Below are 113513 nucleotides of genomic sequence, written 5' to 3'. Positions count from 1 at the left end.
TCGGGGTGTGGATGCTGCTCTTCGCCGCTCTCGGATTTGCCCTCGTGCGTACTGACGCCATCCCGGCGAACGCCCGTATAGAGCGGCTGTGACCGGGCCGATGTCCGGGCCGGCTGATGGTCGTCCACGCTCCGGACTCGTACTGATCGCCGCGGGCACGATCTGCGGCATCGCCTGGGCGGCCGGCTTCCGCTCCTATATGTCCGAGCTCGCCGGCACTGACTCCCAGATCGACTGGGCCGGCACGTTCGCGGCCATCCTCCTTCCTGGCGCCGTCACGGGCGGGCTGCTCGGCTGGGCCGAACACCTGCGGCGAACCGGCGGCCGGCCCCGGTGGAGGTGGCTCGCCCTCGCCCCGCTCGCCTTCGCCGTCGCGCCGATGCTCATGCCGGGCGCCCTGGTCCAGTTCCTCACCCAGGGCCTGGGTGGCGGGGCGGTCGCCGTGGCCGCCATCGCGCTCGGCTGCGGGTACTCGGTATCCGGTCGCGGACCACGCTGGGCCCGGCTCGTCACCGGCGTCGCCGGCGTCGCCCTCCTCGCGGCCCTGACACTGGCCACACCCGCGATCGGCGGTGCGCGGCTCGCACTCAGCGAGCCCCGCGGCGCCTGGGTCGCGGTGCTCGTGGCCTCGTTCGTCGTCGTGCTGGCGCTCGCCAGCGCGATTCCACACCTTCCGGTGGTCAGGCGGTCCATCGAGCCGGGCTGAGGGTGGTTTTCCGGTCAGTCGCGAGCGGGGCCCTCATGAGTGGTGGACAACCGTTCCGCCAGGATCCGCGCGCGGGCGAGCTGCACCTTGCGCGCCTGGCCGGCGGCGAACCCGACCAGGAACCACGGGGCCGTCAGGTCGAGCCGGTCGCTCACCCGCGTGCCGGTGCCGTCCGGCTCCAGGTCGAACCGGTAGGCCATGCGAATGCGTCCCGGGCTCCGCACCTCGCCGTGGACGGACAGGCCGTCAGTGTGAAGGGCCACTGTGATCGGGTTGTCGTGCGTGAAGATCCAGAGGAAGCGGAAGCGCTCGACGGCCGTGTACCGGATCACGCCGGGCTCCGAGCGGTCCACATCGCTGACGGCGACCACGAGGGGGGACAGGCCGATGTAGCTCTCCGGAGTCGTGAGGTGCTCGAACACCTTCTCCGGGGCGACGTCCATGTGGAATTCGTGGGTCAGCACGCTGTTCGACACCCGGCCTCCCGTACCTGCGTGTTCTGTCGCGGAATTGTCGCAAGATTCCTTGTCGCCGGGAAGCGCAGCATGATCACGAACGAGGGGGTCGGCTCCGGTATCGCCAGGCTTGGTTGAGGCTGGGTCTCGTCAGCTGAAATGATCAGTTCGGTCCCTGTCACCCCTCTGCATCGCCAGGAGCACTCTTGTTCAAGCGCCGTGGTTTGACCTTGTCCGCAGCCCTCGCCGCGCTGTTGGTGTGCGTCGCCGTTCCCGGCGCGGCGGCGGGCGAGGAGGTGGATGACCCGACCTCTCCTGGGCCGGTCTACAAGACGGTTACCGACAGAAGCGGGCTCCTGTCATTGCAGACCAACGGGCGTCCTGACGGGCGGGACATGGTCTTCCGGATCTCGGGATCCGTTTACGCCAACATCGAGGGCAACGCTTACGACCCGCAGCTGCGCCACGGCCAGAAACTGTTCAACCTCGAGGGGTACAACATCCGGCGGCTGTACCGGGTACCCGGCACCACGCAGCTCTACCAGCTCTCCCGCGAGATCGTCTTCTACACCGACCCCGCCGACCCCACGAAGATCCTGCGGGAATGGAAGAACCCGATCGACCTCAAGACCTACCCCGTCGTCCCCATCAACAACGACGCGGTGAACTTCGGCCCGTTCAACGTCACCCCCTCCTACGTCGGCCCGCCCATGCGGCAGATGCACGACGAGACCGTGTGGACCAGCGACATCCCGGTCCGCACGGACTTCAAGACCACGTTGGGCGAGCAGTTCGGGCTGGTGAACGGCGTCTACGCGGCCCAGGAGATGTTCGACTTCTACGTCGACGCCCGCGAGGTCTCGGCCCGCACGATCGCGGGCACCGTACCCAAGGGTGCGATGAAGACCAAGATCAGCTGGGCCAGGACGAGCCCGTGGGCGCCCTCCATGTGCCTGCCGGAGACCGACGTCCGCGGGCAGCTCACCTACCACGCCCGCAGCTGGTCGCTGCCGTCCTACCTTGACATCGAGCCGTGGCTGCGTGCGGAGGTCGACGCTTCCTACCCGCTCTTCAAGGCCGCTCCCACCGCGCCAGGTCCGAGCGAGAACTCCTGGACCTCGTTCTACAACAAGCAGCTGGGCAAGGGTGCCACCACATGGGCCGGCTGGTGCGCCGCCAATGGAAAGGCGTGATGACCGTACTGCGAGCTCATGCTGGAGGGCTTGAGTGACGACCACGCCTGCCGGATCGTCCGGATTTACCCGCGCAGCCGAGCAGGCTTTCACGTCTGCGCGGTGAGCAGGGCGTCGGCGAGCTCGGTGCGGGCGTAGAGCACCGAGCGGCCCGCTCGGTGGGTGCTGGTCAGGCCGGCGGCCCTCAGCGCGGTGAGGTGCTGGGACACGCCCGCCGCCGAAAGGCCGGACCGGTGGGCGAGTTCGGTGGTCGAGGCGGGTGAGTCCAGTTCGGCGAGGATCAGCGCCCGGGATCGGCCGATCACGGCGGCGAGGGCGTCCATGTGCGCATGTGTCCGGCGCTCCCACAACGTGCCGATCCCGCGCGCCGGGTAGGCCAGCTGAGGTGGTTCCGACCCCACGGTCCGGGTCAGCACCCGCGGCCAGGCGAAGACCGACGGCACCAGGAGCAGCCCGGCTCCGGTCTCGATCCTGGTGATGGCGCAGTGCCGCTGTACCAGGTGGAGGCTGCCGTCGGCCCAGCGCACCGTGTGGTGCAACTCGTCGAGCGCCTGGGCCGTACTGTGCTCGGCCACCTGGCGGCCCCGGTAGAAGATGTCAGCCTCCAGCACCGAGCGGATCCTGGCCCAGTAAGGCGCTATCGCGAGCCGCCAGTAGACATCGATCTCCGCGACGATCCGAGGCAGGTAGGTCCCAGGGGTCCGGTGAAGGCTCCGCAGCCGGGGGGACAACCGGCCTTCGCGCTCGGCGGCCAGCAGGTCGAGGTCCCGCCGTACCTGCTCGGGGTCGGTGGCCTCGATGGCGGCCAACTCGCCGGAAAGGCCGGGGGACGCGGACGTCGGTGCCGGGTTGAGAAAGTCGGGGAGGTGGCCGGCGGGCGGAATCATGTCGGCGAGCCAACCGCGGTCGAGCCCCGCTGCCGCGAGCCGAGGGCGTACCTGGCCGGCCCAGCCGAGGTGCAGGTCCGGCACCGCAGCGGCGGCCAGCGCCCTGAAGCTGGTGACGACCTCCCACATGGGCGAGACGGCGAACCGGGTCTCGGCCAGGTCGTTCACCGAAAAGCCCAGCCGCGCCTTCATGCCGCCTCCACTGCTTCCACCATTCGGTCCGAGCTTAATCAGTGGACGCTCGCTCCCCGGCCCAGCAGCATCCCGGGAGCAGGCGCCCGCGATGTGGGGTGCCGAGAAGCAGAACAACGCGAAGGCGGTCATGCACATGTCTGTTGACAGCTCCCCCTCCACTGATGCCGCGACCGAGAGGAAGGCCCGGCTGTTTCGCACGCTGAGCGCCGAATCCGTGCTGGTGCTGCCCAACGCATGGGACGCCGCCAGCGCCGCTGTGATCGCCGCGGCCGGTGCCACGGCGATCGCCACGACCAGCGGTGGCGTGTCGTGGTCACTGGGCCGCGGCGACGGGCAACGGCTCAGCCGGGGCGAGATGGTGGAGGCCGCGCGGCGCATCGTCAACGCCGTCGACCTGCCGGTGACGGTCGACGTGGAGGGAGGGTACGGACCGGCCCCGGCGGATGTCGCCGCGACCGTGCGGGCGGTGATCGAGGCCGGTGCGGTGGGCGTCAACCTGGAGGACTCCACGGCCGTCGGCGGCCCTCTGTACGGCATCACCGAACAGAGCGCCAGGCTGCGCGCCGCCAGGGACGCCGCTGCCGCGGCCGGCCTGCAGGAACTGTTCGTCAACGCGCGCACCGACGTCTTCCTGTTCGGGATCGGTGCATCCGATGGCCGACTGGGCGAGGTGCTGGCGCGCACGGCGGCATACGCCGAGGCGGGAGCCGACGGCATCTTCGTTCCCGGCCTTCTCGATCTGGACGTGCTGCGCACTCTCTGCGCCGAGTCGCCGCTGCCGGTCAACGCGATGGCCGTCGGCGGTGGACCGAGTGTCACCGAGCTCGCGCAGGCCGGGGTGCGCAGGATCAGCCTGGGCACCGGGCTGGCCCAGGCCGCCTACACCGCGGCCAGGACAGCCGCCGCGGAACTGCTCGGCACGGGTGGACTCACGGCGCTGGACGGCTCACTGGACTTCGGGGAAATCGACGTCCTGTTCCGCCATTGATCGAGGCCGGGAGGGCGACTCGCGGCGGCCAGGCCCTCTCGATCCACGTGGCAAGAAGATGACAGCGGGATCAGCAAGCTGCAACTCTCGCGCCCTGGTCATTTGAAGGGGATGTTGAGCCAGGGGCTGTTCGGGTCGGTCGTCAGGATTCTGTGCGCGTTGAGCATCTCCCCGTACCAGTCGCCGAACTCCTCCTCGTCGAAGTGGAGGCAGCGTCCCAGGATGTAGGCGGCCGAGAACTCTTCCCAGGAACGGTAGTTGATCCGGCTGACCCGTCCGGCGCGGAGGACCGCCTGTTCGGCCTCCGCCAGGTCGCAGTAGCGGGCACCGAGTCCCCATCGGGCCATCTTCGAAGCGCGCCCGTAGTCCCACGCCTCCACCGTGTGGACGAACCTGTTCTCGGCGAGCAGCCCGTCCGCACGGAATCGCGCCTCGTACCGGGTGATTCGTCCGATGAGGCGTTGCGCTCCGGCGACCAGGGACTCCGTCTCGGAGTCGCCGTGGGGGGCCGTCGTGGTGACCCCCTCGGGATCGGCGGCGCGCTGCCGTATGACCCGGGAGGTCACGTGCCGCCAGTGGTCCATCTCGACCGCGCCGCCGAAGTCGCGGGCGAGGGTGCTGCGTATGCCCAGGACGAATCCCCAGACCGGGCTGCTCATCCGGCCGCTGAGAAGCCCCTCCTCGGCACGCAGCCACTCCTCTCGGCTGGTGATCTCCCACCACTCCGCCAGGCGTCTCCTCTCGCGAACGTAGCCGGTGCCGTGCCAGCCCATCGCGTTCCAGAGTGAGGCGTTCTTCACGCAGAGAAGCGCCCCGCAGGCGAGACCGTGAGCGACGGGGCCGTGCAGCGGGCCCCCGGCCCACAGTGTGCGCAGTTGATGTCGGCGAGGGTGGGGCATCCGGTCGGCGTGCCAGCGCCACGCCTGCCGATGGGCGGCCGTCGCGGGGAAGAACGCCTCGCAGGGGGTGCCGGGGTTGATGGCCAGCCACTCGTCGTCCTGTGGCCAATCCTCGGCAAGCTGAGCCAGGTCGACCTGGAAGAAGACCGGGTCGGGCGCGGGCGCAGGAAGCATCCCGTCGGTGAAGAACGCAAGACACTTGGGGCCAGGCTGAGGGCTCCAGTATGTGACGTTGTAGCGAAGCCAGCCGGGCTTGGCGTCGGCCTGGGCGCGTGACATCGCGTGATAAAGGTCCGCGGTGGCGAGGATGTCGAAGTAGGCGGCCCAGTCGCCGCGCATCTTGGCCTCGTACAGGCCGTGTTCGGTGTCGGTGGGTGCCTGCCAGAAAGGGACGGGTGGTGCCGCCGCTTCCGCCTCGTTGGGCGCGCCCTGATTCGCCATGAGATCAGGGTTCATCCCATTCCACGTCACCATGCACCAATACATTACAACCGCCCCATGGGCCTGCCCCGGAGTGACGAGCGCGCGAGGTCGAGGGCTCGGGTGAGGTCCGGATCAGGCCGACGGAGCGGTTCGGCTCCGCCGTGCACCGGTGGATGGCATTGTTGACCAATGGCTAGGATCTTGTCCGGGGCGCCGTTGTCGGATTACCCGTGGGCCTGGGGCTGGGGTACCCGGTGTCGCGCCTGTTCGACGAGGAGCTCGATGGCTACGTGGCCCTGCCCGGCGTGGCCCTGGTTATGGTGCTGATCTCTTCCGAAGATGAAGCTGCTGTTCGTCCTCGTCTCCATTCCCCTGTTGTTCGTCCTGGTGGTCATGCGGTGATTCTGCTCCTTGTCCGGTACGGCCTGGCCGTCATGCTCGCTCTTGCCGTACTCGGCAAGGCACGGCACTTCACCGCGTTCCGCCTCAGTCTGGCGCTGCCGTGGGCGGGTGCCTTCGCGATCATCGTCGTGGAGGCGCTCGCCGTCGCTCTTGCGCTCTCGCCCGCACCTCACCTGATGGTAGGCATCGCGGCGACCGTCCTGGGCACTGCCTTCACCGCCGTGCAGACCTACCAGCTGACCACCGGCGGCCAAGCGGTCTGCCTGTGCTTCGGCGCCGCCGAGCGGGTCTCATGGCGAAGCTGGTCCAGAGCCGCCGTCGTGCTGCTCGCCGGATTGATTTTGCTGATGACTCAACCCTGAGCCGGCCCCGATGAGTTCTAACTAGCGTGAGAGGCTTTCAGGAGTTCGTGGCCGCCCGCGGCCATGCCTTGTCGCGGACCGCTTTCCTGCTCACCGGCGACCATCACGCCGCGGCCGACCTCCTCCAGGAGACCCTGGTGAAGGCGGCAGGCCGTTGGCGCAAGATCGCCGCGAGCGGAAACCCCGAGGCCTACATCCGCACGATCATGCTCAACCAGCTCAGAAGCTGGCGGCGACCGCGCAAGCTGGCGTTCTTCTCCACCTCCGAGGTGCCGGAGACCGCCGAACCCGACCCGTCGGGCACAGCCGACAGCCGGGTCATGCTGGCGCGGGCGCTGGCCCGGCTTGGAGCCAAGCAGCGTGCGGTGCTCTACCTGCGCTTCTACGAGGACCTGTCGGAGGCGGAGATCGCCAGGCAGCTCGGATGCTCCGTGGGGACGGTCAAGCGCCACACCCACGATGCGCTCAAGCGGCTGCGGCAACTCGCGCCCGAACTGCTGGAGGCCGGACATGGGAGATGAGGCACTGCGGGCCGCGTACCGCGCGCTGGAGGAGGAGGCGGGAGACTACGCCGACCCAGGGAAGGCCGTCGCCATCGTGAGACGGCGGCGGCTGGCCGTCGTCGGCGCGACGGTGGCCGTACTCGCCATCGCGAGCGGCCTGTGGTTCGCGCGGGCGGCGCCGACACAGGAGATCTCGGTGGCCACGCCCCCGTCGAGTGCGGGGCAGAGCATCCACACGGCCTGCATGCACGGCTGCCCCACCTACCTGACGCTCACCGACGGGCGGCAGGTCCTGCTGGGCGAGAGGACCGCGCCGCCGCCGGGCAACCTCACCCTTTCCCCGGACGGGCGCTGGCTGGGCACGCCCACCGCGACCGCTTTCCAGCTGAAGGACCTGACAGGAACCACTGTCTACGAGAGCCCTCCAGCCGGACCCGGGGAGGTCATCGGCCCGTGGGCCTGGTCGGCCGACTCCCGCACTCTCCTGCTGGCCAGCCACGCCAGCGGCGACGTCAGCGCCTACTACCTGCTCGACCTGACCACCGGGCAAGCCACCAAGGCCGAGGTGCCCAAGGGCTTCGAGCCGGTCGGGCTCGCGCAGGGCGAGCTGGTGCTCTTCGACGAGAGCCAGTACGGCAAGCGCGCCACGAAAGTGGAGCTGACGGTAGGAGGCCGCCCGATCACGTTCGACGCCGGAGACGCGGAACTGATCACCGCGGACGGCGGACCCTCGCTCGTGGTGCGCGAGGACCGGGTCTACGCCCTCGCGCCCGCGACCAACACGATGATCGAGTTCGGGCTGGACGGCAAGGAGCTGACGCGGTACCAGCTGGGCGGCCAGCCGCTCGCGCCGAGCAAGGCCGGATACGTCGTGTCGGACGCGGGCAAGGTGTCGGCGAGCGGACAGCAGCTCTTCGCACTGCCGCCGGATTCGCAGATCGTGGTGCCTGGCATGGCCAGACACTGACTGGTGCCGCCGTCAATAGAGGATGCTGGGCAGGTACGCCCCAGCGGGATCGTTGTAGAGCCCGATGGTCATCAAGGTCGCGAGCTGGGTGACCTTGAGGCCATGGCGCAGGCACCAACGGAGCAGGGCGGTGTCGCCGGCCGGTACGAGGATGCCGGGCCCGCCGAAAGCGGTGGCCGAGGCGATGAGCGCCTTGAGGTCTTCGGTGGTCTCGCCTACGGCATGGGCGAAGTAGGCCAGATCCGTGGCGTAACCGGTCACTCGGCCATCGTGCTCGACGACACGCGCCGTGCCCTGCTTGAGCGCGTCGGTGACCTCGCCGCCGCGGTCGGCGCCGTGGACCCGCCGGCACAGCTCGTTGCAGGAGGCCAGATCCGCGTCCGTCGCCGGCCGTACCGTGTGGCCGGGGACGGTGCGCCCGATCGGTGGGCCCTGCAGGCAGGCCAGGGTCTCGCGGAACTCGAAGCCCAGGCTCGCGTACAGGGCGAACGACCTGCAATGGTAGGCCGCCTGCAGCAACCGGATGCCCGGTGCCTGCCGCTCTTCGGCCCGGCGCATGACATCCTCCATGAGCCGACGGCCGACGCCGGCGTTCTGGCAGTCAGGATCGACGGTGACCGGGCCGACGCCGACGACTCTCGAGCGTTCGTCGAGGAAGTTGCTGCCGACTATCCGTCCGTCCAGCTCCGCGGTCACACTGTAGAAGCCCGGGTGGCTCAGGAGCATGTCCATCAGCCCTGTCGCGGTCTCCACGTCGGGAAGGTCGCCGGTGAAGCCGTGCTCGCGGGCTATCCGGTCGAACGCTTCGAAGCAGATCCTCCCGCAGTCAGCCGCATCGGAGCGCGTCCCGGGACGCAGGAGAAGATCCATGGCGCGACCTCCGTCTCCGCTGGTTGTCCGCCCTGGCGTTCGGAAACGCCTTTCCTTCCATGAAAGCACCATGTCGCCGTACGGCGGAGCGGGGCAGGGTCGCGGCGTTCGTGCTGGTCGGGTGGCATGTCGTGGCCATGCCGAGTTTTATAGGGACGATGGCCTGAACCGGCTCCAGAAATCCCGCAAGATCCAGTCTTGTCGGCGGTTGTCGGACTCGGGAAGGATGCGTAATGCCGGACGGTGATCTCGTCCGGCAGCAGGCTTCAGGCTCGGACAAAGGACGCCGGATGACCCATGCCAGTCGGCCGACGGACCACCAGCGGATGGTGGCGGAGCTCGTCGAACGGCGGCTCGGCCGCCCCCTCGACCCCGACCTGAACTTCTTCGAGGCGGGGCTGGACTCCCTGGCCCTGGTCGAGCTGCACGACGAGATCATCGCCACCCTCGGCGTCGATCTGCCGGCGACCGCGCTGTTCACCCATCCCAACCTGGCCGCGCTCGGCCGCCTGCTCGCGCAGGGCGGCGCACCGGCACGAGCCGACGGCGGCAGGCGGCGGCCGGTGGCAGGCAGCCGCCGTGACATCCGCGCCCGCCTCCGGGAGGACGGCCGGTGACCACCCCCGAGCCCTTACCCAAGGCGGCGGCCACGCATCGGTCCACAAACGAGGCCGCCCTCACGCACACCTCCTCCACCCACACCAGCCTCGACCCCACCCCCGAGACCGGGTCCGAGACCGGGTTCGAGGGGGCGCTTGAGCCTGAGAGGCCGGTCGCGGTCATCGCGCAGGGCCGGTTCGCGGACCAGTGGGACGCGGTCGAGGAGGCGGGGCATGATCCGGCGGCGCAGGCTGTCGGGGTGTTCGACGGGGTGCGCAAGGCGTGTGCCGCGCTGCTGGCGGGGGAGTGCGAGCTGGCCGTCACCGACAGCGCCGAGGTCGAAGGGCTCACCGGCACGCTGGTGCTGCGCCTGCTCGACCGGGCGCTGCTCGACGGCGACACTGTCCACCGCGTCATCTGGCCGGACGACCTGGCGGTCGAGGACGGCTACCCGCCCGTGCACGTTCCCGCCGACGAGAGGCCGCGCGTGGTGGTGTGGTCGGGCCGCACCCCGCAGGAGGCGGACGCGGTACGGCGCACCCTGGCGGGCTTCTTCGCCGGCCTGCGCGAGAACCTTTTCGCCGACGCCGTCGGGACGCTGCAACGTGGCAGGGCGGTGCACCCGGTACGTGGAGCGGTGGTTTGCGAGAGCGCTGCCGAGGCTGCCGCCGCCCTGACGGCCGAGGTCTCCTACGGCCCCGCCACCTCCGCCCCGGTCGGTTCGGGCTCCGTTGGTTCCCCATCGCCAGGCTCCGGCCCGGCTTACTCCGGCGCTGTCATTCCGGGTGCGGTGTCAGCCGAGCTGGCGGCGGCGCTGTACGGCGTGGAGCGGGTCTTCACCGAGACCGTGGACGTCTGCGCGGAGGCCTTCGAAAAGCATGGCCACGAACTGTCCGCGGACTGGACCGGCGACGCGGCGGCCTTCACGTCCGCCTACGCCCTGACCGCCACCCTCGCCGGCTGGGGCGTCACACCGATGGTCACGCGCTCGCTCGATGAGCTGGTCGCCGACGTGGTGCGGGGAGCCGAGACCGGCTGGGACGATCGGCAAGAGCCGACCGGGGCAGGGGTCGAGGGGCCGGGGCCGACCGCGGCAGGGGGCGAGGGGGCCGGTGGCGGTGGGTTCGTGTGGGGGCGGGATCGGCGGGAGTTCATGGCGGCCGTCGCCCGGCTCTGGGTGGACGGGGCGCCGATGGACTGGGCGGCCATCGAGCCTGACCACCCGTTGCAGCGTCTCCCGATCCCAAGACCGGGTGACGAGCTGCCGCCGTCGATGGAGCCCACGCGTCCGCTCACAGCCGTGCCGTACTCCTTCTGGGTTCTGGAGCAGCTCGCCCCGGCCAGCGGTGTCTCCAACCTGGCCGTCGCGTTCAGGACGCGTCAGCCGCTCCGCCGCCTGCCGCTGCAAATCGCGGTGAACCGCCTGGCCAAGCGGCATCCCGCGCTCCGGCTCAGGTTCCCCGTCGTGGGTGGCGCACCGGTCAGGCATCTCACGGCGCCGCAGGACGCGCAGCTCAAGCTCGTGACCAGGCCCACGACCGAGGAGACGCTGGTCGCCGACCTGCAGGACTTCCTGGACGAGCCGTTCGACCTCGGCCGCGACCTGCTGGTCAGGGCAGGCCACTTCACCCTGCCCGATGGAGAGGGGAGCGTCGTCTGCCTGGTCGGCCACCACATCGTCATCGACGCGCACTCCATGCAGCTGCTGGTGGAGGAGCTGGGCCGCTTCTACGACAGTCAGACGGGTCACGATCCGCTGCCCGCCGAGCTGACCGGCACCGCCCCGATGCTGGAGCCCGGCACCCCGTCGCAGGAGTCGCTGGACTACTGGCTGGAGCGGCTCGACGGCGCGGACCCTGCCGCCATGGTGCTGCCCGGCAGCAGGCACTCCCCGTCCAGCCCGACGTTCGCAGGACACACCTGCTCGTGGCAGGTCGACGAGGAGACCGTGAGGGCCCTCGACGAGCTCCGGACGCGGCTGCGGACGACCGGCAACATCGTGCTGGCCACCGCGTTCCTGCTGACGTTGCGCGGCCACGGGGCCGGGCCCGACCTGGTGGTGGGCATGCCGGTCAGCACCAGGACCGCGGCGCAGCGCGGGCACGTCGGCTACGGCGTCAGCACGCTGCCGCTGCGGGTGCGCGCCGAGCTGGACGAGGACTTCGGGCAGGTCGCCCGACGCGTCGAGGAGGCCTGGGCGGAAGGTGTCGAGCACGCCGACGCGTCGGTGGAGGCGGTGCTGACCCGCCGCGGGCACGGCACCGACGACTGGCGGGTGCCGCTGTTCCGGCACATGTTCAACTACCGGCCGTGGAGCGACGAGCAGGTGCGCGTCCGGGGCGAGGTGCCGGGCTACATCGAGGACCTGTTCGACCGCAGCCGTCTCGACCTGCAGGTCATCGCCGTGCAGGAGCCGGACAGGCTGACGATCAGGGCATGGCACAGCACCGAGGTGCACGACGAGGCGGAGATCGAGGCGTTCGCGGCCCGGATGGCGTCGGTGCTGCGGCGGGCAGCGGCGGGAGCGGTGGCCGACGTGCTGTCCCCGGCGGACCGGGCGCTGCTCGACCAGGTCAACGACACCGCGCACGCGTGGCCCGACACGCTGCTCTCACGGATCGGCCGAGGCACGTCGCTCGCCGTCCCGGAGGGGGCGCGCGAGGTCGTCTACGGCGAGCTGCCAGGCCAGGCGGTCGCCGTCCGGGAGGGGGCGCGCGAGGTCTCCTACGGAGAGCTGCTCGGGCGCGCCGCGGCCGTTCGCGAGCTCCTCCACGAGCGAGGGGTACGGCGGGGCGACCTGGTGGCGCTGGGCCTGGACCGCTCGGCCGACCTGGTGGCCGCCGTGCTCGGGACCTGGCAGGCGGGGGCGGCGTTCCTGCCGCTGGACGTCCACCAGCCGGAGATGCGCCTGTCGTACCAGGTGTCGGACTCCAGGGCCCGGCTGGTGATCACCGGTGTGGACAAGCCGGAGTGGGCGGGCGACACGCCCGTGGTGGCCATGCCGGAGTCGGCGGCCGTCCCCCGGGAGCCCGAGCACGGAGAGATCGCGTACGTGATCTACACCTCAGGCTCCACCGGCAGGCCCAAGGGCGTCCAGGTCACCCACGCCAACCTGACGAATCTCGTGCTCGACTTCGCCCGCCGGCTGGGCGAGCCCCGCTCGGCGCTCTGGTCCACCACCCCCTCCTTCGACATCTCGTGGCTGGAGCTGTTGCTGCCGCTGGCCGGCGGCGGCACGGTCGTGGTGGCCTCGGACGAGGACCAGCTGCAGCCCCGCAGGTTCCTGGAGCTGGCGGGGACGGTCGAGGTCGTGCAGGCCACGCCGACCGCCTGGCGGCTCATCGCGCCCGAGGCCGGAGGGGAGCTCGCAGGGCGCACCGTCCTGTGCGGTGGCGAGCCGATGCCGGCCGCGCTGGCCAGGGATCTGCTCGCGCTCGGCTGCCGGGTCTTCAACGTGTACGGACCCACGGAGACCACCATCTGGTCCACCGCCGCCGAGCTGCTGGAGCCGGTGGGCGACCCGGTGCCCGCGGGCGCGCCGCTGGCCAACACCACGATCTTCATCCTCGACGGTGACGGCCGCGAGACGCCGCCCGGCGTCCCCGGAGAGCTGTGCGTCGCGGGCGACGGGGTGAGCGCCGGCTATCTCAACCGGCCAGAGCTCACCGCGGAACGTTTCGGGCGGCACGAGCGCCACGGCCGCTTCTACCGCACGGGCGACCGGGCCAGGATCCGCCACGACGGCGTCCTCGAGCTGCTGGGCCGCGACGACCGGCAGGTCAAGCTCCGCGGCCACCGCATCGAGCTGGGCGAGGTCGAGGCGATCCTGCACGAGCACGAGGCGGTCCGGGTGGCCGCCGTCGTCCTCGACGGCGACCCGCAGACCGACGGACGGCTGGTGGCCTTCGTCGAAGCCAACCGGCAGGACCTGCGCGAGGAGCTCTGGCGTTTCGCCAGGACCCGGCTGCCGGACTACGCGGTGCCCACCGGGTACGTCTTCGCCGACCGCCTCCCCACCACCGCCAATGGCAAGATCGCCTACCTGGAGCTGGCGGTGCCGAGGGAGGAGCGGAGCACCCCGTCGGAGTCGGGCGAGGGGCTCGTGCGGCAGGTCGTGGCGCTCTGGCGGGACGCGCTGGACCGCCCGGGCCTCGGCCCGCACGACAACTTCTTCCTCAACGGCGGCCACTCCGTGCTCGCCGTCCGCCTGATCGCCCCGCTCGAGGAGCTGGCCGGCCGTTCCCTGTCGGTCAGGGCGGTCTTCGACCACCCGACCGCCGCCGAGCTGGCCGCCCACCTGGGAGGCACCCGATGACGCCATGGTTCGTCCAGGTCAAGGAGGGCGAGCGGGCGCTGGTCACCTTCCCGCACGCCGGTGGGGGACCTTCCTCGCTCAACGAGCTGGCCGCGCACTTCCCGCCCGAGGTCGGCCTGTGGGCGGTGAACCTTCCGGGCCGCCAGGCGAGGCTCGCCGAAGCGCCGCGCACCGATCTCGGCGGGCTGGTCGACGACCTGGCCCGCGATCTGGCGGGGTGGCGCGAGCCGTACACGCTGTTCGGGTACTGCAGCGGCGCGCTGCTGGCCTACCTCGTCTGCCGCCGGGTGGTGGAGCTGGGCGGCGCGCCCGAGCGGCTGGTCGTGGCCTCGTTCGCGGCACCGGACGTCGCGCCGCTGCTGCGCCGGCTGCCCTCGCTGCCGTCGTGGCTGTTCTGGGAGCAGCTGATCGAGCTCGGCGGTGTGCCGCCCGAGCTGGCCGAGCGCGAGGCGCTCTGGCCCGTGCTCGAGCCCGCGCTGCGCGCCGACTTCGGGCTGCTCGCCGGCTACCGGCACCGCGTCGCGCCGCCGCTGCCCATCCCCGTCACGGTCTTGTACGGCACCCGCGACGGCTCGCTGAGCAGGGGCGGCCTGCTGGGCTGGCGCAGGCACAGCGCGCGCAGGCCGGTGCTGCGCGCGCTCGACACCACCCACTGGCTGGCCGAGGAGGCCCCTGGCCCGCTGGCGGCCGTGATCGTTGAGGAGATGGGATGCGCCTCGGTTACAGCATGAGCTATTGGGGCGGCGCGGGCCTCGGCCCCGCCGACCACCTCGCGCTGGTTCGCGAGGCGGAGGCGCTCGGCTACGAATCGGTGTGGGCCGCCGAGACGTACGGCACCGACCCGGCCAGCCTGATGGCCTGGATCGCCGGACAGACCGAGCGGATCGCGCTGGGCACCGGCGTCCTGCAGATGTCAGGGCGCAAGCCGGTGGTCGCGGCGATGACGGCGGCCACCATCGACCAGGTCTCGGGCGGTCGGGCCAGGCTCGGCGTCGGCGTGTCGGGGCCGCAGGTGGTGGAGGGCTGGCACGGCGAGCGCTTCGACCGGCCGCTGGCCCGCGCCCGCGACTACCTGGAGGTCGTACGGCTGGCGCTCGCAGGCGCCCCCGTGAGCTACAGGGGCGAGACGCTCACGCTGCCGCTGGCCGAGAGCGAGGGCAAGGAGCTGTCGCTGGCCGTCTCGCCGGTGCAGGAGCGGCTGCCGGTGTACCTGGCGGCGATGGGTCCCAGGACGATCGCGCTGGCGGGCGAGCTGGCCGACGGCTGGCTGGCCATCCATTTCCCGCCCGAGCACCTGGCCGCGATGCGGGCGCAGCACCTCAAGGGGCGGGACATCGACGTCGCGCCGATGCTGCTCACGCTGGTCGAGGAGGACCAGGAGCTGGCCTACGACATGATGCGGCCGATGCTGTCCCTCTACCTCGGCGGCATGGGCTCGCGGCGCACCAACTTCTACAACCGGCTGGCCGCCTCGCTCGGCTTCGAGAAGGAGGCGGCCCAGCTGCAGGAGGCGTTCCTGGACGGACGGCAGGGCGAGGCCATGGCCATGCTGCCTGACGCGCTCATCGACGCCATGACCCTGTGCGGCCCGGCGGGCAAGCTGCGCGAGCGGGTCGCCGCCTACCGCGAGGCGGGCGCGACCACCCTGATCGTCGGGCTGGTCACGCCCACCCGCCGGCTGCGCAGCAGGCAGCTGAGGCTCATTGCCCAGCTGGTTCGGGCATCTGCTTGAGCTTGGCCAGCGGCGACCACGCCATCGCGGCGATCGGCACCAGCGCGCCGATCGTGATGATCACCCACAGTGCCGGCCTGATCCCCACCGCCCCGGCCAGCAGGCCGGCGCCCAGCGCGCCCAGCGGCGCGGGGATCAGGCCGAGCGAGTAGATGGAGGCCACCACGCGGCCCTGCAACTGCGGCGGCGTGATCGTCTGCACGAGCGTGGTGTTGGTGACGAAGAAGACCTGCGCGGTGACGCCGCTGACGACCTGTGCGGCCACCAGCATGCCGACCTTCAGCCAGATCTCCCCTGTGGCCAGCGGAATGAGGAAGAGCGCCACGTTCCCGTACACCATCGACCAGACGAGGACCCCGCCGACGGAGTAGCGCTTCATCACGCGTACGGCCAGCAGCGCGCCGAGGATGGCGCCGACGCCGCCACCGGCCAGAATGCCGCCGAACCAGGCCGCGGGCACGCCCAGCTCGCGGATCACGTACAGCGCGTAGATGGAGTTCATCGCGCCCAGGATGAACAGCGAGAACACCGCCGAGGAGATCGCCAGCGGGCGGATCAGCGGATGCTTCATCACCCACAGGACGCCTTCCCAGATGGCCTTGTGGATCTGCCGTGCCGTGGTGTCGTCGGCCTCGGGCCGCGACTCGGGCCGCTTGATCAGCGCGACCGCGATGGCCGAGGCCAGGTAGGACACCGCGTCGACGACCAGCAGCACGGGTGCGGCGATCACCTTCAGCAGCGCCGCGGCCACACCGGGGCCGAGGGTGTTGGCCAGCGACTCGGTCAGCTGCAGCTTGGAGTTGCCCTCGAGGAAGTTCTCCGGCGGCACCAGGAACGGGAAGTAGCTGCGGTAGGCGACCTGGAACATGGTCCCGAGCAGCCCGATCAGGAAGATCACGACGTACAGCCAGACGAGCGTGAGCATGTCGGCGAACCAGGCGATCGGGATCAGCATGAGCAGCACGAAGCGCGCCACGTCGGTCCAGATCAGGATGGGCCGCTTGCGCACCCGGTCGGCGAGCACCCCGAACAGCAGGAACAGCACCATCGGCGCCCGCAGCAGGAAGCCGACCACCCCCATCTCCTCCTCGGAGGCGTTCAGCACGGTGACCGCGATGACGGGGATCGCGAAGTAGGTGACGTACGACCCGAGCTGCGACAGGCTCTGCCCGGCCCATAACCGGAGGAAGTCGGCGTTGCGCCACAGGGTGGACTGCTCACTGGTGGGGGATGCCATGGTCCATCCACTTTCTGATATTCGCGGCCGCACCGGCGACCAGGGGTTCGTACAGGATCGGGACGCGCTCCTCGGGGATGGGCGCGTGCGCGAGCCGGCCCTTGACGACCGAGGGCCACTCGCCGTCCTCCGGCCGGGGCGCGAAGAGCGCGACGTCGCCGTCGTAGGGCTCGTGACGGAAGCCGCCGACGGCGTGCGCGTTGGCCCTGAAGACCGCGAGGTAGCGGCGGGCCTGCTCGACGTCGGCGGTGTCGGGGGCCAGCCGGTTCGCCGCGGACGCCGCGCCCATGACGGCCAGCAGCCGCTCCTCGGGAGGCAGCTCGGCCAGCTGGTCCGGGTCGAGCCCCAGGGTCTCCTCGGGGCCGCCCGCGAGCGCGTGGAAGAGCAGGACGGTGTCGTCCTCCAGCGAGGCGGGGGCCACCGGCTCCTCGGCGTTGGCGTACATCAGCACGACCAGCGGCACCTCCTCGCTGCGCTCGCGCAGCCGACGGGCGACCTCGAGGGCGATGTTGCCGCCGATGCAGAAGCCGCCCAGCACGTACGGTCCCCGCGGGCGGATCTCGAGCAGGTCGTCCACGTAGGCGTCGGCCATGTCGGCCAGCGAGGTGTGCGGCTCCTCGCCGGGCGCGAGGCCGCGGGCGGCGATCGCGTACACCGGCTGGTCGGGGCCGAGCCGCCGGGCCAGGGGGTGGTAGCGGAACACCTGGCCGCCCAGCGCGTGGATGAGGAAGATGGGCGTCCTGTCGCCCTTCGCGTTGAGCGGCACGACCCGGCTCGCGGGGGCCAGGTCCTCCGGCTGCCTGAGCACGTCGGCCAGCTCGTGGATGGTCGGCGCGGACAGCACGGCCGCCACCGGCAGGTTCCTGCCGAGCTCGTGCCTGATGCGGGCGGCCAGCCTCAGCGCGCTGAGCGAGTGGCCGCCGAGCTCGAAGAAGTCGTCGAGGGCGCCCACCGCGGTCACGTCCAGGACCTCTTCGAACAGCACGGCCAGGCGGGCCTCGATCTCGTCGCGCGGCGGGACGTACGGCCGGCCGCTCGCGGGCTCGGGCGCGGGAAGCGCGGCCCTGTCCAGCTTGCCGCTGGTGGTGAGGGGGAGGGCGTCGAGCGTCACCCAGACGCGCGGGATCAGATGGTCGGGCAGGCGGGAGCGCAGCCGCTCGCGCAGCTCCTGATCGGGCTCGCCGACCACGTAGGCGACCAGGTACTGGTCGTGCGCGGTCACCACGGCGTCCAGGATCGACGGTTCGGACCGCAGGACGGCCTCGACCTCGCCCGGCTCGACCCGCATGCCGCGGATCTTGACTTGGAAGTCGGTGCGGCCGAGGTATTCGAGTTCGCCGGTGGGGAGCCAGCGGGCGAGGTCGCCGGTGGCGTAGAGCCTGGTTCCCGTGCCGTAGGGGTCGGGGACGAAGCGTTCGGCGGTGAGCGCGGGTCTGTTGAGGTAGCCGCGGGCCACCTGGACGCCGCCGATGTACAACTGCCCCGGGCTGCCGACCGGGACCGGCCGCATGGAGTCGTCCAGGACGTGCAGCCGCGTGTTGTCCACGGGGCGTCCGATCGGGACGACGCTCTCGCCCTGGACGTACGGGTGCCAGGAGACGTCGACCGCGGCCTCGGTCGGGCCGTACAGGTTGAAGACCTCGGCGTCGGGCACGCGGGCTGCCACGTCGGCCGGCAGGGCCTCGCCGGAGCAGATGACTCTTTTCGGCGGTCGGATGTCTTCTTCGAGGAGGAAGGCTTCGAGCATGGAGGGGACGAAGTGGGTGGTGGTGATGCCTTCGGTGGTGATCAGGTCGCGGAGGTAGGCGGTGTCGCGGTGGCCGCCGGGTTTGGCGATGATCATGGTGGCGCCGGTGATGAGGGGCCAGAACAGTTCCCATACCGAGACGTCGAAGGTGGTGGGGGTTTTGTGCAGGACGCGGTCGTGGGGGGTGAGGTGGAAGGTGGTTTGCATCCAGTGGAGCCGGTTGACGATGGCGCGGTGGGAGACGCCGACGCCTTTGGGTCTGCCGGTGGAGCCTGAGGTGAAGATGACGTAGGCGAGCTGGTCCTCGTGCACCTCCGGCAGGGCGGTGTCGTCGGATCCCTCGAAGCCGGTCAGGACGATGCGGGCGCCGGCGTCGGCGAGCATGCCTTGGCGGCGTTCCTCAGGGTCGGCCGGGTCGAGGGGCAGGTAGGCGCAGCCCGCGGCGAGCACGCCGAGCAGCACCACCGGCAGATTGAGCTCGCGTTCCATGCGGACGCCGACGGGCTGGTCGGGGCGGGCTCCCGCCTTCCGCAGGTGTGCCGCCACCGCCCGTGCCCGCTCGGCCAGCTCGCGGTAGGTGAGCCGGTCGCCCTCGTACACCAGCGCCGTCGCGTCGGGAGTGCGTTCGGCCTGCTCGAAGACCAGTCCGTGCAGTGTCCCGCCGGGATGCTCCCGCCCTGTGGCGTTCCACTCCGCGATCGCCGCGGTGTCCTCAGGGGAAGGGCCCGCCTGACCGGACAGCGCCCGCACGTACAGGTCGCGGTAGCGCTCGACCTGCTCAGCGGGGAACTGGGTGGTGTCGTAGGAGATGGTCAGCGACAGGCCATGGCCGGGGGTCCTGATGAAGGCCGCGCTGAACGCCAGGTCGGTCTGCTCGAAGAAGTCCTGGTCCTCGATGGTCAGGTCGGCGCCGCCGTACACGTGGAAGTCGCGGAAGTCGACGTGCGCGTCTAGCAGCGGCGAGCGCCCGGCCGCGCGCTGGATCTCGAACAGCGGGTACTGGCGGAACGGCAGCAGCGCCACCTCCGCCTCGAACACCCTGCGCACCAGCCCCGGCGAGTCCGCGCGCAGCCGCAGCGGGACCGTGTTGAGGAACAGGCCGAGCACCTCGTCGCCCGCGTCGCTCTCCGGCCGGCCGTGCGTGAGGACGCCGGTCAGCACGTCGGGGTCGCCGGTGACCAGGTGCAGCACCCGCAGATGCGCCGCGATCAGCACCGACCGCAGCGGCACCCGTTCCCTCGCCGCCTGCTCGTCCAGGTCGGCGACCAGGCCGGGGTCGAGCGGCGTGGCCAGCACCCCGACCGCGCGCGGCCCACCCCTCGGGTAGCCGGGCATCCTGGGCAGGCGGCCGTCCGGCGCGTCCGCGACGACGTCCTGCCAGAAGCCCGCGGCCTCCGGCGAGGCCACGAGCTCCTTCTCCACCGCCACCAGGTCGCGGAAGCGGGCGCCGGGTGGCTCCACCGGCAGCCCCGGCGTGCGGTAGCGCGCCAGCAGCTCGTTGACCAGCGCGGCGACGCTCCAGCCGTCGAGGATCGCGTGGTGGAAGTAGACGGTCAACGCGAACCGGTCGGCCTCAGGGCGCACGTGCACCTTCAGCAACGGCGGCGCCGACCAGTCGAACGGCCCGTAGCCGGGCGCGGTCGCGGCCACGGTCAGCGGGATCTCCGCGTGGTCGTGCACGAGCTGGACCGGCTCGCTGAAGGTCGTCAGGTCGAACGAGGTCCGCAGCGCCTCGTGCCGCGCCGTCACCTCGCCCAGCGCCCTGACCAGCGCCGCCTCGTCGAAACGGCCGCGCAGCGTGAGCGTGGTGTGGTCGTGGAAGGTCACGCCGTCCAGCTCGCTGTGATACAGCATCCCGGCCTGCAGCGCGGTCAACGGGTAGGCATCGACGATCATCCGATCAGCCTTTCTCGGTCCGCGGGGCTGAGCAGGGCGAACGCTCCCGTTTCAGGTTTCCGTACGGCTTCGCGCGGGCGCAGCACGGCGGCCAGCTCCGCCACAGACTGGTGCGTGAACAGCTGCTGCAGCTTCACGTCGTAACCCGCCGCGCGCAGCCTCGCCACCACCTTGAGACTGCGGATGGAGTCGCCGCCGACCGCGAAGAAGGAGTCGTGCCTGCCGGCCCGTTCCAGCCCGAGCACCTCCTGCCAGACGCGTGCCACGGTTCGCTCGGCGTCGGTGTCGGGCGGTTCCCACGGCAGGTCGGCGCGCTGCTCGGGAGCGGGGAGCGCGGCCCGGTCGAGCTTGCCGTTCGGGGTGAGCGGCAGCGTCTCCAGGCGCACCCACGAGGTGGGGATCATGAACTCGGGAAGCACTGCGCGCAGATCAGGAACGTCGTCATCTCCGACCAGGTACCCGACGAGGCGGCCGTCGACCAGCCTGGCGGCGGCCTGCTTGACGCCTGGCTGTTCGCGCAGCACCGCCTCGACCTCGCCGAGCTCCACCCGCATGCCGCGGATCTTGACTTGGAAGTCGGTGCGGCCGAGGTATTCGAGTTCGCCGGTGGGGAGCCAGCGGGCGAGGTCGCCGGTGGCGTAGAGCCTGGTTCCCGTGCCGTAGGGGTCGGGGACGAAGCGTTCGGCGGTGAGCGCGGGTCTGTTGAGGTAGCCGCGGGCCACCTGGACGCCGCCGATGTACAGCTCGCCCGGCGCTCCGATCGGCACCGGCTGGAGCGACTCGTCGAGCACGTACAGCCGCGTGTTGTCCACCGGACGGCCGATCGGCACGACCGTCTCGCCCGGCAGGCAGTGATGCCACGAGACGTCCACGGCCGCTTCCGTCGGGCCGTACAGGTTGTGCAGCTCGGTGCCCGCCGGCCACTCCAGCCCTGCGGGCAGGGCCTCGCCGGAGCAGATGACTCTTTTCGGCGGTCGGATGTCTTCTTCGAGGAGGAAGGCTTCGAGCATGGAGGGGACGAAGTGGGTGGTGGTGATGCCTTCGGTGGTGATCAGGTCGCGGAGGTAGGCGGTGTCGCGGTGGCCGCCGGGTTTGGCGATGATCATGGTGGCGCCGGTGATGAGGGGCCAGAACAGTTCCCATACCGAGACGTCGAAGGTGGTGGGGGTTTTGTGCAGGACGCGGTCATGGGGGGTGAGGTGGAAGGTGGTTTGCATCCAGTGGAGCCGGTTGACGATGGCGCGGTGGGAGACGCCGACGCCTTTGGGTCTGCCGGTGGAGCCTGAGGTGAAGATGACGTAGGCGAGCTGGTCCTGGTGGACGTCGGGCAGTGTCGTGTCGCGGTGGTCTGTTGGGAGGCCGGTCAGGACGATGGTGGCGCCGGCGTCGGTGAGCATGCCTTGGCGGCGTTCTTCGGGGTCTGCCGGGTCGAGGGGCAGGTAGGCGCAGCCGGCCGCCAGTACGCCGAGCAGGACGACGGGTAGGTGGAGTCGGCGTTCCATGCACACGCCGACGGGCTGGTCGGGGCGTGCTCCTGCGTCTCGTAGGTGGGTTGCCACGGAGAGGGCTTGGTCGGCCAGTTCGCGGTAGGTGAGCCGGTCGCCCTCGAACACGAGGGCTGTGGCGTGGGGGGTGCGTGCGGCCTGCTCGAAGACCAGTCCGTGCAGTGTCCCGCCGGGATGCTCCCGCCCTGTGGCGTTCCAGCGGGACACCACCAGCTCCCGCTCCTCCCGCGGCAGGAACTCCAGCTCGCCCACCGGCACCTCGGGCCCGGCCACGACCGCCCGCAGCAGCGCCTCGAACCGCCGCGCCAGCCGCTCCACCGTCTCCGGCAGGAACAGCTCGCTGTTGTAGACGAACCGTCCCGTCAGCCCTTCGCCGGCCTCGGTGACGTACAGCTCCAGGTCGAATCGGGTGGTCGTGGTGTCCAGCGCGAACCCCTCGCCGCCATCCCGGTAGTTCTGCAGCGCGAGCAGCACCTGCAGCTGCGGCCTGCTCACGTCGCGCACCGGATCCAGCTCCGCCACCAGCTTCTCGAACGGCAGCTCCTGATGCCCGTAGACCTCCAGGGCCACATCCCTGGTACGGCGGAGCAGCTCGGCGAACCCCGGATTCCCTCCCAGCCTCGCCCGCATCGGCAGCAGGTTGACGAACAACCCGACCACGGCCTCGAACTCCGGCCTGCTCCGCCCGGCCACCGGCGAGCCCACCACGAAGTCGGCCGCCCCCGACCACCGCCCGAGCAGCACCTGGAAGGCGGCGAGCAGCGCCATGTACAGCGTCGCCCCCTCCTGCTGGGCCAGCTCGCGCAGCCGTGCCGTCACCCGGGCGTCCACGGCGAGATCGCACCAGCCGCCCTTCAGCCCCTGCACGGGCGGACGCGGCAGGTCCAGCGGCAGGTCCAGCGGCGCGACCCCGGCCAGCTCCTCGCGCCAGAACGCCAGATCGCGCTCGAGCACGTCGCCGGTCAGCCGCTCCCGCTGCCACAGCGCGTAGTCGCCGAAGCCGATCTCGGGAGGCGGCCCAGGATCGTCGAGCAGCTCGCGCAGGATCAGGTCGGCGGACCAGCCGTCGGTCACGATGTGGTGGGCGGCGACCAGGAGCGCGTGGTCGTCGGGGGCGAGCCGTACCAGGACGGCGCGCAGCAGCGGGCCGGTGGTCAGGTCGAACGGGAGCGCGAGCTCGGCGCTGAGGAGTTTCCTCGCCTCCTGCTCCGAGGCCGCGTCCACGACCCGCAGCGGCACCCGCGACGACGCGGCGACGCGCACCTCGGGCCGACCGTCGGGCCCTGCGGGGAAGGTCATCCGCAGGCTCTCGTGCCGCGCCACCGCGGCGTCGAGGCGCTCCCGCAGCAGCGCCACGTCGACGGGTTCGCGCAGGCGGGCGGCGGCGGGCAGCACGTAGGCGCCGGTTCCGGGGGCGAACTGCTCCATGAACCAGAGCCGCTCCTGCGCGAACGACAGCGGCGGCGCCACCCCCGCAGGCCGGCGCGCGATCGGCTGCTCGGTGTTCAGCCCGGACACGGCCTTGCGGAAGCGCGCCTCGAGCCTGGCTCGCCGCTCATCCACGCCCGCTCGCCTCCTCGTACTCGGCCTCGGCCAGCCGTTCCAGTGCGGCGGCCAGGCCGCGAGGGGTGGGGTGGGTGAAGGCGAGCTTCAGCGGCACGTCGAGGTCCGCGGCGGCCGCGATCCTGGCCGTGGTCCTGGTGGCCAGCAGCGAGTGGCCACCGAGCTGGAAGAAGTCGTCCAGCACGCCCACCCGCTCCAGCCCGAGCACCTCGGCCCAGACCGCGCACACCAGCTCCTCCGCGGCCGTCGCGGGCGGCTCGTAGCCGGTGGCGGCGTGCCGCTCGGGCGCCGGCAGCGCGTCCTGGTCGACCTTGCCGCCGGGCGTCAGCGGGATCCGGTGCACCAGCACGATCGCTCCCGGCACCATGTGCGGCGGCAGCTCCGCGCCCAGGTGCTCGCGCAGGGCGGCCTCCAGGTCAGGACCCCCGGCCGCGCCTGGCACGGCGTAGGCGATCAGAGCGCCGTCGCGGACCACCACGGTCGCCTGGGCCACCGCCGGATGCGACAGCAGGCAGGACTCGACCTCACCTGGCTCCACCCGGTAGCCGCGCACCTTCGCCTGCCGGTCGAGCCGGCCCAGGATCTCCAGGCGGCCGTCCAGCCGGAAGCGGGCGCGGTCGCCCGTCCGGTAGCGGCGCGTGCCGTTCGGTCCTGGCAGGAAGCGCTCGGCGGTCAGGGCGGGGGCGCCGCGATAGCCGCGGGCCACGCCCACGCCGCCGATGTACAGCTCGCCCGCGACACCCGGAGGGACGGGGCCGCCGTCGGGGGCGAGCACCTCCAGCGTCGTGCCCGACAGCGGGTGGCCCACGGTAGGCCGCCGCACGGACTCCGCCGGGTCCAGCTCGGCGGCGGTCGCGATGATCGTCGTCTCGGTGGGGCCGTAGCTGTTGACCAGGCGGGCGTCCGGCGGTCCTGACGCGTACCAGTCGGCCAGGGCGGGGCCGGGCAGCGGGTCGGCGCCGAGGATGAGCAGCCGGAGCCCCCGCGGCCAGGCGGCGCCGGAGGCGAGCAACTCCTGCCAGTAGGAGGTGGGCAGGTCGATGACGGTCAGCGCGGCCCCCGCCGGGGTCTTCAGGAAGTCCGGCAGCGGCTCGTCCGGGCACAGGACCAGCTCGGCCCCCGCCGCCAGCGCCGGGTAGATCTCCTCGGCGTGCGTGTCGAAGCTCGCCGACGCGAACTGCAGGACGCGGTCGCCGGGGCCGACGCCGTACTCGGCCCGCATCCAGTCCACCCGCGCGGCCAGCGCCTCGCGCGGCACCTCCACACCCTTGGGACGTCCGGTGGAGCCCGAGGTGTAGATCACGTACGCCGGTGTCCTGGGATCCGCGGCGTGTCCCGCGACGTCCTCGCCAGGCTCGCCGAGCGAGAGCGTCGGCAGGTCGCACTCCAGCAGGCCGTCCTCCGACAGCAGCGCCTCGGCCCCGGAGTCCCGCAGCATCCACCGCAGCCGTTCGGCCGGGTAGGCGGGATCCAGCGGCAGGTAGGCGCCGCCCGCCTTGCCGACGGCCAGCATCCCGGCGATCAGCTCCACCGACCGGCGGGCGCACAGGCCCACCACCGTCTCCGGTCCCACGCCTGCCGCCACCAGCCGTCCCGCCAGCCGGGAGGCGAGCGAGGACAGCTCGGCGTACGTCACGGCCCGCGAGCCCTGGGTGATCGCGATCGCGGACGGCGTCAGCCGTACCCGTTCCTCGAACAGCGCGACCACGTCACGCGCCGCCTCGACGGCGGGCCCGCCCTCCGGCAGCCGGTCCTCGGGCAACGGCATCGCGGTTCGCAGCGCCGACAGCGGCGCCGTGGCGGAGTCGGCCACGGTCTCCAGCACCCGCTCCCACCTGCGGAGCAGCCGCACCGCCGTCTCCTCGTCGAACAGGTCGGCGGCGTAGGACAGCATCGCGTACAGGGTGCCGTCGCGCTGGGTGACGTCCAGCATCAGGTCGAACTTGGCCTGCGACGCCCCAGGGTCGAACACCTCCACCTCGATGCCCGGCAGAGGCAGCGCGGAGGCGTCCTTGTCCTGGATCACGAACATGGCCTGGAACAGCGGCGTCGTGCTCAGGTCACGCCGCACACCCAGGTCGTTGAGGAGGCGCTCGAAGGGGATGTCCTGGTGGGCGAAGGCGTCCAGGACCGTCGCCTTGGTCCGGGCGAGCAGGTCGCGGAAGCTCGGATCGCCCGACAGGTCACCGCGCAGCACCAGCGTCTCGGGGAAGAAGCCGACGACGTCCTGCAACTCGGGCCGGTCGCGCCCGGCGATCACCGAGCCGACCGCGACGTCGTCCTGCCCTGAGTGCGCCCACAGCAGCGTCTGGTAGGTGGCCAGCAGCACCATGAACAGCGTGCAGCGCTCGTCGCGGGCCAGCCGTTCCAGCCGCGCGGTCAGCTCGGCGCCGATCCTGCGCACCTTGTAGTCGCCGCTGGGCGTCCGCAAGGCCGGCCGCGGCCGGTCCACGGGCAGTTCGAGCGGCTCCAGTCCGGCCAGTTGCGTGCGCCAGTAGTCGAGGTCGCGCTGCGAAGGCTCGCGGGAGCGCTGCCAGGCGGCGAAGTCGCGGTAGTCGAGCGACGGCTCGGGCAGGTCCGCCCGGCCGCCGCGCAGGGTCGCCGCGTAGCAGCCGACCAGCTCGCCGAGCAACAGCTTCAGCGACCAGCCGTCGGCCACGATGTGGTGCAGCACGAGGCAGAGCACGTGGTCGGTCGCCGACAGCGCCAGCAGGTGCAACCGCACCAGCGGCCCCGCCGCCAGGTCGAACGGCGTGTTCGTGAGCTCGGCGACCAGCGCCGTGGCCCGCGCCTCCCGCTCGGCCGCGGGGACGTCGCCCAGGTCCACGACCACCGGTTCGAGCTTCATCGACGGCTCGACCAGCTGCACCGGCCTACCCTCGTCGGCGGGGAAGCGGGCCCGGAGCGTCGGATGCCGCGCCACCAGCGTGTCCAGGGCGTCCCCGAGCGCCTCGATCGAGAGCCGGCCCCGCAGCCGCTGCACCATGAACATGTTGTAGGAGGCGTCGGACGGATCCAGCCGCTGCAGGAACCACAGCCGCTCCTGCCCGTAGGACAGCGGCGCGGGGCCGTCCGGGTCCGGGCGCGGCGGGATGCCCGCCGCGCGCACGGGCGCCTGGCGCCGGAGCTTGCGCTCCAGCGCCGCGCGCTGCTCCGGGCTCAGCCGCGCCAGCCGTCCCCGCATGTCGCTCATGCGTCCGCATCCTCCACAGGGTCCTCCGCCAGCAGCGCGTCCAGTTCGGCGTCGCCGAGCTGCAGTTCCAGTACGGCCAGCGCCTGCTCGGCCACCGTGGTGAGCTCGAAGCAGACCCGCAGGTCCATCTCGATCCCGTAGACCTCCCGGTACCGGGTGACCAGCAGCACCGCCAGCAGCGAGTGCCCGCCCAGCTCGAAGAAGTCGTCGTCCACGCCCACCCGGTCGCGGCCCAGCAGCTCGCCCCAGAGCGCGCACAGCTCGGCCTCGAGCGGCGTGCCAGGCTCGGTGTAGGCGGTCCCGAGGTCGGTACGGCCAGGCCCGGTGGGCGCGGGCAGCGCGCTCCGGTCGAGCTTGCCGCTCGGCCCCAGCGGGAACTCCTTCACCTGCACGAACGCCTGCGGCAGCAGCGGCGGCGGCAGCTTGCGGGCCAGCGTGGTGCGCATGACGTGGGCCAGCTCGTGCGGCTCGCCCGTCCAGTCCACGTACGCCACCAGCCCCCGCCCGCCGGGCGCGTCGTCGCGCAGCGCCACCACGGCCCGCCGCACGCGCGGGTCCTCGGTCAGCACCGCCTCCACCTCGCCGGGCTCGACCCGCCAGCCGTGCACCTTCACCTGGTCGTCGATCCGGCCGAGGAACTCCAGCTCGCCGTCCGGCCGTAGCCTGGCCAGGTCGCCGGTGGCGTACAACCGGGAGCCCGGCGGGCCGTACGGGTCGGGCACGAAGCGCTCGGCCGTCAGCTCCGGGCGGCCCGCGTAGCCGCGGGCGACCTGGACGCCGCCGATGTGCAGGTGGCCCGGCACGCCGACGGGCATCGGCTCCAGCCGCGCGTCGAGCACGTGCAGGCGGCAGCCGGGCATCGGGCGGCCGATCGGCAGCGTGCCGCGTCCTTCGACGTCCTCGCACTTCCAGGCGGTGACGTCGACGGCCGCCTCGGTCGGGCCGTACAGGTTGTGCAGCTCGACGCCGGGCAGCCGCTCGAAGAAGCGGGCCGCCATCCGCGGTGTCAGCTCCTCGCCGCTGCAGACCACGCGCTTCAGCGACGTGCACGACTCGATGCCGGCCTCCTCAAGGAACAGCGCCAGCATCGAGGGCACGAAGTGCATCGTGGTGACCGCGTGCCGTTTGATCAGGTCGCGCTGGTGGTTGGGGTCGCGGTGACCGCCTGGCCGTACGGGGACCAGGCTCGCGCCCTGGACCAGCGGCCAGAAGAACTCCCAGACCGACACGTCGAAGCTGGTCGGCGTCTTCTGCATGACCACGTCGGACGGCGTGAGCCCGAACCTGTCCTGCATCCACGCGAGCCGGTTGACGATGCCGCGGTGGGAGTTGACCACGGCCTTCGGCCTGCCGGTCGAGCCGGAGGTGTAGATCAGGTAGGCGGCGTCGTCGGGCCCGGTGACCGGGTCCAGGTCGTCGGACGGCTCGTCGAAGTCGTCCTCCAGGAGCACCGGCTTGACCGAGCCGCCCGGCAGCGCCTCCCGCAGGTGCCGCTGGGTCAGCAGCACCCTGGCGCCGCTGTCGGCCAGCATGAACGCCAGCCGGTGCCGCGGGTACTCGGGGTCGAGCGGCACGTACGCGCCGCCCGCCTTGAGCACCGCGAGCAGCGCCACGACCAGCTCGGGCGAGCGCTCGGCGCAGACCGCGACCGGGTGGCCACGCTCGACCCTGATCTTCCGCAGCCAGCGGGCCAGCCGGTTGGCGCGGGCGTTCAGCTCGGCGTAGGTCAGCGTGGTGTCGCCGAAGACGACGGCCGGCGCGTCGGGCGTGGCCGCCGCCTGCGCCTCGACCAGCGCGGACAGCGTGCTCTCCGGCCGCTCCAGCTCGCCGCCCTCGCCGAGCGCGAGCACCCGCTCCCGCTCCTCCGAAGTGAGCAGCGGCAGTGCCTTCACCGCCTGGTCGGGGTCGGCGACCGCGGCCTCGACCAGCGTGCGCAGCTGGTCGTCGAACCGCTCGATCGTCTCGGGGTCGAACAGGTCCTTCGCGTACTCCAGCCGGGTGTGCAGCCGGCCGTCCCGCATGTTCAGGTCGAGCTGGATGTCGACCTTGGCGGTGCCGTTGGCGATCTGCCCCTCGTTCGTGCCGATCGCCAGGTTGAACATCACCTGGTAGATCGGCGGCACGCTCAGGTCCCTGGTCGGCTGCAGGTCCTCCACCAGCCGCTCGAACGGCAGCTCCTGGTGATCCAGCGCCTCCGCCACGGTGGCGCGCACCCGGGTGGCCGCCTCGCGGAAGCTCGGCGAGCCCGACAGGTCCACGCGCAGCGGCACCGCGTTGACGAACATCCCGATGACCGGCTCGGTCTCCGGCAGCAGCCGCCCGGCGATCGGCGTGCCCACCACGATGTCGTCCACGCCCGACCAGCGCGACAGCACGGCCGCGTAGGCGGTGAGCATCACCGTGAACAACGTCGTGTTGAGGTCCTTGGCCAGGCGCTCCAGCCGGGAGCTCAGCTCGGGGGAGTAGACCCCGAGCCGCATCTCTCCCCGATAGGTACGGCGGGCCGGACGCGGCCGGTCACCCGGCAGCCCCAGGTCGGCGGGGATCCCGGCGAGCCTTTCCCGCCAGTGCGCCAGCTCGGTCTCGAGGAACTCGCCGGTCAGGCGGCCTCGCTGCCACACCGCGAAGTCGGCGAACTGGATCTGCAGCTCCGCCAGCTTGGGCGCCCTGCCCTCGCCGATCGCGTCGTAGCACTCCTCCAGCTCGTCGACGAAGATCATGCTGGAGACGCCGTCGAACACCGTGTGGTCGAAGACGATGACCAGCCGCAGGTCGTCGTCGGCCAGCCGGACCTGCCTGGCCCGCCACAGCGGCGCCTGCTCCAGCACGAACGGCGCCGCCGCGTCGGCCCTGGCCAGCCGCTTCAGCTCCGGCTCCCGCTCGGCCTCCGGCAGGTGGGTCAGGTCGGTCTCGGTCACCCTGGCCGGTGGCGCCGAGCCGGTGACGATCTGCGTGACCTGTCCGTCCCTGAACTCGAACGTGGTCCGCAGCGCCTCGTGCCGCCGCACCACCAGGTCAATGGCCTGCTCCAGGCGGCGCGGATCCACCGGCTGCCTGGCGGTCATCGGCATCAGCATGCCGATGTTGTAGACGGCCAGATCCGGTTCGAAGCGGGCCAGGAACCACATGCGCTCCTGGCCGGAGGATGCGGGGAAGGCGTCGCTCACAGAACGCCCCCTCCGTCCATGGCCTCACGCAGGCTCTTCGGCCGCATGTCGGTCCAGACCTGCTCGATGTGGGCCAGGCACTCGTCCTTGGTGCCGGAGAACCCCGCGTCCCGCCAGCCGGAGGGATTCTCCCTGCCCGCCGGCCAGATCGAGTACTGCTCCTCGTCGTTGAGCACGACCTTGACGTCGCTCACTGCTCGCTCCTTCGCGGAAGCCGTGGGATGGTCTGACCGGCCGGTTCGGCGGCGGGGGCGCGCCTGGCCTCGTCGATGAGCGCCGCGACCCCCGCCACCGTCGGCTCCTCGAACAGGCTGCGCATGGGCAGCCGCACGCCCAGCTCCTTGCGGATGAGGGCGATGAGCTGGACCGCGATGAGCGAGTTGCCGCCCAGCTCGAAGAAGTCGTCGTCAATGCCGATGTGCTCGCCGCCCAGCACCTCGCCCCAGAGCCTGGCGATCGTGGTCTCCACCTCGCCGCGCGGCGCGACGTACCCTTCGCCTGGAGACCTGGCCTGCCGGTCGGCGACGGCCGCGGGGTCGAGCTCGGACTCGACCGTCTCCTGCGTCAGTGATCCGACCCCGGCGATCAGCTCGGCGACCGGCGTGGCCGCCACCACGACCTGCGGGCCGAGCGGCGCGGCCAGCAGCCTGCGCAGCGCCTGCGCACCTTCGGCCGGCCTGATGCCGACGGCGTCCTCGGGGGTGGCCACCGTGGTCCCGGCGCGCTGCGAGTCGGCGTTGGCCACGACACCCGCGACCACGGCGTCGGTGTCGATGCGGCGCAGCACGTAGTCGAAGATCTGCACCAGCACGGTGCCGTCGGGCGCGATGAGCGTCACGTCCACGGCCAGCACCTCGTCGGTGTCGCTGCCGGTGATGCGCAGGTGGCTCCAGAACGCCTCGGGCAGGCTGCCCCGTACGGTGATGCGGCCGTAGCCGAGCGGCAGGTAGTGCCCCTCGACCTCCACCCAGCTGAAGGAGGTGGCGCTGTCCAGCAAGGCCGGATGGAGCACCCACCTGTCCAGGTCCTCCAGCACCACGTCGTCGGCCTCGAACAGGCCGAGCGCCTCGTGCTGCCCGATGTGCGCGCTGCTCAGGTTCCTGCCCCAGTGTGGGCCGAGAGTCAGCAGCCCCGACAGCGGCACCCCGCCCTGGCCCTCGGGCGACGCCACGCAGCGGTCCATGATCGTCCGTAGGTCCACGCGGTCGACGGCGCCCGGGTTCACCTTGGTGGCCACGCCACGGGCGTGGGTGCGGTGGGAGTCGCCGACGATGCTCTGCACCTGGAACTCGGCGCCGTCGGACTCGGGCGTGAACATCACCCGCACCTCGGCGGTCGCACCGTCGGCCACCGACATCGGCTCGACGAAGACGACGTCCCGCAGCTCCATCAGCCCGTCGCCGGGGAGCACCGCCTCGGCGGCGGCCCTGGCCAGCTCGACGTGACCGGTGCCGGGCAGCACCGGTACGTCGGAGATGCGGTGCTCGTCCAGCACCCAGTGGGACTGCGGGGTCAGGGTGCCGCTGCACCAGTCGAGGCCCTCGCCCTCGTGCCTGGCGGTGATCACGGGATGGTCGACGGCCTTGATCCGGTCGCCGCGCTGCAGCGCGACGAACCCGGCCGGCGCCGCCGTCTCCGCGGCCATGCCGACTTCCAGCCACTTGCCCCAGTTCACGCTGACGAGCTGGGCGGCGTTCCAGCCTTGGCCCGCGCGGGCGTGCGCGTCGAGGAAGTTGTTGGCCGCGCAGTAGTCGATCTGCCCGAACCCGCCGGCCACCGCGGTGATCGACGAGCAGAGCACCACCGCTTCGAGCTCCAGCTCGCCGAAGGCGGCCTGCAGCGCGAGCGTGCCGAGCACCTTGGGCCGCAGCACCGCCTCGGCCGCCTGGCGCTCCTTGACCTCGGCCATGCCGCCGCCCGGCAGGCCCGCCGCGTGCACGAGCACGTCCACCCGGCCGAACGCGGCCAGCGTCTCGTCCCTGACCCGCCGCATGTCGGCGGCGTCGGTGACGTCGGCGGCGAAGCACAGCACCTGCGCGCCCGCCTCCTCCATCCGGCGGATCGCCGCTGCCGCCCTGGCCTCGCGCGCCGAGCGCGGCGGTCCTTCCGGCAAGCCGCTGCGGGACAGCAGCACCAGCCGCACCCGTGCCCGTGCGGCCAGGTCCTCGGCCAGCGAGATGCCGATGCCGCCCAGGCCGCCGGTGATCACGTACACCTGGCCGTCGCGCGGCTCGCCCGGCTCCTCGGCCACCTCCAGTTGCTCGTAGCCGAGCAGCCAGCGCCGGCCGCCGCGCAGCCCGACCGGAGCCAGCAGCCCCGCCTCGCCAGGCTCGGCCTCCCTGCCCAGCTCGGCCGCCGCGACCCTGACCCAGCCGGTCCCCGCGACGTCGATCTGCCGGACGCGCAACCACGGCGTCTCCAGCGGCACCACCCGCGCGAACGCCGCGAGCGTCGCGTGCTCAGGCCGCGTCAGGTCCTCGCCGACGACGTCCATCGTCCCCGAGGTGATCAGGTCGAGCTGGACACCGGCCGCGGGCTGCGCCGCGGACAGCGCCTGCACCAGGGAGAGGACGCCGAAGAACCCGCGCTCCTGCGCCTCCCACGTGTCCTGCGCGCCTGCCACGGCCCACGCGTGGACGACCCGCTCGGGCACCTCGCCGACGGCCTCCAACAGCGCGTCGTAGTCCTCCCGTACGGCCGGCCGTACCGTGAACCGGTCGCCGTCGGCGGTGAAGCCCGTGCCCTGCCGTACCTCCAGCACCTCGGCCCCCGACGCGCGCAGCGCGGCGGCCAGCGCGGCCGAGTCGTCGTCCACGAACGCCAGGCACCGCGTCACCGGAGCGGGACGGGACGGCCCTGGCGGCGCCTGCCGCCAGACCGGCACCCCGTACCACTGCTCGGGCGGCAGGTTGCCGCGCACGTGCTGCGGCCTGGCGACGCCACCGACCCACGCGCCTTGCGGGTCGGGGTCGATCCAGGCGCGCTGCCGCTCCCACGCGTAGCCGGGCAGCGAGACCCGATAGCCCGGAGCACCGAAGTCGCCCAGCTCGACGCCGTTCACCCACAGCGCGCCCACGGCCTGCGAGAACACCTGAACGTCCCCGGCCTTGTCACGCGGCCCCGGCAGCGACGGCAGCGGGCCCACCGCACCGGCCGGCAGCTGCGCCTTGGCCAGCCCGGACAGCTGCCGCCCAGGCCCGCACTCGATCATGATCCACTCGCCGTCGGCGATCAGGTTCGCGACGCAGTCGCCGAAGCGCACAGGCTCGCGCACGTGCCTGGCCCAGTACGACGGGTCGGTGGCCTCTGCCGCGGTGATCCACGTGCCGCTCACGTTCGACAGGAACGGCAGGCTCGGCGCGCTCAGCTCGGTCGCCGCGACCAGCGCGCGGAACTCGCCGAGCATCGGCTCCATCATCGCCGAGTGGAAGGCGTGCGAGGTGCGCAGCGCGGTGCAGCCGACGCCCTCCTCCTCCAGCATCTCGGCCAGCTCGCGCACTGACGCCGAAGGCCCGGCCACCACGCACGTGCCAGGACCGTTGACCGTCGCCACCGACACGTCGTCGGGCAGCAGCGGCGCGATCTCGTCCGGCATGAGCTGCACGGCCAGCATCGACCCGGTCGGCATGCCCTGGATGAGCCGCCCGCGCGCCTCGACCAGCCGCAGCGCGTCCTGCGGCGTGAACACCCCCGCGACGGTCGCGGCCACGTACTCGCCGATGCTGTGGCCGATCATCGCCGCGGGCTCGACGCCGAGCGAGAGCCAGAGCCTGGCGAGCGCGTACTCGACGGTGAACAGCGCCGGCTGGGTGAGCGAGGTCTGCCGCAGCCGCTCGTCGGCCTCCTCGCCGGTGGCGAAGATCTGCTCCCTGACGTCGAGGATCGCCGAACACTCGTCGACGGCCTCGCGGAAGACCGGCTCGTTCTCGTACAGCTCGGCCGCCATGCCGCCGTACTGGGAGCCCTGGCCGGAGAACAGGAACGCCACCTGCGGCGCCCGCTTCGGCCTGGATCCTGAGACGATCCGCTTGGGGTCGGTCAGCGCGGCGATCGCGTCGGCGGGCGAGGTGGCCACCACCGCGGCCCTGCTCTTGAGCTCGCGCCGCCCCACCCGCAGCGTGAACGCCACGTCGGCCAGCTCGGCGTCCGGGTGCTCGGCCAGGTGCGCGGCCAGCCGCTCCCGTGCCGCGGCCAGCGCGGCGTCGGTCCTGGCCGACAGCTTCAGCAGGTGGGCGGGCCGCTCGCGCGGGAGCGCCGCGCGCGGCGGCGCCTCTTCGAGTACGGCATGCGCGTTCGTCCCGCCGATGCCGAAGGAGCTGACGCCCGCGCGGCGGGGGAAGCCGTTGCGCTCCCACTTGACCGGCGTGGAGACCACGTAGAACGGGCTCGCCGGGAAGTCGATCTTCGGGTTGGGGCTCTCGTAGTGCAGCGTCGGCGGGATCAGCCCCTTCTCCAGGGACAGCACCGCCTTGATCACGCTGGCCACGCCCGCCGACTGCCCGAGGTGGCCGATGTTGCTCTTGACCGAGCCGATGCCGCACCACTGGGTGTCGCCCGTGTCCCGCGCGAACACGTTGGACAGCGCCGCCACCTCGATCGGGTCGCCGAGCGCTGTGCCGGTGCCGTGCGCCTCGACGTAGGTGACCGTGCGCGGGTCGACCCCGCCCACGCCGAGCGCCTGCGCGATGACCGCGGCCTGGCCGTCCATGCTCGGCGCGGAGAAGCCCACCTTGCCGGCGCCGTCGTTGTTGATGGCGTTGCCGAGCACGACCGCGCGGATGTTGTCGCGGTCGGCGATCGCCTCCGACAGCCGCTTCAGCACGATCACGCCACCGCCGCTGCCCCAGATCGTGCCGCCGGCGTTGGCGTCGAAGGGGCGGCAGTGCCCGTCGGGGGAGACGATGCCGTCCTGGTCGTAGACGTAGCCCTGGCCCTGTGGCAGGTCGAGCATGGCGGCCCCGGCCAGCGCCATGTCGCATTCGCCGTTGCGCAGCGCCTCGCACGCGATGTGCAGCGCCACCAGCGCGGTCGAGCACGCGGTGTGCACGGTGTAGCTGGGGCCGCGCAGGTCGAGCTTGTAGGAGGCGAGCGTCGCGCAGTAGTCGACGTGGTTGCCCACCATGATGGCCAGCCACCCGGCGTTGGCGTGCGCCTGGGCGTTGCTGCGGATGTTGATCCACTGGTAGAAGTCCGAGCCCGACCCGGCGTAGACGCCGATCTCGCCCGGGTAGCGGAACGGGTCGTAGCCCGCGTCCTCCAGCGCGGTGTGCGACAGCTCCAGGAACAGCCGGTGCTGCGGGTCGCGCACCTCGGCCTCCCTGATCGACATGCCGAAGAACGCCGCGTCGAAGCCCTGATGATCGTCCATCACCATGGCCGCGGGCACGAAGGCGGGGTCGGCCAGCGTGCTCTCGGACACGCCCAGCTCCCGCTGTTCGTCCAAGGTGTACGTGGTCAGCGACTCCACGCCGTCGGCGAGGTTGCGCCAGAACTGCTGCGCGTCACCCGCTCCCGGGACCCGGCATGACAAGCCGATGATCGCGATCGGCTCGACCGTGGGCTCCTCGTTCATGCGACCACCTCCCTGTGGCTGTTGACGACCTCGGCAAGCTCGGTCATGGAGTCGTCCCCTTCTCGTTTCGGTTCCTCAGCCGGTCCCGCCTCACGGCGAGGCGGCGGGCCGCCCTGTCCAGGCCGGGGCTGCCGCCCCCGCCGTCGAGGTGGGCGGCGAGCGTGCTGATCGTGGGGTGGCGGAACAGCTCCACGATCGGGATGTCGCGGCCGGTCGCCGCCTTCAGCCGCGCCTGCACGGCGGCGATGGCGAGCGAGTGGCCGCCGATCTCGAAGAAGTTGTCGTCGGGCCCGAGCCGCGGCACCCCCAGGACGGCGTGCCACACCTGGGCGACCACCTTCTGGGTGGGCCCGTCCAGGTGGCCGTCGCCCTTGGCCGTCTCGGCGGCCCGTGCGGGCGGGCGGCGCAGCGCCGCCCTGTCGACCTTGCCGTTGGGCGTCAGCGGCAGCGCGGGCAGCAGCACCACCTCGCCTGGCACCGCGTGCTCGGGCAGGACGCGACGGAGCTGCTCCAGCACCCGGTGAGCGGCCAGTCCGGGCCGGGCGGGCACCACGTAGCCGGTCAGCGTCCCGCTCTCGGCCACGGCAGCGGCGGCCCGCACGTCCTGGCAGGCGGCAAGCGCGGACTCCACCTCGCCGAGCTCGACCCGGAAGCCGCGGACCTTCACCTGGTCGTCGGCGCGGCCGGCCGGGCTCACGGTGCCGTCAGGGTTGAGCCTGCCGAGGTCGCCGGTGCGGAACCGGTCGCCGTCGAAACGCTCCTTCGTCAGCGCCTGGTCGAGGTAGCCGGTGGAGAGGTGGCGGCTGCGGACGACCACCTCGCCCAGCTCGCCCACGGCGGCCCTGCGGCCATCAGCGGTGAGGACGAGGATCTCGCTGCCCTCGACCGGCCTGCCGATGGGCACCGGCTCGGCCGTGGGCTCTCCCAGCTCGTACCAGGCGTGGGCCTGCGGCGTCTCGGTCGTGCCGTAGAAGGCGACCAGCCTGGCGTTGGGCACGAGCCGCCTGAGCCTGGCGGCTTCGGCCCAGGTGAAGCGGTCGCCGCCCACGCCGACCAGCCTGGCGGCGGGCAGCGTCGCGCCGGTGCCCGCGAGCATCGCGGCGAGCTGCGGGGTCAGGTGCAGGACGGTGATCGCGTGCTCGCCCAGCCAGGCAGCCAGCCGTACCGGGTCGCGCAGCAGGTCCTGCTCGGGGACCAACAACCGCGCGCCCGCTCGTACCGGGACGAACATGTCTCGCAGCGCGGGATCGTGCGCGAGCCCGGACAGCAGCGCGAACCGGTCCTCCGGCGTTATCCCGAAGTTCCTGACATACCAGTCGGCGAAGTGGGCCAGCGGGCGGTCCGTGGTGACGACCGGCTTGGCGTCGCCGGTGGTGCCGGACGTCAGCGACAGGTAGCCGCGCTCGGGGTGGATCGAGGCGTCCTCCTCGTCGGTGAGGACGATCTCGGGCAGCCCCTCCAACCCCGGCGCGCACCTGATCACGGCCCGCGCTCCCGCCGCCTGCCTCTCCTGTACGGCAGGCGGATGGGCGGAGTCGACGACCAGCCACCGCGCCCCCGACGCGAGCACGCCGAGCAGCAGCCCCGGCAGCTCGGGCACCCTGGACGCCAGGACGGCGACCGTCTCGCCCGGTCGAACCCCCGCCCGCCGGATCGCCGCCACGGTCCTGCGCCGCAGGCTCCCGTAGGCGTCGTCGTCGAGCAGCCCCGGCCCGTCCCACCCGGGCAGCTCGCTCTCGGGGGCCTCCGGCGCGCGACGTCCGGTCAGCAGCTCGCCGAGCAGGTCCACATAGCCCGTGAGCAGCGCGTCCATGCGCTCGGCGGCGTAGAGGTCCGGGTTGTAGACGAGCTCGAGCGCGTAGCCGTCGGCGCGTTCGCTCACGTACATGGTCAGGTCGAACAGCGCGCCCGGCAGCCCAGGCCGCAGCGGCTCGCTCGCGCAGCCCGGCAGGTCCAGCCGTGCCTCGGCGAAGTTGTACATGTTGAACAGCACCTGCGTGACCGGGTTGCGGCCCAGGTCGCGCGGCAGCCGCAGCAACTCCAGCAGCGGCGTCAGCGGCACGTCCCTGTGCTTGATGGCCGCGTTGAGCTCCGTCGCGCAGGCCGTCACCTGCTCGTCGAACCCGTCCCTCGGCCGCAGCCGCAGCGGGAGGATCTGCACGCACATGCCCACCAGCCGGTCGAAGGCCACGTGCGGCCGGTCCGCGTACGCCGCGCCGACCACCAGGTCCTCGCGCCCCGACAGGCGGGCCAGCTGCTGCCCGAAGGCGGCCAGCAGCACCGAGTAGGGCGTCGCGCCCAGCCTGGCCGCCAGCGCGCCGACCTGGCCCGCCGTCGCCGCGTCCAGCTCGGCGCGGCAGGCGGCTCCCCTGAACGTCTGCTCAGGCGGCCTGCCGTGGTCCCTGGGCAGGTCGAGCACCAGCGGGGCGTCCTTCAGATGGTCGCGCCACCAGGTGAGGGCGGTGGCGTCGCTCTGCTCGCGCAGCCAGCGCACGTAGTCGGCGAAGCCGTGCTCCGGATCGCCGAGGGCCTGACCGCGGTAGGCGGCGGCCAGGTCGCGGTAGAGGACGTCCTGCGACCAGCCGTCGAAGACCAGGTGGTGGACTGTCAGGCAGAGCACGTGGTCGTCGGGCGCCAGCCGGATCAGCCTCGCCCTGAGGAGCGGTCCCGTGGCCAGGTCGAACCTCGCTCGCGCCTCGGCCTCCATGAGCTCCGCGAGCCCCGCCGTGCCGGAGAGCTCGTCGATCGGCAGCGGGACCTCGTACGGCGGCGCCACCGACACCTCGGGCACCCCGTCACGCGCGCCCACCCGCCAGCGCAGCACCTCGTGCGCCGTCACGACCGCCGTCAGCGCGCTCCTCAGCGCCGCCGGGTCCAACGGGCCCCGGACGCGCTCGGCCATCGCGATGTTGTGCGCCGCCGAGCCCGGCACGAGCTGCTCCACGAACCACATCCGGCGCTGGGCCGGCGACAGGGCCGCGGGACTGCCGGTCGGCGGGGCGTCACCGGTGTCGTGCGGGGCCCGCCCGACCAGGTCGCTCAGCTCGCCGAAGGTGCGCGCCGCGTAGACGTCCTCGACCGAGACGTTCCGGCCGAGCTCCGCACGGACCGCGGCGACCAGACGCATCGCCCGCAGCGAGTGGCCGCCGTGCTCGAAGAAGTCGTCCTCGTCGCCGGGCGCCGGCGCGTCGAGCACACGGGCCCAGATCCCGGCCAGCCCGTCGGCGTCACCCGGCCCCTCGACCCGGGCCGCCTCCTTTGCCTGGGCCGTCGCCTTGAGCGCGGCCAGGTCCACCTTGCCCGAGGCGTTCAGCGGCAGCATGGCCAGCCGTACCAGCCTGCTGGGCAGCATGTACGGCGGCAGCCGCACCGACAGGTCCTCGCGCAGGGCCGCCAGGTCGGGCGCGTCCTCCGGCGTCACGTAGGCCACCAGCTCGCCCGCGAAGTCCACCACCGCCTGCAGCACGCCCGGATGGGCGCGCAGCGCCGACTCCACCTCGCCGATCTCCACCCGCTGCCCCTGAACCTTCACCTGCCGGTCCAGGCGGCCCATGAACGAGATGCGGCCGTCGTCCTCCCACGCCACGTGATCGCCGGTCCGGTACAGCCGCGCGCCGGGCTCCGCCGAGAACGGGTCGGGCACGAACCGCTCGGCCGTCAGCCCAGGCCGGCCCAGGTAGCCGCGGCTGACCTGAGGCCCGCCGATGAACAGCTCACCCGGCACCCCCGGCGGGCACTCGTTCAGCTCCTCGTCCAGGATGTGCGCCCGGCAGCCGCGCAGCGGCCTTCCGATCGGCAGCGGACGCTCCCACACCCCGTCGAACGCGCCGCCGACCACGCACACCGTCGACTCGGTCGGGCCGTACCAGTTGTGGAAGCGCGCGTGCGCCGACCACCGCGCCACCTGCTCGGGCCCTGGCGGCTCGCCCGCCGTCACGAGATCCCGCAGGTACGGCAGCCGCGTGGGATCCACGAGCGGCAGCAGCGCCGGCGGGATGAATCCCCACGTGACCTCGTGCTCTTCGAGGAACCGCTGCAGCCTGGCCGGGTCCACCCGGTCCTCGTCCGGCACCAGCTGCACGCATCCGCCCGCGGTGAGCGGTGCGAGCATGTCCATCACCGAGACGTCGAACCCGAGGGCGGAGAAGGCGATCGACCGGCAGGATCCGTCCAGGCCGAAGTGCGCGACGGTCGCGGTGGCGAAGGCGACGGCGCTGCGGTGGCTGACGACCACGCCCTTGGGCCGCCCGGTTGAGCCGGAGGTGTAGAGAACGTACGCGGCGTTCCCCGCCACAGCCGCGCTCTCCTGGCGCTCCACCCCGGCGCTGTCGGCTTCGGTGTTCTCGGCTCCGATCAGAGTGCGGTCGCAGCCGTCGAGCACTTCCTTGCCGGCTCCGTCCACGACGACCACCGCGATCCCGGCGTCGTCGAGCACCTCTTCCAGCCGCCTGCGCGGATGCCCGGGATCCAGCGGCACGTACGCGCCCCCGGCCAGCATCACGCCGAGCACCGCCACCGGCATCAGCGGCGTGCGCCGCGCGCACAGGCCCACCCTTGTCTCCGGCCCGACGCCGAGCCCTGCCAGCCGTGCCGCCAGGTCTCCCGCGCGGGCGACCAGCTCGGCGTAGGTCAGCGTGGCGCCCCACTGCCGGATCGCCGGAGCGTCGGGTGTCCGCGCCGCCTGCGCCAGGATCAGGTCGCAGAGCAACCCGTCAGGGGGCGTGTGCGCGGGCCCGTCCGTCCAGCTCGTGCCGAGCGAGGTCAGCGTCATCCTGCGGCCTCCACGCGATGCGGTTCCGTCTGGCTCTGCCGTACCGTCTCGAAACGCAGGCGGAAGCGGGAGGAACGCACGGCGACCGCGCCGATCGCCCGCCCCAGCGGCAGGTGCGTCACCCGCCACTCCGCCAGCCTCGCCACCTGGGGCGCCGCGTCGGGGACCCACGTCGCCCCCGGCTGCTGCCCCGCGAACCCGAACAGCGCGGGATCGACCCGCAGCCCGTCCCCGCTCGCCTTGAGCACCGCTTCCTTGGCCGTCCACGTGCGCAGCGCGCTGTGCAGCCGCAACTCCTCGGGCAGCGCCGCGAACTCGGCCGCCTCTCGCTCGTCGAGCGCGCCTTCGCAGAACGCCTGCTCGTCGGCGAGCGGCCGGAACCGCTCCACGTCCGCTCCCACCTCGCGGCCCCAGGCGAGCGCCACCAGCACCAGTCCGCCCGACTGGCTCATGCTGAAGGTCAGGTCCGTCCCGGTGTACGGCTTGCCGCCCGGCTTGGTGCGTAACTCCTCGACACCGGTCTCGACGCCGTAGCTCCGCAGCAGCCGCCTGAGCACCACCGAGCGGCCCACGTACCAGTCCTTGTGCTCCTGGCGCCGGAACCGGGCGGCCCGCCCCGCCTCCTTGGGGGACAGCTCGCCGACCGCCCCGCACACCTCAGGCAACCGCGCGAGGTCGGCCAGCCAGACGTGCACCTCGTCCTCGCCGGGCTGCTCGGGGGAGCCCGTGCCGTGGAAGTCCTCGGCGATCGCTCGTGCCACCTGCTCGCCGTGCGTGTTGAGGAAGAGGTGGCCCGCGTCGAGCGTGTGCAGGCGGAACCAGGACGAGGTGTGGCGGGCCCAGCCGAGCATCGACGGATCGACCACCTCACGGTCGTGCGCGCCGGCGAAGGCGACGACCGGGTAGCCCAGAGGCTCCTGCCGTGCGTAGCGGTAGCCGCGCAGCCACGCCATGTCGGTGCGGAGAGCGGGCACGAGCAGCGCCTTGACCTCGGGCTGCGACCGCAGCGCCTCCGGCGTGCCCAGCCGGTGGATCACCTCGTCGACGAGCTCCTCGTCGTCCAGGCTCGTCCAGCGGGCCAGGGTCTCCTGACGCTCGGGCGGGTGTGCGGCGCCGACGTACATGCGCAGGGGCGGGTGCACGCCCAGCCGCCGCAGCTCGCGCGCCACCTCGAAGGCGAGCCGCGCGCCCATGCTGTGCCCATAGATCGCGTACGGCCGCCCGGCCTGCGACCCCTGGGCCCTGACCTGCGACACCTCCGGCGCCCTGACCTGCGACACCTCCGACGTCGGGACCTCCGGGCTCACGACCTCCGGCGCCGGGACCTCCGCGCTCAGGACCTCCGGCGTCGCGGCCTGCGGGCTGGCGGCTTGTGGGCTCGGGGTGTTCGGGGTCGCGGTTTGAGGGCTCGCCGCTATGAGGGCCGGGGCTTCCTCGGCAGGGGCGGTGAGGTGGGCGGCGATGGCGCGGGCGATGGATTCCGGGGCGAGCGCCCCGGGCCTCGCGATCCGGCCGTCGCGGCCGGGAAGCATCACCACCCGCACGTCGAAGGCGCCCTCGAAGGCCTGCCGCCACGCCCAGAAGGCGGAGACGTCGCCGCCCGCGTAGGGGAGGCAGAACAGCAGGGGAGCGCCAGGCAGGTGCCGCGTCAGCGAGGCGAACGGTGGATCCAGTAACGCGTCATCCTGTCGCATTGCTACGCGAAGTCACCCCCCAGATGGATCCGTCAGCCCGTGCGAGATCGTCGCTCGAACAGCGGAGTACGGGATCGCTCGTGCAGGGTTTCGTCCTGCCGAGGACCGGTCAGCGCCAAAGCCACGCCCTTCCTATTATTTCGTCCGAAACCCAGTCAAGGGGCGAAATTTCCAGCAATGTCGAAATAGTGATTTCGGGCATTGTTACGAATCAGGCAGCGCATTGTTTCGAAATGAAAAAGCTCAAGGTGGTGGGGTTTCGGTTGGGGCGAGTGTCAACCGCTGAGGCGCCGCACCTCCTGGCGCGATGCCGTTTCGAGCACCCACGGTCACGGTGGGCCACCGAGAGGAAGTGACCGAAACTGGCATTCCGGTCCCCTCCTTCAGCAAGAGGGATGCCCGAATCGACGTTTGCTGTCGAGTTTTGGTCAATAAATTGGTCAAATCGGGCAAACGTGCTGGCAGTGGCGTTACCCATGCGTTTACTGGGAGAAATGGCGCGTTCCAGTCCGGTGAAGTCATCCGCCGTGTCCACGATCCCGCCTGTCGCCGCGGCGTCTCCGAGATGTCATGGGCGGTTGTCGCAGGTGGCCTGACGGCACGCTCGCCCACCTGGTTGTCTACTTCTGTCAGAGGCTTCGGCGTGCCGGAGGGCGCGCGGCGGCCGGCACTTCTGCCAACAGGAGAGGCGATGGCCCTGGAACAGCATCCCGGCACGTGGACGTACGACCCCGAGGCCGAGGCGGCGTACATCTACCTGCGCGGGCCCATCGCGCCCGGCGGTGTGGCGGAGACGGTCGCGGTGGACCACGCGATGGTGAACCTGGATCTGGACGAGAGCGGACGAGTGATCGGCATCGAGATCATCGCCGCGTGGCCCGGTGAACGGCGCCCCGCATGAGATCAAGGCTCCCCGGCCGTCGTGCGGCCGGTGCCAGGCTGATCAGCCGACGGTGGGAAGCACCTCGGCCGCGATCCGCCGGAGCCGGCTCGCGAGGTCCTCGGGTGGGAACAGCGGTGAAGGCGGACGCCCGCGCGGGGATGGACGCCGGCGAGGTGCGGCGGGCTGGACGGGTCGCCGCGAGCTGACCAGCCGTCATGAGGTCCTCGATCGTGCGTCGACGGCAGCGCCGGGGGTGCGGCAGGCATCCCCGAACAGGTAAGGCGAACCCTCGTGACCTTTCTGGCCCTGATTTACGTGACTATGGTGATCTAGTTCTGTTGCAGGGCGAAAGGCGAACAATGACGACGGGCGGGTCCGAGGAGTCTCTGGGCAGCCGGTACGTGCTCCTGGAGGAGATCGGCGCCGGCGGGATGGGGACCGTCTGGCGGGCGCGCAGCCGGGACGCCGGAGAGATCGTGGCGGTCAAGCTGCTGCGCGACAGCCTCGCCGGTGACCAGGAGTTGGTCCTGCGCTTCGTCCAGGAGCGCAACGTGATGCGGGCGCTGCGCCACCCCAACATCGTCACGGTGCGCGATTTCGTCATCGAGGGGGAGCGGCTCGCCCTCGTGATGGACCTCGTCGAGGGCGGGGATCTCCGTGTCCTGCTCCAGCGGCAAGGCACGTTGCCCCAGGCCGAGGCGGCACAGCTGATGGCGCAGGTCGCCGACGCGCTGGCGGCCGCGCACGCCCTGGACATCGTGCACCGCGACATCAAGCCGGGCAACGTCCTGATCGACGGCGCCACCGGGCAGGTGCGGCTGACGGACTTCGGCGTGGCCCGCATCGTCCACGGCCCCGGAATCACCCAGACCACCTCGATCATCGGCACGCCCACGTACCTGTCGCCCGAGGTGGCCGACGGCAGCGCTCCCACGCCGGCGGTGGACGTGTACGCCCTCGGCCTGATCCTCTACGAGCTGCTCGCCGGCCGCCCGCCGTTCGTCGGCGAGCATCCCATGGCCCTGCTCAGGCAGCATGCGACCGCGATGCCTCGGCGGCTGCCCGGGATGTCGGACGCGATGTGGGCGGTGATCTCGGCGTGCGTCGCGAAGAACCCGGCGGATCGTCCCCGTGCGGCGGAGGTGGCGGTGGCGCTGCGCGCGGCGGCGCCCTCGCTGGAGGGGCTGCCCGCCCTTCCCCGTGTCGCCAGGGGAGACGCTCCGTCGGTCACCTCCGAACCCGTCCCCTCGTCGGGTCTCCCGCAGGGGTCCGCCCCTGCCGGTCCCGGGTCGCGGGAGACAGGCGTGGGTCTCCGCGCGGGGACGGCGGGCGTCGACGGGACCGTGGCCTCGACCCGTCGCACGTCGTCCAGGCGGCGGGTGACGGTCATCGCGGCCGCCACCGTGGCCCTGGTGCTCAGCGGGGTGGCGGTCGTGTTCGTGGCGCCGTGGCGGGCCCGGGACGCCGAGGCCGTCGCGAAACAGGCGGACGCCGACTCCTCCAAGGTCGTCGTGGTGACCTCCGGCGACGCCGTCCCGCCCGTCCATGTCGTCGATCCGACCAAGGACAAGGCGAAGAACAAGGAGAAAGAAGAGCCGAAGCCGCCGCCGAAGGAGGAGCAGAAGCAGGAGCAGGAGGAGCCACCGCGCACCCTCCCCGAAAAGGAGACCGTCTCCCAGCCGCCGACGACCGCACCCAAGCCGCAGGACGTCAAGACGCCGAAACCCCGGGAATCGACGCTCGTGATGGGCGAGGGCGAGGACGGCCCGTCCGCGCCCCCGAGCCGACACACGACGCCCGACTACATGTGCCGTGACTGGATCTCCGCCGGGCCCGGCACGGGCGTGGAGATGTCGCCGTGCATAGCTGTGGCGGGCGGCAAGATCTACCTCAAGGGGCGGATCAGAGGGTCCTCGGCCCCGTCGGACATCCTCATCGAGGTGTACAACACCGACGCGGAGGTCCCCGTCTCCCAGCGCTTCTTCTGCTCGGGGGTCTCCCCTTCCGGCGGCAACGGCTTTTTGAAGTGCGGCCCGTACACCGCCACGGTCGCGCCCACCGGGGACAAACTCGACGTCCGGCAGCGGTGGAGGAGAGCGGGCTCGGGGGACTACAGCGGCGGCAGGGAGAGTCCCTGGATCAGGTGGTAGCGGGTCGGAATCACACCCTTTCCATGATCACTAGTGGGATCTCGCGATCGGCCTTGGTCTGGTAGCTGTCATAGAGGGGGAAGATCGAGGTCATCGCCGTCCACAGCGCGGGCTTCTCCTCCGCCGTGGCGGTGCGCGCCCTCGCGGCGAACCTGTCCGCCTTCACCTGCAGCGTCACGTCAGGTTCCGCCATCACGTTGAGGTACCAGGCGGGGTGCGCGGCCGAACCTCCGTTGGAGGCGACCAGCAGGTAGCGGTCGGCGTCCTGGCCGTAGATCAGCGCGGTCCTCCGCAGCTTGCCCGACTTCCTGCCGCGCGTGGTGAGCAGGAGGGTGGGCCAGCCCTGGTACATGTGGCCCTTCTCGCCGTTGGTCTCCAGGTAGGTGCGGATGTGGTCGGCGACCCAGCCGGTCGTGCTGTCAAAGATCTCTTCGTCCATAGGGATCAGCTTCGGACCTCAAGAGGGGTTCAAGTCAAGCCCGATACGGTGTCTTCATGGTGGATTGGGTACGGCTTGAGCTGGACGTGGACCAATTCGACGACGCGGCTTTCGAGCCGTATCTCGAACGGGCGCAGGAGTCGGGCATCACCTTCACGACGTTGGCCGAGCTGGGCGACACGGCCGAGCACCGGCGCGCGCTCTACGACCTCAACAGGACGTGCTCGGCCGACATCCCCGAGCGCGGCGAGTTCTACACCTACGACGAGTACGTCGCCCAGCGCATCGAGGTGCCGTCGTTCGAGACGGCAGGGGTCGTGCTCGCGCTGCACGGCGGGCGGTGGGTCGGGATGTCGGGCACGTCGCTGCACCCCGACAAGGGACACGCGTTCAGCGAGATGACCGGCGTGCTCGCGCCGTACAGGGGGCAGGGGTTGTCGCTGGCGTTGAAGCTGCTGGCGATCCGCTTCGTCCGCTCGTCCGGGTACCGGCGGCCGGCGACCTTCCACCACCCGCGCAACGCGTCCGCGATCGCGATGAACCGGCGGCTCGGCTTCGTCGACCGGCTCGGCCGATGAAGCTTTTGGAGATCGCGGCAGCGCTCCTGCCGGGAACGTCCATGGACACCGCCAGGCTCGCGAGCGGGCAGTTCCACGACGTCGTCCTGATCCCCGGTGTCGCGGTCGTGCGGATCGCGCGGCACGAGACCGCCGCCGCCGAGCTGTCCAGGCGGACCGAGCTGCTGTCCCGCCTGGCGGCGACGGACCTCCCGTTCCGCGTTCCCGAGCCGCTCGGCCCTGTCGCGACGGTCGGCGACCGTGTGGCCGTGGCGCTGAGCTGGGTCGACGGGGCCGCGCATCCCAAGGGCAGCGGGGATCCGGTACGGCTGCGCGCCCTCCTGGACGCTCTCGCGGCCGTCGACCTGGCAGACGTCAAGGACGTGCTGGACGAACCGCACGCCTACGCGGGGCGGGACCGCTGGGAGGAGCTCCTCGTCGAGGAGGTCCTGCCGAGGCTGCCGAGCCACGTGCGTGCCGAGGCGCGGCGCAGGGTGGCGGCGGCCGCGGAGCTGGAGCCGGTCCCCGCGGGTCTCGTCCACGGCGACCTGGCGGGGGACAACGTCCACTGGAGTCCCGACGGCGTCGTGGTCGGGGTCCTCGACTGGGATCTCGCGCAGCCCTTCGACCCCGCGGTGGACGCCGCCTGCCTCGCCTGGCACGGGTGGGACGCGGTCCGATCGGCCGTGGACGCCGAGACCTACCGGCGGGCGCGCGTGTGGGCGGCCACGTTCGCCGTCGAGATGATCGGCGCCGCGCTTCTGAACGGCGAACCGGTCGACCGCTACATCGAGAAGACGACGAGGGTGCTGGAAACCGCTGTTTGAGACCCTCCTCGGCGAGACGCGAGAGGAACCGCGGAAAGTCCGACCGACCGCCTAAGTGAAACAATGGAAGGGCAGGTCAACGCGGCACAGGAGGGTCGGTTGCGCGAGATCGGGATGACCGTGGCCGCCGATGACGGGTTGGTCATCGCAGGCACCCTGGCCCTGCCCGAGGGGGAGGGGCCGTACCCCGCCATGGTGCTCAGCTGGCCCATCCAGCTGGACAGGGAGGCCAACAGGGGCGGCGCGCGGCTCAACCTCGGCAGGCCGACGGCCGAGGCGCTCGCCGCGAAGGGGGTGGCGTCCTACCGGTTCGACCCGCGCGGCGTCGGCGAGACGCCGGGCGCCGCGCGGACGACGCCGCTGGCCCGGTATCGCCAGGACGCCGCCGCGGTCCTGCGGGCGGTGGCGGCCAGGCCTGACGTGAGCACCGTGGGCGCGATCGGCTACAGCGAGGGCGCGGAGCAGGCCGCGTGGCTCGCCGCGCACGCGGGCGCCGCGTCGGCCGTTCTCCTCGGATGCGCCGCCCAGACGGGCGAGGAGGTCTACCTGTGGGGCGCGGCGCGCTGGGGAAAGGACGATCTCCCCTCGCCCGTCAGGATGGCGCTGCGGCTGCTCGGCCGTACGCCGCAGGAGCAGGTGCGGCGGATGTTCGCCAAGCTCAAGGCGGCCAAGGGCGACACCGCGCGGATCTACGGCTTCCCCGTGTCGCGCGCGTTCCGCGAGTGGCTCACCTATGACCCGAAGCGGGACTTCGAGGCGATCCGGGTGCCGGTGCTGGCGATCACGGGGGAGAAGGACCTGAACGTGGATCTGGACGACCTCGACGTGATCGACGACCTCGTCCACGGCCCGGTGGAGACGCGCCGCTTCCCCGACCTCACCCACCTCCTGCGCTGCGACCCCGGCCCCGCTTCGCGCCGAACCTATCGCGAGCAGTACGCCCGCCCGGTGGATCCCGGACTGCTGGAGGAGGTGGCGACCTTCGTCAGCTCCGCAGGTCGCGCAGGAGGCCCAGGAGACGCCAGTCCGTGTTCATGATCGCCCCGATCCCACTGGGCGAGATCCTGACGCGCTGAGCGGCGGCATCGGGCGCTTCGCCGGATGCCGCCGCCGTACCGCGGTCAGGTGGTGGACAGGGCCACGGTCGGGGAGAGGCGGGCCGCGCGCATGGCTGGGTAGAGGCCCGCGATGGTGCCGATGACGAGCGTGGCCGCGACCGCGCCGCCGATCGCCCAGGGGGGCACGACAGGGGGCCAGTCGCGCGACATCGCGTACCCGATGGTGGCGAGCGCGCCGAGGACCGCGCCCGCCACCCCGCCGAGCGCCGACAGCAGCAGCGACTCCGACAGGAACTGGATGCGGACCTGCCCCCGAGTCGCGCCCAGCGAGCGCCGCAGACCGATCTCCCTGCGGCGTTCGAGCACGGAGATGACCATCGTGTTCGCCACGCCGACACCGCCGACCAGCAGCGCGACCGCGCCGAGGCCGAGCAGCAGGTTGGTGAAGGCGCCCGCGGCCGCGGCCTTGGCGGCCAGGGCGTCGGAGGGGCGGCTGACGTCGACCTCGTTGGGGTGCTCCGGATTGACCGTGCGCGGCAGCACGTCTCGTACCGCCTCGACGGCCTCTTCGGCCGACCGCTCGTAGAGCGTCGTGGGGTGCCCGTCGAAGCCGAGCAGTTCCTCGGCGACGGGGAAGCCGACGAGCGCCGAGCGTTCGATCTCGGGGGCCAGCGGCGTCGGGTTGAGGATCCCGATCACCGTGAACCACCGCCCGCCCATCCACACCCGCACGCCGGTGCGAGTGATGCCCAGCCGTTCGGCGGCCTTGGCGCCGAGGACGACGGCGGGCTGGCGGGAGGTGGCGTCGTTCAGCCAGATCCCCTTGGCCACGCCGCCCTCCAGCGTGGTCAGCAGTGACGTGGTGGCCGCCTGCACGCTGATGCCGCTGGTCACGGCCTCGTCGATATGGGAGGTCCGCCGCACGGTCGCGGGCGCGGTACCCGTGGCCGAGGCAGAGGAGACGGGTCCGATGCGCGCGACCATGTCGACCGCCTCGACGGGCAGCTTGGCTGGCTCGCCGAAGACGGTGTTGCCCGCCGAGACGGTCAGCATGTTGGTGCCCAGCTTGTCGAGCTGGCGCAGCAGCTGCTCCCGCGACGACGACGAGATGCCGATCACCGCGATCATCGTGGCGATCCCGATGGCGATCCCGAGCGCCGACAGGATCACTCGGGTCGGGCGGGCGCGCAGCCCCGACGCCCCGACCCTGAAGACGTCGGGGAGGCTCAGCCTGGCCGGTTTCATGCCAGCACCAGCCCGTCCCTGACCCGCACCTGCCGGGGACACCATTCGGCGATCTCGTTGTCGTGGGTGATGATCGCGATGGTCGTCCCCGCCTCGCTGAGCTCTTTGATGATCTTCAGCACCTCGGCTCCCGCGGCCGAGTCGAGGTTGCCCGTCGGCTCGTCGGCGAGCAGCAGCGGAGGGTCGCCGACGACGGCCCTGGCCACCGCGACGCGCTGCTGCTCGCCGCCCGACATCTGGTTCGGCTTGTGGTCGAGCCGGTGGCCGAGACCCACGCGATCGAGCGCCGCGGCGGCCCGCTCGCGGCGGACCCGCAGCGGGGTGCCGCTGTAGAGGAGGCCGTCGGCCACGTTGTCCAGCGCGCTCACCCCTGGAGAGAGGTGGAACTGCTGGAAGACGAAGCCCAGGTGGCGGGCGCGCAGCGCGGACAGCTGGCGGTCGTTAAGGTCGAGGACCGAGTGGCCCGCGATCCGTACCGTCCCCGAGGTCGGCCGGTCGAGAGTGCCGATGATCTGCAGCATCGTGGACTTGCCGGAACCCGAAGGGCCGATGATCGCCAGCAGCTCCCCCGAGGAGACCGTCAGATCCACCCCGCGCAGCGCGTGGACGTGCCCGTTGTAGGTCTTGGTGACTCCGCGCAGCTCGATGATGCTCATTCCGCGGGCACCCCGACCTTCATGCCCTCGGCCAGCCCCTCACCGGTGACCTCGACCATGCCGCTGCCGAACGCCCCGACCTTGACCGGCAGCAGCCTGGTGCGCGTGCCCTCGACGACCTCGACGCCGAACCCGCCCTCACGCAGCGCGAGCAGCGCCTCCACCGGTACGGCGAGCACGTCCTCGCGCCGCTCGCTGACCAGCTCGACCTCGACGGGCGCCTGGTCCAGCTTGGTGCGGGGACTCTTGTTCAGCGTGATGTCGACGTCGACGGTCGTGCTGTCCTGGGCGGTCTTGGCCACCGTGCCGACCGAGGTGATCTTCCCGGCCATCTTCTCGCCACCCGGCAGCTCGACGGTGACCTTGGCCCCCTTCTTGGCCAGCGTCTGGTCGTCGGTGTCGAGGTCCACGTGCACGACCCTGTCCAGCCCGCTGACCGTGAGCACCTGCTGCCCAGGAGCGGTTCTGGCACCGACCTCGCCCCTGGCGTCGGTCACCCTGACCGCCGACGGCAGGAAGACGACCTGCGCCGCGTCCACCCGTCCCGTCTCGGGCAGACCCCTGTCCTCCTGCCACTCGACGACGGCCTCGTAGGTGGCGTAGGTGAACTCGTCGTCCACCGTGAAGCCGTCGTAGCCGAGGGCGGCCAGATTGCGTTCGAGCTGCTCGACGTCGGGCCCGTCCTCGACGCCCAGCTGCAGGGTCCGGTAGAGGGGGAGCTTGCCGTACATCAGGACCGTGGGGTCGCGGTCGGTCCTGAACAGGGGGCGGCCCCGCCTGATGACGGAGCCCTCGGCCGCGACCCAGGTCAGGGTGCCCGCCGCGCCCGCGGCCACCTGGCGCTCGCCCGAGTAGGTGAGGGCGCCGTTGACGGTCTTGGTGTCGACCAGGTCCTGTTTGGTGATCGCCGCCGTGGCGGGCGCCGCCGCGGCGGCCGGTGCCGCCGCCCCGCTGCCGCCATCGGCCAGTACGGCGACCGCCGCACCCGCGACGGCGACCGCGAGGACGCAGGCGCCGGCGAGAGCGACCTTCTTCACGACCCGCCGCCCTTCATCATGCCGGGGGCGAACTCTTTGCAGGCTTCCTGGGCGGCCTTCATCGCCTGCTCGCCGCCCTCGTTCCCCAGCATCTTGATCATGCCGTCGGCGCCGGGGTCCTCCATCTTGACGCCGTGCTCGCGCATGCACTGCGCGAACTTCAGCAGCTGGTCGCGTTGCGCGGGGTCCATGGCCTTGCGCTCGCCCGCCGCCGCGTCGAGGTACTGCTTGCACGCCTTCATCGCGGACTCGGTCTTGGCCTGCTCGCCCTTCTTCCCCTGGATGCGGATGCCTCCGCTGCCGTCGGGGTCGGGCATGTCGACGCCGTTCTCGCGCATGCACTGCGCGAACTTCAGCTGTGCCTCGTCGCGGTCCATGGTGGCCGAGGCGCTCGGCTTGGCGGAGGCGGAGGCGCCGCCGTCGCCCGCGCCGGCCACCTGCGCGGTGGTGGAGGGAGCGGATCCGCACGCGGCGGCCAGGAACAGTGGCAGCGCGGCCACGAGTAGTCGTGTTCTCATGCCGCTCACTTCACCCAACAGGGCGCTAAAGCCGGATAAGCGGCTTACTCACGGCTAACAGCCGGTGCTGCACTCTCGTCAACATGCGGGTGCTGATCGTGGAAGACGAGGAACAGCTGGCCGACGCCGTGGCGCGCGGCCTGAGGCTGCACGCCATGGCCGTCGATGTGGCCTACGACGGTCAGGAGGCGCTGGAACGCGCCTCCTACACCGACTACGACGTCGTCGTCCTCGACAGGGACCTGCCCGAGGTGCACGGGGACGACGTCTGCGGCGAGCTGACGCGAAGGAGCAGGATCCTCATGCTCACGGCGGCGGGGCAGGTGCGCGACAAGGTCGACGGGCTGTCCCTCGGCGCGGACGACTACCTGGTCAAGCCGTTCGCCTTCGCCGAGCTGGTGGCCAGGATCAGGACGCTGGCCCGCCGTACCTCGCCCGCGGCGCCGCCCGCGATGGAAAGGGCGGGGATCAGGCTCGACCCCGCCCGCCGTACGGTCACCAGGGACGGGCGGCCGGTGTCGCTGAGCCGCAAGGAGTTCGACCTGCTGAGGGAGCTGCTGCGCGCGCAAGGCGCGCTGGTGACCTCGGCCGAGCTGCGCAGGAAAGTGTGGGACGAGTACGCGGCGACCGACACCAGCGTGCTGCGCGTCACCATGACCGCGCTGCGCAGGAAGCTCGGCACACCCGCCCTCGTCGAGAACGTGCCAGGCAAGGGGTACCGGCTGTGAGGCTCGGGCTGCGCGCGAGGCTCACGGTCCTGTACGGCGTGCTGTTCTTCGTGGCGGGCTCGGTGCTGCTCTGGCTCACCTACCTGCTGACCGGCAACGCGCTGAGCAAGCAGTTCGTCCTGGCCTTCGCCAAGATCGGCCCTGATGCGGCGCTGCCGACCAAGGAGCAGATGCAGACCGCGCTCAGGAGCGACGTGGAGGCGCGGGCGAGCGAGGTGCTGGCCGAGATGCTGCGCTCCTCCCTCATGGTCATGATCCTCATCGGCATCATCGCGGTGGTGCTCGGTTACCTGATCGCCGACCGCGCGCTGCGCCCCATCGACAGGGTGACCGAGACCGCGCAGCGCCTGTCGGAGAGCACCCTGCACGAGCGGATCGGGATGAACGGCCCCGACGACGAGGTCAAGCGCCTGGCCGACACCTTCGACGCGATGCTCGACCGCCTGCACAAGGTGTTCGACGCGCAGCGCAGGTTCATCGCCAACGCCTCGCACGAGCTGCGCACCCCGCTGGCGATCAACCGGACGGTCCTGGAGGTGTCGCTGGAGGAGCCCGAGGCCTCACCCGACCTCAAGGCGCTGGCCAGGGCACTGCTGGGCACCAACTCGCGCTACGAGCGGCTGATCGAGGGCCTGCTGCTGCTGGCCCAGTCGGAGCAGGAGCTCGCCGAGCGCAGGCCGGTCGAGCTGCGCCACATCGTGCGCACCGTGATGGAGCAGCTGGACCTGCAGCCCCGCAAGCGCCGCGTCACCATCCACCAGGACCTGTCCGACGCCGAGGTGGAGGGCGATCCGCTCTTCCTCGAAAGATGCGTCTTCAACCTGGTGGAGAACGCGATCAAGTACAACGTGCGCGACGGCCAGGTCTGGATCAGGGTGTCGGCCGACGGGGTCATCACGGTGGAGAACACCGGGCCGGTGGTCCCGCCGTACGACGTGGACGACCTGTTCGAGCCGTTCAGACGGCTGTCGGGCGACCGGGTGCGCTCTGACAGGGGCTCGGGGCTCGGGCTGTCGATCGTGCGCGCCATCGTCGACGCGCATGGCGGTACCGTGACCGCGCTGCCGAGGCCGGAAGGCGGCCTGGCCGTCACCGTGAGCCTGCCCAGGCCCGCGGCGGCGGGCGTCGCGACCGTGGGCAGGCCCATGAGGGGGACCGGTGGTCTGCGGGAGGTCAGCAGGTGAAGTGGACGCCGGAGAAGCCGCGCCGCCACTCCGTGACCTCCGGCGCGACCGTCGCGGGATCCACCGAGGGGTCGAGGCTGCGGGCGACGAACGCGGCCAGGGCAGGCATGTCGTTCTCGGTCATGCCCAGACGCGCGATCTCGGGCGTGCCCAGGCGCAGACCGTTGACGTCGCCGGGCACCGGCGCCATGGGCAGTCCGATGCCGCAGGCCAGCAGGTTGGCCCGGCGCATCCTGCGGGCGGCGGCCTGGCCGCCGCCACCGGCGACGAGCGCGAACTGGTGGGAGTTGGTGCCGCCGCCGAAGACGGGCAGGCCGAGCTCCTGCAGACTGGCGGCCAGCTGGTGGGCGGTCCCCACCATCATCTCCGCGTACGCCTTGCCCGCCACCTTCCAGTCCAGCAGCGCGACGGCCAGCGCCGCCGTACGGCCGGCGTCGAAGTTCGCCGTGAGCCCCGGATAGGCGATCGAGTCGAGCCGCTCGGCCAGCGCGGGCGAGTCGGTGACGACCAGGCCGCCCGCGGGACCGCCCAGGCTCTTGTAGGTGCTCATCGTCATCAGGTGCGCACCCTGGGACAGGGGGTTCGGCCAGACGCCTCCGGCGATCATCCCGCACACGTGGGCGGCGTCGAACAGCACGAACGCCTCGACCTCGTCGGCGATCTCGCGAACGGCGGCCACCGGGTGGGGGAAGGGGTTGAGGCTGCCGCCGATGGTGATCAGCCTGGGCCTGGCCCGCAAGGCGAGCTCGCGCAGCGCGGCGACGTCCACGGTGTAGCCGTCGGCCAGGACGGGGGCGTCGAGGGTGGTCAGGCCGTACAGGCCGGCCGCGCCCGCCGCGTGGTGGGTGACGTGCCCGCCGATGGAGGGGGGCGGGGCGATGATCGTGTCGCCGGGCTTGCAGGTGGCCATGAACGCGTAGAGGTTGGCCAGCGCGCCGGAGCCCACGCGGACCTCGGCGTAGCGGGCGGAGAACACCTCGGCGGCCAGCTCGGCGGCGATGATCTCGATCTGCTCGATCGCCTCGAGGCCCATCTCGTACTTGTCGCCCGGGTAGCCGAGCGAGGGCCTCGAACCGAGGCCCGCCGAGAGCAGGGCCTCGGCGCGCGGGTTCATGACGTTGGTCGCGGGGTTGAGGTTGACGCACTCCACGTCGTGGATCTGGTGGCTGCGGTCGGCGAGCCTGTCGATCTCGGCGAGCGTGTCCGAGGCGGGCTGGGAGGAGACGGCTGCCGCGCCGCGCTGCACGAGGTCATCGGAGGCGGCGGGCACCCATGAACGAGGGGCGAGCATGGGGCCAGCGTAAGCAGACGGCCTCGGCCGGCGCATGATGTGGATGCAGGGACCCGCTCCTACACTTGTAGGAATGCAGGCACGGCTCGACGCGCTCGCCGCGGCCATCGAGCGGAGCGTCTCCGTCGACGACTCCGACGGTCGACTGATGGCCTACAGCTCACAGCACGCGGACGCCGATCCCGTCAGGGTGGCCGCGATCCTCTCCAGGCAGGTCGCGCCCGAGGTCAGGCGGTGGCAGGACCTGCACGGCATCGCCACGGCGACCGCGCCCGTGCGCGTGCCCGCCAACGAGGAGCTGGGGATGGGCGCCAGGGTCTGCGTGCCCATCAGGGACGGCGAGCGCACGCTCGGCTACCTGTGGCTGCTCGACCCGGGCCAGACGCTGAACGGCAGGGCGCTGGCGCTCGCCGAGGAGACCGCCCGCGAGCTGGCGGCCGCATGGCACGAGGATCCCGACGCGATGGTCCGCCGCCTGCTGACCACGGGCCAGGGCTGGAACAGGACGGCGCCGAGGCTCATCCAGGTGTGCGTCGTCCTCCCAGGCTCGGGCAGGCCCGAGCGCCACGCCATCGGCGGCTTCGTGACCGACACCCACGCCGCCTACCTGCTCCGCCAGCCCGCCGACGGCATGCCGGAGGAGGAGGGCGTCACCCGCGGCTACAGCGACACGATGGGGCCCGAGGCGGCTCCCGAGGCGTACCGCCAGGCGCTGACCGCCGCCCACCTGGCCGCCGCCGACCCCGCGCTGCCCCGCCAGGTGTCGTGGGCGGGGCTGGGGCCGTACCTGATGCTGCTCGGCGCGGCGGACGACCCGCTGGCCGCGCTGGACGTCGAGCAGGCGCACACCCTGGAGACCTACCTCGATCTCGGCGGCAACGCCCAGCGCACCGCCGCCGCGCTCCACCTGCACAGGACGACCCTCTACTACCGGCTGGGGCGCATCGCCGACGCGCTCGGCGCGGACCTCGACGACGGCATGACCAGGCTGCATCTCCACCTGGCGCTGAAGAGGAGAAGGCTCGATTCGGGTTTCCCCGAGTGAGCCCCCTGCTCCAGCTCCCCGGCCGGTGGGGTGGGGAGCTGGAGCCCGTTCATTCGGCGGCTAGCCGTTCGGCCTCCTCGTGCAACGCGACGACCAGCAGGAGCTCCAGCGCTAGCTCGGTCAGGTCGGGCGCCGCGAGGCCATCGAGAACCTGCATGGTGGGCCTCCCTGATCAAGAGACGCCCCAGTGGTCACAGTGGTTTACCTGAACCTTTCCCAGGCCGACTGCCGGGTCATGCTCAGGGAGGCGCCGATGCGTTCCCAGCTCACGTCGCGGGTGCGGAGGTGGCGCACCCAGTCGTGAAGGTTGTCGTCGATCTGCACCTGCACCGCCGCGATCTTGGGAAGGTGGTCGAGGATCTGGTCCACGGACATCTCCTCCCACATGGGCAGCCGCGGCTCTGTCTGCCCGGCGAGCCGTTCGGTCTCGAGGATGTCGTTGCACAGGCCGACGCACTGGTCGCAGATGTGCACCCCGGGGCCCGCGATGAGCTTGCCGACGTCCGCGCTCTTCTTGTGGCAGAACGAGCAGTGGAGCTTGTCCTTCCAGTTGTCAGGCATGGCCTGACACTAACTCTGTCAGGCAACCCCTGACAAGTCCTCGTGTACGGCGGCTCTGGTCTCCTTGACCTGGGCCATGATGATGGCGTTGCGCTCCTCGCCGATCTTGCGGCAGATGGTGGTGTAGGCCTGAAGAATCCTGCGGTAGGCCGCACGTGCCTCCTCGAGTTGGGCGCTGAGCGCGAGCACTCTGATCGGGTCCTCGCAGAGTTCGGCCTCGGCGAGCATCGCGCGCGCCTCGTTCACGATCTGCTCTGCCCGCTGGCGCGTACGGCGCAGCAGGGCCGAGCACTCGTAGAGCTCGGCGAGTCGTGCGGAGGAGACGATGCGTTCGGCAGATCGCACGGCTGGATCCTCGGTCGTCTGACGGCTGAGTTCCGTTCCCATTCCCGCCACCTCTCAGTCAAGGTTGCCTGAGTGTAGACGCGCCGTTCACGCCTCTGGATCACGCAGGTTGGCCGGGGGTAGGGCACTGTTCCCTGGGGGGATGATTCTCTACGCCGCAGGGGAATTCAGCGCCACCGGACGGCGACGATTCACCCAACTTAATCAGCAAATTTGCGCCGCCGGGGGATGTGTCGGTCGTCCCGAAAGTAAAGCCATCAACCCGCCGGATCGGCCACGCGGGACCTCGGTCTGGTCACATACTGAAACCGAATGCACGCGGAACGTGACGGCTGAGGGGTGCGGCTGTGGCTGAGAAACCAACGGAGTGCGACGAAGGCGGTGTGGACGTCAGCGTCATCATCCCCGTCCACAACTGCCGTGACTATCTCGACCGCAGCCTGACCTCCGCACTGGTCCAACGAGTGAAGAAGGAGATCGTCGTCGTCGACGACGGCTCCACCGACGGCAGCTCCGACCTGCTCGAGCTCTACTCCCACTACCACCGCGGCGTGGTCAAGGTCGTACGCAAGAAGCACGCGCTCGGCGCCGGCGGCCCGCGCAACACGGGGCTCGACCACGCCAGGGGCCGCTACGTCTTCTTCTGCGACGCGGACGACTACCTCGGTCCCGAGGCGCTCGAGCGCCTGGTCGCCATGGCCGACAGGAACGGCTCCGACATCGTGCTCGGCAAGGTCGTCGGGCACGGCCGCCGCGCGCCCGTCTCGATGTTCCAGCACAGCGCCGACCGGGCCGACCTGGGCGAGAGCGCCGTCTACAACAGCCTGAGCTGCTTCAAGCTCTACCGCAGGGAGATGCTCGACCGGCACGGCATCAGGTTCGCCGAGGGGCAGCTGGTCGGCGAGGACATCGTCTTCAGCGTTCACGCCTACTGCCACGCCGAGATCATCTCGGTCGTGGCCGACTACGACTGCTACCACCTGGTCGCCAGGCCGGACGGCAGCAGCATCATGCAGCAGCCCGCCAGCCGAGACCCCCTCGGCTGGCTCACCATGATCAGCAAGCCCATCGAGCTGATGGCCGCCCACGTCGAGGCGGGCCCGCTACGTGACCACCTTCTCCGCCGCCACTTCAGGCTCGACGTCTTCGCCCAGCTCGGCGTCCCCTTCCTGATGGCCGACGACATACGGCGCAAGGAGATCGCCAACGAGGTGGCCGCGCTGTGCGACAGATGGCTGACGCCCGGCGTCCAGGACAAGCTCACCGCCACCGACCTGCAGCGCCTGGCGGCGCTCGGCGACATCGACAGGCTCGTACGGCTGGCCGGCATCGAGGCCGCCACCGTGTACAGGCGGCTGACCGGGCTCAGATGGGAGGGCGACAGCCTGACCGTGGAGGGCGAGGCGGCGCTCGACGGCCCCCACCGGCAGGGCGGCCTCGCCCTGGTGCTGCGCTCCAGGCAGGAGCAGGGCGGCGAGCTGGTCATGCCCGCCGATCCGGTCGGCGAAGGCGGATTCACCGCGAAGATCGACCCTGGCGAGCTGTCCTCGGGCGTCTGGGACTTCTACGTCGCCATCGAGTGCGAGGGCGTCATCCGCCTGGGCAGGCTGGGCGCCGAGCGGGACGGCGGCATCACCAGGCCGGCTCCGCGCCTGGTCGGCGCCTCGGTCGCGCTGCCGTACTTCACTAGGACCAACGGCAACCTGAGCCTCGACATCGGCGGGCACGTGCTCACCGTGCCGGGAAGCGCGCGGCTCACCCGCACCCGCTGGACGCTGGGGCACCGCCTGATCCTCGACGGGGAGATCACGGTGGGCGGAGGGGGGATCCCCGAGGCGGGCGCAGTCAGGCAGTTGGTCTGGAGGGAGCGCCACACCGGCAGGGAGCGCACCGAGCGGGTGGTGGCGCTGCCCGGAGGGGTGTTCGCGGCCAAACCCGCGATCGGCAGGTTCGCGCCCGGCACCTGGGACGCCTACCTGGAGCTGGAGCTGGGCGGACCGCCCGCGCGGTTCAGGATCGAGGCCGACGCGGGCGCCGTGGCGGAGCCGCGCAGCTGGTGGCGGGGCCCGGTGCGCAGCAGCGCCAGGCCGTACGCGACGGCGGGCAAGGGCAGGCTGAGCGCGGTCGTCCGCAAGATCACCCCGGTGGCCCTGCTGCGAAGACTGCTGGGCGGTTCTAGTTGCTAGTTATATGCAGGTGCAAGACGATGTCTTAAAGTAAGTGAGGTTCATCCGCTTACTGGAGGCTTGGTCGTGCACGTACCCGATGGCTTCTTCAATGCCGCCACATCCATCTCGGCAGGTGTCGTCGCGGCCGCGGGCGTGGCGGTCTGCCTGCGCGGTGCCCGGCGGGAGCTCGACGACCGCACCGCGCCCATGGCGGGGCTCGTCGCCGCCTTCATCTTCGCCGTCCAGATGCTCAACTTCCCCGTCGCCGCGGGCACCAGCGGTCACCTGCTGGGCGGCGCGCTCGCAGCGATACTCGTCGGTCCCTACACAGGCGTGCTGTGCATGGCCGTAGTGTTGATCGTGCAGTGCGTGTTCTTCGCCGACGGCGGCGTGACCGCGCTCGGCATCAACATCGTGATCATGGGCATGATCACGGTGCTGGTCGGGTGGGGGCTGTTCCGCCTGGTCACCAGGATGGCGAAGGGCAGGGCGGGGATCAGCGCGGCCGCGTTCCTCGCCGCGCTGGTCTCGGTGCCTGTCTCCGCGCTGGCGTTCTCGCTGCTGTTCGCCGTCGGCGGCACCGCCCCGATCGACGCGACCGCCGTCGCCGCGGCCATGGGCGGCGTCCACGTGCTCATCGGCATCGGTGAGGCCCTGATCACCACCGCGACCGTCGGCGCGGTGCTGGCCGTGCGGCCCGACCTGGTGTACGGCGCCCGCGGCCTGACCACCCCGCTCGTCCTGAAGGGCGCCGACGGCACGACCTCCCCCGTCGGCACGGTCCCCGCCGGCAGGCCCGCCGCCGGCGGCATCAGGCCGTTCCTGCTCGGCGGCGTCGGCGTGACGCTCGTGCTGGCCGGGCTGGTCTCCTTCTTCGCCTCCTCCAACCCCGACGGTCTGGAGGCGGTCGCGGAGAACAAGGGCTTCCTCGACCAAGCCACCGACCACCTGTTCGGCTCGTGGGCGCTGGCCGACTACGGCGACGTCGGTGGCATCCCCGTCGGCATCGCGGGCGTCGTCGGCGTCGGCATCACGCTGATCGTCGCGGGCGCCGTCGCCTTCGCCGCCCGCCGCCGTTCCGGAGTCAGGGTCTAGCGATGGGCGCGGGGCACCACCACCAGCTCTACCGGCCCGGCGACTCGCCCGTCCACCGGCTGCCGCCGCAGTGCAAGCTGGTGGCGGTGCTCGCGTTCGCGGGCGTCGTCGTGGCCACGCCGCGCGAGGCCTTCTGGGCGTTCGGCGCCTACGCGCTGCTGCTGGCACTCGTGGCGGGCGTCGCGCGGGTGCCGCTGACCCACGTGCTCAGGCGGATGGCGATCGAGATCCCCTTCGTGCTGTTCGCGCTGGCCATCCCGATCATCGGCATGGGGGAGCGGACCGAGGTGCTCGGGCTCTCGCTCAGCGTTCAGGGGCTGTGGGCGGCATGGAACATCCTGGCCAAGGCCTCGCTCGGCGTCGTCGCCTCCATCCTGCTCGCGGCGACCACCGAACCGCGGATGATCCTGCTCGGCGCGCAGCGGCTGCGGCTGCCCTCGCTGCTGGTGCAGATCGCGATGTTCATGCTGCGGTACCTGGACGTCATCATGGATGAGATGCGGCGGATGCGGGTGGCGAGGGAGTCGAGGGGCTTCGAGGCGCGCAACCTCATGCAGATCCCGGTGATCGCCAGGTCGGCGGGCGCGCTGTTCATCCGCTCCTACGAGCGGGGCGAGCGGGTCCACCTGGCTATGCTCAGCAGGGGCTACAACGGCTCCCTGCCGATCATCCACGAGCTCTCGGGATCAGGGCGGCAGTGGGGGGTCGCGCTGGCCCTACCGGTCACGGCGCTGGCCGTCCTTGGAGTGTCACTGTGTTGAAGTCCCTAGAGGTGAGCGAGCTCGCCTACGCCTATCCCGACGGCACACAGGCGCTGTTCGGGGTGAACCTGTCGATCGGCCGCGGCGAGCGCGTCGCGCTGCTCGGCCCGAACGGCGCGGGCAAGACCACGCTGGTCATGCACCTCAACGGCATCCTGACCGCCGGACACGGCACGGTGAGCGTCGCAGGGACCCCCGTGCGCGCCGACACGCTCAAGGAGATCAGGCAGCGCGTGGGGCTGGTCTTCCAGGACCCCGACGACCAGCTGTTCATGCCGACCGTGCGCGACGACGTCGCCTTCGGCCCGGCCAACATGGGCGTCAGGGGCGAGGAACTGGAGCGCAGGGTCAAGAACGCGCTCGACAGGGTGGGCATGGCCGACCACCTCGACAGGCCGCCGCACCACCTGTCATTCGGTCAGCGCAGGCGGGTGGCGGTGGCCACCGTGCTCGTCATGGAGCCCGAGATCCTCGTGCTCGACGAGCCGTCGTCCAACCTCGACCCCGCGGCGCGCAGGGAACTGGCCGAGATCCTGCGCTCGCTCGACGTCACCGTGCTGATGGTCACTCACGACCTGCCGTACGCGCTGGAGCTGTGCGAGCGCTCGTTGATCCTGTCGGGCGGGGTGATCGCGGCCGACGGGCCCACGCGCACGCTGCTGTCCGACCCCTCGCTGCTGTCCGAGCATCGCCTGGAGCTGCCGTACGGCTTCGCTATTCCTGAGGAACGTGGATGACCACCAGGCGGTCGCCCTCCCTGACCATGGCGGCCCTCGGATCGGCGTAGGGAATGATCTCCCCGTCGCGCACCACCGCGATCACCATGCCGTCGCACTCGGTGGCCGCCTTGCCGACCTCGTGCGGCATGACGGGGCGCTCGGTCAGGTCGAGGCCCTTGCCGTAGACGAGGAAGTCCTCGATCAGGGCGCTGACCGCGGGGCTCTGGATGGCCACGCCGAGCATCCTGCCCGCCGCGTCGGACGAGGTGATGACGACGTCGGCGCCGCTCTGCCTGACGAGGGGGTCGTTCTCCGCCTCGCGCACCGCGGCCACGATCGTGGCCTTCTTGTTGTGCTGGCGGGCGGTCAGCGTGACCAGCGCGGTGGTGTCGTCACGCTGGGTGGCGATGATGATCTCTCTGGCCAGGCGGACGCCCGCCCTGTTGAGCACCTCGCTGCGGGTGGCGTCGCCGACGACCCCCACGAAGCCGTCGGCGTTGGCCTCCTCGATCGCGTCGGCCCTCGGGTCGATGACGACGATCGACTCCTTCGCCCGGTCGTTCTCCAGCAGCGTGCGGGTCGCGGCCCTGCCCTTGGTGCCGTAACCCACGATCACCGTGTGGTCGCGCAAACCGGACCTCCAACGTCGGATCAGGAAGTTTTCGCGGGTGCGCTGGGTCAGCACCTCCAGTGTCGTGCCCACGAGGATGACGAGGAAGACTATGCGCAGGGGCGTGACGGCGACGATGTTGATCGTCCTGGCGAGCGGTGACACGGGGGTGATGTCCCCGTACCCCGTCGTCGACACGGTCACGGTCGCGTAGTAGAGCGCGTCGAGCAGTGACACCTTGCCGTCGTAGCTGTCCTTGTAGCCGTCGAGATCCACTGCGACCAGCGCGAACACCGCCGCCAGCGCCCCGCAGGCGTACAGCACTCTGCGCAGAACCGCCCTGATCGGGCTGATCGCGAGGTTCGGCAGGCGGACGCCGGTCTCGGGAAGGTCGTCCCGCATGTTGGTGATCGTAGTTTGTCCATGCCGCCCGTCTGGGGATGTCGAAGTACAGTGGCTCATCGAGGAGGGCCGAATGAAGCTACGGCTGGCGCGCCATGCCATGGGAGACGCCGTGGTGGTCGCTGTGGAGGGGGAGCTCGATCTCTTCACCGCGCCCTTCCTCCGCGACGAGGTGCGCGACGCGATCAAGCAGGACGGCGCGCGGCTCGTGCTCGACCTACAGGCGCTGTCGTTCATGGACTCCAGCGGACTGTCGGTCCTGATCGAGGCGTGGCGCCTGGCGACCGGCGAGGGCGGGTGCGTCTCGCTGGCCGCGCCCCAGGCGCCGGTGGCCCGCATCCTGCGCACCACAGGGCTCGACCGGCGCATAAAGGTCTATGCGGACGTCGACACCGCGGTGGGCGCGATCTGAGCGCGGTGTCGTGGCCACGGTTTGGGGCGCACGTTTCCCATTAGTGAGCCACCCGAAGTAGAACTTCGTTCGGTTCTCGCGTTAAGGTCCGTGACATGGACGTCAACGGAGCAGTAGCAATCATCTCGGGCGGGGCCAGCGGCCTGGGCGAGGCCACGGCCCGCGAGCTTGCCCGCCAGGGCGCGACCGTGGTCATCGCCGACCTCAACGAGGAGCGCGGCAAGTCGATCGCCGACGAACTCGGCGGCGTCTTCGTCAGGACGGACGTGTCGGACGAGGGCGACGTGCAGGCGGCCGTCGACGCGGCCGTGGCCACCGGCAAGCCGGTCCGCGTGATCGTCAACAGCGCGGGCATCGGCTGGGCCGAGCGCACCGTCAACCGCGACGGCGCCCCGCACAGCCTGGCCAGCTACCGCAAGGTCATCGAGGTCAACCTGATCGGCACCTTCAACCTGATGCGCGTCGGCGCGGCCGCCATCGCCAAGACCGAGCCCGTCTCCGAGGACGGGCACAGGGGCGTGGTCATCAACACCGCCTCCGTCGCGGCGCTGGAGGGCCAGACGGGACAGCTCGCCTACTCCGCGTCCAAGGGCGGCATCGTGGGCATGACCGTGCCCGCGGCCCGCGACCTGGCCGCCATCGGCGTACGCGTCAACACCGTCTGCCCCGGCATCATCGACACCCCGATCTACGGCTTCTCCGGCAACGCCGAGGAGTTCAAGGCCAAGCTCGTCGCCCCCGTTGTCTTCCCCAAGCGCATGGGCCGCGCCGACGAGTTCGCCCACCTGGTGCGCTCGCTGATCGAGAACGACTACATGAACGCCGAGGTCATCAGGTTCGACGGCGGCATCCGCTTCCAGCCCAAGTGATGAGGTGCCCGTGTCCTCCGACGAAGTTCTGATCGAGGAGTCCGACGGCGTCGCGGTGATCACCATCAACCGCCCGTCGGCTCGCAACGCCGTCAACGGAGCCGTCGCCCGTGGCCTCGCGGCCGCGCTCGACTCGCTCGACACCCGTCCCGACGTCTCCGCCTATGTCCTGACAGGGGCGGGGGGCACGTTCAGCGCGGGCATGGACCTCAAGGCCTTCCTCGCGGGCGACTTCCCCGTCATCGAGGGCAGAGGCTTCGGCGGCATCGCCGAGTCGCCGCCCAAGAAGCCGCTGATCGCGGCCGTCGAGGGGTACGCGCTCGCGGGCGGCTTCGAGCTCGCGCTGTCGTGCGACCTGATCGTGGCCTCGTCCGAGTCGAAGTTCGGCCTGCCCGAGCCCAAGCGCGGGCTGGTGGCGGGCGCGGGCGGCATCATGCGCCTGCCGCGCAGGATCCCCTACCACGTGGCCATGGAGATCGCCCTGACCGGCGACCACTACCCGGCTTCCCGGCTGTACGAGCTCGGGCTCGTCAACAGGATCACCTCCCCTGGCGAGGCGCTGTCGGGGGCGCTGGAACTGGCCAGGAAGATCGCGGCGAACGCGCCGCTGGCGCTGGCGGCGACCAAGAGGGTCGTCATCGAGTCGGCGGACTGGTCGCTGGAGGAGATGTTCACCAAGCAGGGGCCGATCATCAACCCGGTGTTCGGGTCGAAGGACGCGATGGAGGGCGCGGCGGCTTTCGCCGAGAAGCGCGCGCCCGAGTGGAAGGGCGAGTAGGCCCTCCTCCCGGCTCCTCCCGCACCCCGGGAGGAGCCGCCCCCGCCACACGCCCACCCGAAGCCGGGGGCGGGCGGGCCGGATTTCGGGGTACGGCAAGCCGTCGCGAGACGGTCGTCGCCGAAATCGAGGCCGCGCGCAGGGGATGTCCCGCATTACCGTGAAGGGGAGAAGTCTTCCCCCGCGGCAGGAGAGCCCATGAGTTCCCCTTACGAGTCGGCCAAGCGTGGCGCGAGCGGCCTCCTGCAGGGCGCGCTCGGCGCCCTCCTCCTGGTCGGTGGCATGCTCGTCGTGATGTGGGCCGTCGAGATCTTCGACTACTTCACCGGCGGCCGCCTCGACTACGAGCTCGGCATCATCGCCTGGTCGCCCGACGGCCTCATCGGGATCCTGTTCGCCCCGTTCCTGCATGACGGTTTCGGGCACCTGATGGCCAACTCGCTGCCGTTGCTCATCCTGGGCTTCCTCGCCGCCTTCCGCGGCCTGGGGAAGTTCGTGTGGGCGACGCTCATCATCATGGTGATCGGCGGTCTCGGCACCTGGCTCGCCACCGCTCCCGGCGTGCCCACCGTGGGCGCGAGCGGGCTCGTCTTCGGCTATTTCGGGCTCGTGGTCGCCCGTGGACTGTTCGACCGGCGCCTGCTCGACATCGCGGTGGGCCTCGGCGTGGCCGTGGCGTACTACTCGCTGGTCTGGGGCCTGCTGCCCAACGACCAGAACATCTCCTGGCAGGGCCACCTGTTCGGGCTCGTCGGCGGCGTACTGGCGGCGTGGGTGCTGCGGCGCAAGCGGGCGATCAGCCCGGCGCCGCCGTCCTTCTGACGCCCCAGATCCGCCGATCTTCCGCCGCCGCGCCCTCTCAGGCGTGATCGCCGCCCGGAAGCCCTCAGCGGGCCTCTGAGCGGCGCGCAGGGTCAGTGGGCGGCGGGCGCGTGGGTGCGTTCGGCGGGTGAGGAGGACAGCAGCCGGTCGATGTAGGCCAGCCCGATGGCCGAGGCCACGAACGCCAGATGCATGATCGTCTGCCACATCATGGTCTGCGAGGGCGTGTCCTTGGCCCTGATGAACGTCTGGAGCAGGTGCACCGACGAGATCCCGATGATGGCGGTGCCCAGTTTCACCTTGAGCACGTTGGCGTTGACGTGGGAGAGCCACTCGGGCTCGTCGGGGTGGTCCTTGAGGTCGATGCGCGAGACGAACGTCTCGTAGCCGCCGATGATCACCATGATGAGCAGGTTGGAGATCATCACGACGTCGATGAGGCCGAGGACGGCCAGCATGACGATGACCTCAGGGCCGGGAAGGGACTCGAGCTGGCCGAAGGCCTTGATCGTCGCGGCGCTCACGTGGCCCGTCACGATCGTGTCGCCCAGGTGCCACAGCTCGACCATGAACTGCCACACGTAGAGGGCCTGCGCCACGATCAGGCCGAGGTAGAGCGGCGCCTGCAGCCATCGGCTGGCGAACATCACATGGCCGAGACCTCGCCTCCTCACGGCAGGTTCCCCCGAGGTGGACGTCACTCGTGTCACTCCTGTCGCAGTGGCCGGGCCGCGCTCCGGCAGGCCCGAGTGGAAGAGAGAGGAAGGGCCCGCTGATTCGCAAGCCGTACCGCGACGCGGCCCGCTCACGCGACGAGCACGTCGCCCGGCCGACGCTCGGGGCGCTCGCCGCCGGCGCCGGCGGGCTGCCGGTGCCGGCGAGGTTCGCGCGGAGCGTCGAGCCGGAGGACGCGCTCGCGTCGCTCGACGAGCCGACCCGCCGGGCCGAGGAAGGCTAGAGGCGCTCGACCACGTAGTCGACGCAGGTGGTCAGGGCCTCGATGTCGGACGGCTCGATCGCGGGGAACATCGCGACGCGCAGCTGGTTGCGGCCGAGCTTTCGGTACGGCTCGGTGTCGACGATGCCGTTGGCGCGCAGCACCTTGGCCACCGCGGCGGCGTCGACGGCGTCGGTGAAGTCGATCGTGCCGACGACCTGCGAGCGGAACTCGGGGGCGGCGAACGGCGTGGCGAACGACGACTTCTCGGCCCAGGTGTAGAGGCGCAGGGCGGAGTCGGCGGTGCGGGAGGTGGTCCACGCGAGGCCGCCGTTGCCGTTCATCCAGTCGAGCTGCTCGGCCAGCAGGAACAGCGTGGCCACCGACGGCGTGTTGTAGGTCTGGTCCTTGCCCGAGTTGTCGATCGCGACGGGCAGGCTGAAGAACTCCGGCACGTAGCGGCCGGTCGCGGCGATCTCCTCGACGCGGGCCAGCGCGCGCGGCGACATGATCGCGATCCACAGGCCGCCGTCGGAGGCGAAGCTCTTCTGCGGGGCGAAGTAGTAGACGTCCGTCTCGGCGATGTCGACCGGCAGGCCGCCCGCGCCCGAGGTGGCGTCGACCAGGACGAGGGCGTCGTCGCCGCCGACCCGCTCGATCGGCATCGCGACGCCGGTGGAGGTCTCGTTGTGGGTGAGGGCGTAGACGTCGACGCCGTCCTCGGCCACGGCGGTCGGGTGGGTGCCGACCTCCGACTTGATGATGGTCGGGTCGGCCAGCCACGGCGCCTTGCTGACGACCGCGCCGAACTTGGAGGAGAACTCGCCGAAGGACAGGTGCTGCGACTTCTCGCGCACCAGCCCGAAGGCGGCGATGTCCCAGAACGCGGTGGTGCCGCCGTTGCCCAGCACGACCTGGTATCCCTCCGGCAGGGAGAACAGGTCGGCCAGTCCGGCGCGGACCCTGCCGACCAGGTTCTTGACCGGCTTCTGCCGATGGGAGGTGCCCATCAGACCGGCGCCTGCGGCGGCGAGCGCGGACAGCTGCTCGGGTCGGACCTTCGAGGGCCCGCAGCCGAAGCGGCCGTCGGCGGGCTTGATGTCAGCGGGAATCACGATGTCAGCCACCTGCCCAAGCCTACTGAGCCGTCTCGGGTGGCCTGTCATGGGTCCGGGATGTGAGATTCGGGCGAGAGCCCTGGTGGCGTGGCCGATCGCCCCTTTCAACCGGGATCCGCGGCCGCTTACCCGGGACAGGTGATCTCCATCACGCGAACCACGACACGCCGTGGGAACGAGAAACGGCCCGCCGGAGATCAGCGGGCCGTTACCGAGGAAGAAGGCGTCAGATGGTGCCGACGACCTCGTCGGCGCCAGGGACGTCGCTCAGCGGACGCGTGGCGGGGCCGACGTAGTTCGCGCTGGGGCGGACGAGCCTGCCCGTGCGCTTCTGCTCCAGGATGTGCGCGGCCCAGCCGGCCGTGCGCGCGCAGGTGAACATCGAGGTGAACATGTGCGAGGGAACCTCGGCGAAGTCGAGGACCACGGCGGCCCAGTACTCCACGTTGGTGGCGAGCACCCGGTCGGGCTTGCGCGCGTGCAGCTCCTCCAGAGCGGCCTTCTCCAGTGCGGCGGCGACCTCGTAGCGAGGAGCGTCGAGCTCCTTCGCGGTACGGCGCAGCACACGGGCGCGCGGGTCCTCGGCGCGGTAGACGCGGTGTCCGAAGCCCATCAGGCGATTGCCCTTGTCCAGCTCGCTCTGGACGTACTTCTTGGCGTCGCCGAGCTGCTCGACGCCCTCGATCATGTGCAGCACGCGGGCGGGGGCGCCACCGTGCAGCGGTCCGGACATCGCGCCGACCGCACCGGAGAGCGCGGCGGCCACGTCGGCGCCCGTGGAGGCGATGACGCGGGCGGTGAACGTGGAGGCGTTCATGCCGTGCTCGGCGGCGGAGGTCCAGTAGGCGTCAATGGCCTTGACATGCTTGGGGTCGGGCTCGCCCCGCCAGCGGACCATGAACCGCTCGGTGATGGTCTTGGCCTCGTCGACCCTGCTCTGCGGCACCATCGGCAGGCCGAGGCCACGCGCCGACTGCGCCACGAACGACAGGGCCATGACCGACGCGCGCGCGAGGTCGTCGCGAGCCTGCGCGTCGTCGATGTCGAGCAGAGCCTTGAAGCCGTAGGCCGGAGCCAGCATGGCCAGCGCGCTCTGCACGTCGACGCGGATGTCACCCGAGTGGACAGGGATGGGGTACGGCTCCGCAGGCGGCAGGCCCGGCTGGAACTTGTTGTCGACGAGCAGACCCCAGACGTGCCCGAACGGGACACGGCCGACCAGATCTTCGATGTCGACGCCCCGATAGCGAAGGGCGCCCCCCTCTTTGTCCGGTTCCGCGATCTCGGTCTCGAAAGCTACGACGCCTTCGAGGCCGGGTTTGAAGTCGGACATTCTCGGCCGCCTCCCTTTCTTGCCGTGTGGGCAATCCGTACTCATGGTCGCGGCCGCCTCGGAGCCTGTTCGCATCCCCGGAGCCCGTCCGCTTCTGTTGATGTCGAGATACCGGCGGGTCAATTTAACCCCCTAACCGGACGTGCTTCGTCTTCGGGCACGCCGAAACGCCATAGGCGCTGGTAGGGGGTTGTGTGTGGGATCGCCACCAAGCGCGCAAGAATACCTTCTCGTGGATGCCACTTCGCTGGCGGGGCTCCGCCGTACCTATGAGGGACAGCCGTTGCTCGAATCAGACGTCGCGGCCGAACCGATCGCGCAATTCGCCCGATGGTTCGAGGAGGCGATCGACGCCGGGCTGCCCGAGCCCAACGCGATGGTGGTCGCCACCGCATCGGCGGGCGGCCGGCCGAGCGCCCGTACCGTGCTGCTCAAGGGATACGACGAACGCGGGTTCGTCTTCTTCACCAACTACGAGTCGCGCAAGGGCCGCGACCTGGCCGAGAACCCCCGCGCCTCGCTGCTGTTCCCCTGGCATCCGATCCGGCGTCAGGTCCGCGTCGAGGGCAGCGTGGTCCGCCTGCCGCAGGAGGACTCCGCCGCCTACTTCAACTCCAGGCCGTACGGCTCCCGCGTCGGCGCGTGGGCCTCGCGCCAGTCGGCCGTCGTGCGCTCGCGGGAGGAACTCGACGCCCGCTACGCCGAACTCGCGGCCCGCTGGCCGGAGGATCCGCCCGTTCCCGACTTCTGGGGCGGTTTCAGGGTGGTGCCGACCGAGGTGGAGTTCTGGCAGGGCCAGCTCGACCGCATGCACGACAGGCTGCGCTATCGGCGGGTTCACCCTGGTTGGGTGCTGGAGCGGCTTGCCCCCTAATGTGCCGTGAATGGCTTTTGGGGATTTCGTTGTCGACACCCGCCCGCTCAGGGTCGCCGCCTACCGGCGGCTCTGGTGGGGGCAGGCCGTCTCCCACATCGGCGTGGCGGTCACCGTGGTCGCGGTCAGCCAGCAGGTGTGGGACCTGACCAAGTCCTCCTTCTGGGTCGGCATGCTCGGTCTGGCCAACCTGATCCCCCTGGTGGTCTTCGGCCTGTGGGGCGGCGCGGTGGCCGACGCCATGGACCGGCGCAAGCTCCTGGTCGTCGGCTGCGTGGTCGCGTGGGCGAGCACGCTGCTCCTGCTCGCCCAGGCGCTGCTCGGGCTCGGCAACGTCCACGTGCTCCTCGTCGCCGTCGCGCTCGGCGCGGCAGGGTTCGCGATCAGCTCCTCCACCAGGGGCGCGATCATCCCCAGGCTGCTCACCCCCGAGCTCGTGCCCGCGGCCAACGCGCTCAACTCGCTCGTCTTCAGCATCGGCGCGGTCTTCGGCCCGATGGTCGGCGGTGTCGTGCTCGCCACGGGCGGGTTCGCCTCCGCCTACGCCATCGACGCGGTGCTGTTCAGCGCCAGTCTCTACGCGGCGCTCAGGCTGCCTACGCTCGAACCGCTCGGCGAGGTGCTCCGGCCCGGAGCGAAGGGCACACGGCCTTCGCGTCGGCCCGGAGCGAAGGCCGTGTGGGAGGGGCTGCGCTTCATCATGGGCAGTCCCGTCCTGCTGATGTCCTTCGTCGTGGACATCATCGCCATGGTCTTCGCCCTGCCGAGGGCGCTGTTCCCCGAACTGGTCGCCGACCGCTTCGGCGGCTCGATGATCGCCCTGGGCTGGCTGACCTCGGCCATGGCGATCGGCTCGGTGGTGGGCGCGGTGTTCTCCGGCTGGGTCGGCAGGATCAGGCGGCAGGGCGTGGCGCTCGTCGTCGCCATCGCTGTGTGGGGGCTGGCGGTGGCCGCGGCGGGGATGGCGCACGAGCTGTGGCTGGTCGTGACGTTCATGGCCGTCGGAGGCATGGCCGACGTGGTCTCGTCGGTGTGGCGGCAGTCGATCCTGCAGCTCCACGCGCCCGACGAGATGCGCGGGCGGATGCAGGGAGTGTTCATGGTGGTCGTCGCGGGCGGGCCGCGCCTGGGCGACCTGCGGGCGGGAGCCACCGCCACGGCCTTCGGGCTGACGGGGGCATGGGTGGGCGGCGGCCTTGCGTGCGCGGCGGCCGTACTCGTGGTGGGGCTGGCCGTACCGGTCTTCAGGAACTACAGGAGCGGCGCGCGAGGATGAGGTCGGACAGGAACCCCTTGTAGGCCTCGTCGCGGTCGGGCGCGCGCAGCACGGCGGAAGGGTGGATCGTCGCCACCGCCAGCGCCTCGCCGAGCTCCAGCACCTCGCCGCGCCGCTGGGTGACCTTGAAGGACGGGCCCAGCAGGGCGCGGGCGGCCGTCGCGCCGAGCACCACGATCATCCGCGGCTTCACCACCGCGAGCTCGGCGGTCAGCCACGGCCCGCAGGCCTCGATCTCGGCGGCCGTCGGCTTCTGATGGATCCTTCTCTTGCCCTTGAGCGTGAAGGAGAAGTGCTTCACGGCGTTGGTCAGGTACACCTCCTCCCTGCTGATGCCCGCCTCCTCCAGGCCCCTGTCCAGGATGCGGCCGGCGGGGCCCACGAAGGGGGCGCCCTTGCGGTCCTCCTGGTCACCGGGCTGCTCGCCCACGATCAGGAAGCGAGCCTCCGCGGGACCCTCGCCGAACACGGTCTGGCCGGCGTTCCGATGGAGATCGCAGCCCTCGCAGTGAGCCGCGGCTCTCCGCAGCTCGGGCAGGGTGAGCCGGTCGGGAAGGAACGGGGCCGCTCCGGTGTTTCCGTCCTTTGCCATCGTTGGTCGTTCTCCCACTAGGGTTTCTGTGGCTTCTGTGCCCCATGACCGACGTAGCATTCAGGACGGGAGGAGCCTTGACCGCACACGGCTTGATCGACACGACGGAGATGTATCTCCGGACGATCTACGAACTCGAGGAAGAGGGGATCGTTCCCCTTCGTGCGCGCATCGCTGAGCGGCTCCAGCAGAGTGGTCCCACCGTGAGCCAGACAGTGGCCCGCATGGAGCGCGACGGGCTGGTCCGCGTCGAAGGCGACCGCCATCTGGCGATGACCGACCTCGGACGCACTCTTGCCACCCGCGTCATGCGCAAACATCGCCTGGCCGAATGCCTGCTGACCCAGGTCATCGGGCTGCCGTGGGAGGAGGTGCACAACGAGGCCTGCCGCTGGGAGCACGTGATGTCCGAGTCGGTGGAGGAACGGCTGGTGAAGCTGCTCGACAACCCCACCTTCGACCCCCATGGAAACCCCATCCCCGGGCTGGAGGAGCTGGGCGTCACCGGCCCGGAGGCCCAGGCGTGGTCCGCCTTCCCCAGCATGGCCGACGTTGCAGGACCCAGGGATATACCTGTTGTCGTGCGTCGAATTAGCGAACAAGTGCAAAGCGATCCCGCTGTGATGCTTAAACTCAAGCAAGTTGGGATACAACCCGGACGCGAGGTGACGCTCGCGGCGAGCGACGACGGTGTGCGGGTGACAGGTGATAACGACGCGACGAACACTCCCGCGGAGCTTCCGCGAGAGGTTGCCGCGCACGTATTCGTCTCCAAGCGCTGACGGCGGCGCTGCTGCTTGGTTGAATCCCACATGGGAGTCCCTTCACTCCCCGGACACGACTGTTGCAGGAGCGCCAGTGGTTCGCTTTGCGCACATGCCTCCCCGAGGAGTGGTCGCCGGATGAAACGTTGGGGGGATTTGTCCCAGGAAGCGGCCGACTTCTTGTCGGCGTCGTCGGTCCTCGACCACGCGGAGATGGCAGTCGTGGTGACGGACCGCTTCAGCAACCTCCTCTACTGGAACCCGTTCGCGGAGAAGCTGTTCGGCCGCCAGGGCAAGGGATCGGTGCGAGAGGGCTCCGTCCTCACCCTCGGGATCATGGAGAAGGACCACCCGCTCGCCGTCGAGCTCGCCAAGCACGTGCTCAAGGGCGGCGTGTGGGAGGGCACCTTCGACGTCAAGCGCGGCGACGGCACGATGATCTACGTGCGGGCCCAGGCCGTACCGCTCAGGCACGACTCCGGCTCGGTGACGGGGATCGTCATCACCGCGCGCGAGGCCATGCGCAGCAACGAGCGGGAGAAGGACCGCTTCGGCCTGCTCGAGCGCATCGGCGAGCGGCTGGCCGGCTCCCTGTACGTCGAGGAGACGCTCAAGCGGGTCGCCGAGATGCTCGTGCCGCAGTTCGCCGACCACTGCTTCATCGAGCTGATGGAGGGCGAGCGGCTGGTGCGCAGGGTCTCCCAGCACGTGCAGGGCTGGACCCCGCCGCCCGACACCTGGAAGCCTGTCGGCTCCGAGATCCGCTACCCGGCCGGCCACTACGCCGACACCGCGATGCGGCGCCAGGAGACGATCCTGGTCGAGGACTTCGCCTCCAGCAGCTTCCCCAGCCCCAACGAGGGCAGCGCGCGGCTGTGCGGCGAGATCGGGATGACCTCCGCCGTGGTCGCCCCGCTGTGCGTGCGTGGAGAGACGCTCGGGCTGATGTATCTCGGCCTGTCCAACCTCACCGACCGGCGCAGCCCCCACTACGACGCCTTCGACCGCGACTTCGTCGGCGCGATCGCCACCAGGGTCGCCCTCGCCGTCGACAACGCGCTGCTGTTCGAGGAGGAGCGGCACACCGCCGAGTCCTTCCAGAAGCACCTGCTGCCCCGGGCGCTGCCCACCCTCGACGGCCTCGACATCGCCGTCCGCTACTACCCGGCAGCCCCGCTCGCCTCCCACGGCCAGGGCATCCAGACCCAGGTCGGCGGCGACTGGTACGACGTGATCCCGCTGTCGGCCGGCAGGGTCGGCATCGTGATCGGCGACGTCGAGGGGCGCGGCGCCAAGGCCGCGGCCATCATGGGCCAGCTGCGTGCCGCGCTGCGCGCCTTCGCCCAGGACGACAAGCCGCCCGCCGAGATCCTCGCCAGGCTCGACGAGTGGACCCGCATCATCGCCACCCCCGAGCAGGACGAGTCGGGCACCGACATCAGCGTGCCGCCCATCGTCACCTGTCAGTACCTCGTCTACGACGCGTGGTCGCGGCAGCTGTCCTTCGCCAACGCGGGACACGCGCCGCCGCTGCTGCTGCACGACGGCCAGTGCCTGGAGATGAGCATCGAGGAGGTCGGCCAGCCGCTCGGCGTCCGCGCCAAGGGCATGCACGCCGATCTGGTCTACAAGGAAGAGTCCCGCACGCTGCCACCGGGCGCGGCCCTAGTCCTCTACACCGACGGCCTCGTCGACCGCCGGCCAGGACGCGACTTCGGCGGCCGGATGCCCTCCGACGAGGAGACGCTGGGCATCCTCCAGGAGAGGCTGGCCGCCTGCACCAAGGAGAACGTCGAGCGCATCGCCGACACCGCCACCCGCGCGGTGCCCGGCGAGATCGACGACGACATGGCGATCCTCGTCCTGCGCGCCAGCCCCGTCGACCTCGACGTCGAGGAGCGCGACTTCCCCGCCCAGCCGATCATGGTGGGCGAGGCCCGCAGGATGGCCGCCGAGGCCTTCGCAGGCTGGAACGTCCCCGAGGAGCGCGCCGAGCTGGCCTGCCTGCTGGTCTCCGAGGTCGTCACCAACGTCGTGCTCCACGCCGCCACCGCGAGCATCCCGCGCAGGGAACTGGTCGTGGAGGGGCCGCCGCTGCCGTTCGAGGAGTCGTGGGACGTGCCCGGCTTCGAGGAGGAGATGGTCGGCGACAAGACCTTCACGCTCAGGCTGCGCAGGGGCGAGGAGTCGGTGTGGGTCGAGGTGTTCGACCAGGACCTGCGCCTGCCGCGCATCCGCAGCGCCGGCGAGAACGACGAGGGCGGTCGCGGCCTCTACCTGGTCGACCAGCTCGCCAAGCGGTGGGGGTCGCGACCCACCAGGGAAGGCAAAGCGGTCTGGTTCGAGATTCCCACGCGCAGCAGGTGAGTGCTTCACTCGATGGCATGGAGCTGGCCTTCGAGCGGCGCGGCAGCGGCCCGCCGCTGATCCTCGTCCACGGCATCGGGCATCACTGGCAGGCGTGGTTGCCCGTCATGGACCGGCTCGCCGCCTCCCACGACGTGATCGCCGTCGACCTGCCGGGGTTCGGGAACTCCCCTGAGCTGCCGGCCGGCACGCCGTACACGGCGGAGTCGCTGGCGGACGCGGTGGAGTCGTTCTGCGCGCTGCTGGATGTGCGGGAGCCGCACGTGGCGGGCAACTCCCTCGGCGGCCACCTCGCGTTGGAGCTGGCTTCCAGAGGCGTGGTCCGTACGGCTACCGCGATCTCTCCCGCGGGGTTCTGGTCGCGCAGCGAGCTGCTGTGGTGCCAGAACGTCCTGCGGTCCATGCGCGCCTCGGCCGAGTCGGCTTCGGGCGCCCACCGGCTCGGCCACCTGCTGTCCTCCGAGGCCGTCGGGTTCGTCGGCGCCGCGCTCATGGTCGCCCACCCGTCACGGCTCAGCCCCGTCGCCCTCGCCGCCGCCACCCAGGCGCTCGCCTCGGCGCCTGGCTTCCACCCGACGCTGGAGTCGTTCTCCTGCATGATGCCGCCCGCGCCGCCGAAGACGCCGATCACGATCGCGTGGGGCGCACACGACCGGCTGCTGCTCCGGCGGCAGGCCGTCAGGGCGGCCAAATGGTCGGGACAGCGGGTCAAGCTGCTGCAGGGCTGCGGGCACGTGCCCATGAGCGACGACCCCGAGCTGATCGCCAGGGTCATCCTCGAAGGGTCTGACCCCAGACTGCCAGCATGACGATCACGAACACGACGACCACGCCGACGTAGCCGACCGGGCTCAGGCGCAGCGCCCGCCGTACGCGATTGAGGGCCCAGGCGAACAGCAACGCCAGGAAGACCAGGAGGATCAGGCCGCCGTCCATATGGACCAGTATGGTCTAGAAGCCGAAAGAGCGGCCGATAATCTCCTTCATGATCTCGGTGGTGCCGCCGTAGATGGTCTGCACCCTGCTGTCCACCCACGCCTTCGCGACCGGGTACTCCATCATGTAGCCGTAGCCGCCGTGCAACTGCAGGCAGCGGTCGATCACCTTGTTCTGCAGCTCCGTGGTCCACCACTTCGCCTTCGCCGCGTCGACCACGGACAGCTGCTTGGCGTTGAGCGCGGTGACGCACTTGTCCACGTAGTGGCGGGCGATCTCGGTCTCGGTGGCCAGCTCGGCCAGGACGAACCGGGTGTTCTGGAAGCCGCCGAGGTTGCGGCCGAAGGCCTGGCGCGTCCTGCAGTACTCGATGGTCTGCTCCAGCACCGCCTCAGCCGCTGCGACCGCCGCGACCGCGATGGACATCCGCTCCTGCGGCAGGTTGTTCATGAGCTGGAAGAAGCCCTGGCCGTCACTGGCGCCGAGCCTGTTGGCCACCGGCACCCGCACGTTCTCGAAGAACAGCTCGGCCGTGTCCTGGGCCTTCATGCCGATCTTCTCGAGGTTCCTGCCGCGGGTGAAGCCGTCCATGCCTCGCTCGACGACGAACAGGGTCGTGCCCCTCGCGCCCTGCTCGGGATCGGTCTTGGCGACCACTACGACGAGATCGGCGTTGATGCCGTTGGTGATGAACGTCTTCTGCCCGTTGATGACGTAGTGGTCGCCTTCGCGGACGGCCGTCGTCCTGATCCCCTGCAGGTCGCTGCCCGCGCCGGGCTCCGTCATCGCGATCGCGGTGATCAGCTCGCCGGTCACGAAACCGGGCAGCCAGCGCTGCTTCTGCTCGTCGTCGGTGAGGTCGACGAGGTAGGGGGCCATCACGTCGTTGTGCAGCGAGAAGCCGAGGCCTGACGCGCCGGCGCGGATGATCTCCTCGACGATCACCGCGTTGTACCTGAAGTCGGTGACGCCCGCGCCGCCGTACTCCTCGGGGACGGAGAAACCGAACATGCCGAGTTCGCCGGCCTTCTTCCACACCTCTCGCGGGACGATTCCCTCCTTCTCCCACTGGGCGTGGTGGGGGAGGACCTCGCGGGCCATGAACTCGCGCACGGTCTCCTGGAAGAGCAGGTGCTCCTCCTCGAAGAGGTCTCGCTGCATGTGTTGCCTCCATGGTGGGGTACGGCAACAGAATACGATTCTGTTCGGTGGTGCGACAGAAAAGCCGCGTCCCTGGTTGTGGCGCGCTCCGCGCGTCTCGCTCCGGCCGGTCTTCCCAGAAGGCTCCCGCACCCTTCGAGCCCCGGTCGGAGCGGCCACGTGGGGCCGCGGTTCTCGAAGAATGGATCACCAGTTCACCGGGTTGGGGCCGGCCAGTTGGAGGGCAGGGTGTAGTGCCAGCCCGGTTGCCAGGCGGGCGGAGCTTGGAGCAGGTCTTCCAGAGACGCGTCGGTGAGCAGGCAGGCGAGGGCCCATCGGTTGGCAGAGTGGGCGATCACCAGGATTCGGGTGTCATCCCACCCGGTGGCCAGGTCGTGGAGAAGGCTGCTGGTGGCCATGAGGACCTGGCGGTAGCTCTGGCCGCCGGGGAACGGCTCGTCGATGTGCTGGGCGCGGCGGGCGGCGATGAGGGAGGTCGGACTTCCGTTGAGGTCGCCGTAGTCGCACTCCCGGAGCCGGGTGTCCTGGTGGATGGGGGGCCTGCCGTCCGGGAACGCGATCTGGGCCGTGTGGACGGCGCGGTCCAGGTCGGAGACGAACACCGCCGCGAAGCCGCCGGCGCGCCGGCGCTCGCCCAGTTCCCCGGCCTGGCGGCGGCCCAGGCCGGAGAGCCGACCGGGGAGCCAGCCGGTGGCGATGCCATCCTCGTTGTCGGTGGTGGTGGCGTGTGTCTCGTAGACGATCTCTACGGCCATCGTGGACTCCCAGGATCAGTTGTTCGGATCCAGCGTCACGATCGCATGATCAGAACACCACTCGGTGAAGTTCCCGGTCACAGCGCTAGACCGAGTAGAGGTCATGCAGGTCGAAGGCGCGGGCCCCCGATATCTCCTGGTCGAATCCCACTCCGCCGTACAGGGAGAGGACGGTGTCTCGCACGTCGTACTTCGCGGCGAGAAGGTCACGTGCGTGAGCCAGCCGGTCGGCGTGGCCCTGGTTCATCCGGGTACCCCACTTCACCTCGCCCAGGGACAGGATCCTTCGCGGCTTTCCCGGCTCTGTCGCCGCGAAGACCACCACGTCCACCTCGATCTGGGTGCGGCGCGCGGTGTCGGCGACCACTCCCGCGGCGACCTCGCCCGGCAGTTCGCCGAAGAGCGACTCCGTTCTCGCGAAGTCACGCCACATGTCCTCGAAGTGCGGCCCCACGACCTGGCCCTTGAACCTCGTGCGTGCGTCCTGCCAGACCGCGGCGGCCCTGCCGCTCTCGAGCAGCGACCATTGGGGGCGCATGACCACCTGGTAGAAGCTGATCAGGGGCTCGCACACGCGGTACACGGATCGGCCCGGACGGAAGGCGTCGACTTCGCGACGCAGCAGGCACCTGTCCTCCAGGACGTTGAGATGGTGGCCGATGTCAGCGGCCTTGCGCCCGATGTAGCCCGCGATGCCGCCCCGGGTCGCGTTGCCGTTCGCCACGGCGGCGAGCACCGAATGGTAGAGGGCGGTGTCGCGGACGTCCGCCGCCGCGTGCACCAGTACGGCCAGCCGTGGGTCGTCGAGGCGCCAGTACTTCGCGGCGAGCGGGTAGTCGAAGGGGCGCACCACGAGTTCGAGGGACGCTCGGCCACGAAGAGGGGCGCTTCCTGCCGGCAATCCCCCATGACTGACATCGCGGAACCACACAACAGGAGCGAGACGGGAGCCTCCCTGGAGACCGCCCGATCGATCTCGCGCTGGATGATCGACGGAAGAGCGGGGGAGACCCCGCCCGCTCGGCGAATGCCGACAGATGGTGCCGCTCGAAGTCTCTGGCGAAGACGCGCTCCGGCTTGGGGATCACGCTTCCTCAAAAGGTAGGACTGTACTTCGGCGAAGCGTACTTCGGTCTTGTTGTGAAGGCGGCATGATCACTCGATGACCTGGATTGACACTGTGGGACACGGGTTCATCACAAGTGTCGTTTGTCGCCCTTTTCGCGTGTGTCGCAGGTGCTTGAAACCTTAAGATCTCCTCTTGGCCTTCTGTGAGATCGGAGTGTGCGGTGGCTCGATGGCGGAGCGCTTTAGCAGTCGGATCGGTGGGACTGGTGGCGGGCGTGTGCGTGGTCCTGCCGTCCACTCCGGCGTCGGCCGCGCCGGCTGACCTGGTCATCGACTACGACTGCTACAACGTCGGGAATGCCTCGATCGCCAAGTACACGCCGGTCAGGCTGCGGACCCGGCTGAGGTTCGCAACGGACCTCGTCGTCGACGGCGGGCTCGACCTGAAGTGGTCACTCGAATACAAGGACGCGAGCCGGTTCACCTCCCCCGGCTTCTACGCCGGTGGCGCGCAGATGTACGTCATGGGCAACGTGCAGATCACCGGAAGCTGGCAGGGCATCCTCCAGCCGACGGGCGCGACCAAGATCGATGAGTCGCTCCAACTGGACAAGCCGCTGGCGCTGCCTGCCGGTATCTCGGACCCTGGGCTGATCACCCGGTCTGGTGTCATCAAAATCGAGCCGAAGGACATCGTGGTCGACTTCGCGCCGCCCAACGGCGAGGCGAACGTCAACGACGGGAACGACGCGGACAATCCGCGCGATCACGTGATCAACTACAGTCCCGGATGGGCGCCGATCATCAATCGGCCTGGCTCCGAGCACCACATCCACAACGACTACCACGAGACCTCCACCCAGTACGACTGGGCAGAGCTGCGGTTTATCGGGACCGGTGTGCAGTACATCGGCCCGCGTGACCACGAAGGCGGTCCCGTCTCGATCGAGATCGACGGTGTGAAGCGGGGCACGGTGGATCCCTCGCGTAACAGCGAAGACGATCCAGTCAACGAGGTCCACAGCGGGGGCCATGTTCTCTGGGAGTCGCCTCTGCTGCCGTATGGCGAGCACAAGATCAAGATCACAAATGACACCACGAAGAAGGCCTGGCTCGACGCCTTCCGGGTGACCACCAACAACTCCAAGGTGCCTACGGACTTTCACCGGGCCAGTTGCAAGATCGTGAGTGCTCCGGTGTCGGTCGAAGTGACGGTCAAGGACAAGCCGGGCTCGTCGCCGAGCGTCACGCCCACGACGCCATCGGCCTCGCCGTCCGCCACTCCCAGCAAGTCGCCGAGTTCCACGCCGTCGAGCAGTCAGCCCGGCCAGAACAACAACGGCAACAGCAATCACAACAGCGACCAGACCGGGGCCGACAGGCTCGTGATTGTTCAGGGCAACGTGACTAGCACGCCCACCGCCACGCCCAAGCCGTCGGCGGGGCCGACCGCGACCAACTACGTCGCGGCACAGGTGAAGAAGACACCCTTCGGCGGCGTGCCCTCCGGCGAGGCGCCCCAGGCTTCTCAGCAGCCATACGCACTGCTGGCAGGTGGGTCCGTGCTGCTTCTCGGGAGCGCGGCGGGCGGAATCGTCATGAGACGGCGGCGCGCCGCGCACGCCGGGAACCGACGTTAGAGGGAGGGGCGGATCATGACCGAGCAGAAGTCGCTGCTGAACAGGGCCCTTCCTGGGCTGCTGATCGCTGGGTCGCTTGGCGGCGTGGCGGCCATCATGTCGGGTCTGCTGGCCTTCATCACGCCGGTGGACGACGGATCTGACGGCGGGGTCCCAATGGCCCAGCCCGGTCAGGGCGGGGAGACGGTTGGCCTGTACAACGTGGCTAACTCGTTCGTCCTGCCGACCGTCGGGCCTGGCGGACCCAACAAGCCACTGGCGCCCGCCGTGCTGACCGCGCCCCCGCCCGCTCCCGCCGGTGCGGTCGTGGCGCCGATCAAGGCCAGCGTCAAGGCCAAGCCGACGCGCATCCGCATCCCCAACATCCAGGTGAACGCGCCGATCGGTGCGGTGACCGTCGACGCCAAGGGCGAGCTGGGGGCGCCGCCGTTGACCAAGCCGAACCTCACCGGGTGGTACCGCTTCAGCCCCGTGCCCGGCGAGAAGGGCCCGGCGATCATCAACGGGCACGTGACGACGAAGAGCGGTGCCGCGGTGTTCAGGCGGCTCAAGGAACTGGCCAAGGGCGACCAGATCTACGTGTACAGGACCGACGGCAAGGTCACCCGCTTCACGGTCAGTGGGATCGAGCAGGTGAAGAAGTCGGCGTTCCCCACCAAGCGCGTGTACGGCAACACGGACAACTCCCAGCTGCGGTTGATCACATGCGGTGGGATGGTCGGCAGCAACGGCCACTACGAGGACAACGTCGTCGTCTACGCGACCCTGTCAAAGAAAAAGGGGTAACGGCAGGGAAATTTGTGCCGATTTTTGGCAGTTTCAAGACGATTCACAGACACAGTTCGTAGGATCTCTACCGAACCGTGACCATGGCCTGTAATCCTGTTACGCCAGTTGTAAATGGTCGCCTGCTGTTGGAACGGAGAGAGACAGTGCTGAAGTCCGTGGCGCGGCGCCGCCTCGCCCTGAAGACCTCTGCCCTGGGGCTAGCGGGAACGCTGGCTCTCTTCGTCGGATCGATCGTCGGCCTGGCGACACCGGCCGAAGCCTCGACGGCAGCCGCTGTGGACAAGACGATGACGATCCCCTTCAACTGCACGGGCGGTCCTTTCGCCGGCGCCGACACGGTGCAGGTCAAGATCACCATGCCCGACAATGTCGCGACCGGCGCAAGTGTCCCCATCAAGTGGGAGTTCGTCACCGCGAAGGCGACCCAGGCTCTCGCCGCCCAGTCGAAGATCGCGATTGAGGCCGATCTCGACGTGACCGGCGTGAGCGCCACCGGTACAACGGGGACCGAGCCGGTCTGGGATCAGGAAGTCACGCTGAGCACCCAGGTGCCGAGTGGGACGTCTGCCTCGATTCCCGCGAAGACGGTGAACGGCGCGCTCACCACGGGCGCCACGTCCGTCGTCGCCAAGCCCCTTGCGAGTCAGGCGAGCCTCTACCTGGTCGTGACACCGAGCGGTGGGACGCCGTTGCCGGAGACCAGCTGCACCGCGGGTACGGCCACCCCGGCGAGCTTGACCGCCACGGTCGGCGGGACCGGCGGCGGCACCGGCACGGAGGACATCGTCACCTACAGGTGCACGGGCCCGGGCACCGCGGACACTCAGAACGTGCAGATCAAGGTCGAGCTGACCATGCCCACCACAGCCAAGGCGAACGAGCAGTTCAGCATCGGGTGGAAGGGCACCTACGTGTCCGGCCAGGAGCTGAAGGCGCCGACCACAGGCACCCTGAGCCCGAAGATCTTCCCCTATGCCACACTCACCGGGATCACTAACCTGACCTCGGCCACCGGAGAGGGCACCACCGGAACCATCACAGCGGGCCAGATCATTCCGCTGCCCACCACCGCCGTCAGTATGAAGACCACGTCCACGAGCGCGGGCACGGCGACGGTGAAGCCAGGAAACGTCAACTTCGGATCCAACGCGGCCAGCGGAACGGACCCCGCGATCCGGTGCGAAGTGCAGAACGCGGCCAACCTCAAGACCTACCCGCTCACCGTTGGCGCGGGGACGGGTACGTCGACGTCGCCTTCGCCCACTCCGTCGAACACCTCGGCCAGCCCCAAGCCGACCCGTACCGTCACCGCGACCGTCACCCAGACGCCCGTCGGGGGCAACGGCAAGGTGACCAAGACGCCGAAGGGTGCCGCCGAGACCGGTGGTGGTGGCGAGCTGGGTCCTGACGGGCGGATGTTCGTGGTCACCGGTTCGCTGATCGTGCTGGCCGCCGCCGTGGGCGGGTTGGTGCTGCGTCGCCGTACCGCGTCTCGGGGTTGACCCGGTGAGCGGACAGTATCCCGAGCCGTACGACGATCGTGGCAGCCAGATCCTGCGGTCCACGCTGATCTTCGCGGCGGTGGCGGGGGTGCTGACCGTGGTCGTCGGGCTGGTGTTCATGCTGATGAGCCCCGAGGAGTACGGCTTGGCGGAGGGGCGGCAGTCGCTGTCGCTGTCGAGCCAGCCCGACGCGATCAAGCAGGGCGAGCCGAAGCAGGCGTTGTTCGAGGCGCCGCCGACGGTGCCGCCGCCGCTGCCGCAGGTGGTTCCGGCGCCGCCGATGCAGCCGTCGAACCCGATCAGGCTGGTCGTCAAGCGGCTCGGCATCAACGCGCCCGTCACGTCGGTGGGCGTGGACAAGAGGGGCGCGATCCAGACGCCGCCGATCGACAACCCGAACCTCGTCGGCTGGTACCGGCACGGGTCCACGGCGGGCGAGGCGGGTCCCGCGGTCATGCTGGGGCACAAGGACACGCGCACCAGGAGCGCGGTGTTCAGCAGGCTCGGCGAGATCCGCAACGGCGACGTCATCGAGGTGAAGCGGCGCGACGGCACGACGGCGGTGTTCACCGTGGGCGGGGTCGAGCAGGCGGGGAAGACGACGTTCCCGACGCAGCGTGTGTACGGTGACCAGGCCAACGCCCAGCTGCACCTGATCACCTGTGGCGGCATCTACAACCGCTCCACGGGCCACTACACCGACAACATCATCGTCTACGCGACGATGACGAGCTCCCACCGCTCCTAGGCGGGCGGGTCAGAGGCGTTCGGCGAGGATACGCAGGTCGTCGACGCGGAGCACGCGGGCGGGAGCGGCACCGGGCAGCGGGACGTGCAGCGGTTCGAGCCAGCGGGCGGGGATCGCGTCCATCCCGTGGACGGCGCCGGCGAGCCCACTGGTGACCGCTGCGACGGTGTCGGTGTCGCCGCCCACGTCGACGGCCGCGCGCAGGGCCTCGTCGTACGACGAGGTGGTGCGCACCGCCCACACCGCCGAGCCGAGGCACGGCCAGACGGCGCCGTTGAACTCGGTGGCCTGGTCGGGACGCCAGCCGGGTGCGAGGACGACCGCGTAGCGCTCTCGCTCGCCCGGGTCGACGTGGGAGAGGATCTCGGGCACCGCGGCGAGAGGGTCGTCGCCGTCCAGCGCGATCCGCACCAGGTCGTGGAAGATCGCGGTTCCTTCCCATGCCGCGGGGTCGCCGTGGGTGAGAGCGGCGATGCGCCTGGCGGCTTCCATGGTGGCGGCACGGCCCACACCCGCGAAGTGGACGGCGGTCGTGGTGGCCCGCATCAGCGAGCCGTTGCCCGCCGCTCGCCCGTCTCCCAGCCTCCGCCGGGGCGCATCTCCCCGCCGCCGCCAGGGAACGCGGCGGAGAACGCGCCCGCCGGTCCGAACTCGTACGGCGCCCCCAGCGCGTCGCCGACAGCCGATCCGACGACCGCGCCCACGGCCCGCCGTACCCGATCCATACTCGTCCTCCCTCTCGACATCTCGCTCCTTTCTACCCGCCGATAAGCGGGTTGCGGGGGTTCGGGGGAGCACCTAATGTCTTGGACATGCGCCTTTACCAGTAATGCGCGGGGCTGACCTGATCAGCCGACCGCCACTCAGCAGTCAGACCTCGTCCGTTCAGACGCGGCAGCTGAGCTTGCCCGACCGGCCATCTCCGTGATGCGGCCGCGTCGCAAGTCGCGTAAAGGAGCATTCTCATGCGTGTTCGTTCAGGCAAGAAGAAGCACGGCACCGCCCTGCCAGGCAGGGAGATGCCGCAGATTCCTCAACAGATGCCCAAGATGCCGCAGCGGCCCATCGCGCCGCCGCGCCGCATCCCGCCCAAGGGGCGGTAGGTGGGCAGTGCGCCGCTCCCCGCCTCCCGGGGAGCGGCGCACGACCTTTTCTGGGCCGGCGATCCGCCGGTAACGCCCGAATGCGAGGCGGCGCTCGCCGATCGCGGTCGGCGTGGCCGCGCCGGGGTGTCGTGATCACGTCGTCGGCGGATTGAGCGACGGGGCGCCGGGCCGGTCAGGATTGCGTGGGAAGCCCGCCAGAGTCCCGCTGACCGGCCCGGCGGGTCTGTCAGAGGCGCTCGATGATCGTGACGTTGGCCTGGCCGCCGCCCTCGCACATCGTCTGCAGGCCGTACCGGCCGCCGGTGCGCTCGAGTTCGTGCAGCAGCTTGGTCATCAGGATCGCGCCGGTGCCGCCCAGGGGGTGGCCGAGGGCGATCGCGCCGCCGTTCGGGTTGACCTTGGCGGGGTCGGCGCCGAGCTCGCGCATCCACGCCAGCGGCACGGGCGCGAACGCCTCGTTGATCTCGGTGACGTCGATGTCGTCGATCGACATGCCCGCCTTCCGCAGCGCCTTCTGGGTGGCGGGGATGGGCGCGGTGAGCATGTAGACGGGGTCGTCGCCGGTGAGGGCGAGCTGGTGGATGCGGGCCCTCGGGGTCAGACCGTGATCGCGTACGGCCTGCTCGGAGGCGATGAGGAGCGCGCCCGAGCCATCGGAGATCTGCGACGAGGTGGCCGCGGTGATCACGCCGCCGTCCTTCAGCGTCTTGAGCCCCGCCATCTTCTCCAGCGTGGTGTCGGCCCGCGGGCCCTCGTCGTCCTCGACGCCGTTGACGGGGACGATCTGGTCCTTGAAGTAGCCGTTGGCGATGGCCTTGGCGGCTCGCTGGTGCGACTCGAAGGCGTACTTCTCCAGTTCCTCGCGGGTGAGGCCCCACTTCTCGCACATCAGCTCGGCGCCGCGGAACTGGGAGATCTCCTGCTTGCCGTATCGCTCGACCCACATGTCGCCGAACGGGAACGGCATGCCCTTCTCCAGCGCGGCTGTGATCGACGAGCCCATCGGGACGACGCTCATCGACTCGACGCCCGCCGCCACCACCAGGTCCTGGGTGCCGGACAGCACGCCCTGGGCGGCGAAGTGGATCGACTGCTGCGACGAACCGCACTGGCGGTCGATGGTGACGCCCGCCGTGGTCTCCGGCAGTCCGGCGCTCAGCCACGCGTTGCGGGCGATGTCCATGCTCTGGGGGCCGAACTGCATGACGCAGCCCATGATGACGTCCTCGACCGCGGCGGGGTCGACGCCCGTCCTGTCGATGAGCTCCTTCAGCGTGAGCGCGGCCAGGTCGGTGGGGTGGACGGTGGAAAGGCCGCCCTTCTTCTTACCGACGGGGGTGCGGACCGCCCCGACGATGTATGCCTCTGCCACTGTGCCTCCCGGGTCGAAACCGAGCAACATTCGGTCAGTGAGAGGTTACAGCAGAACCTTGCTCTGTGCCCGTGCCGGTCGCCTCGACGGGAGGTCGGCCCCCTCAGGTCCGCGATCGCGCGCGCCGCCGCACGGAAAGACGCCGCCGCCCGGGACGGGCGGCGGCGCGAGGGAGCTACTTGATGGAGCCGGCGGTCAGGCCGCCGACGACCTTGCGCTCGATCAGCGCGAACAGGATGATCACCGGGATGGTGGCGATCACCGAGCCGGCGAACAGGTTCTGCCAGTCCACCGAGTACTGCCCGATGAAGGAGTTCAGCGCCACCGTCAGCGGCTGGTTCTCCGGGCTGGTCGTCAGCGTCAGCGCGACCACGAACTCGTTCCACGCGGCGATGAACGTGAAGATCAGCGCCGTGATCACGCCGGGCATCGCCAGCGGCAGCGTGATCCTGAACAGCGCGCCGAAGCGCCCGTTCCCGTCCATGAACGCCGCCTCCTCCAGCTCCCTCGGGATGGAGGCGAAGTACGCGTTGAGGATCCACACCGCGAACGCCAGGTTGAACCCGCCGTTGACCAGGATCAGCGACCACGTCGAGTCCACCAGCCCGAACTGGAAGAACTCCCGGTAGATGCCGACGAGCATCGCGGTCGGCTGGAACATCTGGGTGATCAGCACCAGGATCAGGAACGCCGTGCGCCCCCTGAAGTTGTGCCTGGCCGAGTAGTACGCCGCGGGCAGCGCCACCAGCAGCACGAGCAGGGTCGAGCCCCCCGCCACCTTCAGCGTCACGAGCAGGTTGTCGGCCAGTCCGCCGGTCCAGAAGTTCAGCAGGTTCGACCACTCGAACGACGTCGGGAAGTACGCCGCCTCCCGCAGACTGCTCTGCGGGCGCAGCGCGGTGAGCAGCATGACCAGGTAGGGGAACAGGAAGATGAACGCGATCACATAGGCGGAGGCCGCGACGACCACCTTCTTGACCGACGGCATGGGGCTGCCCGTGACGGTACGGGAGTGGGCCATCACGCCACCTCCTGCTTCCACTTGGAGATCTTGAGGAAGATGGCGGTGAGGATGATCACCATGCCGAAGTTCACCACGGACATCGCCGCGGACTCGCCGATGTTCGAGCCCTTGAGGATGAACATGAAGATCGTCGAGGTCGCGGTGGAATAGCCGGGCTGGCCATGGGTCATCGACCAGATGATCGGGAAGCTGTTGAAGACGTTCATCACGTTGATGAGCGCGGCGACGGTCAGCGCGGGACGCAGCAGCGGCAGCGTGATCGACCAGTACGTCCTGAACTTGGAGGCGCCGTCCATCTTGGCCGCCTCGTAGACGTCCGAAGGGATCGTGGCCAGACCGGCCAGCAGCGCGTAGGTGGTGAACGGCACGGACACGAACACCGCCACGAAGATCAGCCAGGGGAACGCCGTGGCGGCCTGGCCGAGCTGGTCGGCGTCGGCGCCGCCCATCGCGGGGATCAGCCCGAGGTCACGCCTGATCAGGTTGATGATGCCGACCTCGGGGTCGAGCATCCACTTGAAGATGATCGACGTCATGAGCACCGAGGCGGCCCACGGCGCGATGAGCGCCCACCGGGCGATCTTGCGTCCGGGGAATCTCTGGTTGAACAGCTGTGCCAGCGCCAGCGAGATGAGCACGGTGAACCCGACGACCGCCACCACCCAGACGAGGCTGCGGAACATCACGGGCCAGAAGTCGGTCTCGGCGAAGAGTTTGTCGTAGTTCTTGGTGCCGTTCCCGCCCCGGACGACGCCGAACCGGCTGACTTCCAGGAACGACGTCCGAACCATCTCGATGACCGGCCAGAGGACGACCAGGGCGATCAGCACCACCGCCGGCCCGACCCAAGCCAGGGGCTCCAGGACGCGCAACCTTTTCATGAAAAACCTTCCATGTGGGTACGGCCGGCGCGGGGAAGCGCCGGCCGTACCGACCCCAGAGGATCAGCTGCCCTCGGCGACCTTCTGGATGTCGCCGAGCACCTTCGCCGGGTCGTCCTTGACGGCCCCGCCGACCGTCTGCTTGATCGTCGTGTTCACCTCGGACCACTTGGGGTCCTTGAAGGGGTAGAAGCTGGCGTTGGGCAGCGCGTCGAGGAAGGGCTTGAGCTTCTCGTCACCCGACAGCTTCTGGATGCCGCCGTTGGTGACGGGCAGCAGCTTGTAGTTGTCGACGATCTTCTGGGTGGCGTCGCCGGTGTAGAAGAAGTCGAAGAACTTCTTGATCTCGGCGGCGTGGCCGTTCTTGTTGAACGCCATGATCCAGTCCATGACGCCGAGGGTGGTGTCGAGCGGGCCGGTCTTGCCGGCGATCGGGGCGACGGCGTACTTGCCGCTCACGGCGCCCTTGTCGAAGATCGGGATGGACATGGGGCCGCCGTTGACCATGCCGACCTTGCCCGCGGCGAAGTCCTCCCAGACCGTCTTGCGGTCCTTGGTGCCCGGGTTGGGGGTGGTGAGGCCCGCGTCGACCAGGCCCTTGACGTACTGGAACGCCTCGACGTTCGCCGGGGAGTTGACCGTCCACTTGCCGGAGGCGTCGGTGTAGCCGCCGCCGTTGCCCAGCATCCACAGGAAGGACTCGGCCTGCGCCTCCTCCTGGCCGAGCGGGAGGCCGAACGGCTGGCTGACGCCCGCGGCCTTCAGCTTCTCGGCCGCGGCCTTGAGCTCGTCCCACGTCTTCGGCGGCTCGGCGATGCCGGCCTTCTCGAACAGCTCCTTGTTGTAGAAGAGCGCGCGGGCCGAGGAGACGAACGGGATGCCGTACGCGGTGCCGTCGACCTTCCCGAAGTCGGCGAACTTGGTGAGCATGTCCTTCGACACTTCGGGCGAGAGGACTTCGTCGGTCTTGTAGAGCAGCTGGTCCTTGACGAAACCGGAGTAGTCGCCGGTCTGCAGGATGTCGGGCACCTGGCCGTTCTGGACCATGGTGGCGACCTGCTTGTCGATGTCGTTCCAGGAGATGACCTGGACGTCGACCTTGATGTTGGGGTTGGCCGCCTGGAACTGGTCGACGACCGACTTCCAGAACTTCGTGCCCGCGTTGTCCGCAGTCGGGTTGTCGCCGTAGTCGGCCGCGACCATCTTCAGCGTGACCGGGCCGCCGGCCTGTCCGGTGGAGTCGCCGCCCGCCGCAGGCTGGGAGCCGCCCCCGCACGCGGACAGGACCAGCATGGTGGCAAGGCCGAGAGCGGCGCCGCCCACAAGCTTGATGTTCACCGTAGATACCGCCTTCTCATCGGACGGGTGCGCTGGTCCGTACCAGCCACCTGACACCGCCCAGGGTATTGGGGTGTGCGCGAGCCAGGGCTCCACGCGTTTGCGTCAGAGTAAGCCTCTGTTCCGCAGCCGGTCTATACCGGTTGGTATCGGTTTGACAACACCGAGACGGTCAAATCGCCCTAACCGGTCTAGACCGCATGTGTCACGTACGGCATTGTGACGAGCATGCTGCACGATTTTGAGCGAAACAAGCGTTCTGGCGTTACTTATCAAGCACCGAGATGCCGCCGCACGTCCTCGTCGCCGGACGGCGCGGCGATCCACGGGCCGTCGATGGACGGATCGAGCACGCCCTCCTCCACGAAGGTGTACCGGCCCTCGAGCAGATACCGCGCCACCCTGACGTCCTGCGCGTCCGTGTTCCGCCACAGCCGGTCGAACAGCGCGTCGACCCTGTCGCTCGCCTGGCGGCAGAACGCGTCGGCCAGCTCCACCGGACGGCGGCCCAGATCCCGCGAGTCCTCGTCCGCCCGCACGCAGATCGCGGTCATCGCGAACAGCTCGGCGCCGATGTCGACGACCCTTCCGAGGAAGGCCTGCTTGTGCTCCAGGCCGCCCTGCCACCTGGACATCGCGTAGAAGGTGGACCTGGCCAGCTTGCGACTGCTGCGCTCCACGTGCCGCAGGTGCTGGGCCAGCGGGCCGAAGTCGGCGTAGGAGACGGGCAGCGTGCCGTGGCCCACTATCAGGCCGGGCAGCCATCTGGCGTAGAAGGCGCCGGCGCGTTTCACCGCCTTCGCCCTGTCCTGCCGGGACGCGTCGGGATCGATCAGCTCGCCCGCGACCGAGAGGTGCGCGTCCACGGCCTCGCGCGCGATCAGCAGCCGCATGATCTCCGACGAGCCCTCGAAGATCCGGTTGATGCGCAGGTCCCTGAGGATCTGCTCGGCCGGCACGCCCCTCTCACCCCTTGCGGCCAGCGACTCGGCCGTCTCGTAGCCGCGCCCACCCCTGATCTGGACCAGTTCGTCGCCCACCCGCCACGCCATCTCGGTGGCGAACAGCTTGGCCAGCGCGGCCTCGATCCTGATGTCGTTCGACTCGTCGTCGGCCATCCTGCTCGACAGGTCCGTGACCGCTTCCAGCGCGTAGGCGGTCGCGGCGATGAAGGCCAGCTTGGTCGCGACCGCCTCGTGCTCGCCGATCCTGCGCCCCCACTGCACCCGCGCGCCGCACCACTCGCGCGCGATCTTCACCGCCCACTTGGCGTTGCCCGCACAGGTGGCGGGAAGAGACAGGCGACCCGTGTTCAGCGTGGTGAGCGCGATCTTCAACCCTTCGCCTTCGCGGCCGATCCTGTTCCCTGCGGGGACGCGGACGCCGTCGAACCTCGTCACGCCGTTCTCGATGCCGCGCAGGCCCATGAAAGCGTTGCGTCGCTGGACGGTGATGCCGGGCGAGTTCGCCTCGACGACGAACGCGCTGATCTTCTTTCCCGTCCGTGCCATGACGACCAGCAGATCGGCGAGCACGCCGTTCGTCGTCCACAGCTTGACGCCGTCGAGCACGTACTCGTCGCCGTCAAGGGTCGCGGTCGTCGACAGCCGCGCCGGATCGGACCCCACGTCAGGCTCGGTCAGCAGGAACGCCGAGATCTCCCCGCGCGCGCAGCGCGGCAGGAACTCCCGCTTCTGCTCCTCGGTGCCGAACAGCCGCAGCGGCTGCGGCACCCCGATCGACTGGTGCGCCGACAGCAACGCCGACAGCGCCGGAGAATAGGAGCCGACCAGCATGAGCGCGCGGCTGTAGTAGAGATGGGACAGGCCGAGGCCGCCGTACTCCTCCTCGATCGTGATCCCGAACGCGCCCAGGTCCGCCAGCCCCCTGATCACCGGATCCGGTATCACCGCCGTCCGCTCGATCTCCGCGGGATCCACCTTCCTGTCGAGGAAGCGCCGCAGGGCTCGGACGAACTCCTCGCCCTTCTTGGTGGCGGTTTCGTCGACCGCGGGAATCGGGTGCACCAGATCGAGCCTGAAATCCCCGAGGAAGAGCTGCTTGCCGAAACTCGGCCGCTCCCACTCGGCCTGCCTGGCCTGCTCCGCGACCTCTCGCGCCTGCGCGTACTCGGTCATGACGGCCGCCCATCTCCGACTAACGCTTTCTTCGGATTCTGATCCCCACCCCTACCCCTGACCACCCCCGATCTCCGGCCACTGATCTCCCATCCAAAACTCAAGAGAGCGGCCCGCCCCACTCCCCGCCCTTCTCCGCAGTCAGTGACCGAATACGCGGGGCGCGTTCACCCGGGGCGACCGCGGGTGCGCGGTGCGGTCTTCAGGAGGTCCGCGGGCGGTGCGGTCTATAGGAGGAGCGCGGGTGCGCGGTGCGGTCTTCAGGAGGTCCGCGGGCGGTGCGGTCTTCAGGAGGTGCGGGGCCGCGATGTTGGTGAAGGTGGCCGGAGGCGCGGGGTGCGGTCCTTCGGGGTCCGTACGGCAAGCCCGGTCAAGCCCACCCTCGGCGCGGGCCGGCGTCCCTCCAGGGAGACGGTCAACGAGCGTGCGGGGCTGGGGTGGCAGACGACAGGGTCGTTGGCGTGGCGGCTTCGGCGCACCGGTAGCGCTGGGCCCGGCGTCAGGGGGAGGGGCCGGGTTTTACGGGCGACGTGACGGCGACCGGCCGGAGTCCTGCTGGAGCACGCGTGAAAGACGGACGGCCACCGAGTGACCCCGGTGGCCGTGGTGTGGCTTGCCGTACAGGAAGGTGGTGTGGCTTGCCGCACAGGAAGAACGTGTCCTGCACGGAGAGCTCGCCCACGAAGATCCTGTCGGATGCGACGATCTTGCCCAGAGGAAAGGCTTGCCTACGAGGGCACGCGGGCGACGCAGAAGACCGTCTGCCCGAAGGGCGGGCGGATGAAGCGTTCGATCAGGCGGGTCGCGGGCACCACGGTCCTGTCGTAGATCTTGACCAGGCGCGGGTCGGGGTAGCCGACGCCGCCGCGGCGGACGGCCGCCCACCAGGCGATGCCGCCCAGGAAGTTGATCGGCTTCAGCACGTCGACGTCGAGCCCCGCCTTGGCGACCGAGCTGCGCAGGGTCTTCGGCGTGTAGCGCTGGACGTGGCCGACCTTCTTGTCGAAGTCTCCGTAGAGCTGCATGTAGCCCGGCACCCAGATGATGATCCGGCCACCCGGCTTGACGACGCGGGCCAGCGAGCGCAGCGCCTCCGCGTCCTCCTCGATGTGCTCGAGGACGTTCATCATCACGACGGTGTCGACCTTCTCCTCCATCGGAACGGGTTCCGGGAGCGCGAAGTGCAGCACGTCGATCTCAGACCGGTCGGCGAAGCGCTTGCGCAGTTGCTCCACGCAGTAGGGGTCGAAGTCGCTCACCACGAGCCGGTCGAGCCGTGGCAGGAACTGCTCGGCGAAGTGGCCGAGACCGGAACCGATCTCGAGCATCGAGCGGCCGACGTGAGGGGCGACCATGTCGAACTCGTACTGCCTGTAGTTCTTCGCCTCGTCGCCGCCGAGGTGGTTCTCCAGAGCCTCGTCTCCGGCGGCAGGCTGGACCACACGGTCGTACCCAGATGACATAGTCCGTTCCTCCATGGAAAGCCGATCCGCCAGAGTCTAGTGCCCGGCCACAACAAGGAATCACGTTCTGGACGGATGCCGCATTCGTGCGATGGAATCTTTCCTTATATATGGACGACGACGAGGCGATTGCCCGCTCCCTCGGCGGCGACCTTGCCGCCTACGAGGTGCTGGTCGCCCGCTACAGCGCGCTCGCCCACCGCACCGCCGCCATGCTCGGCGCGGGCGACGAGGCCGAGGACGTCGTGCAGGAAGCGTTCGTGAAGGCGTTCAGGCACCTGGGCGGCTTCAGGAAGGACTCGCCGTTCCGTCCGTGGCTGCTGCGGATCGTCGCCAACGAGACGCACAACCTGACCCGTTCCCGCGGGCGCAGGTCGGAGCTGACGCTGCGGGTCGGGGCGGTCACCCCGACCCAGGCGCCCGACGATCCCGAGGGTACGGCGATCGCCGACGACCGCAGGGCGCGGCTGCTGGCCGCGGTGCGGGAGCTGCCTGATCGGGAACGGGAAGCCGTGGTCTGCAGGTACTTCTTGCAGTTGTCGGAACAGGAGACGGCGCAGGTGCTCGACTGGCCGGTCGGCACGGTCAAGTCCAGGACGCATCGCGGTCTGGCCAGGCTGAGGGAGGAGGTGGAACGTGACCTCGCCTGACGACGACGGTCTTGAGGCCGAGCTCATGGCGCTCGCCGAGGTCCTCGACGTGCCCGCCGCCCCGCCGCCCGCCGACGTCGCGGCCGCCGTAAGGGCCCGCCTCGAACAAGCCGCCCCCGACCCCAGCCGCCGGCGGCCCGGGCCCGCGCGGCGGCGGAGGTGGGGGAGGTCCAGGTGGGGGCTGGTGGCGGCCATCGTGGTCGCGGTCGTCGCGCTCACCGCTGCCACCCCGCAGGGCAGGGCGGCCGTCGTCCACATCCTGCGCCTGGCCGGGATCGAGCTGCGCGTCGGCGAGAACGGCACGCCGCCCGCGTCCCCCTTGCCCCTCCCAGGGGAGCGGACCGTCACCCTCGACGCCGCCCGGCACATGGTGAGATTCCCTGTGAAGGTGCCTGCCGAGCTGGGCGCCCCCGACCGCGTCACCGTCAGCGACGGTTCCAGGATCGTCTCCCTGTTCTGGGCCGACGGGGTCAGGATCGACCAGTTCGAGGGACTCGCGCCCTACTTCGTCAAGCAGCTCCGTGAACCATGGCCCGACAACGTCGGCGTCGACGGCGCCGAAGGCTGGTGGATCGACCGTGAGCACACGATCAGCCGTGTCGACAGGGAGGACGGCACCGAGCTGCCCCTGCGCCTGTCGGGCCCGACGCTCGTCTGGTTCGACGGCGAGGTGGCCGTCAGGCTCGAAGGAGTGAAGGACAAGCGGCGGGCGCTGGAGATCGCCGCCTCACTCCGGTGAGCCGAGCCAGTCGTCCACGCCCTTCAGCAGCTCCTTGCGCACCGGCTCGGGCGCGGTCGACGACCTGATCGACTGCCTGGCCAGCTCCGCCAGCTCCGCGTCGGAGAACCCGTAGACCTCGCGAGCCAGCTCGTACTGCGCCAGCAGCCGAGCGCCGAACAGCAGCGGGTCGTCGGCGCCCAGCGCGATCGGCACGCCGGCCTCGAACAGCCGCCGCAGCGGCACCTCTGACGCGTCCGCGACCACCCCGAGCCCCACGTTCGACGTCGGGCACACCTCGCAGCAGATCTGCCTGTCGGCCAGCCGTTCCATGAGCCGCTGCGACTCCGCCGCCCGCACGCCGTGGCCCACCCTGTCGGCGCCGAGGTCGTGGACGCACTCCTCGACGCTCTCGGGGCCCAGCAACTCGCCCCCGTGCGGGACGGCCAGCAGTCCCGCGCGCTTGGCGATCCTGAACGCGTGGTCGAAGTCGCGCGCCCGCCCGCGCCGCTCGTCGTTCGACAGGCCGAACCCGACCACGCCCCTGTCCCTGTATTGGGTGGCGAGCCTGGCCAGCGTCCTGGCGTCGAGCGGGTGCCTGGTCCTGTTGGCCGCCACGACCGTGGCGATGCCGATCTTCGCCTCCGCCGCGGCCTTGTCGACGGCGTCGAGCATGAGCTCGAGCGTCGCGGTCAGCCCGCCGAACCTGGAGGCGAACCCCGAAGGGTCGACCTGGATCTCCAGCCAGCCCGAACCCTCCGCCGCCTCGTCCTGCGCCGCCTCGCGCACCAGGCGGTAGATGTCCTCTTCGCGGCGCAGTACCGACCTGGCGATGTCGTAGAGGCGCTGGAACCTGAACCAGCCCCGCTCGTCCGTCGCGTGGAGCTGGGGCGGCCAGTCCTCTTCCAGCGCGTCGGGCAGGTGCAGGCCCTGCTCCCTGGCCAGCTCGATCAGCGTCGAATGCCGCATCGACCCGGTGAAGTGCAGGTGGAGATGAGCCTTGGGCAGTGAGGCGAGGGGACGTGCCATTTCCATATGGTGCCACTCAACCCGCCGGGGGGTTGACGCGTTGGGAGGGGCGAAAGGGGACCTCGCTGATGAAGGAAGAAGATGAGGCGGCTTTCGACGAATTCCTGGCCGCCCGAAGCACGTCTCTGTTACGCACCGCGATCCTCGTCTGCGGCGCGACGCAGCACGACGCGGAGGACCTCGTCCAGCACGCGCTGGAGAAGGTCTACCGGCACTGGCCGCGCATCAGGCACGACAACCCCGACGCGTATGCGCGCAGGACCGTGGTGAACGCGGCGATCTCGGCTGCGCGCCGCCGCAAGGTCATCCAGGAGATCACGTTCTCCAGGCCGCCCGAGACCGAGGCCAGGACGCCCGATCTCGACCTGCGCGACGCGCTCGTCGCCGAACTGCGGAAGTTGCCCGCGCGCATGCGGGCCGTCCTGGTGCTGCGCTACTGGGAGGACATGAGCGAACACGCGACGGCCCAGGCGCTCGGCTGCTCGCTCGGCACGGTCAAGAGTCAGGCGGCGCGGGGGCTCGCCAGAATCCGCACGAACATCAAGGAAGGAGCGCTCGTATGAAGGTGGAAGAGGCCCTCGCGGATGCCATGGCCGCGAACGTGGCAGAGGTCAAGGCGCCGCCCACGATGGGCGCCGGCGTGCGCAGGAGGCACCGCGCCCACGTCATCAGGTTCCGTACGGCGGGCGCCGCGCTGGCCACCGCGGTCCTGGCCGCGGGCGTGCCCGTCTACCTGGCGGCGACCTCGGGGCCCGAGTCCGCCGGCGTGGCGAACGGCACGTCGACCGTGCGGGTGGTGACCAAGGTGACCGTCCCCGACGTGACGAACAAGACACTGGCGGAGGCACAGGCGGCACTGCAGGCGGTCGGTCTCGTGGGCGAGAAGGCGACGGGGTACGAGGGCGTATTCGGGCAGGAGCCCAAGCCGGGCGAGGAAGTGGAGACGGGTTCCACCGTCAGGCTGTTCCTGGTGGAGAAGCTGCCCAACGCGCTCGGCGACCTGGGCGACGGCCGCACGTTCGGCGGTATCACGCTCGGTTACCTGCCCGAAGGGCTGGTGTGGGGCAAGTGGTCGAACAAGTGGAGCACCGAGAAGGCGTATGGCGGAGGCATGGTCTACACGACCACCTTCGACACGCCAGGCGCCCCGAGCGGTCACTACGACATCCAGGTCTACGTCCACGAGGGAAAGGCGAGCACGAAGGTCGAGAACGACCTGGAGCGCGACGGTGTGGAGATCGTCGAGTTCGGGGACGAGCGGGCCTATCTCGCCAACGTCGGCGAGGGGGGCGAGTTCGGGCAGCTGGGCGCGCAGGAGGGCAGCGAGCCCGCCACCCCCACCCTCGGCCTCAAGCTGACCGACGACCTCGCCGTCGAGGTGGCGATGAGCCCTGACAGGGCGGAGAGGCTCGGAACGGAGGCGGTCGCCGCCGAGCTGAAGAAGATCGCCGAAGGCGTGCGCGCCGCGAAGTGACCACCGAGGGGAAGGTGGGCACTAAGGAGGTATGGCGCCTGACGAGTTAGTCGCCGTCCGGGGCGAGGGATGGCGGGCCGCGCTCGCCCTCGCCGCCCTGGCGGCGACCGTTTTGACCATCTACGCCATCTTCTCTTCGGGTTTCGGGCGCGTCACGTCATCCGTCGACACCTCCTCGCCCACGATCGCCACCCCCGCTCCGCCGACCCCGACCCCCACCACGCCCGGCATCACGGTCGTCGCCGACAACTTCTGGCTCACCTACCTGCCGCCAGGGCTCACCCGCACCGGCGGCGGCGCCGTCCGGCCCGAGCCGGGCGTGGAGGGTGGCTGGGCCCGCTACGCCTCGGGCTCCACGTTCGTCGAGGTCCAGGTCGAGCACGGCACCGTCGCGGCCGACTGGGACACCTACCGGCAGCGCGCCACCGTCACCTCGCCCCGCGAGACCACCATCCGCGGCAGGCCGGCCCTCGTCGGCGGGCATCCGAGCGGCGGCATGGTGATCGTGTGGCTGGAGCGCACGGGCACGGGCGCGTGGATCCGCGTCAGCGACACCCTCCGCGAGTCCCTCATCCCGCTGGCGGCCTCCGTCCAGTCGCCCGTCTGATCTCTCGGGCAACCCTTCCGCGGGCCCAGGCGTACATAGAGGACATGGAGACCATCGAGTGACCGCGTTCGCCGAGTACGTGGCGGCGCGGGGCACCAGCCTCTTACGGCTCGCGCACCTGGCCTGCGGGTCACGCGAGGAGGCGGAGGACGTCCTGCAGACCGCGCTGGAGCGCGCCTACCGCAACTGGAACCGCCTCCGGCAGGACGCCGACCCCGAGCCGTATGTCAGGCGCATCATCGTCAACACCGCGATCAGCCGCGCCCGTCGCCGCGCCATCCTGCGCATCATCCCGACCGGCGCGCTCCCCGAGGTGCCCGTCGCGGGCCCCGACTCGGGCGTCGAGCTGCGGCAGGTGCTCGCCGACGGGCTGCGTCTACTGCCGCCCAGGCAGCGCGCGGTCGTGGTGCTGCGCTTCTGGGAGGACCTGTCCGAGGCGCAGACCGCCGAGACACTCGGGTGCTCTGTCGGCACGGTCAAGAGCCAGACCGCCAAGGCGCTGGCCAAACTACGCGGTCTGATCGTCGTGGAGGAGGTGTCAAGCGATGTTTGAGAGCGAGCTGCGGCAAGCGATGGCCGAGGACAGCGCGCATCTCGCCGCCGCATCCGACCTCGTGGACCAGGTGGTACTGCTCTCGCGGCGGCGGCGCCGTACACGCCACAGGGTCGTGGCGGTGGTGGCCGCGGTGGCGCTGGCGCTCGCCGGATGGGTGCTGGTTCCCCGGGACGAGCAGCAGGTGGCCACCACGCCCAGCACCACCGGCAGCCTCGACGACGTCGAGGTCCGCCACGTGCCCGCAGGGCTGGGCAAGCCGGTGCAGGGCTCGTCGGGCGACGGCGCGCTGCTGGCCGGCACGCTCACCTGGAGCTCGGGCGACGACCTCGTTCGGGTGAGCAGGTACGGCAGGACCGGCGACCCCGACACGCGGGGGCTGATGGTCGGAACGACGTGGACGTCCATACGGGGCAGGACCGCCAGGATCTCCGACGACGGCAGGGACCTGCTCTGGGCCGAACGGCCGGGACTGCTGCTCAGGGTGACGGTCGGTGCCAACCATATCGACGAGGTGCGGACGATCGCCGAGGAACTCCTGATGACCGATCCCACGGGACCAGCGGGCGGTGTCGTGGAGGGTATGCGCGTCTCCTACCTTCCGCCCCGCGTCCACCTGGCGGGCGTCATGAAGAGGAGCGACGGGGAGACGGCGAAGACGTGGACCGGCGCGGGCGACAGGCGGATCACGCTGATCAGCGTAAGAGGCGAGCACGCGGCCTCGCTGGACGAGCTCGCCGCCTGGAGCGCGGGTGAGTGGGGCAACGGGACGCGGACGACCGTCAACGGGAAGCCGGGCTACCGGGACGGGCCAGGAAGCCTGATGGTCGGCCATGGCCGGCTGTGGCTGCAGAAGCCGGGGCTGGGCCTCGTGCTCAAGGTGAGCGACAACCTGGTGCCCGAGATCGACCGTATTCTCGCGGGGATCACCCCCATGATCTCCACCCCGGGACTTCCGGAGAGCTTCGAGGGCCTCACCGTCACCCACCTGCCGCCGGGACTCACGAGGACGGGCGACGCCGGCATGGACGGCCTCGGCAAGTGGTGGAACAGGGACGGCAGCTCGGTCATGGTCGAGGTGGTCAGGGGCGAGCGGGCGCGCACCCTGAACAACCTCGCCGACGTCTCCTGGGACACGAGCGAGCGCTTCACCCGCCTCAAGAAGACGACCGTGGGGAGCTTCCCCGCCCTGGTGAGCGACGTCGTGACCGGCGAGGGCGGGCCCAGGAGCCGGATGGTGCTGTGGACGGTCAGGCCCGGGTACGGCGTGCGGGTCCAGGTGAGCGACGACCTGGTCAACGACCTCATGGCCGTGGCGCGGGGCATCCGCGTGGCCGAGGTGAAGCAGCGCGGCGATCAGGAGTTGGACGGCATCGGGATCGACACGCTCGGCATGACGCGCGCGTCTACCACAGCGGGTCTCGAAGAGGACTCGAGCGTCACCACGGGGGTGTGGCGTTCGGGAGGCGACGAGCTTCGCGTCGAGGTCCACAGGGGCCGCCTCGACGCGGGGGACTGGGTGAAGGACCGACTCGGCGTGCGCGTCGCCGGCGTCACGGAGGTCGGCCCAGGGGACAGGATCCGCGCGGTCGTGCCAGGTGGCAGGCGCGAGGTGTGGCGGGTCGACTGGGGGCTGGCCGTCGTCGTGACCGCGAGCCGCGACATCGATCGGGTGACGAAGAGCCTGCGGGTGACGGAGGTCAGATCCGAGCCTCGCGTGCCCCAGCGCGACCCGAGCGTGAAACCGGTCAACGGGACCACCTGCGACGCCCGGTCGGCCACGCTGCCGCCCTCGGGCGAGGCGCTGTCCGAGCGGCAGGCCGTCCGAGGGGTCTGGTTCATCGGACGGCCCGAAGGGGCGCCCATGGCGGAGTCGTTCCCTTTGGGGGAGTCGTTCTCCGCCTTCGACGGGCTGGTCACGAAGGGACGGGTCTACGGCTACACCTGGATCAGAACCGGCACGTCAGACCGCCTGACGGTCGGCGTGGTGTGCGGGGTCCGGACGCTGGACGGCATGGTGAAGGGGGCCGAGCCCGCCGTCCTGCGCGGCAGACCGGCCATCACCTGGTCACGCGGCGACTACACCTACGCCATGTGGCTGGAACGGCCGGGTGTGGCGGTGTTCGGCGGCGGCAACAGCGAAGAGGGGTTGCCGCAGCTGGACGTGTGGTGATCACGGGAAGGGCCGGTCGGCCCTTCCCGTTCTCTCACTTCGCCTCGGACAGCAGTTTCTGCAGGCGGCTGACGCCCTCGACGAGGTCGTCGTCGCCCAGCGCGTAGGAGAGGCGGAAGTAGCCGGGAGTGCCGAAGGCCTCGCCGGGAACGACCGCGACCTCCGCCTCCTCCAGGATCAGCTCGGCCAGCTCGGCGGAGGTCTGCGGACGCTTGCCCCTGATCTCCTTGCCGAGCAGCGCCTTGACCGACGGGTAGACGTAGAAGGCGCCCAGCGGCTCGGGGCAGAGCACGCCGGGGATGTCGTTGAGCATCCTGACCATGGTCTGGCGCCGCCGGTCGAACGCCTCGCGCATCTCCGCCACCGCCGACAGGTCGCCGGAGACGGCGCCGAGCGCGGCGATCTGGGAGACGTTGGCGACATTGGAGGTGGCGTGTGACTGCAGGTTCGTCGCGGCCTTCACCACGTCGGCGGGGCCGATCAGCCAGCCGACCCGCCAGCCCGTCATCGCGTAGGTCTTGGCGACGCCGTTCAGGATGACGACCTTGTCGCCGAGCTCGGGGACGGCGGTGGCGATGCTGGTGAACTCGGCGCCGCCGTACACGAGGTGCTCGTAGATCTCGTCGGTGACGACCCAGAGGCCGTGCTCGGCCGCCCAGCGGCCGATGGCCTCGACCTGCTCGCGGGAGTAGACCGCGCCGGTCGGGTTGGACGGTGAGACGAACAGCAGCACCTTGGTCCGCTCGGTGCGGGCCGCCTCCAGCTGCTCGACGGAGGCCAGGTAGCCGCTCGTCTCGTCGGTGACGACGTCGACCTGCACGCCGCCGGCCAGCTTGATCGCCTCGGGGTAGGTCGTCCAGTACGGCGCGACGACCAGCACCTCGTCACCGGGGTCGAGGAGCGTGGCGAACGCCTGGTAGACGGCCTGCTTGCCGCCGTTGGTCACCAGGACCCTCGAGGCGTCGACCTGGTAGCCGGAGTCGCGCAGGGTCTTGGCGGCGATCGCCTGCTTCAGCTCGGGCAGGCCACCGGCGGGCGTGTACTTGTGGAACCGGGGATCGCGCGCCGCCTCGATCGCCGCCTCGACGATGTAGCCGGGCGTCGGGAAGTCGGGCTCGCCCGCGCCGAAGCCGATGACCGGGCGGCCTGCTGCCTTCATCGCCTTCGCCTTGGCGTCGACGGCCAGCGTGGCGGACTCTGAGATCGCTGAGATGCGTGCGGAGATGCGGCTGGACATGACGCCCATCGTAGTGCGAGAAGATGGTCACTACCTGGGCGATCGTAAGTGGTTCGACGTAGCGGTCATTCCCCCGTACACTTTCGCATGGTCCTGCCGCCGCATGTCGATGTGGCGATCGGTCCGGGCAGGCGGTCAATCCATGTAGTGTGGTTGACGACATAGGGCAATGGCGCAATTGGTAGCGCTCCGGTCTCCAAAACCGGCGGTTGGGGGTTCGAGTCCCTCTTGCCCTGCTGAGTGCGGTCCGCGCAGCAAGGCGTGCAAGCGCGCCGCGCAACTGCGTTGGATACGACAGATCAGGTGAGGACTGTGGCGATCGACACGCACAGCGAGACCGCAGGCAAGCCGAGCGGTGAGAAGAAGCAGAAGCGCACTTCACCCGCCCTTTTCTATCGGCAGGTCGTCAACGAGCTCCGCAAGGTCATCTGGCCGACGCGTAAGGATCTCATCACCTACACCACGGTCGTTCTGGTATTCGTTCTGATCATGGTTGCGATCGTGTCGGGGCTTGACGCCCTGTTCACGGAGGGCGTCCTGCGGATCTTCGGCGGCAGCTGACCCGACGCCTGACGGGGCACCATTCGATTCGACGAAAGAGGAAAAGTCACCGTGTCCGAGACTTCAGACACCCCTCGCGAGGAGTGGGACGACGACGTCGCCGCTGAGGAGGCCATCGACGAGGTCGAGGAGACCGAGCTCGATGAGGCCGAGGACGCCGACGACGACGATGTCGAGGAGTCCGAGGAGTCCGAAGAGGCTCCGGTGACGGTCGTCGACGAGGCGAGCGAGACCGAAGACGAGGCCGAGGCCGAGCCTGAGGAAGACGTCGACCCCGTCGAGGAGTTCAAGCGCTCCCTGCGCGGCCAGCTCGGCGAGTGGTACGTCATCCACTCCTACGCCGGCTACGAGAACCGCGTGAAGTCCAACATCGAGAGCCGCAACGTGTCGCTCAACATGGAGGACTACATCTTCCAGGTCGAGGTGCCCACGCACACCGTCCAGGAGTTCAAGAGCGGCAAGAAGGTCCCGGTCAAGGAGCGCGTGCTGCCCGGCTACGTGCTCGTGCGCATGGACCTCACCGACGAGTCGTGGGCCGCCGTGCGCAACACGCCCGGCGTGACCGGCTTCGTCGGCCTCTCCAACAAGCCGAGCGCGCTCAGCCTCGACGAGGTCGCCAAGCTGCTCGCGCCCGAGCCGACGGAGGAGGCCAAGAAGGCCACCGCCAAGACGGCCACGGGCCCCACGGTCGAGTTCGAGATCGGCGAGTCGGTCACCGTCATGGACGGCCCGTTCGCCACGCTGCCCGCCTCGGTCAGCGAGATCAGCCCCGAGTCGCAGAAGCTCAAGGTGCTGGTGTCGATCTTCGGCCGCGAGACCCCCGTCGAGCTGTCGTTCAACCAGGTCTCTAAGATCTGACAGGCTCGCATACACTTGACGAGGAACGCGTGACCCCGGAAGTGCGCTAGCCGCCGGAGTTCCGTCACACGTTTTCCGTCGACACGACGTTCGGCAGGCCGTCCCTCGCGAAGGGCGGCCTTCCGACATGTCCGCCCGCACCCGCGAGTGGACGGCAACACGATCAGGACCCGGAGAAGGACACATGCCTCCGAAGAAGAAGATCGCGGCACTGGTCAAGGTCCAGCTTCCCGCTGGCCAGGCCACGCCCGCCCCGCCGGTCGGTACCGCCCTCGGTCCGCACGGCGTCAACATCATGGACTTCGTGAAGCAGTACAACGCTGCCACCGAAGCCCAGCGGGGCAACATCATCCCCGTTGAGATCACCATTTTCGAAGACCGCAGCTTCACCTTCATCACGAAGACGCCCCCGGCGCCTGAGCTGATCAAGAAGGCGCTCGGCCTCGACAAGGGCTCTGCGGTTCCCCACAAGGACAAGGTCGGCAAGCTGAGCCGCGAGCAGCTGCGCAGCATCGCCGAGACCAAGATGCCCGACCTCAACGCCAACGACGTCGAGGCCGCCGAGAAGATCATCGCCGGCACCGCCCGGTCGATGGGCATCACCGTCGCCGACTAGTAGCAACATGACGAGTGGACCGCCGCCCGGCCGAGCCGGCGCAGACGTGACATGGCGGGCCAGTAGCCAGGTTCTCACTAGCACGACAGTCCTGTTCCACCCGTGGGAGGGCCACGCGCTGGCCCACGACCACAGACTCCACCAAGGAGACCCGAAGTGAAGCGCAGCAAGGCGCACAAGAACGCGTCGGCCCAGGTCGACCGCGACAAGCTCTACACCCCCGCCGAGGCCGCGAAGCTGGCCAAGGCGACCACCACCACCAAGTTCGACGCCACCGTTGAGGTGGCGCTGCGGCTGGGTGTCGACCCTCGCAAGGCCGACCAGATCGTGCGCGGCACGGTCAACCTCCCGCACGGCACCGGTAAGACCGCCCGGGTCCTGGTCTTCGCGACCGGTGACCGTGCCGAGGCTGCCCGCGAGGCCGGCGCCGACATCATCGGCGCCGACGAGCTGATCGACGACATCGCCAAGGGCAACCGCCTGAACGAGTTCGACGCCGTCGTCGCCACCCCCGACCTGATGGGCAAGGTCGGCCGCCTGGGCCGAGTTCTCGGCCCGCGTGGTCTGATGCCGAACCCGAAGACCGGCACCGTCACGCCGGACGTGGCCAAGGCCGTGACCGAGATCAAGGGCGGAAAGATCGAGTTCCGCACTGACCGTCAGGCGAACCTCCACTTCATCATCGGCAAGACGTCGTTCGACGAGCGCCAGCTCATCGAGAACTACGCCGCCGCCCTTGACGAGGTGCTGCGTCTCAAGCCGTCCGCGGCCAAGGGGCGCTACCTGAAGAAGGTCACCTTCTCCACCACGATGGGTCCGGGCGTCCCGGTCGACCCCAACCTGACTCGCGCGCTGACCGCCGAGCTCGAGGGCTGATCTTTCTCACGCCCCTGAAGGCCCCCGCAGGATTCCCGCGGGGGCCTTCCGCATTCCCCGCCCCGCATCTCCCGGGGTTTTCTGGTTCTGTACGGCACGCAGGGTCAGGCGCCTCCGTGTCCGGTGGTCGCTGCCCGTCCAGGGGACGCCTCCCGAGAGCCGCCGCTTCCCGCCGTGACGGACGGCCACCACGTGACGCTGCTCTCGCCGCTTCCCGCCGCTTCCCGCCGCTTCCTGCCGCGCTGGACAGACCCCGGCCACGTGCCCTGGGTGGTGCTCAGTGGGGGCTTGCCGTACAGACGGATGGAGCGGGATCGCCTGCGAGCACGGGGCTCAGGGATGACCCTGGAGTTTCCCTGAGTTGCTCCAGGGAAGCCAAAATGCGTGAATCGGAGACGTAGTGTCGAAGGCATGCTGAAGCGCAGGATTACTCTCGCCGTCGCCGCGACGGGCGCCGCCGCCCTCGTCGCGGTCGCGGGTTGTGGATCGACCGGATCGACCGCGTCGGGCGCGGTACCCATTCAGGCCAAGCTGGCCGCCGCCGAGGTCCTGGAGCAGGCCGCGCAGAAGACGCAGGAAGTCACCAGTTACACCGTCGACGGCGTGGTCGACGTGTCCCATCCGCAGGAGGGCACCGGCAAGGTCCAGGGGCGCATGGTCTACCAGAGCAAGCCGCAGCTGGCCGCGGACCTGACGCTCGACACCGCCAACTTCGGCAGGCAGAGCCTGCCCGGCGGCGCACGCGCCGTGCTGCAGGGCGACAACGTCTATGTGAAGGCCGAGGCGCTGAACAAGGTGATGGGCGCCGCCAAGCCGTGGATCAAGATCCCGGTGAGCGACGGTGGCGCGGAGGCCAAGCAGTTCCTCGACCAGGTCCAGCGGTTCGACCTGGCGAACGTCACCAAGCTCGTCACCGCCTCGCAGAACATCAAGCAGCTCGGCACCGAGAGCGTGAGCGGCGTCGACACCACCCACTACGGCGGCACGTTCCCCGTCGACGCGGCCGTGGCGCAGCTGCCCGCCGACAAGCAGGCGCAGGCCAAGGAGCACATGGCCGAGCTCCAGAACGTCACCTTCGACATCTGGGTCGGCTCGGACGGCCTGCCGCGCAAGCTGGTCATGTCCGGCGACGAGAAGGGCGCGAAGTTCAACGCCAACCTGTTCTTCAAGGGCTTCAACGAGCCGGTCTCCATCGCCGCGCCGCCCGCCGACCAGGTCGGTGACCTCCCCAGGAACTGATCCCCGCGGGGGCGATTTGGCATCTTGACGGATCGCCCCCTATTCTGGTGCTTGCCAAAGACCGCCGGTCGTCGCTGGGTGCCTCAAGGCCTGGTGACCGAAGGATCCACAGAGCGTGGACGGCCCGCGTAGGTGAGATGCGAAGTTCTTCCGTGTGGTCTCCACATGGATGGAGCCCCGTGCGCCTGCGCCGGGGCTTGTTTCATGTTCAGAGGCCTTCGCCGGCGGCACATCTGGAAGGAGGCCCATGGCGAGGGCGGATAAGGCGACAGCGGTTGCCGAGCTCAAGAGCGAGTTCGAGGGCAGCAGCGCCGCCGTTCTGACCGAGTACCGCGGTCTCACCGTCGCACAGCTCAAGGAGCTGCGTAAGTCGCTCGGTGGGAACGCGAAGTTCGCCGTGGCGAAGAACACCCTGACCAAGATCGCGGCCAACGAGGCCGGCGTGACTGGTCTCGACTCGCTGCTGGTCGGCCCGACGGCCGTCGCCTTTGTGACGGGCGACGTGGTCGAGGCCGCCAAGGGTCTGCGTGACTTCGCCAAGGCCAATCCCCTTCTGGTGATCAAGGGCGGCTTCATGGAGGGCAAGGCCCTCGATGCTGCCGAGATCACCAAGCTCGCTGACCTCGAGTCCCGTGAGGTTCTCCTCGCGAAGCTGGCTGGTGCGATGAAGGCGAAGCAGTCCGCTGCTGCCGCCGTGTTCGCCGCGCTGCCCACCAACATGGCTCAGCTGGCCGAAGCCCTTCGCGCCAAGCGCGAAGAGGCGGGCGAGTAAGACCGGGGATTGCCGCAACTTCACCGCGGTCCCGTAACACCATTTAGCAAGATCCATACGGAGGAAACATCATGGCGAAGCTCAGCACCGACGAGCTGCTCGACGCGTTCAAGGAGATGACCCTCCTCGAGCTTTCCGAGTTCGTGAAGCTGTTCGAGGACACCTTCGACGTCAAGGCTGCCGCTCCGGTCGCCGTTGCCGCCGCTGCCGCCCCTGCCGCCGCCGCTGAGGAGGCCGCGGAGCAGGACGAGTTCGACGTCATCCTCGAGGCTGCCGGCGACAAGAAGATCCAGGTCATCAAGGAGATCCGCGCGCTGACCTCCCTCGGCCTGAAGGAGGCCAAGGACCTGGTCGACGGCGCTCCGAAGCCGGTCTTCGACGGCAAGGTCAACAAGGAGCAGGCGGAGAAGGCCAAGGCTGCCCTCGAGGGCGCCGGCGCCACCGTCACCGTCAAGTAAGACGGCGCGTCTTTTCGGAAAGAGCGGAACACACCCTGGTGCCGGGTGGGTTCCGCTCTTTTTGTTTTCCCGGAACCTTTCAGGGCACCGCCGGGGTCGTGTCCCGCCGTGTGACGAGGACCCTGCGACCGGCCCGCCCGTGGGTCTGGCGGCCTTGGGCCCTACGCATGGGTCGTGGCGTCCGAAATCCCCAGCTGAATGCCCAACCCCGAGCCCTCAGCGGCACGGCTGACCTAAACACCCGAGATCCCCGGCGCAACGGCTGACATGGAAGCCGGAAAGCCCAGTGCGGCGGGTGATGTCGAGAACCCGGCCTTCTAGCGGCACGGCCGACCGCGGCAGCTCGGGAGTCCAGTGCGACGGGTGATGTCGACAACCCGAGCGTCCTCAGCGGAGCGGCTGACCCTCGGCAATCCGAAAGCCCAGGTCGAACGACTGACCTCGGCAGCCCAAGCGGAACAAACGGGCGGCCTCGACAGCCGAGCCCCTCGCATCGTTCGGGGCGACGGGGGACAGGATCTTGCTGATGTTCCGCTTTTACCCCGACGCGCTGCTGGTGCTGCTGCTGTCGTTGGCCGCCTACTGCGTGGTGCGGGCGCAGGAGCGGGCCTCGACGCGGTGGCTGGTGCTGGCGGGGGTGTGTGTCGGGTTCGGGTTCCTGGCGAAGATGATGCAGGCGTTCGTGGTGCTGCCGGGGTTCGCGCTGGTCTATTTGGTCACGGCGCCCACCCCGCTCGGGCGGCGGCTGTGGCAGCTGGTCCTGGCCGGTGAGGCGGTGGAAGCGTGGCCGCGGTTGCCGGGCACGCCTGCGGCGATGGGCTCCGCCACGGTCGGCTCGAACAACGCGGCGGGCTTCCAGCTCGCCACCGAGCTCCCCGTGATGGCGGTGGGCGGTTTCAACGGCACCGATCCCGCGCCCACCCTCGCCGACTTCCAGCGCTACGCGAAGGAAGGGAAGATCCACTACTTCGTCGGCGGCGGTATGGGGATGGGCCGCCGGACGGGAGTCACGACGGGCGGCAGCGACGACGCCGCCAGGATTGCCGCCTGGGTGCAGGAGAACTTCACCGCGAGAACGGTCGGCGGCGTCACCCTGTACGACCTGACCGCAGGCTAGCCACGGCCGTGGCGTCCATGTAGTCACGGGTGTGGACGATCTTCCCGTCGCGTACGCGCAGGACGAGCAGCCCCGGTACGGTGTACGGCTGGCCGTACACCGTGACGGCGGTCTCGTGTTCGACCACGATCACCTCGGGGTCGGTGCTCTGGTGGATGACGACGTTGCGGATCTCTTCGACGGAGGCCGGCGTGGCACCCCACGAAGCCTTGTATCCGGCCCTGATCTCCTCCCTGCCGTTGTAGCGCTCCACCATGCCCGGCGTCCGGAAGGGGAACTCGTGGACGCCGTCCTCGGCGTAGAGGTCGGCGAGCTCGTCGGCCGACTTGTGGAGCATGGCGTCGTGGAACCGCGTGATGATCGTTGTCATGCGCCCCAATTTACTCAACAAACGTTGAGCGAACAAGCGAGAAGTAAAGTGACCGCGTGACTCCGACGCGCGCCGAACGCAGGGCCAGGACCGAGCAGCGGATCCTCGAAGCGGCCCGCGCGCTGTTCGCGGAGAAGGGCTTCGAGCGCACCACGATCAGGGCCGTCGCCGCTGCGGCGGGCATCGACCCCGCCCTGGTGATGCAGCATTTCGGCACCAAGCAGAGCCTGTTCGAAAGGGCGGTGCACGTCGGGACGGAGGACGCCGGGCGGCTGGTCGACGACCTGCTCGGCTCCCTGGGGGTCAAGCTGGGCGAGCTGCCCCAGGGCTCGCTGGCGATGATGCGCTCGATGCTCACCCACCCGGAGGCCGCCGCGTCCGCCCGCGCGACCTTCAGCAGGCAGATCGAGCAGATCGGCGCGGCGATCGAGGGACGGGACGCCAGGCTCAAGGCCGCGCTCATCACCCTGGTCCTGCTCGGTGTCACCGTCGGCCACCAGCTGCTCGACCTCGACGAGCTGCGCGACGTGCCGGCCGAAGAGGTCGCCAGGCTGCTGCGTCCCGCCCTCCAGGCTCTGACATAACCGCCCAGTAACAATCCCGCCGAATTATTGGAATGGATTCCAATTCGCGGGAAGCTCCGTTACAGCGCTCCCGTGTAAGTAAAGTGTTCGTCTCGTTACCACCAGCTATTGGAAGGTGACCTGTGGGCGTCGAGGTCGTGGTCGACGGCTTGACCAAGTCGTTCGGTCGGCAGGTCATCTGGGAGGACGTCTCCCTGACCCTCCCCGCGGGCGAGATCTCCGTGTTGCTCGGGCCCTCGGGCACCGGCAAGTCGGTCTTCCTCAAGACTCTCGTCGGTCTGCTGCGCCCCGAGCGTGGCCACATCTGGATCGACGGCTACGACCTGGCCAACTGCAGCGAGAACAAGCTCTACGAGCTGCGTCGCCTGTTCGGGGTGCTCTTCCAGGACGGCGCGCTCTTCGGCTCGCTGAGCCTCTACGACAACATCGCCTTCCCGCTGCGCGAGCACACCAAGAAGAACGAGTCCCAGATCCGCCAGATCGTCATGGAGAAGATGGAGCTGGTCGGCCTCCTCGGCGCGGAGGGCAAGCTGCCGGGTGAGATCTCGGGCGGCATGCGCAAACGCGCCGGACTGGCCCGCGCCCTGGTGCTCGACCCGGAGATCATCCTGTTCGACGAGCCCGACTCGGGCCTCGACCCGGTCCGCACCGCCTATCTCAACCAGCTCATCGTCGACCTCAACGCCGAGATCGAGGCGACCTTCCTCATCGTCACCCACGACATCAACACCGCTCGCACCGTGCCCGACGACATCGGGCTGCTGTTCCGGCGCGAGCTGGTGATGTTCGGCCCGAGGGAGATGCTGCTGTCCAGCGACGAGCCGGTGGTCAGGCAGTTCCTCAACGCCCGCAGGCACGGCCCGATCGGCATGTCGGAGGAGAAGGACATCTCCGAGCTTGAGGCCGAGGCGCAGCTGGGCCATGACCCCGGCTCGCTGCCGCCGATCCCGCCGCAGCTGATGCCCAGCGGCAACGGCATCCGCCGCACGCAGAAGCCGCCGGGCTCGTGGCTGGCGGCCAACGGGGTGATCCCGCCGAAGGGCTCCTTCGTCGACGAGCGCGGACGCAACTGGCTGGAGGAGTACCCCAGACTCGTCAACGCCCACATGAACGGCGTGCGCTGACCCATGACCACGTCCAGGACTCCCTTTTCGCGGCCTGAGGCCGTCACTCTCCAGGGTCAAGTACTCACAGAAGTGGGCCGGTTCGTCGCTCTTGTGGGCGACACGGCGCGAGCCGTGCCCAAGCGGCCCGTCCACTGACGCGAGTTCGTCCAGCAGGCCTGGTTCATCGTGAGCGTCAGCGCGCTGCCGACCGCGCTGGTCGCCATTCCGTTCGGCACGGTGCTCGCGCTGCAGTCCGGCAACCTCATCCGCCAGTTCGGCGCCCAGTCCGTCACCACGCGGCTCTTCGTGGGGTTCGCCGCGATCGTCCCGCTCTACGTGCTCGGCCCGCTGTCGTCCTACGTCGCCACCAGGCTGATCGCCACCGGCTTCTACGGCCAGTCCACCGGCACCTACGACCACTACTTCGAGCTGTTCCTCGTCCGGTACGACGTGCTGTGATCCTTCGGGAAGGTGATGGTCTTCTCGGTGATGGTCATCCTCATCCACTGCTACTACGGCTTCCAGGCCGGCGGTGCGAGGCTGATGCTCCGATGACCACGTTCAGCGCGGGGATCAAGCTCGCCCTGTTCGCGCTCGTGACCACCGCGTGCGTAGCGGTGCTGGCGATCACCATCTCCGGCGCCCAGTTCACGCCCGCGCTCGCGAGCGCGATGGGACACCCTCGCCGCCACCCTCGAAGGCTCCTCCGCCGAGATCAGCGGTTCGCTGAAAGGCCTCGGCGCCTGTCGGAGACCATCGCCTCCCGCGACGACAAGCTCCACGAACTGGTACGGAACGCGCGAACCGTCACAGGCCTGCTGGCCGACCGCGACGAGCGGCTGCGCGGCCTGGTCAGGGACGGCGGCCTGCTGCTGCGCGAGATCATCGCGAGGCGCGCGGCCATCCACGGCCTGTTGACCGGCACCGTCGCGCTCGCCGAGCAGATCGACGGGCTGATCGCCGACAACCGGGACACGCTGAAGCCCGCGCTGAAGGAGCTGCGCGGCTTCGTCGCCGTCCTGCGGCGCAACGAACGCGACCTCGACCGCTCGCTCGCGCTCCTGATCCCTTTCGCCAGGCAACTGGCCGACGCCACCGGCAACGGGCCGTGGTTCGACTCGATCATCCAGAACCTGATCCCCGTCCCCGCCTCGGTGAAGATCTCCGATCTGACGCTTGGAGGGCTCGCGCCGTGCGAAGCGCACTGCTCCTGATCCCGCTGCTCGCGGTGGCCGGATGCGGCTTCCGCGGCGTGGAGTCGCTGCCCCTGCCGGGCGCCGCCGACCTGGGCGAGCGCCCCTACCCGGTGACGATCGAGTTCGCTGACGCGCTCGACCTGGTGCCCCACGCGCTGTGCAAGGTCAACGACGTCACGGTCGGCAAGGTCACCGCCGTCGAGCTGATCGCGTGGCGGGCCGAGGTCGTGTGCACCACTCGCGTGGTGACTCGCTCGCGGGACGACACGCTGGCCGATCTCCGACACCTGCGCGCCCTGCTGGCCGGCCTCGACGCCGCGCGGACCAGCGTGGCCCGCAACCTCGACACGGCGCTGACCTTCCCCTTCCCTCCATCGGCGACCGGGCTGCTCAAGGGCGACTACGGCAACGCCGACGTGACGGTGGACCTGTCGCCAGGCACGACGCTGGAGAACGTGACGCGGTGATCCTCAGGCTCAAGCTCCTGGCCTTCGCCGTGGTCACCGTCGTGGCCACCGCCTACACCCTGGTCGCCTACGCCGGGATCGGCGCCGACGTGTTCGACCCCGCCTACCGGGTGCGGGTCGACCTCGCCGACGTGGGTGGCCTGTTCGACCGCGCCGAGGTCACCTACCGGGGCGTCAGGGTCGGAAGGGTCGAGGAGCTGCGGCCGACGATGGACGGGGCGGGCGCCGTGCTCAGGATCGACGCCGGCGTCCTGGTGCCGCGCGACGGCCTGAGCGCCGTGGTGGCCAACCGTTCGGGCGTCGGCGAGCAGTACCTCGACCTGCGCCCATCGGGTACGGCGCCGCCGTACCTGAAGGAGGGCGACGTGATCGCGCGCGAGCACACGCGGCTGCCGATCACCACCGCGGCCCTCCTGCGCGACGCCGACCGGCTCCTCGCCTCGGTGAATCCCGCCGACGTCGCGACCGTCGTGGAGGAGCTGGAGCATGCCTTCGGCAGGAACGGACCCCACCTGGGCAGGCTTTTCGACGCGAGCGACGAGCTGCTCTCCTCGGCCGAGGACGTGCTGCCGGAGACCAAGGCGCTGATCGGCGACGGGAGACCGTCCTCGGCACCCAGCTGGCCGAGGTGGGCCACCTCAAGTCCTTCGCCCGCGACCTGGCCTCGCTCACGGGGACGCTGCGCAGGGGGCGGGACGACCTGCGCGGCGCCATCGCGGGCGCGGGCCGCGCCACGCCGCCCACCGAGCGCCTGGTGGACGGCCTGGCGCCGCACCTGCCGCCGCTGCTGGCGCACCTCGTGGTCGGCGGCCAGGTCGCGTCCTCCAGGGTGCCCGCTCTGCGCCAGCTCCTGATCGGCTATCCGGCGGGCGTGGCGGGCGCCTTCACCGTCATCGACGACGAGGGGCTGCACTTCGGCCTCCACCTCAACCTCAACGCGCCGCCCTCGTGCACGGAGGGGTACGTGCGGCGGCGGCGCGACCCGCGGGACACGCGCGTGGAACGCGCCAGGCTCGACACCTACTGCAAGGCGCCCAGGGACAGCGAGACGGGGGTCAGGGGCGCCCGCAACGCGCCCGAGCCGCTGCCCACCCCGAGCATTCCGGGTCTGGAGGAATGGGTCGAGCGTTATGATCCCGCGATATGGCAGGCACTGCTGACTCCTCCCGGTCGGTGACCGTGGTGCGCAGGCTGACCATCGCGCTGGCGGCGATCCTGGTGCTGGTGGCGGGGGTCGCCTTCTGGTTGAGCGCGCAGCTGCGCGACGAGGAGGCGGCCGACGCCGACCGCCGGGCGGCGATCGAGGCCGCCGCGGCTCACGCGCTCAACCTGCTCTCGCTCAACTACAAGAGCGCCGACGCCAGCATCGCCAAGATCCTCGCGACCTCCACGGGGCCCGCGTACGCCGAGTACCACGCGGGCGCGCCCAAGCTGAGGGAGACCACGATCGCCAACAAGGTCGTGCAGACGGGGGCGGTGCGCGCCTCGGGGATGGTCTCGATGGCGGGCGACACCGCGAAGGTGCTGGTCGTCGCCGACTCCACGATCAACTGGGAGGGCACGGGCACGCCCAAGCAGGACCGCTACTACCGCTGGTCGATGGACATGTCCAAGGTCGGCGGCCGGTGGCTCGTCGCGAAGGCGGAGCAGGTGCTGTGAGGATCGCGATAGCGGCGGTGCTGGCCGCGGCAGTGGCCTTCCTCGGCTGGGTCTCGCTGCGGATGCAGGGGGAGCTTGACCACCTGCGGGGCGGGCGGGAGGCGGGGGAGCAGGCGATGGTCGCCGCCAGGGCGCTGGCGCCCGACCTGCTGTCCTACAACTACCGGACGATCGAGGACGACCTGAACAGGGCGCAGGCCCTGACCACCGGCGAGCTGACCGGCCGCTACAAGGACCTGCGCAGGACGCTCGTGCCGAGGGCCACCGAGCAGCGGACCGTCCAGGAGGTCACCGTGGCGGGGGCCGCCGTGCAGGACGCCACGCCCGACAGGGTGTCCGTGCTCCTGTTCGTGAACATGGGGACGACCAAGCAGGGGCAGGGAGACGCCGAGCCCCGCCAGCAGGTGATCCAGAACCGCGTTAGATTCGTCATGGTGAAGGATGGCCCGCGGTGGCTGGTGGGCGACCTCTCGACCCTCGTGGGGAGCAGTTGATGTCGGGCATGTCCCGACTTTCAATTGTTATCAAATTCCAGGTTTAGCGAGCCTCTGGGAATGGGTACAACCGTCACGGTTCCACCGATCGTCAGCATGGGTTCAGACCTCGGTGTGACAGAGCGTTAGCGGCCCCGGCTCGCGGGTATCGTCTTGGGGCCTGGAGCTAGCCATCTGTCGCCAAGGGAAGAAATCCCAGCGTCCAGGCTTTGAGTTGGCCGAAAGTCCGGCTCGCGGGCTTGACGTTTCCGCTCCGACGGGCGATGCTGCGGACAACGTGGAGCATGCAGCGAGAGCGAAGTGGACAGGCGTGTGCCGTTCGGCTACACTGCCCCTTTGCGCTGCCCTTTGACGACCCGCTTCTCTTGCTCACGTTGCGAGGTCGTCTGGCGTGCGTGTAGTCAGTCCGCCGCGAGCCCTCGGAAGGACATCTGTTGGCAGCCTCGCGCAACGCCTCCGCCGTACCCGCCGGTCCCCGTCGCGTTTCGTTTTCGCGTATCCAGGAGCCCCTCGAA

The 113513-nt window shown here is 70.3% G+C and carries 101 protein-coding genes, 1 tRNA gene and 2 pseudogenes (1 of these 104 running past the window's edge); 63 read left to right on the top strand and 41 right to left on the bottom strand.

Annotated features, from left to right (window positions below):
* A protein-coding gene (locus AB0B45_RS36895) for a hypothetical protein (RefSeq protein WP_358140467.1) crosses the window boundary here: on the top strand, positions 1-92 show its 3' portion. 541 nt of this gene lie to the left of the window's left edge; the window shows 92 of its 633 coding nt (coding positions 542-633); its start codon lies off the left edge, out of view; its stop codon occupies positions 90-92.
* On the top strand, positions 89-706 hold the full coding sequence (locus AB0B45_RS36890) for a hypothetical protein (RefSeq protein ID WP_358140464.1): 618 nt from the start codon (positions 89-91) through the stop codon (positions 704-706). The genes AB0B45_RS36895 and AB0B45_RS36890 overlap by 4 nt, the downstream gene beginning before the upstream one ends.
* A gap of 14 nt (positions 707-720) precedes the next feature.
* Here AB0B45_RS36890 and AB0B45_RS36885 read toward each other — a convergent pair whose 3' ends face one another.
* Entirely contained in the window at positions 721-1182 is a 462-nt protein-coding gene (locus tag AB0B45_RS36885) for an SRPBCC family protein (protein ID WP_358140461.1), read from the bottom strand.
* A gap of 209 nt (positions 1183-1391) precedes the next feature.
* On the opposite strand from AB0B45_RS36885, the gene AB0B45_RS36880 reads away from it, so the two are divergent.
* Complete coding sequence (locus AB0B45_RS36880) at positions 1392-2354, top strand: DUF1838 family protein (protein WP_358140459.1); 963 nt, start codon at positions 1392-1394, stop codon at positions 2352-2354.
* Positions 2355-2443: 89 nt separating this feature from the next.
* On the opposite strand, the gene AB0B45_RS36875 is transcribed toward AB0B45_RS36880, so the two are convergent.
* Positions 2444-3433: a winged helix-turn-helix domain-containing protein gene (locus AB0B45_RS36875; RefSeq protein WP_358140456.1), complete on the bottom strand. Its 990-nt coding sequence runs from the start codon at positions 3431-3433 to the stop codon at positions 2444-2446.
* A 136-nt stretch (positions 3434-3569) separates the two neighbouring features.
* Between AB0B45_RS36875 and AB0B45_RS36870 the strand changes: the two genes are divergently transcribed.
* Positions 3570-4424, top strand: a complete 855-nt coding sequence (locus AB0B45_RS36870) for an isocitrate lyase/phosphoenolpyruvate mutase family protein (RefSeq protein WP_358140453.1) — start codon at positions 3570-3572, stop codon at positions 4422-4424.
* A gap of 98 nt (positions 4425-4522) precedes the next feature.
* Here the strand turns inward: AB0B45_RS36870 and AB0B45_RS36865 are convergent, their stop codons facing one another.
* Positions 4523-5779, bottom strand: coding sequence for a DUF1266 domain-containing protein (locus AB0B45_RS36865; protein ID WP_358140450.1), 1257 nt, complete (start codon positions 5777-5779; stop codon positions 4523-4525).
* Positions 5780-6000: 221 nt separating this feature from the next.
* Between AB0B45_RS36865 and AB0B45_RS36860 the strand changes: the two genes are divergently transcribed.
* The 3 genes from AB0B45_RS36860 to AB0B45_RS36850 are packed head-to-tail and all read left to right on the top strand — an operon-like array spanning position 6001 to position 7980.
* Positions 6001-6510 (top strand): MauE/DoxX family redox-associated membrane protein, encoded by a 510-nt coding sequence (locus AB0B45_RS36860; RefSeq protein ID WP_358140447.1) that lies wholly within the window; start codon positions 6001-6003, stop codon positions 6508-6510.
* A 26-nt stretch (positions 6511-6536) separates the two neighbouring features.
* A complete protein-coding gene (locus AB0B45_RS36855) occupies positions 6537-7031 on the top strand; it encodes a SigE family RNA polymerase sigma factor (RefSeq protein ID WP_358140444.1) in 495 nt (164 codons plus the stop codon).
* Complete coding sequence (locus AB0B45_RS36850) at positions 7021-7980, top strand: hypothetical protein (protein WP_358140441.1); 960 nt, start codon at positions 7021-7023, stop codon at positions 7978-7980. The genes AB0B45_RS36855 and AB0B45_RS36850 overlap by 11 nt, the downstream gene beginning before the upstream one ends.
* A 12-nt stretch (positions 7981-7992) precedes the next feature.
* On the opposite strand, the gene AB0B45_RS36845 is transcribed toward AB0B45_RS36850, so the two are convergent.
* Positions 7993-8850, bottom strand: coding sequence for a GNAT family N-acetyltransferase (locus AB0B45_RS36845; RefSeq protein WP_358140438.1), 858 nt, complete (start codon positions 8848-8850; stop codon positions 7993-7995).
* Between the two features lie 290 nt (positions 8851-9140).
* On the opposite strand from AB0B45_RS36845, the gene AB0B45_RS36840 reads away from it, so the two are divergent.
* Genes AB0B45_RS36840 through AB0B45_RS36825 form a run of 4 tightly spaced genes read left to right on the top strand, consistent with a single transcriptional unit; the run spans position 9141 to position 15497 of the window.
* On the top strand, positions 9141-9467 hold the full coding sequence (locus AB0B45_RS36840; RefSeq protein WP_358140436.1) for an acyl carrier protein: 327 nt from the start codon (positions 9141-9143) through the stop codon (positions 9465-9467).
* Positions 9464-13765, top strand: a complete 4302-nt coding sequence (locus tag AB0B45_RS36835; RefSeq protein WP_358140433.1) for an amino acid adenylation domain-containing protein — start codon at positions 9464-9466, stop codon at positions 13763-13765. Before AB0B45_RS36840 ends, AB0B45_RS36835 begins: the two co-directional genes overlap by 4 nt.
* Complete coding sequence (locus tag AB0B45_RS36830; protein ID WP_358140430.1) at positions 13762-14496, top strand: alpha/beta fold hydrolase; 735 nt, start codon at positions 13762-13764, stop codon at positions 14494-14496. The genes AB0B45_RS36835 and AB0B45_RS36830 overlap by 4 nt, the downstream gene beginning before the upstream one ends.
* Positions 14475-15497 carry an LLM class flavin-dependent oxidoreductase gene (locus tag AB0B45_RS36825; RefSeq protein ID WP_358140428.1) on the top strand — a complete coding sequence of 341 codons (1023 nt, stop codon included), beginning with the start codon at positions 14475-14477 and terminating at the stop codon, positions 15495-15497. Before AB0B45_RS36830 ends, AB0B45_RS36825 begins: the two co-directional genes overlap by 22 nt.
* Here AB0B45_RS36825 and AB0B45_RS36820 read toward each other — a convergent pair.
* The 9 genes from AB0B45_RS36820 to AB0B45_RS36780 are packed head-to-tail and all read right to left on the bottom strand — an operon-like array spanning position 15466 to position 41842.
* Positions 15466-16734, bottom strand: a complete 1269-nt coding sequence (locus AB0B45_RS36820) for an MFS transporter (RefSeq protein ID WP_358140425.1) — start codon at positions 16732-16734, stop codon at positions 15466-15468. The genes AB0B45_RS36825 and AB0B45_RS36820 overlap by 32 nt on opposite strands.
* Positions 16715-20377 (bottom strand): amino acid adenylation domain-containing protein, encoded by a 3663-nt coding sequence (locus tag AB0B45_RS36815; protein WP_358140422.1) that lies wholly within the window; start codon positions 20375-20377, stop codon positions 16715-16717. Before AB0B45_RS36815 ends, AB0B45_RS36820 begins: the two co-directional genes overlap by 20 nt.
* Positions 20374-23445 carry an amino acid adenylation domain-containing protein gene (locus AB0B45_RS36810; RefSeq protein WP_358140419.1) on the bottom strand — a complete coding sequence of 1024 codons (3072 nt, stop codon included), beginning with the start codon at positions 23443-23445 and terminating at the stop codon, positions 20374-20376. The genes AB0B45_RS36815 and AB0B45_RS36810 overlap by 4 nt, the downstream gene beginning before the upstream one ends.
* The gene (locus tag AB0B45_RS36805) at positions 23438-26638 is read right to left on the bottom strand and encodes an amino acid adenylation domain-containing protein (RefSeq protein WP_358140416.1); all 3201 of its coding nucleotides are present in this window, start codon (positions 26636-26638) and stop codon (positions 23438-23440) included. Before AB0B45_RS36805 ends, AB0B45_RS36810 begins: the two co-directional genes overlap by 8 nt.
* Positions 26635-29805 (bottom strand): amino acid adenylation domain-containing protein, encoded by a 3171-nt coding sequence (locus AB0B45_RS36800; RefSeq protein ID WP_358140414.1) that lies wholly within the window; start codon positions 29803-29805, stop codon positions 26635-26637. Before AB0B45_RS36800 ends, AB0B45_RS36805 begins: the two co-directional genes overlap by 4 nt.
* Positions 29802-29999 carry an MbtH family NRPS accessory protein gene (locus AB0B45_RS36795; protein ID WP_358140411.1) on the bottom strand — a complete coding sequence of 66 codons (198 nt, stop codon included), beginning with the start codon at positions 29997-29999 and terminating at the stop codon, positions 29802-29804. Before AB0B45_RS36795 ends, AB0B45_RS36800 begins: the two co-directional genes overlap by 4 nt.
* A complete protein-coding gene (locus AB0B45_RS36790; RefSeq protein WP_358140408.1) occupies positions 29996-35377 on the bottom strand; it encodes an SDR family NAD(P)-dependent oxidoreductase in 5382 nt (1793 codons plus the stop codon). Before AB0B45_RS36790 ends, AB0B45_RS36795 begins: the two co-directional genes overlap by 4 nt.
* Before the next feature lie 43 nt (positions 35378-35420).
* A complete protein-coding gene (locus AB0B45_RS36785; protein ID WP_358140405.1) occupies positions 35421-40148 on the bottom strand; it encodes an amino acid adenylation domain-containing protein in 4728 nt (1575 codons plus the stop codon).
* On the bottom strand, positions 40145-41842 hold the full coding sequence (locus AB0B45_RS36780; RefSeq protein ID WP_358140402.1) for a thioesterase domain-containing protein: 1698 nt from the start codon (positions 41840-41842) through the stop codon (positions 40145-40147). The genes AB0B45_RS36785 and AB0B45_RS36780 overlap by 4 nt, the downstream gene beginning before the upstream one ends.
* Before the next feature lie 691 nt (positions 41843-42533).
* Between AB0B45_RS36780 and AB0B45_RS36775 the strand changes: the two genes are divergently transcribed.
* A complete protein-coding gene (locus tag AB0B45_RS36775) occupies positions 42534-42743 on the top strand; it encodes a DUF2283 domain-containing protein (RefSeq protein ID WP_358140400.1) in 210 nt (69 codons plus the stop codon).
* Between the two features lie 341 nt (positions 42744-43084).
* Positions 43085-44875 (top strand): serine/threonine-protein kinase, encoded by a 1791-nt coding sequence (locus tag AB0B45_RS36770; RefSeq protein WP_358140397.1) that lies wholly within the window; start codon positions 43085-43087, stop codon positions 44873-44875.
* A 10-nt stretch (positions 44876-44885) separates the two neighbouring features.
* Here AB0B45_RS36770 and AB0B45_RS36765 read toward each other — a convergent pair whose 3' ends face one another.
* Positions 44886-45314 (bottom strand): nitroreductase family deazaflavin-dependent oxidoreductase, encoded by a 429-nt coding sequence (locus tag AB0B45_RS36765; protein WP_358140394.1) that lies wholly within the window; start codon positions 45312-45314, stop codon positions 44886-44888.
* A gap of 56 nt (positions 45315-45370) precedes the next feature.
* Between AB0B45_RS36765 and AB0B45_RS36760 the strand changes: the two genes are divergently transcribed.
* From AB0B45_RS36760 to AB0B45_RS36750, 3 genes are all read left to right on the top strand, one after another.
* Entirely contained in the window at positions 45371-45892 is a 522-nt protein-coding gene (locus AB0B45_RS36760; RefSeq protein ID WP_358140391.1) for a GNAT family N-acetyltransferase, read from the top strand.
* Positions 45889-46698 carry an aminoglycoside phosphotransferase family protein gene (locus AB0B45_RS36755; protein ID WP_358140388.1) on the top strand — a complete coding sequence of 270 codons (810 nt, stop codon included), beginning with the start codon at positions 45889-45891 and terminating at the stop codon, positions 46696-46698. The genes AB0B45_RS36760 and AB0B45_RS36755 overlap by 4 nt, the downstream gene beginning before the upstream one ends.
* Before the next feature lie 63 nt (positions 46699-46761).
* Positions 46762-47736, top strand: coding sequence for an alpha/beta fold hydrolase (locus AB0B45_RS36750; RefSeq protein ID WP_358140385.1), 975 nt, complete (start codon positions 46762-46764; stop codon positions 47734-47736).
* 83 nt (positions 47737-47819) lie between these two features.
* On the opposite strand, the gene AB0B45_RS36745 is transcribed toward AB0B45_RS36750, so the two are convergent.
* Genes AB0B45_RS36745 through AB0B45_RS36730 form a run of 4 tightly spaced genes read right to left on the bottom strand, consistent with a single transcriptional unit; the run spans position 47820 to position 51212 of the window.
* On the bottom strand, positions 47820-49001 hold the full coding sequence (locus AB0B45_RS36745; RefSeq protein WP_358140382.1) for an ABC transporter permease: 1182 nt from the start codon (positions 48999-49001) through the stop codon (positions 47820-47822).
* Complete coding sequence (locus tag AB0B45_RS36740) at positions 48998-49657, bottom strand: ABC transporter ATP-binding protein (protein WP_358140380.1); 660 nt, start codon at positions 49655-49657, stop codon at positions 48998-49000. The genes AB0B45_RS36745 and AB0B45_RS36740 overlap by 4 nt, the downstream gene beginning before the upstream one ends.
* Entirely contained in the window at positions 49654-50694 is a 1041-nt protein-coding gene (locus AB0B45_RS36735; RefSeq protein ID WP_358140378.1) for a peptidoglycan-binding protein, read from the bottom strand. Before AB0B45_RS36735 ends, AB0B45_RS36740 begins: the two co-directional genes overlap by 4 nt.
* Positions 50691-51212 (bottom strand): hypothetical protein, encoded by a 522-nt coding sequence (locus AB0B45_RS36730; protein WP_358140376.1) that lies wholly within the window; start codon positions 51210-51212, stop codon positions 50691-50693. The genes AB0B45_RS36735 and AB0B45_RS36730 overlap by 4 nt, the downstream gene beginning before the upstream one ends.
* Before the next feature lie 83 nt (positions 51213-51295).
* Between AB0B45_RS36730 and AB0B45_RS36725 the strand changes: the two genes are divergently transcribed.
* Together AB0B45_RS36725 and AB0B45_RS36720 are read left to right on the top strand one after the other, a co-directional pair.
* The gene (locus AB0B45_RS36725; RefSeq protein ID WP_358140375.1) at positions 51296-51940 is read left to right on the top strand and encodes a response regulator transcription factor; all 645 of its coding nucleotides are present in this window, start codon (positions 51296-51298) and stop codon (positions 51938-51940) included.
* Positions 51937-53124 carry a HAMP domain-containing sensor histidine kinase gene (locus AB0B45_RS36720; protein WP_358140373.1) on the top strand — a complete coding sequence of 396 codons (1188 nt, stop codon included), beginning with the start codon at positions 51937-51939 and terminating at the stop codon, positions 53122-53124. The genes AB0B45_RS36725 and AB0B45_RS36720 overlap by 4 nt, the downstream gene beginning before the upstream one ends.
* Here AB0B45_RS36720 and AB0B45_RS36715 read toward each other — a convergent pair.
* Positions 53114-54415 carry an aminotransferase class I/II-fold pyridoxal phosphate-dependent enzyme gene (locus tag AB0B45_RS36715; protein ID WP_358140371.1) on the bottom strand — a complete coding sequence of 434 codons (1302 nt, stop codon included), beginning with the start codon at positions 54413-54415 and terminating at the stop codon, positions 53114-53116. The genes AB0B45_RS36720 and AB0B45_RS36715 overlap by 11 nt on opposite strands.
* Before the next feature lie 73 nt (positions 54416-54488).
* Between AB0B45_RS36715 and AB0B45_RS36710 the strand changes: the two genes are divergently transcribed.
* Entirely contained in the window at positions 54489-55460 is a 972-nt protein-coding gene (locus AB0B45_RS36710) for a helix-turn-helix domain-containing protein (RefSeq protein ID WP_358140368.1), read from the top strand.
* Positions 55461-55889: 429 nt separating this feature from the next.
* On the opposite strand, the pseudogene AB0B45_RS36705 reads toward AB0B45_RS36710, so the two are convergent.
* A pseudogene (locus tag AB0B45_RS36705) lies at positions 55890-56021 on the bottom strand (ClpX C4-type zinc finger protein); the annotation flags it as partial.
* 18 nt (positions 56022-56039) lie between these two features.
* Complete coding sequence (locus tag AB0B45_RS36700; RefSeq protein ID WP_358140366.1) at positions 56040-56366, bottom strand: hypothetical protein; 327 nt, start codon at positions 56364-56366, stop codon at positions 56040-56042.
* Positions 56367-56713: 347 nt separating this feature from the next.
* Between AB0B45_RS36700 and AB0B45_RS36695 the strand changes: the two genes are divergently transcribed.
* The 4 genes from AB0B45_RS36695 to AB0B45_RS36680 all read left to right on the top strand — a co-directional run bounded on the left by AB0B45_RS36695 (position 56714) and on the right by AB0B45_RS36680 (position 61127).
* Complete coding sequence (locus tag AB0B45_RS36695) at positions 56714-58552, top strand: glycosyltransferase family 2 protein (protein ID WP_358140363.1); 1839 nt, start codon at positions 56714-56716, stop codon at positions 58550-58552.
* A 66-nt stretch (positions 58553-58618) separates the two neighbouring features.
* Positions 58619-59629 carry an energy-coupling factor ABC transporter permease gene (locus tag AB0B45_RS36690; protein ID WP_358140360.1) on the top strand — a complete coding sequence of 337 codons (1011 nt, stop codon included), beginning with the start codon at positions 58619-58621 and terminating at the stop codon, positions 59627-59629.
* Between the two features lie 2 nt (positions 59630-59631).
* Positions 59632-60390 carry a cobalt ECF transporter T component CbiQ gene (gene cbiQ, locus AB0B45_RS36685; RefSeq protein ID WP_358140357.1) on the top strand — a complete coding sequence of 253 codons (759 nt, stop codon included), beginning with the start codon at positions 59632-59634 and terminating at the stop codon, positions 60388-60390.
* Positions 60384-61127, top strand: a complete 744-nt coding sequence (locus AB0B45_RS36680; RefSeq protein WP_358140354.1) for an ABC transporter ATP-binding protein — start codon at positions 60384-60386, stop codon at positions 61125-61127. The genes cbiQ and AB0B45_RS36680 overlap by 7 nt, the downstream gene beginning before the upstream one ends.
* On the opposite strand, the gene AB0B45_RS36675 is transcribed toward AB0B45_RS36680, so the two are convergent.
* Entirely contained in the window at positions 61105-62121 is a 1017-nt protein-coding gene (locus tag AB0B45_RS36675; protein ID WP_358140351.1) for an NAD-binding protein, read from the bottom strand. The two genes, AB0B45_RS36680 and AB0B45_RS36675, sit on opposite strands and share 23 nt — an antisense overlap.
* 73 nt (positions 62122-62194) lie before the next feature.
* Between AB0B45_RS36675 and AB0B45_RS36670 the strand changes: the two genes are divergently transcribed.
* The 4 genes from AB0B45_RS36670 (at position 62195) to AB0B45_RS36655 (ending at position 65002) form a co-directional block, all read left to right on the top strand.
* Complete coding sequence (locus tag AB0B45_RS36670; RefSeq protein ID WP_358140348.1) at positions 62195-62533, top strand: STAS domain-containing protein; 339 nt, start codon at positions 62195-62197, stop codon at positions 62531-62533.
* Positions 62534-62628: 95 nt separating this feature from the next.
* The gene (locus AB0B45_RS36665; RefSeq protein ID WP_358140345.1) at positions 62629-63402 is read left to right on the top strand and encodes an SDR family NAD(P)-dependent oxidoreductase; all 774 of its coding nucleotides are present in this window, start codon (positions 62629-62631) and stop codon (positions 63400-63402) included.
* 10 nt (positions 63403-63412) lie between these two features.
* Positions 63413-64180, top strand: a complete 768-nt coding sequence (locus tag AB0B45_RS36660) for a crotonase/enoyl-CoA hydratase family protein (protein ID WP_358140342.1) — start codon at positions 63413-63415, stop codon at positions 64178-64180.
* 198 nt (positions 64181-64378) lie between these two features.
* On the top strand, positions 64379-65002 hold the full coding sequence (locus tag AB0B45_RS36655; protein WP_358140340.1) for a rhomboid family intramembrane serine protease: 624 nt from the start codon (positions 64379-64381) through the stop codon (positions 65000-65002).
* A 92-nt stretch (positions 65003-65094) separates the two neighbouring features.
* Here AB0B45_RS36655 and AB0B45_RS36650 read toward each other — a convergent pair whose 3' ends face one another.
* On the bottom strand, positions 65095-65676 hold the full coding sequence (locus AB0B45_RS36650; RefSeq protein ID WP_358140337.1) for a TIGR00645 family protein: 582 nt from the start codon (positions 65674-65676) through the stop codon (positions 65095-65097).
* 29 nt (positions 65677-65705) lie between these two features.
* Here AB0B45_RS36650 and AB0B45_RS36645 point away from each other — a divergent pair, with 29 nt between their 5' ends.
* Entirely contained in the window at positions 65706-65960 is a 255-nt protein-coding gene (locus tag AB0B45_RS36645) for a hypothetical protein (protein WP_358140334.1), read from the top strand.
* Here the strand turns inward: AB0B45_RS36645 and serC are convergent.
* Both serC and AB0B45_RS36635 read right to left on the bottom strand, forming a co-directional pair.
* A complete protein-coding gene (gene serC, locus AB0B45_RS36640; RefSeq protein ID WP_358140332.1) occupies positions 65957-67105 on the bottom strand; it encodes a phosphoserine transaminase in 1149 nt (382 codons plus the stop codon). The two genes, AB0B45_RS36645 and serC, sit on opposite strands and share 4 nt — an antisense overlap.
* 178 nt (positions 67106-67283) lie before the next feature.
* Positions 67284-68390, bottom strand: a complete 1107-nt coding sequence (locus AB0B45_RS36635; RefSeq protein WP_358140329.1) for a citrate synthase 2 — start codon at positions 68388-68390, stop codon at positions 67284-67286.
* Between the two features lie 232 nt (positions 68391-68622).
* Here AB0B45_RS36635 and pdxH point away from each other — a divergent pair, with 232 nt between their 5' ends.
* Both pdxH and AB0B45_RS36625 read left to right on the top strand, forming a co-directional pair.
* Positions 68623-69264 carry a pyridoxamine 5'-phosphate oxidase gene (pdxH, locus tag AB0B45_RS36630; protein WP_358140327.1) on the top strand — a complete coding sequence of 214 codons (642 nt, stop codon included), beginning with the start codon at positions 68623-68625 and terminating at the stop codon, positions 69262-69264.
* A gap of 10 nt (positions 69265-69274) precedes the next feature.
* Positions 69275-70540, top strand: coding sequence for an MFS transporter (locus tag AB0B45_RS36625; protein WP_358140324.1), 1266 nt, complete (start codon positions 69275-69277; stop codon positions 70538-70540).
* Here the strand turns inward: AB0B45_RS36625 and AB0B45_RS36620 are convergent.
* Positions 70509-71132 (bottom strand): UdgX family uracil-DNA binding protein, encoded by a 624-nt coding sequence (locus tag AB0B45_RS36620; RefSeq protein ID WP_358140321.1) that lies wholly within the window; start codon positions 71130-71132, stop codon positions 70509-70511. The two genes, AB0B45_RS36625 and AB0B45_RS36620, sit on opposite strands and share 32 nt — an antisense overlap.
* A 77-nt stretch (positions 71133-71209) precedes the next feature.
* Between AB0B45_RS36620 and AB0B45_RS36615 the strand changes: the two genes are divergently transcribed.
* From AB0B45_RS36615 to AB0B45_RS36605, 3 genes are all read left to right on the top strand, one after another.
* Positions 71210-71914, top strand: a complete 705-nt coding sequence (locus AB0B45_RS36615; protein ID WP_358140318.1) for a metal-dependent transcriptional regulator — start codon at positions 71210-71212, stop codon at positions 71912-71914.
* 120 nt (positions 71915-72034) lie between these two features.
* Complete coding sequence (locus AB0B45_RS36610; RefSeq protein WP_358140315.1) at positions 72035-74263, top strand: SpoIIE family protein phosphatase; 2229 nt, start codon at positions 72035-72037, stop codon at positions 74261-74263.
* Positions 74264-74280: 17 nt separating this feature from the next.
* A complete protein-coding gene (locus tag AB0B45_RS36605; protein WP_358140312.1) occupies positions 74281-75072 on the top strand; it encodes an alpha/beta fold hydrolase in 792 nt (263 codons plus the stop codon).
* On the opposite strand, the gene AB0B45_RS36600 is transcribed toward AB0B45_RS36605, so the two are convergent.
* From AB0B45_RS36600 to AB0B45_RS36585, 4 genes are all read right to left on the bottom strand, one after another.
* Positions 75035-75199 (bottom strand): hypothetical protein, encoded by a 165-nt coding sequence (locus AB0B45_RS36600; RefSeq protein WP_358140310.1) that lies wholly within the window; start codon positions 75197-75199, stop codon positions 75035-75037. The two genes, AB0B45_RS36605 and AB0B45_RS36600, sit on opposite strands and share 38 nt — an antisense overlap.
* Positions 75200-75214: 15 nt before the next feature.
* Positions 75215-76360, bottom strand: a complete 1146-nt coding sequence (locus AB0B45_RS36595) for an acyl-CoA dehydrogenase family protein (protein WP_358140307.1) — start codon at positions 76358-76360, stop codon at positions 75215-75217.
* Positions 76361-76554: 194 nt separating this feature from the next.
* A complete protein-coding gene (locus tag AB0B45_RS36590) occupies positions 76555-77115 on the bottom strand; it encodes a histidine phosphatase family protein (RefSeq protein WP_358140304.1) in 561 nt (186 codons plus the stop codon).
* 85 nt (positions 77116-77200) lie between these two features.
* Complete coding sequence (locus tag AB0B45_RS36585) at positions 77201-77968, bottom strand: hypothetical protein (RefSeq protein WP_358140302.1); 768 nt, start codon at positions 77966-77968, stop codon at positions 77201-77203.
* A gap of 496 nt (positions 77969-78464) precedes the next feature.
* Between AB0B45_RS36585 and AB0B45_RS36580 the strand changes: the two genes are divergently transcribed.
* The 4 genes from AB0B45_RS36580 (at position 78465) to AB0B45_RS36565 (ending at position 82862) form a co-directional block, all read left to right on the top strand.
* On the top strand, positions 78465-79823 hold the full coding sequence (locus tag AB0B45_RS36580) for a hypothetical protein (RefSeq protein ID WP_358140299.1): 1359 nt from the start codon (positions 78465-78467) through the stop codon (positions 79821-79823).
* Between the two features lie 15 nt (positions 79824-79838).
* Positions 79839-80609, top strand: coding sequence for a class F sortase (locus AB0B45_RS36575; protein WP_358140296.1), 771 nt, complete (start codon positions 79839-79841; stop codon positions 80607-80609).
* A 146-nt stretch (positions 80610-80755) separates the two neighbouring features.
* Positions 80756-82114 carry a hypothetical protein gene (locus AB0B45_RS36570; protein ID WP_358140293.1) on the top strand — a complete coding sequence of 453 codons (1359 nt, stop codon included), beginning with the start codon at positions 80756-80758 and terminating at the stop codon, positions 82112-82114.
* A gap of 4 nt (positions 82115-82118) precedes the next feature.
* Positions 82119-82862 carry a class F sortase gene (locus tag AB0B45_RS36565; protein WP_358140290.1) on the top strand — a complete coding sequence of 248 codons (744 nt, stop codon included), beginning with the start codon at positions 82119-82121 and terminating at the stop codon, positions 82860-82862.
* 9 nt (positions 82863-82871) lie between these two features.
* On the opposite strand, the gene AB0B45_RS36560 is transcribed toward AB0B45_RS36565, so the two are convergent.
* Positions 82872-83444 (bottom strand): ADP-ribosylglycohydrolase family protein, encoded by a 573-nt coding sequence (locus AB0B45_RS36560; RefSeq protein WP_358140545.1) that lies wholly within the window; start codon positions 83442-83444, stop codon positions 82872-82874.
* Positions 83408-83587, bottom strand: a complete 180-nt coding sequence (locus AB0B45_RS36555) for an ADP-ribosylglycohydrolase family protein (RefSeq protein ID WP_358140542.1) — start codon at positions 83585-83587, stop codon at positions 83408-83410. Before AB0B45_RS36555 ends, AB0B45_RS36560 begins: the two co-directional genes overlap by 37 nt.
* A gap of 240 nt (positions 83588-83827) precedes the next feature.
* Between AB0B45_RS36555 and AB0B45_RS36550 the strand changes: the two genes are divergently transcribed.
* Positions 83828-83965 carry a hypothetical protein gene (locus tag AB0B45_RS36550; protein ID WP_358140287.1) on the top strand — a complete coding sequence of 46 codons (138 nt, stop codon included), beginning with the start codon at positions 83828-83830 and terminating at the stop codon, positions 83963-83965.
* 229 nt (positions 83966-84194) lie between these two features.
* On the opposite strand, the gene AB0B45_RS36545 is transcribed toward AB0B45_RS36550, so the two are convergent.
* From AB0B45_RS36545 to AB0B45_RS36520, 6 genes are all read right to left on the bottom strand, one after another.
* Positions 84195-85340, bottom strand: coding sequence for an acetyl-CoA C-acetyltransferase (locus tag AB0B45_RS36545; RefSeq protein WP_358140285.1), 1146 nt, complete (start codon positions 85338-85340; stop codon positions 84195-84197).
* A 175-nt stretch (positions 85341-85515) separates the two neighbouring features.
* On the bottom strand, positions 85516-86361 hold the full coding sequence (locus AB0B45_RS36540; RefSeq protein ID WP_358140282.1) for a carbohydrate ABC transporter permease: 846 nt from the start codon (positions 86359-86361) through the stop codon (positions 85516-85518).
* On the bottom strand, positions 86361-87245 hold the full coding sequence (locus tag AB0B45_RS36535; protein WP_358140279.1) for a sugar ABC transporter permease: 885 nt from the start codon (positions 87243-87245) through the stop codon (positions 86361-86363). Before AB0B45_RS36535 ends, AB0B45_RS36540 begins: the two co-directional genes overlap by 1 nt.
* A 63-nt stretch (positions 87246-87308) precedes the next feature.
* Positions 87309-88583, bottom strand: coding sequence for an extracellular solute-binding protein (locus tag AB0B45_RS36530; RefSeq protein ID WP_358140276.1), 1275 nt, complete (start codon positions 88581-88583; stop codon positions 87309-87311).
* Positions 88584-88855: 272 nt separating this feature from the next.
* On the bottom strand, positions 88856-90721 hold the full coding sequence (locus tag AB0B45_RS36525) for an acyl-CoA dehydrogenase family protein (protein WP_358140274.1): 1866 nt from the start codon (positions 90719-90721) through the stop codon (positions 88856-88858).
* Between the two features lie 728 nt (positions 90722-91449).
* Entirely contained in the window at positions 91450-92184 is a 735-nt protein-coding gene (locus AB0B45_RS36520; RefSeq protein ID WP_358140271.1) for a class I SAM-dependent methyltransferase, read from the bottom strand.
* Between the two features lie 110 nt (positions 92185-92294).
* Here AB0B45_RS36520 and AB0B45_RS36515 point away from each other — a divergent pair, with 110 nt between their 5' ends.
* Positions 92295-92834 carry an RNA polymerase sigma factor gene (locus tag AB0B45_RS36515; protein ID WP_358140268.1) on the top strand — a complete coding sequence of 180 codons (540 nt, stop codon included), beginning with the start codon at positions 92295-92297 and terminating at the stop codon, positions 92832-92834.
* Entirely contained in the window at positions 92821-93573 is a 753-nt protein-coding gene (locus AB0B45_RS36510) for a hypothetical protein (RefSeq protein WP_358140265.1), read from the top strand. The genes AB0B45_RS36515 and AB0B45_RS36510 overlap by 14 nt, the downstream gene beginning before the upstream one ends.
* On the opposite strand, the gene AB0B45_RS36505 is transcribed toward AB0B45_RS36510, so the two are convergent.
* A complete protein-coding gene (locus tag AB0B45_RS36505) occupies positions 93562-94587 on the bottom strand; it encodes an adenosine deaminase (protein WP_358140262.1) in 1026 nt (341 codons plus the stop codon). The two genes, AB0B45_RS36510 and AB0B45_RS36505, sit on opposite strands and share 12 nt — an antisense overlap.
* A gap of 62 nt (positions 94588-94649) precedes the next feature.
* Between AB0B45_RS36505 and AB0B45_RS36500 the strand changes: the two genes are divergently transcribed.
* From AB0B45_RS36500 to AB0B45_RS36480, 5 genes are read left to right on the top strand one after another with little or no spacing between them, the layout of a single operon-like run.
* Complete coding sequence (locus AB0B45_RS36500) at positions 94650-95144, top strand: SigE family RNA polymerase sigma factor (RefSeq protein ID WP_358140259.1); 495 nt, start codon at positions 94650-94652, stop codon at positions 95142-95144.
* Positions 95141-96055 carry a PASTA domain-containing protein gene (locus AB0B45_RS36495; protein WP_358140255.1) on the top strand — a complete coding sequence of 305 codons (915 nt, stop codon included), beginning with the start codon at positions 95141-95143 and terminating at the stop codon, positions 96053-96055. The genes AB0B45_RS36500 and AB0B45_RS36495 overlap by 4 nt, the downstream gene beginning before the upstream one ends.
* Before the next feature lie 31 nt (positions 96056-96086).
* A complete protein-coding gene (locus AB0B45_RS36490; protein ID WP_358140252.1) occupies positions 96087-96662 on the top strand; it encodes a hypothetical protein in 576 nt (191 codons plus the stop codon).
* Positions 96663-96720: 58 nt separating this feature from the next.
* Positions 96721-97215 (top strand): SigE family RNA polymerase sigma factor, encoded by a 495-nt coding sequence (locus tag AB0B45_RS36485; protein WP_358140250.1) that lies wholly within the window; start codon positions 96721-96723, stop codon positions 97213-97215.
* Positions 97208-99388: a hypothetical protein gene (locus AB0B45_RS36480; protein ID WP_358140247.1), complete on the top strand. Its 2181-nt coding sequence runs from the start codon at positions 97208-97210 to the stop codon at positions 99386-99388. Before AB0B45_RS36485 ends, AB0B45_RS36480 begins: the two co-directional genes overlap by 8 nt.
* A gap of 34 nt (positions 99389-99422) precedes the next feature.
* Here the strand turns inward: AB0B45_RS36480 and AB0B45_RS36475 are convergent, their stop codons facing one another.
* Positions 99423-100634 (bottom strand): pyridoxal phosphate-dependent aminotransferase, encoded by a 1212-nt coding sequence (locus AB0B45_RS36475; RefSeq protein WP_358140245.1) that lies wholly within the window; start codon positions 100632-100634, stop codon positions 99423-99425.
* 154 nt (positions 100635-100788) lie between these two features.
* Here AB0B45_RS36475 and AB0B45_RS36470 point away from each other — a divergent pair.
* From AB0B45_RS36470 to AB0B45_RS36430, 9 genes are all read left to right on the top strand, one after another.
* Positions 100789-100861: transfer RNA gene (locus AB0B45_RS36470), tRNA-Trp, on the top strand.
* Positions 100862-100937: 76 nt separating this feature from the next.
* Positions 100938-101186, top strand: a complete 249-nt coding sequence (secE, locus tag AB0B45_RS36465) for a preprotein translocase subunit SecE (RefSeq protein ID WP_183650941.1) — start codon at positions 100938-100940, stop codon at positions 101184-101186.
* A 51-nt stretch (positions 101187-101237) separates the two neighbouring features.
* Complete coding sequence (gene nusG / locus AB0B45_RS36460; RefSeq protein ID WP_358140242.1) at positions 101238-102044, top strand: transcription termination/antitermination protein NusG; 807 nt, start codon at positions 101238-101240, stop codon at positions 102042-102044.
* A 184-nt stretch (positions 102045-102228) separates the two neighbouring features.
* A complete protein-coding gene (gene rplK, locus AB0B45_RS36455) occupies positions 102229-102660 on the top strand; it encodes a 50S ribosomal protein L11 (RefSeq protein ID WP_183650935.1) in 432 nt (143 codons plus the stop codon).
* A 156-nt stretch (positions 102661-102816) separates the two neighbouring features.
* Positions 102817-103536 (top strand): 50S ribosomal protein L1, encoded by a 720-nt coding sequence (gene rplA, locus AB0B45_RS36450; protein ID WP_358140239.1) that lies wholly within the window; start codon positions 102817-102819, stop codon positions 103534-103536.
* 411 nt (positions 103537-103947) lie between these two features.
* Positions 103948-104775 (top strand): DUF1396 domain-containing protein, encoded by an 828-nt coding sequence (locus AB0B45_RS36445; RefSeq protein ID WP_358140236.1) that lies wholly within the window; start codon positions 103948-103950, stop codon positions 104773-104775.
* A 247-nt stretch (positions 104776-105022) separates the two neighbouring features.
* Complete coding sequence (gene rplJ, locus AB0B45_RS36440; RefSeq protein WP_358140233.1) at positions 105023-105547, top strand: 50S ribosomal protein L10; 525 nt, start codon at positions 105023-105025, stop codon at positions 105545-105547.
* 71 nt (positions 105548-105618) lie between these two features.
* Positions 105619-106005: a 50S ribosomal protein L7/L12 gene (gene rplL, locus AB0B45_RS36435; RefSeq protein WP_358140230.1), complete on the top strand. Its 387-nt coding sequence runs from the start codon at positions 105619-105621 to the stop codon at positions 106003-106005.
* Positions 106006-106531: 526 nt separating this feature from the next.
* On the top strand, positions 106532-107122 hold the full coding sequence (locus tag AB0B45_RS36430) for a glycosyltransferase family 39 protein (RefSeq protein WP_358140227.1): 591 nt from the start codon (positions 106532-106534) through the stop codon (positions 107120-107122).
* On the opposite strand, the gene AB0B45_RS36425 is transcribed toward AB0B45_RS36430, so the two are convergent.
* Positions 107094-107492, bottom strand: a complete 399-nt coding sequence (locus AB0B45_RS36425; protein ID WP_358140224.1) for a nuclear transport factor 2 family protein — start codon at positions 107490-107492, stop codon at positions 107094-107096. The genes AB0B45_RS36430 and AB0B45_RS36425 overlap by 29 nt on opposite strands.
* 56 nt (positions 107493-107548) lie before the next feature.
* On the opposite strand from AB0B45_RS36425, the gene AB0B45_RS36420 reads away from it, so the two are divergent.
* The 9 genes and pseudogenes from AB0B45_RS36420 to AB0B45_RS36380 all read left to right on the top strand — a co-directional run bounded on the left by AB0B45_RS36420 (position 107549) and on the right by AB0B45_RS36380 (position 112998).
* Positions 107549-108076, top strand: coding sequence for a TetR family transcriptional regulator (locus AB0B45_RS36420; protein WP_358140221.1), 528 nt, complete (start codon positions 107549-107551; stop codon positions 108074-108076).
* A 122-nt stretch (positions 108077-108198) separates the two neighbouring features.
* Positions 108199-109200 carry an ABC transporter ATP-binding protein gene (locus AB0B45_RS36415; protein WP_358140218.1) on the top strand — a complete coding sequence of 334 codons (1002 nt, stop codon included), beginning with the start codon at positions 108199-108201 and terminating at the stop codon, positions 109198-109200.
* Between the two features lie 3 nt (positions 109201-109203).
* Positions 109204-109716: pseudogene (locus AB0B45_RS36410) on the top strand (ABC transporter permease); the annotation flags it as partial.
* 17 nt (positions 109717-109733) lie between these two features.
* Positions 109734-110396, top strand: a complete 663-nt coding sequence (locus AB0B45_RS36405) for a hypothetical protein (protein WP_358140215.1) — start codon at positions 109734-109736, stop codon at positions 110394-110396.
* Positions 110375-110845, top strand: coding sequence for an MlaD family protein (locus AB0B45_RS36400; RefSeq protein WP_358140212.1), 471 nt, complete (start codon positions 110375-110377; stop codon positions 110843-110845). The genes AB0B45_RS36405 and AB0B45_RS36400 overlap by 22 nt, the downstream gene beginning before the upstream one ends.
* Complete coding sequence (locus AB0B45_RS36395; RefSeq protein ID WP_358140209.1) at positions 110842-111699, top strand: MlaD family protein; 858 nt, start codon at positions 110842-110844, stop codon at positions 111697-111699. Before AB0B45_RS36400 ends, AB0B45_RS36395 begins: the two co-directional genes overlap by 4 nt.
* On the top strand, positions 111675-112022 hold the full coding sequence (locus AB0B45_RS36390; protein ID WP_358140206.1) for a hypothetical protein: 348 nt from the start codon (positions 111675-111677) through the stop codon (positions 112020-112022). The genes AB0B45_RS36395 and AB0B45_RS36390 overlap by 25 nt, the downstream gene beginning before the upstream one ends.
* On the top strand, positions 111989-112504 hold the full coding sequence (locus AB0B45_RS36385) for a hypothetical protein (RefSeq protein ID WP_358140204.1): 516 nt from the start codon (positions 111989-111991) through the stop codon (positions 112502-112504). The genes AB0B45_RS36390 and AB0B45_RS36385 overlap by 34 nt, the downstream gene beginning before the upstream one ends.
* Positions 112501-112998: a hypothetical protein gene (locus tag AB0B45_RS36380; protein ID WP_358140201.1), complete on the top strand. Its 498-nt coding sequence runs from the start codon at positions 112501-112503 to the stop codon at positions 112996-112998. Before AB0B45_RS36385 ends, AB0B45_RS36380 begins: the two co-directional genes overlap by 4 nt.
* The last annotated feature ends 515 nt before the right edge of the window (positions 112999-113513 follow it).

Origin of the sequence: Nonomuraea sp. NPDC049152 (assembly GCF_040648355.1) — a bacterium.
GTDB lineage: Bacteria > Actinomycetota > Actinomycetes > Streptosporangiales > Streptosporangiaceae > Nonomuraea.
Note: the sequence above shows the minus strand (reverse complement) of the source record. Positions and strands in the feature narration are given on the sequence as shown.

What these genes read in the sequence shown, in the direction of transcription:
- AB0B45_RS36840 (WP_358140436.1), top strand. Translation starts at nt 9,141, where the DNA reads ATGACCCATGCCAGTCGGCCGACGGACCACCAGCGGATGGTGGCGGAG.
- AB0B45_RS36525 (WP_358140274.1), bottom strand. Translation starts at nt 90,721, where the DNA reads ATGACCGAGTACGCGCAGGCGCGAGAGGTCGCGGAGCAGGCCAGGCAG.
- AB0B45_RS36620 (WP_358140321.1), bottom strand. Translation starts at nt 71,132, where the DNA reads ATGGCAAAGGACGGAAACACCGGAGCGGCCCCGTTCCTTCCCGACCGG.
- AB0B45_RS36675 (WP_358140351.1), bottom strand. Translation starts at nt 62,121, where the DNA reads ATGCGGGACGACCTTCCCGAGACCGGCGTCCGCCTGCCGAACCTCGCG.
- AB0B45_RS36500 (WP_358140259.1), top strand. Translation starts at nt 94,650, where the DNA reads ATGAAGGAAGAAGATGAGGCGGCTTTCGACGAATTCCTGGCCGCCCGA.
- rplL (WP_358140230.1), top strand. Translation starts at nt 105,619, where the DNA reads ATGGCGAAGCTCAGCACCGACGAGCTGCTCGACGCGTTCAAGGAGATG.
- AB0B45_RS36725 (WP_358140375.1), top strand. Translation starts at nt 51,296, where the DNA reads ATGCGGGTGCTGATCGTGGAAGACGAGGAACAGCTGGCCGACGCCGTG.
- AB0B45_RS36665 (WP_358140345.1), top strand. Translation starts at nt 62,629, where the DNA reads ATGGACGTCAACGGAGCAGTAGCAATCATCTCGGGCGGGGCCAGCGGC.
- AB0B45_RS36430 (WP_358140227.1), top strand. Translation starts at nt 106,532, where the DNA reads ATGTTCCGCTTTTACCCCGACGCGCTGCTGGTGCTGCTGCTGTCGTTG.
- AB0B45_RS36655 (WP_358140340.1), top strand. Translation starts at nt 64,379, where the DNA reads ATGAGTTCCCCTTACGAGTCGGCCAAGCGTGGCGCGAGCGGCCTCCTG.
- AB0B45_RS36785 (WP_358140405.1), bottom strand. Translation starts at nt 40,148, where the DNA reads ATGACGCTGACCTCGCTCGGCACGAGCTGGACGGACGGGCCCGCGCAC.
- cbiQ (WP_358140357.1), top strand. Translation starts at nt 59,632, where the DNA reads ATGGGCGCGGGGCACCACCACCAGCTCTACCGGCCCGGCGACTCGCCC.
- AB0B45_RS36555 (WP_358140542.1), bottom strand. Translation starts at nt 83,587, where the DNA reads ATGGATCGGGTACGGCGGGCCGTGGGCGCGGTCGTCGGATCGGCTGTC.
- AB0B45_RS36635 (WP_358140329.1), bottom strand. Translation starts at nt 68,390, where the DNA reads ATGTCCGACTTCAAACCCGGCCTCGAAGGCGTCGTAGCTTTCGAGACC.
- AB0B45_RS36830 (WP_358140430.1), top strand. Translation starts at nt 13,762, where the DNA reads ATGACGCCATGGTTCGTCCAGGTCAAGGAGGGCGAGCGGGCGCTGGTC.
- AB0B45_RS36670 (WP_358140348.1), top strand. Translation starts at nt 62,195, where the DNA reads ATGAAGCTACGGCTGGCGCGCCATGCCATGGGAGACGCCGTGGTGGTC.
- AB0B45_RS36740 (WP_358140380.1), bottom strand. Translation starts at nt 49,657, where the DNA reads ATGAGCATCATCGAGCTGCGCGGAGTCACCAAGACCTACAACGGGCAC.
- AB0B45_RS36770 (WP_358140397.1), top strand. Translation starts at nt 43,085, where the DNA reads ATGACGACGGGCGGGTCCGAGGAGTCTCTGGGCAGCCGGTACGTGCTC.
- AB0B45_RS36845 (WP_358140438.1), bottom strand. Translation starts at nt 8,850, where the DNA reads ATGGATCTTCTCCTGCGTCCCGGGACGCGCTCCGATGCGGCTGACTGC.
- AB0B45_RS36775 (WP_358140400.1), top strand. Translation starts at nt 42,534, where the DNA reads ATGGCCCTGGAACAGCATCCCGGCACGTGGACGTACGACCCCGAGGCC.
- AB0B45_RS36595 (WP_358140307.1), bottom strand. Translation starts at nt 76,360, where the DNA reads ATGCAGCGAGACCTCTTCGAGGAGGAGCACCTGCTCTTCCAGGAGACC.
- AB0B45_RS36490 (WP_358140252.1), top strand. Translation starts at nt 96,087, where the DNA reads ATGGCGCCTGACGAGTTAGTCGCCGTCCGGGGCGAGGGATGGCGGGCC.
- AB0B45_RS36385 (WP_358140204.1), top strand. Translation starts at nt 111,989, where the DNA reads ATGGCAGGCACTGCTGACTCCTCCCGGTCGGTGACCGTGGTGCGCAGG.
- AB0B45_RS36765 (WP_358140394.1), bottom strand. Translation starts at nt 45,314, where the DNA reads ATGGACGAAGAGATCTTTGACAGCACGACCGGCTGGGTCGCCGACCAC.
- AB0B45_RS36405 (WP_358140215.1), top strand. Translation starts at nt 109,734, where the DNA reads ATGACCACGTTCAGCGCGGGGATCAAGCTCGCCCTGTTCGCGCTCGTG.
- AB0B45_RS36605 (WP_358140312.1), top strand. Translation starts at nt 74,281, where the DNA reads ATGGAGCTGGCCTTCGAGCGGCGCGGCAGCGGCCCGCCGCTGATCCTC.
- serC (WP_358140332.1), bottom strand. Translation starts at nt 67,105, where the DNA reads ATGACAGGCCACCCGAGACGGCTCAGTAGGCTTGGGCAGGTGGCTGAC.
- AB0B45_RS36730 (WP_358140376.1), bottom strand. Translation starts at nt 51,212, where the DNA reads ATGAGAACACGACTACTCGTGGCCGCGCTGCCACTGTTCCTGGCCGCC.
- AB0B45_RS36745 (WP_358140382.1), bottom strand. Translation starts at nt 49,001, where the DNA reads ATGAAACCGGCCAGGCTGAGCCTCCCCGACGTCTTCAGGGTCGGGGCG.
- AB0B45_RS36445 (WP_358140236.1), top strand. Translation starts at nt 103,948, where the DNA reads ATGCTGAAGCGCAGGATTACTCTCGCCGTCGCCGCGACGGGCGCCGCC.
- AB0B45_RS36865 (WP_358140450.1), bottom strand. Translation starts at nt 5,779, where the DNA reads ATGAACCCTGATCTCATGGCGAATCAGGGCGCGCCCAACGAGGCGGAA.
- AB0B45_RS36540 (WP_358140282.1), bottom strand. Translation starts at nt 86,361, where the DNA reads ATGGCCCACTCCCGTACCGTCACGGGCAGCCCCATGCCGTCGGTCAAG.
- AB0B45_RS36815 (WP_358140422.1), bottom strand. Translation starts at nt 20,377, where the DNA reads ATGATCGTCGATGCCTACCCGTTGACCGCGCTGCAGGCCGGGATGCTG.
- AB0B45_RS36875 (WP_358140456.1), bottom strand. Translation starts at nt 3,433, where the DNA reads ATGAAGGCGCGGCTGGGCTTTTCGGTGAACGACCTGGCCGAGACCCGG.
- AB0B45_RS36825 (WP_358140428.1), top strand. Translation starts at nt 14,475, where the DNA reads ATGCGCCTCGGTTACAGCATGAGCTATTGGGGCGGCGCGGGCCTCGGC.
- AB0B45_RS36820 (WP_358140425.1), bottom strand. Translation starts at nt 16,734, where the DNA reads ATGGCATCCCCCACCAGTGAGCAGTCCACCCTGTGGCGCAACGCCGAC.
- AB0B45_RS36590 (WP_358140304.1), bottom strand. Translation starts at nt 77,115, where the DNA reads ATGGCCGTAGAGATCGTCTACGAGACACACGCCACCACCACCGACAAC.
- rplJ (WP_358140233.1), top strand. Translation starts at nt 105,023, where the DNA reads ATGGCGAGGGCGGATAAGGCGACAGCGGTTGCCGAGCTCAAGAGCGAG.
- AB0B45_RS36475 (WP_358140245.1), bottom strand. Translation starts at nt 100,634, where the DNA reads ATGGGCGTCATGTCCAGCCGCATCTCCGCACGCATCTCAGCGATCTCA.
- AB0B45_RS36710 (WP_358140368.1), top strand. Translation starts at nt 54,489, where the DNA reads ATGCAGGCACGGCTCGACGCGCTCGCCGCGGCCATCGAGCGGAGCGTC.
- AB0B45_RS36750 (WP_358140385.1), top strand. Translation starts at nt 46,762, where the DNA reads ATGGAAGGGCAGGTCAACGCGGCACAGGAGGGTCGGTTGCGCGAGATC.
- AB0B45_RS36520 (WP_358140271.1), bottom strand. Translation starts at nt 92,184, where the DNA reads ATGTCATCTGGGTACGACCGTGTGGTCCAGCCTGCCGCCGGAGACGAG.
- AB0B45_RS36870 (WP_358140453.1), top strand. Translation starts at nt 3,570, where the DNA reads ATGTCTGTTGACAGCTCCCCCTCCACTGATGCCGCGACCGAGAGGAAG.
- AB0B45_RS36505 (WP_358140262.1), bottom strand. Translation starts at nt 94,587, where the DNA reads ATGGAAATGGCACGTCCCCTCGCCTCACTGCCCAAGGCTCATCTCCAC.
- AB0B45_RS36805 (WP_358140416.1), bottom strand. Translation starts at nt 26,638, where the DNA reads ATGAGCGACATGCGGGGACGGCTGGCGCGGCTGAGCCCGGAGCAGCGC.
- AB0B45_RS36535 (WP_358140279.1), bottom strand. Translation starts at nt 87,245, where the DNA reads ATGAAAAGGTTGCGCGTCCTGGAGCCCCTGGCTTGGGTCGGGCCGGCG.
- AB0B45_RS36425 (WP_358140224.1), bottom strand. Translation starts at nt 107,492, where the DNA reads ATGACAACGATCATCACGCGGTTCCACGACGCCATGCTCCACAAGTCG.
- AB0B45_RS36850 (WP_358140441.1), top strand. Translation starts at nt 7,021, where the DNA reads ATGGGAGATGAGGCACTGCGGGCCGCGTACCGCGCGCTGGAGGAGGAG.
- AB0B45_RS36715 (WP_358140371.1), bottom strand. Translation starts at nt 54,415, where the DNA reads ATGCTCGCCCCTCGTTCATGGGTGCCCGCCGCCTCCGATGACCTCGTG.
- AB0B45_RS36610 (WP_358140315.1), top strand. Translation starts at nt 72,035, where the DNA reads ATGAAACGTTGGGGGGATTTGTCCCAGGAAGCGGCCGACTTCTTGTCG.
- AB0B45_RS36480 (WP_358140247.1), top strand. Translation starts at nt 97,208, where the DNA reads ATGTTTGAGAGCGAGCTGCGGCAAGCGATGGCCGAGGACAGCGCGCAT.
- AB0B45_RS36760 (WP_358140391.1), top strand. Translation starts at nt 45,371, where the DNA reads ATGGTGGATTGGGTACGGCTTGAGCTGGACGTGGACCAATTCGACGAC.
- AB0B45_RS36755 (WP_358140388.1), top strand. Translation starts at nt 45,889, where the DNA reads ATGAAGCTTTTGGAGATCGCGGCAGCGCTCCTGCCGGGAACGTCCATG.
- AB0B45_RS36600 (WP_358140310.1), bottom strand. Translation starts at nt 75,199, where the DNA reads ATGGACGGCGGCCTGATCCTCCTGGTCTTCCTGGCGTTGCTGTTCGCC.
- rplK (WP_183650935.1), top strand. Translation starts at nt 102,229, where the DNA reads ATGCCTCCGAAGAAGAAGATCGCGGCACTGGTCAAGGTCCAGCTTCCC.
- AB0B45_RS36495 (WP_358140255.1), top strand. Translation starts at nt 95,141, where the DNA reads ATGAAGGTGGAAGAGGCCCTCGCGGATGCCATGGCCGCGAACGTGGCA.
- AB0B45_RS36790 (WP_358140408.1), bottom strand. Translation starts at nt 35,377, where the DNA reads ATGAACGAGGAGCCCACGGTCGAGCCGATCGCGATCATCGGCTTGTCA.
- AB0B45_RS36550 (WP_358140287.1), top strand. Translation starts at nt 83,828, where the DNA reads ATGCGTGTTCGTTCAGGCAAGAAGAAGCACGGCACCGCCCTGCCAGGC.
- AB0B45_RS36575 (WP_358140296.1), top strand. Translation starts at nt 79,839, where the DNA reads ATGACCGAGCAGAAGTCGCTGCTGAACAGGGCCCTTCCTGGGCTGCTG.
- AB0B45_RS36515 (WP_358140268.1), top strand. Translation starts at nt 92,295, where the DNA reads ATGGACGACGACGAGGCGATTGCCCGCTCCCTCGGCGGCGACCTTGCC.
- AB0B45_RS36780 (WP_358140402.1), bottom strand. Translation starts at nt 41,842, where the DNA reads ATGCGACAGGATGACGCGTTACTGGATCCACCGTTCGCCTCGCTGACG.
- AB0B45_RS36625 (WP_358140324.1), top strand. Translation starts at nt 69,275, where the DNA reads ATGGCTTTTGGGGATTTCGTTGTCGACACCCGCCCGCTCAGGGTCGCC.